This is a genomic window from Fictibacillus sp. 26RED30 (genome assembly GCF_015903845.1).
GTDB lineage: Bacteria > Bacillota > Bacilli > Bacillales > Fictibacillaceae > Fictibacillus > Fictibacillus phosphorivorans.
Genome location: NZ_JACZDV010000004.1, coordinates 1 through 115,343 on the forward strand (window position 1 = coordinate 1; position 115,343 = coordinate 115,343).

Annotated in this window: 112 protein-coding genes, 1 pseudogene and 1 riboswitch (1 of these 114 running past the window's edge); of the genes and pseudogenes, 23 read left to right on the forward strand and 90 right to left on the reverse strand. The window is 39.2% G+C overall.

Annotated features, from left to right (window positions below; translation table 11 throughout):
- Positions 1-165: 165 nt before the first annotated feature.
- The 5 genes from qoxD to IHV11_RS18105 all read right to left on the reverse strand — a co-directional run bounded on the left by qoxD (position 166) and on the right by IHV11_RS18105 (position 5,916).
- Entirely contained in the window at positions 166-588 is a 423-nt protein-coding gene (qoxD, locus tag IHV11_RS18085) for a cytochrome aa3 quinol oxidase subunit IV (protein WP_197195785.1), read from the reverse strand.
- Positions 581-1,201, reverse strand: coding sequence for a cytochrome aa3 quinol oxidase subunit III (gene qoxC, locus IHV11_RS18090; protein WP_144704062.1), 621 nt, complete (start codon positions 1,199-1,201; stop codon positions 581-583). The genes qoxD and qoxC overlap by 8 nt, the downstream gene beginning before the upstream one ends.
- A 14-nt stretch (positions 1,202-1,215) precedes the next feature.
- Positions 1,216-3,156, reverse strand: a complete 1,941-nt coding sequence (qoxB, locus tag IHV11_RS18095; protein ID WP_197132592.1) for a cytochrome aa3 quinol oxidase subunit I — start codon at positions 3,154-3,156, stop codon at positions 1,216-1,218.
- Between the two features lie 18 nt (positions 3,157-3,174).
- Positions 3,175-4,155, reverse strand: a complete 981-nt coding sequence (gene qoxA / locus IHV11_RS18100) for a cytochrome aa3 quinol oxidase subunit II (RefSeq protein WP_370568713.1) — start codon at positions 4,153-4,155, stop codon at positions 3,175-3,177.
- A gap of 408 nt (positions 4,156-4,563) precedes the next feature.
- Positions 4,564-5,916: an L-cystine transporter gene (locus IHV11_RS18105; RefSeq protein ID WP_186320657.1), complete on the reverse strand. Its 1,353-nt coding sequence runs from the start codon at positions 5,914-5,916 to the stop codon at positions 4,564-4,566.
- A 376-nt stretch (positions 5,917-6,292) separates the two neighbouring features.
- On the opposite strand from IHV11_RS18105, the gene IHV11_RS18110 reads away from it, so the two are divergent.
- The gene (locus IHV11_RS18110; protein ID WP_197195786.1) at positions 6,293-6,454 is read left to right on the forward strand and encodes a hypothetical protein; all 162 of its coding nucleotides are present in this window, start codon (positions 6,293-6,295) and stop codon (positions 6,452-6,454) included.
- 140 nt (positions 6,455-6,594) lie between these two features.
- Positions 6,595-8,151: an ABC-F family ATP-binding cassette domain-containing protein gene (locus IHV11_RS18115; protein ID WP_197195787.1), complete on the forward strand. Its 1,557-nt coding sequence runs from the start codon at positions 6,595-6,597 to the stop codon at positions 8,149-8,151.
- A 41-nt stretch (positions 8,152-8,192) separates the two neighbouring features.
- Here IHV11_RS18115 and IHV11_RS18120 read toward each other — a convergent pair whose 3' ends face one another.
- Both IHV11_RS18120 and IHV11_RS18125 read right to left on the reverse strand, forming a co-directional pair.
- On the reverse strand, positions 8,193-9,170 hold the full coding sequence (locus IHV11_RS18120; protein ID WP_197195788.1) for a nuclease-related domain-containing protein: 978 nt from the start codon (positions 9,168-9,170) through the stop codon (positions 8,193-8,195).
- 238 nt (positions 9,171-9,408) lie between these two features.
- Positions 9,409-11,316 (reverse strand): ABC-F family ATP-binding cassette domain-containing protein, encoded by a 1,908-nt coding sequence (locus IHV11_RS18125; protein WP_197195789.1) that lies wholly within the window; start codon positions 11,314-11,316, stop codon positions 9,409-9,411.
- Between the two features lie 419 nt (positions 11,317-11,735).
- Here IHV11_RS18125 and putP point away from each other — a divergent pair, with 419 nt between their 5' ends.
- On the forward strand, positions 11,736-13,211 hold the full coding sequence (gene putP, locus IHV11_RS18130) for a sodium/proline symporter PutP (RefSeq protein ID WP_197195790.1): 1,476 nt from the start codon (positions 11,736-11,738) through the stop codon (positions 13,209-13,211).
- A 40-nt stretch (positions 13,212-13,251) separates the two neighbouring features.
- On the opposite strand, the gene fni is transcribed toward putP, so the two are convergent.
- The 3 genes from fni to IHV11_RS18145 are packed head-to-tail and all read right to left on the reverse strand — an operon-like array spanning position 13,252 to position 15,904.
- The gene (fni, locus tag IHV11_RS18135; RefSeq protein WP_370568714.1) at positions 13,252-14,295 is read right to left on the reverse strand and encodes a type 2 isopentenyl-diphosphate Delta-isomerase; all 1,044 of its coding nucleotides are present in this window, start codon (positions 14,293-14,295) and stop codon (positions 13,252-13,254) included.
- Positions 14,255-14,800, reverse strand: coding sequence for a glycosyl-4,4'-diaponeurosporenoate acyltransferase (locus tag IHV11_RS18140; RefSeq protein WP_197195792.1), 546 nt, complete (start codon positions 14,798-14,800; stop codon positions 14,255-14,257). The genes fni and IHV11_RS18140 overlap by 41 nt, the downstream gene beginning before the upstream one ends.
- Positions 14,801-15,904: a glycosyltransferase gene (locus IHV11_RS18145; protein ID WP_197195793.1), complete on the reverse strand. Its 1,104-nt coding sequence runs from the start codon at positions 15,902-15,904 to the stop codon at positions 14,801-14,803. It lies immediately after the preceding gene.
- A 259-nt stretch (positions 15,905-16,163) separates the two neighbouring features.
- On the opposite strand from IHV11_RS18145, the gene IHV11_RS18150 reads away from it, so the two are divergent.
- The 5 genes from IHV11_RS18150 to IHV11_RS18170 all read left to right on the forward strand — a co-directional run bounded on the left by IHV11_RS18150 (position 16,164) and on the right by IHV11_RS18170 (position 21,733).
- The gene (locus IHV11_RS18150) at positions 16,164-17,669 is read left to right on the forward strand and encodes a phytoene desaturase family protein (protein ID WP_197132565.1); all 1,506 of its coding nucleotides are present in this window, start codon (positions 16,164-16,166) and stop codon (positions 17,667-17,669) included.
- A gap of 2 nt (positions 17,670-17,671) precedes the next feature.
- Positions 17,672-18,511: a carotenoid biosynthesis protein gene (locus IHV11_RS18155; protein WP_197195794.1), complete on the forward strand. Its 840-nt coding sequence runs from the start codon at positions 17,672-17,674 to the stop codon at positions 18,509-18,511.
- Between the two features lie 5 nt (positions 18,512-18,516).
- Positions 18,517-19,623, forward strand: a complete 1,107-nt coding sequence (locus tag IHV11_RS18160; protein WP_197195795.1) for a glycosyltransferase — start codon at positions 18,517-18,519, stop codon at positions 19,621-19,623.
- Complete coding sequence (locus IHV11_RS18165; protein WP_197195796.1) at positions 19,620-21,119, forward strand: phytoene desaturase family protein; 1,500 nt, start codon at positions 19,620-19,622, stop codon at positions 21,117-21,119. Before IHV11_RS18160 ends, IHV11_RS18165 begins: the two co-directional genes overlap by 4 nt.
- Before the next feature lie 110 nt (positions 21,120-21,229).
- Positions 21,230-21,733, forward strand: coding sequence for a GNAT family N-acetyltransferase (locus tag IHV11_RS18170; protein WP_197195797.1), 504 nt, complete (start codon positions 21,230-21,232; stop codon positions 21,731-21,733).
- A gap of 371 nt (positions 21,734-22,104) precedes the next feature.
- On the opposite strand, the gene IHV11_RS18175 is transcribed toward IHV11_RS18170, so the two are convergent.
- The 12 genes from IHV11_RS18175 to IHV11_RS18230 all read right to left on the reverse strand — a co-directional run bounded on the left by IHV11_RS18175 (position 22,105) and on the right by IHV11_RS18230 (position 36,384).
- Positions 22,105-22,947 (reverse strand): phytoene/squalene synthase family protein, encoded by an 843-nt coding sequence (locus IHV11_RS18175; RefSeq protein WP_197132553.1) that lies wholly within the window; start codon positions 22,945-22,947, stop codon positions 22,105-22,107.
- 5 nt (positions 22,948-22,952) lie between these two features.
- A complete protein-coding gene (locus tag IHV11_RS18180) occupies positions 22,953-24,392 on the reverse strand; it encodes a phytoene desaturase family protein (RefSeq protein ID WP_197195798.1) in 1,440 nt (479 codons plus the stop codon).
- On the reverse strand, positions 24,389-25,885 hold the full coding sequence (locus IHV11_RS18185) for a phytoene desaturase family protein (RefSeq protein WP_197195799.1): 1,497 nt from the start codon (positions 25,883-25,885) through the stop codon (positions 24,389-24,391). The genes IHV11_RS18180 and IHV11_RS18185 overlap by 4 nt, the downstream gene beginning before the upstream one ends.
- 278 nt (positions 25,886-26,163) lie before the next feature.
- A complete protein-coding gene (locus IHV11_RS18190; protein ID WP_186320649.1) occupies positions 26,164-26,334 on the reverse strand; it encodes a hypothetical protein in 171 nt (56 codons plus the stop codon).
- Between the two features lie 43 nt (positions 26,335-26,377).
- Positions 26,378-27,646: an ATP-binding protein gene (locus IHV11_RS18195; protein WP_197191869.1), complete on the reverse strand. Its 1,269-nt coding sequence runs from the start codon at positions 27,644-27,646 to the stop codon at positions 26,378-26,380.
- 118 nt (positions 27,647-27,764) lie between these two features.
- Positions 27,765-29,564 carry an ABC transporter ATP-binding protein gene (locus tag IHV11_RS18200; protein WP_197195800.1) on the reverse strand — a complete coding sequence of 600 codons (1,800 nt, stop codon included), beginning with the start codon at positions 29,562-29,564 and terminating at the stop codon, positions 27,765-27,767.
- Positions 29,530-31,287 (reverse strand): ABC transporter ATP-binding protein, encoded by a 1,758-nt coding sequence (locus IHV11_RS18205; protein WP_197195801.1) that lies wholly within the window; start codon positions 31,285-31,287, stop codon positions 29,530-29,532. Before IHV11_RS18205 ends, IHV11_RS18200 begins: the two co-directional genes overlap by 35 nt.
- 134 nt (positions 31,288-31,421) lie before the next feature.
- Complete coding sequence (locus tag IHV11_RS18210) at positions 31,422-32,420, reverse strand: cation diffusion facilitator family transporter (protein WP_197195802.1); 999 nt, start codon at positions 32,418-32,420, stop codon at positions 31,422-31,424.
- 641 nt (positions 32,421-33,061) lie between these two features.
- Positions 33,062-34,483, reverse strand: coding sequence for an alanine/glycine:cation symporter family protein (locus IHV11_RS18215; RefSeq protein ID WP_197195915.1), 1,422 nt, complete (start codon positions 34,481-34,483; stop codon positions 33,062-33,064).
- A 364-nt stretch (positions 34,484-34,847) separates the two neighbouring features.
- Complete coding sequence (locus IHV11_RS18220; protein ID WP_137791495.1) at positions 34,848-35,303, reverse strand: threonine/serine exporter family protein; 456 nt, start codon at positions 35,301-35,303, stop codon at positions 34,848-34,850.
- A 15-nt stretch (positions 35,304-35,318) separates the two neighbouring features.
- Complete coding sequence (locus IHV11_RS18225) at positions 35,319-36,080, reverse strand: threonine/serine exporter family protein (protein ID WP_191754508.1); 762 nt, start codon at positions 36,078-36,080, stop codon at positions 35,319-35,321.
- A gap of 142 nt (positions 36,081-36,222) precedes the next feature.
- On the reverse strand, positions 36,223-36,384 hold the full coding sequence (locus tag IHV11_RS18230) for a hypothetical protein (protein ID WP_197195803.1): 162 nt from the start codon (positions 36,382-36,384) through the stop codon (positions 36,223-36,225).
- Between the two features lie 91 nt (positions 36,385-36,475).
- On the opposite strand from IHV11_RS18230, the gene IHV11_RS18235 reads away from it, so the two are divergent.
- Positions 36,476-37,438: a LacI family DNA-binding transcriptional regulator gene (locus IHV11_RS18235; protein ID WP_197195804.1), complete on the forward strand. Its 963-nt coding sequence runs from the start codon at positions 36,476-36,478 to the stop codon at positions 37,436-37,438.
- Positions 37,439-37,500: 62 nt separating this feature from the next.
- Here the strand turns inward: IHV11_RS18235 and essA are convergent, their stop codons facing one another.
- The 12 genes and pseudogenes from essA to IHV11_RS18295 all read right to left on the reverse strand — a co-directional run bounded on the left by essA (position 37,501) and on the right by IHV11_RS18295 (position 52,451).
- Positions 37,501-38,001: a type VII secretion protein EssA gene (gene essA / locus IHV11_RS18240; protein WP_197195805.1), complete on the reverse strand. Its 501-nt coding sequence runs from the start codon at positions 37,999-38,001 to the stop codon at positions 37,501-37,503.
- Positions 37,988-40,762, reverse strand: a complete 2,775-nt coding sequence (gene esaA / locus IHV11_RS18245; RefSeq protein ID WP_197195806.1) for a type VII secretion protein EsaA — start codon at positions 40,760-40,762, stop codon at positions 37,988-37,990. The genes essA and esaA overlap by 14 nt, the downstream gene beginning before the upstream one ends.
- Positions 40,759-45,243, reverse strand: coding sequence for a type VII secretion protein EssC (gene essC / locus IHV11_RS18250; protein ID WP_197195807.1), 4,485 nt, complete (start codon positions 45,241-45,243; stop codon positions 40,759-40,761). Before essC ends, esaA begins: the two co-directional genes overlap by 4 nt.
- A 12-nt stretch (positions 45,244-45,255) precedes the next feature.
- Positions 45,256-46,569 carry a type VII secretion protein EssB gene (gene essB, locus IHV11_RS18255; protein ID WP_197195808.1) on the reverse strand — a complete coding sequence of 438 codons (1,314 nt, stop codon included), beginning with the start codon at positions 46,567-46,569 and terminating at the stop codon, positions 45,256-45,258.
- Between the two features lie 13 nt (positions 46,570-46,582).
- Positions 46,583-46,822 (reverse strand): EsaB/YukD family protein, encoded by a 240-nt coding sequence (locus IHV11_RS18260; RefSeq protein ID WP_197195809.1) that lies wholly within the window; start codon positions 46,820-46,822, stop codon positions 46,583-46,585.
- Positions 46,823-46,900: 78 nt separating this feature from the next.
- Complete coding sequence (locus IHV11_RS18265; protein ID WP_197195810.1) at positions 46,901-47,194, reverse strand: WXG100 family type VII secretion target; 294 nt, start codon at positions 47,192-47,194, stop codon at positions 46,901-46,903.
- Positions 47,195-47,660: 466 nt separating this feature from the next.
- A complete protein-coding gene (locus tag IHV11_RS18270; RefSeq protein ID WP_197195811.1) occupies positions 47,661-48,083 on the reverse strand; it encodes a DUF6526 family protein in 423 nt (140 codons plus the stop codon).
- Between the two features lie 24 nt (positions 48,084-48,107).
- Positions 48,108-49,205 carry an ABC transporter permease gene (locus tag IHV11_RS18275; RefSeq protein ID WP_197195812.1) on the reverse strand — a complete coding sequence of 366 codons (1,098 nt, stop codon included), beginning with the start codon at positions 49,203-49,205 and terminating at the stop codon, positions 48,108-48,110.
- Positions 49,202-50,126: pseudogene (locus IHV11_RS18280) on the reverse strand (ABC transporter ATP-binding protein). The gene IHV11_RS18275 and the pseudogene IHV11_RS18280 overlap by 4 nt, the downstream one beginning before the upstream one ends.
- 23 nt (positions 50,127-50,149) lie before the next feature.
- On the reverse strand, positions 50,150-50,479 hold the full coding sequence (locus IHV11_RS18285) for an ArsR/SmtB family transcription factor (protein ID WP_137791594.1): 330 nt from the start codon (positions 50,477-50,479) through the stop codon (positions 50,150-50,152).
- Positions 50,480-50,532: 53 nt separating this feature from the next.
- A complete protein-coding gene (locus IHV11_RS18290; RefSeq protein ID WP_231620401.1) occupies positions 50,533-51,216 on the reverse strand; it encodes an SIMPL domain-containing protein in 684 nt (227 codons plus the stop codon).
- A 305-nt stretch (positions 51,217-51,521) separates the two neighbouring features.
- Complete coding sequence (locus tag IHV11_RS18295; RefSeq protein WP_197195813.1) at positions 51,522-52,451, reverse strand: dipeptidase; 930 nt, start codon at positions 52,449-52,451, stop codon at positions 51,522-51,524.
- A 126-nt stretch (positions 52,452-52,577) separates the two neighbouring features.
- Here IHV11_RS18295 and IHV11_RS18300 point away from each other — a divergent pair, with 126 nt between their 5' ends.
- Entirely contained in the window at positions 52,578-54,239 is a 1,662-nt protein-coding gene (locus IHV11_RS18300; protein WP_197195814.1) for a glutamine--tRNA ligase/YqeY domain fusion protein, read from the forward strand.
- A 46-nt stretch (positions 54,240-54,285) separates the two neighbouring features.
- On the opposite strand, the gene IHV11_RS18305 is transcribed toward IHV11_RS18300, so the two are convergent.
- The 23 genes from IHV11_RS18305 to IHV11_RS18415 form a co-directional block, all read right to left on the reverse strand.
- Positions 54,286-55,089: an SseB family protein gene (locus tag IHV11_RS18305; protein WP_197195815.1), complete on the reverse strand. Its 804-nt coding sequence runs from the start codon at positions 55,087-55,089 to the stop codon at positions 54,286-54,288.
- A gap of 167 nt (positions 55,090-55,256) precedes the next feature.
- Positions 55,257-55,667: a hypothetical protein gene (locus IHV11_RS18310; RefSeq protein ID WP_197195816.1), complete on the reverse strand. Its 411-nt coding sequence runs from the start codon at positions 55,665-55,667 to the stop codon at positions 55,257-55,259.
- Positions 55,668-55,849: 182 nt separating this feature from the next.
- The gene (locus tag IHV11_RS18315; RefSeq protein ID WP_197195817.1) at positions 55,850-56,101 is read right to left on the reverse strand and encodes a hypothetical protein; all 252 of its coding nucleotides are present in this window, start codon (positions 56,099-56,101) and stop codon (positions 55,850-55,852) included.
- A 16-nt stretch (positions 56,102-56,117) separates the two neighbouring features.
- A complete protein-coding gene (locus IHV11_RS18320; protein ID WP_197195818.1) occupies positions 56,118-58,244 on the reverse strand; it encodes a T7SS effector LXG polymorphic toxin in 2,127 nt (708 codons plus the stop codon).
- Positions 58,245-58,263: 19 nt separating this feature from the next.
- Positions 58,264-58,533, reverse strand: coding sequence for a DUF5344 family protein (locus IHV11_RS18325; RefSeq protein ID WP_066390952.1), 270 nt, complete (start codon positions 58,531-58,533; stop codon positions 58,264-58,266).
- Complete coding sequence (locus tag IHV11_RS18330; protein WP_066390950.1) at positions 58,533-58,961, reverse strand: YwqH-like family protein; 429 nt, start codon at positions 58,959-58,961, stop codon at positions 58,533-58,535. Before IHV11_RS18330 ends, IHV11_RS18325 begins: the two co-directional genes overlap by 1 nt.
- Positions 58,962-59,149: 188 nt before the next feature.
- Positions 59,150-59,683 (reverse strand): M15 family metallopeptidase, encoded by a 534-nt coding sequence (locus IHV11_RS18335; RefSeq protein ID WP_305069368.1) that lies wholly within the window; start codon positions 59,681-59,683, stop codon positions 59,150-59,152.
- Positions 59,684-59,729: 46 nt separating this feature from the next.
- On the reverse strand, positions 59,730-61,070 hold the full coding sequence (locus IHV11_RS18340; protein WP_197195819.1) for an FAD-binding oxidoreductase: 1,341 nt from the start codon (positions 61,068-61,070) through the stop codon (positions 59,730-59,732).
- 125 nt (positions 61,071-61,195) lie between these two features.
- Entirely contained in the window at positions 61,196-62,029 is an 834-nt protein-coding gene (locus tag IHV11_RS18345) for an STAS domain-containing protein (protein WP_197195820.1), read from the reverse strand.
- 41 nt (positions 62,030-62,070) lie between these two features.
- Complete coding sequence (locus tag IHV11_RS18350) at positions 62,071-62,301, reverse strand: excisionase family DNA-binding protein (protein ID WP_197132473.1); 231 nt, start codon at positions 62,299-62,301, stop codon at positions 62,071-62,073.
- 90 nt (positions 62,302-62,391) lie between these two features.
- On the reverse strand, positions 62,392-63,564 hold the full coding sequence (locus IHV11_RS18355; RefSeq protein WP_197195821.1) for an MFS transporter: 1,173 nt from the start codon (positions 63,562-63,564) through the stop codon (positions 62,392-62,394).
- 114 nt (positions 63,565-63,678) lie between these two features.
- Positions 63,679-64,854, reverse strand: coding sequence for a hypothetical protein (locus tag IHV11_RS18360; protein ID WP_197195822.1), 1,176 nt, complete (start codon positions 64,852-64,854; stop codon positions 63,679-63,681).
- A 23-nt stretch (positions 64,855-64,877) separates the two neighbouring features.
- A complete protein-coding gene (locus IHV11_RS18365) occupies positions 64,878-65,834 on the reverse strand; it encodes a PDR/VanB family oxidoreductase (protein WP_197195823.1) in 957 nt (318 codons plus the stop codon).
- A gap of 12 nt (positions 65,835-65,846) precedes the next feature.
- The gene (locus tag IHV11_RS18370; RefSeq protein WP_197195824.1) at positions 65,847-66,302 is read right to left on the reverse strand and encodes a dimethylamine monooxygenase subunit DmmA family protein; all 456 of its coding nucleotides are present in this window, start codon (positions 66,300-66,302) and stop codon (positions 65,847-65,849) included.
- Positions 66,299-67,255, reverse strand: a complete 957-nt coding sequence (locus tag IHV11_RS18375; RefSeq protein WP_197195825.1) for a heme-dependent oxidative N-demethylase family protein — start codon at positions 67,253-67,255, stop codon at positions 66,299-66,301. Before IHV11_RS18375 ends, IHV11_RS18370 begins: the two co-directional genes overlap by 4 nt.
- A 91-nt stretch (positions 67,256-67,346) precedes the next feature.
- The gene (locus IHV11_RS18380; protein ID WP_153238175.1) at positions 67,347-67,766 is read right to left on the reverse strand and encodes a VOC family protein; all 420 of its coding nucleotides are present in this window, start codon (positions 67,764-67,766) and stop codon (positions 67,347-67,349) included.
- 89 nt (positions 67,767-67,855) lie between these two features.
- Entirely contained in the window at positions 67,856-69,166 is a 1,311-nt protein-coding gene (locus IHV11_RS18385; RefSeq protein WP_197195826.1) for a DUF4179 domain-containing protein, read from the reverse strand.
- Positions 69,159-69,680, reverse strand: a complete 522-nt coding sequence (locus tag IHV11_RS18390; protein ID WP_197195827.1) for a sigma-70 family RNA polymerase sigma factor — start codon at positions 69,678-69,680, stop codon at positions 69,159-69,161. The genes IHV11_RS18385 and IHV11_RS18390 overlap by 8 nt, the downstream gene beginning before the upstream one ends.
- Before the next feature lie 105 nt (positions 69,681-69,785).
- On the reverse strand, positions 69,786-70,793 hold the full coding sequence (locus IHV11_RS18395) for a FecCD family ABC transporter permease (RefSeq protein WP_197195828.1): 1,008 nt from the start codon (positions 70,791-70,793) through the stop codon (positions 69,786-69,788).
- Positions 70,790-71,833, reverse strand: coding sequence for a FecCD family ABC transporter permease (locus IHV11_RS18400; protein WP_197195829.1), 1,044 nt, complete (start codon positions 71,831-71,833; stop codon positions 70,790-70,792). Before IHV11_RS18400 ends, IHV11_RS18395 begins: the two co-directional genes overlap by 4 nt.
- Positions 71,834-71,862: 29 nt before the next feature.
- On the reverse strand, positions 71,863-72,813 hold the full coding sequence (locus tag IHV11_RS18405; protein WP_197195830.1) for an iron-hydroxamate ABC transporter substrate-binding protein: 951 nt from the start codon (positions 72,811-72,813) through the stop codon (positions 71,863-71,865).
- 66 nt (positions 72,814-72,879) lie between these two features.
- Positions 72,880-73,692 carry an ABC transporter ATP-binding protein gene (locus IHV11_RS18410; protein ID WP_197191891.1) on the reverse strand — a complete coding sequence of 271 codons (813 nt, stop codon included), beginning with the start codon at positions 73,690-73,692 and terminating at the stop codon, positions 72,880-72,882.
- A gap of 174 nt (positions 73,693-73,866) precedes the next feature.
- Positions 73,867-74,613 carry a L,D-transpeptidase family protein gene (locus tag IHV11_RS18415; RefSeq protein WP_197195831.1) on the reverse strand — a complete coding sequence of 249 codons (747 nt, stop codon included), beginning with the start codon at positions 74,611-74,613 and terminating at the stop codon, positions 73,867-73,869.
- A gap of 121 nt (positions 74,614-74,734) precedes the next feature.
- Here IHV11_RS18415 and IHV11_RS18420 point away from each other — a divergent pair, with 121 nt between their 5' ends.
- Positions 74,735-75,322: a GNAT family N-acetyltransferase gene (locus tag IHV11_RS18420; protein ID WP_231620403.1), complete on the forward strand. Its 588-nt coding sequence runs from the start codon at positions 74,735-74,737 to the stop codon at positions 75,320-75,322.
- Between the two features lie 38 nt (positions 75,323-75,360).
- Here IHV11_RS18420 and IHV11_RS18425 read toward each other — a convergent pair whose 3' ends face one another.
- From IHV11_RS18425 to IHV11_RS18435, 3 genes are all read right to left on the reverse strand, one after another.
- Positions 75,361-76,533: a toxic anion resistance protein gene (locus IHV11_RS18425; protein WP_197195832.1), complete on the reverse strand. Its 1,173-nt coding sequence runs from the start codon at positions 76,531-76,533 to the stop codon at positions 75,361-75,363.
- Entirely contained in the window at positions 76,520-77,185 is a 666-nt protein-coding gene (locus tag IHV11_RS18430) for a 5-bromo-4-chloroindolyl phosphate hydrolysis family protein (RefSeq protein WP_197132439.1), read from the reverse strand. The genes IHV11_RS18425 and IHV11_RS18430 overlap by 14 nt, the downstream gene beginning before the upstream one ends.
- Before the next feature lie 231 nt (positions 77,186-77,416).
- Positions 77,417-78,208 (reverse strand): DUF4240 domain-containing protein, encoded by a 792-nt coding sequence (locus tag IHV11_RS18435; RefSeq protein ID WP_197195833.1) that lies wholly within the window; start codon positions 78,206-78,208, stop codon positions 77,417-77,419.
- Positions 78,209-78,962: 754 nt separating this feature from the next.
- On the opposite strand from IHV11_RS18435, the gene IHV11_RS18440 reads away from it, so the two are divergent.
- Complete coding sequence (locus IHV11_RS18440; RefSeq protein ID WP_197195834.1) at positions 78,963-80,066, forward strand: PRK06851 family protein; 1,104 nt, start codon at positions 78,963-78,965, stop codon at positions 80,064-80,066.
- A gap of 88 nt (positions 80,067-80,154) precedes the next feature.
- Entirely contained in the window at positions 80,155-80,607 is a 453-nt protein-coding gene (locus tag IHV11_RS18445) for an SgcJ/EcaC family oxidoreductase (protein ID WP_197195918.1), read from the forward strand.
- Between the two features lie 45 nt (positions 80,608-80,652).
- Here IHV11_RS18445 and IHV11_RS18450 read toward each other — a convergent pair whose 3' ends face one another.
- From IHV11_RS18450 to recQ, 5 genes are all read right to left on the reverse strand, one after another.
- A complete protein-coding gene (locus IHV11_RS18450; protein WP_066390930.1) occupies positions 80,653-80,841 on the reverse strand; it encodes a hypothetical protein in 189 nt (62 codons plus the stop codon).
- A 136-nt stretch (positions 80,842-80,977) separates the two neighbouring features.
- Positions 80,978-81,817, reverse strand: coding sequence for a 1,4-dihydroxy-6-naphthoate synthase (locus IHV11_RS18455; protein WP_197195919.1), 840 nt, complete (start codon positions 81,815-81,817; stop codon positions 80,978-80,980).
- 5 nt (positions 81,818-81,822) lie between these two features.
- Positions 81,823-82,485 carry a futalosine hydrolase gene (locus IHV11_RS18460; RefSeq protein ID WP_197195835.1) on the reverse strand — a complete coding sequence of 221 codons (663 nt, stop codon included), beginning with the start codon at positions 82,483-82,485 and terminating at the stop codon, positions 81,823-81,825.
- 19 nt (positions 82,486-82,504) lie between these two features.
- Positions 82,505-83,701: a class I SAM-dependent rRNA methyltransferase gene (locus tag IHV11_RS18465; protein WP_197195836.1), complete on the reverse strand. Its 1,197-nt coding sequence runs from the start codon at positions 83,699-83,701 to the stop codon at positions 82,505-82,507.
- Positions 83,698-85,839, reverse strand: a complete 2,142-nt coding sequence (gene recQ / locus IHV11_RS18470; RefSeq protein ID WP_197195837.1) for a DNA helicase RecQ — start codon at positions 85,837-85,839, stop codon at positions 83,698-83,700. Before recQ ends, IHV11_RS18465 begins: the two co-directional genes overlap by 4 nt.
- A gap of 165 nt (positions 85,840-86,004) precedes the next feature.
- Here recQ and IHV11_RS18475 point away from each other — a divergent pair, with 165 nt between their 5' ends.
- Both IHV11_RS18475 and IHV11_RS18480 read left to right on the forward strand, forming a co-directional pair.
- Complete coding sequence (locus IHV11_RS18475; RefSeq protein ID WP_197132423.1) at positions 86,005-86,352, forward strand: ASCH domain-containing protein; 348 nt, start codon at positions 86,005-86,007, stop codon at positions 86,350-86,352.
- 11 nt (positions 86,353-86,363) lie between these two features.
- Positions 86,364-86,810: a hypothetical protein gene (locus IHV11_RS18480; protein ID WP_197195838.1), complete on the forward strand. Its 447-nt coding sequence runs from the start codon at positions 86,364-86,366 to the stop codon at positions 86,808-86,810.
- Between the two features lie 371 nt (positions 86,811-87,181).
- Here the strand turns inward: IHV11_RS18480 and IHV11_RS18485 are convergent, their stop codons facing one another.
- Entirely contained in the window at positions 87,182-87,889 is a 708-nt protein-coding gene (locus tag IHV11_RS18485; protein WP_197195839.1) for a proprotein convertase P-domain-containing protein, read from the reverse strand.
- Positions 87,890-88,114: 225 nt separating this feature from the next.
- On the opposite strand from IHV11_RS18485, the gene IHV11_RS18490 reads away from it, so the two are divergent.
- Together IHV11_RS18490 and IHV11_RS18495 are read left to right on the forward strand one after the other, a co-directional pair.
- A complete protein-coding gene (locus IHV11_RS18490; RefSeq protein WP_197195840.1) occupies positions 88,115-88,315 on the forward strand; it encodes a DUF3311 domain-containing protein in 201 nt (66 codons plus the stop codon).
- Positions 88,316-89,818 (forward strand): sodium:solute symporter family protein, encoded by a 1,503-nt coding sequence (locus IHV11_RS18495; RefSeq protein ID WP_197132414.1) that lies wholly within the window; start codon positions 88,316-88,318, stop codon positions 89,816-89,818.
- A 66-nt stretch (positions 89,819-89,884) separates the two neighbouring features.
- Here the strand turns inward: IHV11_RS18495 and IHV11_RS18500 are convergent, their stop codons facing one another.
- From IHV11_RS18500 to IHV11_RS18535, 8 genes are all read right to left on the reverse strand, one after another.
- Positions 89,885-90,226 (reverse strand): DUF1801 domain-containing protein, encoded by a 342-nt coding sequence (locus IHV11_RS18500; protein ID WP_197195841.1) that lies wholly within the window; start codon positions 90,224-90,226, stop codon positions 89,885-89,887.
- Entirely contained in the window at positions 90,219-90,389 is a 171-nt protein-coding gene (locus IHV11_RS18505) for a hypothetical protein (RefSeq protein ID WP_197195842.1), read from the reverse strand. Before IHV11_RS18505 ends, IHV11_RS18500 begins: the two co-directional genes overlap by 8 nt.
- A 92-nt stretch (positions 90,390-90,481) precedes the next feature.
- Positions 90,482-91,735: an RNA polymerase sigma factor gene (locus IHV11_RS18510; protein ID WP_197195843.1), complete on the reverse strand. Its 1,254-nt coding sequence runs from the start codon at positions 91,733-91,735 to the stop codon at positions 90,482-90,484.
- Positions 91,732-92,166 (reverse strand): YciI family protein, encoded by a 435-nt coding sequence (locus tag IHV11_RS18515; RefSeq protein ID WP_197132403.1) that lies wholly within the window; start codon positions 92,164-92,166, stop codon positions 91,732-91,734. Before IHV11_RS18515 ends, IHV11_RS18510 begins: the two co-directional genes overlap by 4 nt.
- Before the next feature lie 108 nt (positions 92,167-92,274).
- Complete coding sequence (locus tag IHV11_RS18520; RefSeq protein WP_197195844.1) at positions 92,275-93,084, reverse strand: alpha/beta fold hydrolase; 810 nt, start codon at positions 93,082-93,084, stop codon at positions 92,275-92,277.
- A 183-nt stretch (positions 93,085-93,267) separates the two neighbouring features.
- On the reverse strand, positions 93,268-93,711 hold the full coding sequence (locus tag IHV11_RS18525; RefSeq protein WP_197195845.1) for a hypothetical protein: 444 nt from the start codon (positions 93,709-93,711) through the stop codon (positions 93,268-93,270).
- Positions 93,712-93,729: 18 nt separating this feature from the next.
- Entirely contained in the window at positions 93,730-94,167 is a 438-nt protein-coding gene (locus tag IHV11_RS18530) for a LytTR family DNA-binding domain-containing protein (RefSeq protein WP_197195846.1), read from the reverse strand.
- A 230-nt stretch (positions 94,168-94,397) separates the two neighbouring features.
- Entirely contained in the window at positions 94,398-95,378 is a 981-nt protein-coding gene (locus IHV11_RS18535) for a spermidine synthase (protein WP_197195847.1), read from the reverse strand.
- Positions 95,379-95,521: 143 nt separating this feature from the next.
- Here IHV11_RS18535 and IHV11_RS18540 point away from each other — a divergent pair, with 143 nt between their 5' ends.
- Entirely contained in the window at positions 95,522-96,283 is a 762-nt protein-coding gene (locus IHV11_RS18540; protein ID WP_197132388.1) for a ferritin-like domain-containing protein, read from the forward strand.
- Between the two features lie 12 nt (positions 96,284-96,295).
- Positions 96,296-96,973, forward strand: a complete 678-nt coding sequence (locus IHV11_RS18545) for a peroxiredoxin (protein WP_197195848.1) — start codon at positions 96,296-96,298, stop codon at positions 96,971-96,973.
- Positions 96,974-97,020: 47 nt separating this feature from the next.
- On the opposite strand, the gene IHV11_RS18550 is transcribed toward IHV11_RS18545, so the two are convergent.
- Both IHV11_RS18550 and IHV11_RS18555 read right to left on the reverse strand, forming a co-directional pair.
- A complete protein-coding gene (locus IHV11_RS18550) occupies positions 97,021-97,386 on the reverse strand; it encodes a YbaN family protein (RefSeq protein ID WP_137791437.1) in 366 nt (121 codons plus the stop codon).
- Between the two features lie 30 nt (positions 97,387-97,416).
- Positions 97,417-97,899 carry an acyl-CoA thioesterase gene (locus IHV11_RS18555; RefSeq protein ID WP_197195849.1) on the reverse strand — a complete coding sequence of 161 codons (483 nt, stop codon included), beginning with the start codon at positions 97,897-97,899 and terminating at the stop codon, positions 97,417-97,419.
- Positions 97,900-98,059: 160 nt separating this feature from the next.
- Positions 98,060-98,239, reverse strand: a riboswitch (cobalamin riboswitch).
- Between the two features lie 126 nt (positions 98,240-98,365).
- Here IHV11_RS18555 and IHV11_RS18560 point away from each other — a divergent pair.
- Positions 98,366-99,493, forward strand: a complete 1,128-nt coding sequence (locus IHV11_RS18560) for an MGDG synthase family glycosyltransferase (protein ID WP_197195850.1) — start codon at positions 98,366-98,368, stop codon at positions 99,491-99,493.
- Between the two features lie 362 nt (positions 99,494-99,855).
- Here the strand turns inward: IHV11_RS18560 and IHV11_RS18565 are convergent, their stop codons facing one another.
- From IHV11_RS18565 to IHV11_RS18600, 8 genes are all read right to left on the reverse strand, one after another.
- Positions 99,856-100,068, reverse strand: a complete 213-nt coding sequence (locus IHV11_RS18565) for a hypothetical protein (RefSeq protein WP_066390905.1) — start codon at positions 100,066-100,068, stop codon at positions 99,856-99,858.
- A 115-nt stretch (positions 100,069-100,183) separates the two neighbouring features.
- The gene (locus tag IHV11_RS18570; protein WP_197195851.1) at positions 100,184-101,551 is read right to left on the reverse strand and encodes a GH1 family beta-glucosidase; all 1,368 of its coding nucleotides are present in this window, start codon (positions 101,549-101,551) and stop codon (positions 100,184-100,186) included.
- Between the two features lie 15 nt (positions 101,552-101,566).
- The gene (locus tag IHV11_RS18575; protein ID WP_225218915.1) at positions 101,567-102,343 is read right to left on the reverse strand and encodes a carbohydrate ABC transporter permease; all 777 of its coding nucleotides are present in this window, start codon (positions 102,341-102,343) and stop codon (positions 101,567-101,569) included.
- Positions 102,344-102,472: 129 nt separating this feature from the next.
- Positions 102,473-103,372 (reverse strand): carbohydrate ABC transporter permease, encoded by a 900-nt coding sequence (locus tag IHV11_RS18580; RefSeq protein WP_137791430.1) that lies wholly within the window; start codon positions 103,370-103,372, stop codon positions 102,473-102,475.
- A gap of 66 nt (positions 103,373-103,438) precedes the next feature.
- Entirely contained in the window at positions 103,439-104,749 is a 1,311-nt protein-coding gene (locus IHV11_RS18585; RefSeq protein WP_197132370.1) for an ABC transporter substrate-binding protein, read from the reverse strand.
- A 102-nt stretch (positions 104,750-104,851) separates the two neighbouring features.
- Positions 104,852-105,862, reverse strand: coding sequence for a LacI family DNA-binding transcriptional regulator (locus IHV11_RS18590; protein ID WP_197195852.1), 1,011 nt, complete (start codon positions 105,860-105,862; stop codon positions 104,852-104,854).
- A 142-nt stretch (positions 105,863-106,004) separates the two neighbouring features.
- Positions 106,005-107,246, reverse strand: a complete 1,242-nt coding sequence (locus IHV11_RS18595) for a helix-turn-helix domain-containing protein (protein WP_197195853.1) — start codon at positions 107,244-107,246, stop codon at positions 106,005-106,007.
- Between the two features lie 150 nt (positions 107,247-107,396).
- Positions 107,397-109,142 (reverse strand): M4 family metallopeptidase, encoded by a 1,746-nt coding sequence (locus tag IHV11_RS18600; RefSeq protein ID WP_231620404.1) that lies wholly within the window; start codon positions 109,140-109,142, stop codon positions 107,397-107,399.
- A 226-nt stretch (positions 109,143-109,368) separates the two neighbouring features.
- On the opposite strand from IHV11_RS18600, the gene IHV11_RS18605 reads away from it, so the two are divergent.
- From IHV11_RS18605 to IHV11_RS18615, 3 genes are all read left to right on the forward strand, one after another.
- Complete coding sequence (locus tag IHV11_RS18605; RefSeq protein WP_197195854.1) at positions 109,369-110,031, forward strand: DUF4047 domain-containing protein; 663 nt, start codon at positions 109,369-109,371, stop codon at positions 110,029-110,031.
- Complete coding sequence (gene sipW / locus IHV11_RS18610) at positions 110,000-110,545, forward strand: signal peptidase I SipW (RefSeq protein WP_231620405.1); 546 nt, start codon at positions 110,000-110,002, stop codon at positions 110,543-110,545. Before IHV11_RS18605 ends, sipW begins: the two co-directional genes overlap by 32 nt.
- A gap of 82 nt (positions 110,546-110,627) precedes the next feature.
- Positions 110,628-111,242: a TasA family protein gene (locus tag IHV11_RS18615; protein ID WP_191754436.1), complete on the forward strand. Its 615-nt coding sequence runs from the start codon at positions 110,628-110,630 to the stop codon at positions 111,240-111,242.
- Between the two features lie 72 nt (positions 111,243-111,314).
- Here IHV11_RS18615 and IHV11_RS18620 read toward each other — a convergent pair whose 3' ends face one another.
- From IHV11_RS18620 to IHV11_RS18645, 6 genes are all read right to left on the reverse strand, one after another.
- Positions 111,315-112,415 carry a threonine aldolase family protein gene (locus IHV11_RS18620; RefSeq protein ID WP_197195856.1) on the reverse strand — a complete coding sequence of 367 codons (1,101 nt, stop codon included), beginning with the start codon at positions 112,413-112,415 and terminating at the stop codon, positions 111,315-111,317.
- A 16-nt stretch (positions 112,416-112,431) separates the two neighbouring features.
- Positions 112,432-113,139: a hypothetical protein gene (locus IHV11_RS18625; RefSeq protein WP_197195857.1), complete on the reverse strand. Its 708-nt coding sequence runs from the start codon at positions 113,137-113,139 to the stop codon at positions 112,432-112,434.
- Positions 113,136-113,879, reverse strand: a complete 744-nt coding sequence (locus IHV11_RS18630; protein ID WP_197195858.1) for a hypothetical protein — start codon at positions 113,877-113,879, stop codon at positions 113,136-113,138. Before IHV11_RS18630 ends, IHV11_RS18625 begins: the two co-directional genes overlap by 4 nt.
- Positions 113,860-114,762 carry an ABC transporter ATP-binding protein gene (locus tag IHV11_RS18635; RefSeq protein ID WP_197195859.1) on the reverse strand — a complete coding sequence of 301 codons (903 nt, stop codon included), beginning with the start codon at positions 114,760-114,762 and terminating at the stop codon, positions 113,860-113,862. Before IHV11_RS18635 ends, IHV11_RS18630 begins: the two co-directional genes overlap by 20 nt.
- Positions 114,759-115,145: a GntR family transcriptional regulator gene (locus IHV11_RS18640; RefSeq protein WP_171005598.1), complete on the reverse strand. Its 387-nt coding sequence runs from the start codon at positions 115,143-115,145 to the stop codon at positions 114,759-114,761. Before IHV11_RS18640 ends, IHV11_RS18635 begins: the two co-directional genes overlap by 4 nt.
- A 138-nt stretch (positions 115,146-115,283) precedes the next feature.
- Positions 115,284-115,343, reverse strand: partial view of a vWA domain-containing protein gene (locus tag IHV11_RS18645; protein ID WP_197195860.1) — the end only. The gene runs 525 nt beyond the window's last position; 60 of the gene's 585 nt are visible here — the last part of the coding sequence; the start codon falls outside the window, past its right edge; it ends in the stop codon at positions 115,284-115,286.

The window sequence follows — 115,343 nt, forward strand, 5'->3', positions numbered from 1 at the left end:
TTCATATGGCGCTCGTATTTTTCATATGGCGCTCGTATTTTTCATATGGCGCTCGTATTTCATACTCGCGCCCCTACCACTCCATTCTTTGCTTCCTTAAGTACCTCAAAAAAGCCTCTTGCTAAAGAAATAATCCCTAGCAAGAGGCTTTCAAATGTTTAATTATTATTCATGACTCCCATGTTCACCCGAATCATGCTCACTACCTCCACCATGATTCTCATGGTTTTCAGTCTTCGGTGCGTGCTGGTGTTTATCATGCTTCGCGTGACCTGCTGTCATTACCCAAACAGAACCGATTACGATAACAATCGCAACAAATGCTGCAAAGAGGATGTTACCGATCTGTACACGGCTCGTCAGGTTACTCTTCGTCGAGTTCTCTGTTACGTGCATGAACATCAAGAGCTGAAGAGCAGCTTGTAGAAACGCAAAACCGAAAATGATAATTAAGATCCAAGTCATCGAAAGATCTGTTTCAAGTGCAATCCATAGTGCGAATAATGTTAGCACGATGGATAACACAAAACCGATTAAATGTTTCCACGGAAAACCGTGGTGTTCATTAGCTGCAGTTTTACTAGCCATTATGCATCACCATCCCCATCAGATAAACGGCTGTGAAGATAAAGATCCACACTACGTCTAAGAAGTGCCAGTAAAGACTGGTGATGAAAACTTTTGCAGATGTAGCTGGCGTTAAACCGCGCTTCGCTACTTGAATCAAGACCATCGTTACCCAGAAGATACCGAACGTTACGTGGGCACCGTGAGTACCGACAAGAACGAAGAATCCTGACCATGCTGCACTTGTACCGATGTTAGCACCTTCATGAATGAAGTGTAAGAACTCTTCAATCTCAAAGTAAAGGAATCCAAGACCAAGACCTAAAGTGATGGCCATCCAAGTGATTAAACCTTTTACATTTTGACGACGCATCTCATGAACCGCAAGTCCACAAGTGAAACTACTTGTTAAGAGCAAGAAAGTTTGGATTAACAAACTCTTCACTTCAAAAAGTTCACCTGGTGATGGACCATCAGCGATACGATGTTCTAAAACCATATAAGTTGCAAATAATGTTGCGAACAACGCAATTTCTGCCCCGAGGAAAATCCAGAAACCGAGAATATTTAAACGCCCAGTCTCCGAACGATACTCTAAAGGCGTGTTGGGGTCGTGTGTTTCTGCATGTGCCATTTTTTCACGCCTCCTTATTTAGATATCTTTTCTGTTTCGATAACTTCTTCAACACTTACATAATAACCATCATTATACTCAAACGAACGATAGATCAATGTTGCAAATACACCAATCATTCCGGCGATCGCCATCCACATCCAGTCGAATACCATTCCGAAGCCGGCAACAAAGAAGAAGGATGCCATGATGAATGGAACACCAGAGTTACTTGGCATATGAATCGGTTTAATATCTTCAGCTTTTAACTTCTCAACTTTTCCAGCTTGCTTCTGTCTCCAGAAGTGATCAAGACCTGTTACTTCAGGAATTTTAGCAAAGTTATAGAATGGAGGCATTGCTGTTGGAGTAGACCATTCTAAAGTACGGCCATCCCAAGCATCTCCAGTTGTTTCACGCTTCGCGTAACGGAAGCTGTAGTACATATTGTAAACAAGGATTAAGAACGCGATCCCCATCATGAATCCACCGATCGTAGATACCATGTTCAATGGACCCCAGCCAGACTCTTCGCTGTACGTGTAAACACGACGAGGCATACCGTCTAGACCAAGGAAGTATTGCGGGAAGAAACATACGTTAAATCCGATTGTAAATACCCAGAATACCCATTTACCGATACGTTCGTTCAGCTTGTAACCAAACATCTTCGGATACCAGTAGATTAAACCAGCGAAACAAGCAAATACTGTACCTGCGATCAACACATAGTGGAAGTGAGATACTAGGAAGTATGTGTTGTGGTACTGATAGTCAGCTGCTGCCATGGCTAGCATGACACCTGTAACCCCACCGATTACGAAGTTCACGATAAATCCGAGTGACCAAAGCATCGGCGTAGTAAATTGAATCTTACCTCTGTACATCGTAAACAACCAGTTAAAGATCTTAACCCCGGTCGGTATACCGATCGCCATCGTTGTGATGGAGAATACAGAGTTAACAAGTGCTCCTGAACCCATCGTAAAGAAGTGATGGACCCAAACCAAGAAACTGTATCCTGCGATTAAAAGCATAGACCAGATCATGGCTTTGTAACCAAATAGCGTTTTTCTAGAGAACGTAGAGATGATCTCTGAGAACATACCAAACGCCGGTAGAATTACGATATATACCTCTGGGTGGCCCCATAGCCAGAAAAGGTTCGCCCAAAGCATATCCATTCCCGCTCCTTGCAGAGTGAAGAAATGGCTGCCGAATAAACGGTCAAATGTCATAAGTGCTAGTGCTACAGTAAGGATTGGGAAAGCGAAAATAATAATTACCATTGTTACAAGTGATGACCAAGTGAACATCGGCATACGGAACAATGTCATTCCCGGTGCACGCATCTTAAGGATCGTAACTAAGAAGTTAATCCCCGTTAAGAGCGTACCAATACCTGCGATCTGCAGACCGAGCAGATAGTAGTTCTGTCCAGGTCCTGGACTGAGCTCGTTACTGGCAAGCGGCATGTAACTGGTCCAACCTGCTGATGGAGATCCACCAATAACGAATGAGATGTTGAACAACATCGCACCGATAAAGAACGTCCAGAAACTAACTGCGTTTAAATAAGGATAAGCTACGTCACGTGCTCCAATTTGCAATGGAACAACGACGTTAATCAAACCAATCAAGAACGGCATCGCCATGAAGATGATCATGATCGTACCGTGTGTTGTAAAGATTTCGTTATAGTGCTGTGAGTCGAGGAACTTAGCCTCTGGAACTGCAAGCTGTGTACGCATTAAGAGGGCATCTACCCCACCGCGGAACAGCATTAATACAGCGGAAACGATATACATGATACCAAGTTTTTTATGGTCAACTGTTGTAAGCCATTCGTCCCACAACCATTTCCACTTTTTATATTTAGTAAGATAGAACAGGATACCCACCATCGTTAATACGATGGATACGTCAGCACCATATATCATCGGGTCGCCTGTTACGAAAAATTCATCCCATTTCATATTGAAATGCCTCCTCTGTTAATGGGCATGAGAATCCCCATGAGACTCTGATTCTGATTCTTCTAGCTTCTTCATCTCTTCTTCACGCTTTTTCTTTTCTTCCTTCGCTGCTCTTGAGTGAGGAATCTTCTCTTCATAACCTAAACGTTCGCGAGCATCTAGCGCGTATTCAGCATTTGTAGCATGGTCTACCCAATCTAAGTGAGTAGAAGAGAAAGTCATTTCTTTCACGTGACCAGGAAGCATCAGCTTGTCATACTGCCCCTTCGAAAGTTCAGGAGCATCAGCCTTCGTTTCACTCGCCCATTTTTCAAACTCTGCATCAGACATAGCCATCACATCAAACGTATGATTAGTGAATCCTTCTCCTGTAAAGTTGGAGTTACGTCCTTCATACGTCCCTTGCTCATCAGCTTGCAGATAAAGCTCTGTCTCCATGCCAGCCATCGCATATTTCTGACCACCTAATTGAGGTACCCAGAATGATGCCATTGAATCGGCAGAAGTCAGCTTGAACAAAACAGGTCGATCTTCAGGAATATGAAGATAGTTAACTGTTTCAATATCTTGCTCTGGATAAGAGAATACCCATTTCCAGTTTACAGATGTTGCATGAATCACCAACGGCTTTTGATCTTTCGATTCTTCGGGAGGTCCTTCAAGAGAATAGATACTCTTTACCGTTGGAATCGCTAATGCAATAACGATGATGATAGGAATGATCCACCAAATCGTTTCAAGAAGATGACTTCCTTCATTATCTGGATCATAGCCTTTATGGTTTTTGCGATCACGATATTTATAAACAATAAAAGCAGTAAGTGCGTAAACAACTATTAGGATAAATAACATAAACCAGATGGAATACATGATCAGATCCCTCTGTTCTGCTCCTACAGGTCCTTTTGGATCTAAAACAATCATATCGCTGCAGCCGCTAAGCATAAATACGGCCATCAATAACCCGAATGTAAAAAACGGCTTCAACCGTCGCATCACCAGGTCCACCTTCCTTTCTCTATTTACAAGCATTTACTTTTGCCTAATAAAAAACGAACCAAGAGTGATTATAGAGCATTGTGAATTAAATCACAATGTAAAACATAGGCAAAAATTTAAATGACAAAAACCTTTGCTTTCATAGTACCAGAATCCTAATAAAAGTGACTCTATCCACAACAAATGTCACGATTACTTCAAATAAAGCTCACAACTTTATCACAGTTTTGACATAGAATGTTCACGATTTTGGAAGAGACTTCTTTCATTGGTAAAGACTCATGAGCTTTTTAAAAGTTCAGTTTTTACTTTTTACCCTAAACCCAGCCAACATACACCTGCCTATGTAAATTTTTCAAATAAAAAACGACCTTGCCGATATAGACAAGATCGCTCATTTTTTATATCTTATGCACTTACTTCAACTTGATTTTCGGTGTCATTGTAAACATTTGTATCAAGCTGATTTTGCACCTTACTTGTTAATAATCCTGATGTCATCGAACCACTTACGTTAACAGCGGTACGACCCATGTCGATTAATGGCTCAACTGAGATCAATAGACCTGCTAAAGCGATAGGAAGATCCATTGCGGAAAGTACAAGTATGGCCGCGAACGTTGCTCCACCACCAACACCTGCTACACCGAACGAACTTAGTGCTACGACTACTACAAGCGTCAACAAGAACGATGGAGACAACGGATCGATTCCAACTGTCGGAGCGATCATAACGGCTAGCATCGCTGGATAAATTCCAGCACATCCGTTTTGTCCGATCGAAAGACCGAATGAACCTGAGAAGTTTGCGATTCCGTCAGGCACACCCATGCTCTTTTGCGTACGAATATTTAACGGAAGTGCTCCTGCACTCGTACGAGAAGTGAAAGCAAAGGATAGTACCGGGAAAGATTTTTTCATATAAGTAATCGGGTTTAATCCTGCAAATGTTAAAAGCAATAAGTGAATGCCGAACATGATCAACAAAGCTACATATGAAGCAATAACGAACTTACCTAGTTTTGCGATTGCATCCATATCACTCAGTGCAACTGTTTTTGTCATGAGCGCGAGGACCCCATACGGAGTTAGACGCAGAATCAACGTTACTACTCTCATGATAACCGCATAAAACGCATCAACAATCTTAGCAAAAAGCTCTGCATGCTCCTCTTGCTTACGTTTGACTCCAAGATAAGCAACGCCCAGGAATGCAGCAAAGATAACTACAGCGATTGTCGAAGTCGGACGAGCTCCTGTGAAATCTAAGAATGGGTTAGCAGGTAATAATGAAAGAACCTGTTGTGGAAGCGTCAGATCTTTTACCTCTGCAAACGTACCTTCCATCTGCTCACCACGAGCCGTTTCTGCATCTCCTTGCTCGATCTGCACAGCTTCAAGATCAAAAACCGTTGAAGTTGCAATTCCGACAACTGCGGCAATTGCAGTCGTACCTATCAAGATTCCTATGATCAATCCACTAAGTTTTCCGATGTTTCCTTTTAAGTTCAGACGCGTAAACGCTGAAAGGATTGAAATAAATACAAGTGGTACAACGATCATTTTTAAGAACGTTACATAACCGCCACCGACTAGATTGAACCAGTCAGTCGATTTAGCAGCAACCTCAGAGTCTGCTCCATATCCGTACTGAAGTCCGAGTCCGAACAAAATTCCTAGACCGAGCCCCGTAAAAACACGCTTAGAGAAAGAAACGTGCTTTTTTTGCATGTAATACAAAACACCCAATAGTATAAGCATAATTGCAATATTCAATAAAACTAAACCAGTAGTCACCTACAAGCCCCCCTTTAGTTAACTAAATTAAATTAATACAATTAAACCCATCTGTCAAGTAGGGATTACGAGCAGGATATTTTTAGCAGCCACCTCCTCAAACAAAAAATGACAAGCTTTAAGAAAAAGTAGCGAGTCATTAGTGTGTTTATGCTTTAGTCACAGGTGAAATATTTAGTTGTGATTCAGATATATTCAACTTAAAACTAAGATATGCTTGTTTTTGTAACAAATTCTTAATACTTGGTACTAGATATAATATTTTCACGTATTTTATTCCATTCATAATCACACCTCTTCATGGGCAAAATATTCTCTAAAGAGATGAGGAGTGAAATATATGGCACGCGGAAAATCGTTCGAACATAAAAAACAAGGTCATCCAGGAAAGTTTCCTGATAACACCCTTCAAAATCGCCTGGTTGAGAAGTCTGATGAAACGGATTCAGTGAACCTTGCAACAAAAGAAGCATTCAAGAACCGAACTGGTGAACAAGAATAGATCGCATCATGGCACACTTGGAAAATCTTCCATGGGTGCTTTTTCTTTTTTAAGATTACGTATGCACCTATTGAGTTCCTTCCCCATTCAATACTATAATCAAGAGGGTACAAATTACTGACAGAAAAGGTGTTATATAGATGAGTATTTTAACGGTGCAAGGCTTAAGCCACGGTTTCGGCGATCGTGCCATATTTAATGATGTTTCCTTCCGCCTGCTTAAAGGTGAGCACATCGGTTTGATCGGTGCAAACGGTGAAGGTAAATCAACATTTATGAATATTATTACAGGCAAACTAAAGCCTGATGAAGGTAAAGTAGAATGGGCAAAAAAGGTACGTGTAGGCTATCTTGATCAGCACACGGTCCTTCAAAAAGGCATGTCTATCCGCGATGTCTTGAAAAGTGCATTCCAATACTTGCTCGACATGGAAAACGAAATGAACAGCATGTACGAAAAAATGGGTGAAGCAACACCTGAAGAGCTTGAAAAGATGCTTGAAGATGTTGGTGTCATTCAAGATACATTAACAAACAACGACTTTTACGTGATCGATGCTAAAGTTGAAGAAATCGCGCGCGGACTTGGACTTGATGATATCGGTCTAGACCGTGACGTACATGATTTAAGTGGTGGACAGCGTACGAAAGTTTTGCTTGCAAAGCTTTTATTAGAAAAGCCAGAGATTCTATTGCTAGATGAGCCAACAAACTATCTGGATGAACAGCACATCGAGTGGCTGAAGCGTTATTTGCAGGAGTACGAAAATGCGTTCATCTTAATCTCGCATGATATTCCTTTTTTAAACAGCGTTATCAACTTGATCTATCACATGGAAAATCAGGAATTAAACCGTTATGTAGGAGATTACGATCACTTCAAATCCGTTCATGAGATGAAAAAATCCCAGTTGGAAGCAGCATTTAAGCGTCAACAGCAAGAGATTGCCGGATTGAAGGATTTTGTTGCACGTAATAAAGCACGTGTTTCCACTCGAAACATGGCAATGTCTCGACAGAAGAAACTCGATAAAATGGATGTTATTGAACTAGCCAAAGAAAAGCCAAAGCCAGAGTTCAACTTTAAAGAAGCTCGCACGCCAAGCAAACTGATCTTTGAAACGAAAGATCTTGTTATCGGTTATGACGAGCCACTTTCTAAACCGCTGAACCTGCGTATGGAACGCGGCCAAAAAATTGCTCTAGTCGGTGCTAACGGTATCGGTAAAACGACATTGCTAAAAAGCATCCTTGGTGAGATCACGCCTGTTGCGGGTTCCGTTGAGCGCGGTGAAAACCTAGAGATCGGTTATTTCGAGCAAGAAGTGAAGTCAGCGAACTATAATACATGTATCGATGAAATCTGGAGTGAATTTCCTGGTTTCTCACATCATGAGGTTCGTGCTGCTCTCGCGAAGTGTGGTCTAACGACTAAACACATCGAGAGTAAAGTTGAAGTACTAAGTGGTGGAGAAAAGGCGAAGGTTCGTCTATGTAAGCTAATCAACCACGAAAACAATGTTCTCGTTCTCGATGAGCCGACAAATCATCTAGACGTAGAGGCGAAAGATGAATTGATGCGTGCACTGAGAGCTTTCAAAGGCAGTGTGCTGTTAATCTCCCATGAACCTGAATTTTATAAAGAAGTAGCAAATGACGTCTGGAACTGTGAAAGCTGGACGACGAAAGTGTTTTAATTCTGAGACCCTCACATTGGTGGGGGTTTTTATTATGTAGATTATTTGGGCAGAGGGATGGTATAGGTTGCTGCTTTTCTTGAGCCATTTGGTTTTAAATCCATTGCACGGAGAATTTTATACATGCTAGTAGAGGAATTAAGATGCAAGAAGTTTCGTAATTCTTCATTTTTAACTTGAGGATTTATCAAGAGTGCGTAATCATAAATTGCTTTTATATGCGCATCAGCATTCTTGTTGGAACATGCTAAACAAAGCCAGTGTCTCATTTCTCTTTTCATAGGTAAGTTATCACAATTAGGGCAAACAACTCCTGTAGCTATGTCCTCTTTTTTTATCTCATATTGTTTTAAAACATCTATATTTATCTGTTTATGATTCTTTATCAAAAGTTTACTCAATTTTTTTATATCTTTTTGAGATAAATAATGTTGTGTATTATTTTCCGTTAAACCCTGAACCGTCCGAATCAAGTCTTTGCCTCTAACAATTTTATTATGAATTTTCTTATATGAAGGAGAAATTTTTATAACTGAGTGAATGTTTGTTATTACAACCAAATAAAAGATAGGGATATCAGCAAACTTATGAGAGGAAAGCCACTCCTTAAAACATGAAGCTTGAAATTCAACTTGTATAATCGGATCAGGAAAAGCTTCTTCAATTCCGTTTCTGGTGCGAATTACTTGGTTGAATTGATGGTCAAAATACAGGTTTCCTATTAAGTTCTTCACTTCAATTATTAAACAATAGTGTGGAGTTATGATGAGAGAATCAAGCTGGAAGTATAGTTTTTGCGTTTTATCTCTGGGGAGCCTTAAATCGTGGAAGATATAGTAGTTTTCTTGAGGTAAATCAGTTAAATGATAATCAAGAGACTTCTCTCCATTAAACCCAGCATTAAATTTCGCCCTATCACTTAGAATATCTGGTTTTTTGGGGAGATTAAGAGGCATTCTTTCTAATAATGAATCTAGTTTGAAAAGTATTAATGGTTTTGTTCTTTCTTTTACTATCAAATCATCACCTCACACTTAATTTCCTTATAAAAATTCAACGATTGCCACTAATTTTCCTCTCATGAAAAGGAGAATTTTTTTATAAGTCCTCATAAAGATTTATAAGTCTTCAAAAAAATTTATAAGTCCTCAAAGGATTTTATAAGTCTTCAAAAATTTTTATAAGTCTTCACCCCAATTCTCCGCTTTTACAGCGTAAAAAAACACCTCCTGCTAACAGCAAGAGGTGCCCACCTAATCAACTATCCAACTCTTCCACTAACAGAGAAAGCTCTTCCCATCGCTCCATTGCGGCTTCAAGCTCGCTCTCCACTTTTTTCTGCTCAGCCATAAGCTCGCTGATCTTGCCAAAATCGCTTCCTGCAGCAACAATTTCTGCTTCATAATGCCCTTTTTTCTCTTCTAAGTTCATGATTCGTTCTTCAATCGTATCCCAATCTTGTTGATCTTTGTACGACAGCTTTTTCTTCTTTTCTTTACGATGCTGTCCAACTGTTTCCGTCGGTTTTTCAGAGGCTTCTTTCTTCACCGCAGCAGCCATTTCATCACGCTCTTTTTTCTCATCCATGTAGTCCGTATAGCTGCCTTGAAACCTTACAACCTCTGCGTTCCCTTCGAATGCGAGAAGATGATCGACAACCCGGTCTAAAAAGTAGCGGTCATGGGAAACCGTCAACACTACACCAGGAAAATTTTCTAAATACTCTTCTAGAATCCCTAACGTTTGAATGTCGAGATCGTTTGTGGGCTCATCCAAAAACAGAACGTTCGGCTCTTCCATTAACACTTTGAGCATGTATAAGCGGCGTTTCTCTCCACCTGATAACTTCCGAATATACGTATATTGCATATAGCGTGGAAACAGGAAACGTTCGAGCATCTGTTCAGCTGTAATCGACTGGCCATCTACTGTCGTGATGACCTGTGCCGTTTCTTTGATATAATCGACAACCCGCAAGTTTCCGTCGAGCTCTTCGTGATCTTGTGTGTAGTAGCCAATCTTAACCGTTTCCCCTACTTCAACAGAACCAAAATCAGGAGTCATTCTACCTGCTAACATATTTAACAAAGTAGTTTTCCCGCTTCCGTTTGGCCCGATGATTCCAAGTCGTTCACCCGGAACGATCAGATAGTCGAGGTTTTTAACTAGCTCTTTTCCATCTAAACTTTTACTCAACCCTTCAACTTCAATCACTTTTTTACCAAGTCGTTGAGACCCGATCGCAAACTCAACAGAGACCTTAACTGCTGGACCAGTTTCTTCCTGCAAACTCTCTACACGTTGAATTCTAGCTTTTTGTTTCGTCGTTCGTGCTTTTGCACCACGTCGTAACCAGGCTAACTCGCGGCGTAAAGTATTTTGCCGCTTATCTTCGTTCTGCAGAGCGATTTCTTCTCGTTCAGCCTTTTTCTCCAAGTATGTTTCGTAATTTCCCTCATATACATATAGCTTCCCATTATCGAGCTCGAAGATATTGTTAGTTACGCGGTTTAAAAAATACCGGTCATGGGTAACCATCAGTAAGGCGCCTTTATAGTTTCCTAAGAACGTTTCTAGCCATTCAACTGTTTCATTATCAAGATGATTTGTTGGCTCGTCCAAAATGAGCAAATCAGCAGGTTGAATGAGTGCTTTTGCAATCGCTACTCGCTTCTTTTGTCCACCGCTTAAATGCTTCAATTGACGAGAAAAATCACGAAGACCAAGCTTAGTAAGCACTGTTTTCGCGATGGTGTTTGCTTCCCATGCCTCATTTTCATCCATCTTTTGCTGACTGCTCATTAAACGCTTTAACTTCTTTTCGTTGGACGGATCCGATTCCAGATCGAGTAAGGCTTTCTCATATTCACGCATCGTCTTCATGATGAGAGAATCTCCATAATAAATCTGGTCTAAAACGGTTAATTCTTCATCAAGTTCTGGCTCTTGGGCCACATATTCGATCTGAAATGAATTCGCATGTGACAGCGTGCCTCGCTCAGCTGGTTCGAATCCTGCTATTGCTTTCAATAATGAAGACTTACCGGTTCCGTTCGGGCCGATGAGGCCAATTCGTTGCTTGTCGCTGATTGAAAAAGTGATATTGTCAAACAGCGTTTTTTCACCATATGTTTTATATAAATTTTCAACTAATAAAATACTCAAAACCATATCATTCCTTAGGCTAATGTCTTTGTTTTCTATTGTATCTTAACCGTGTCAGAATAGCATCTCTCGGTTATGATTTGCATTCTTTTCGGAATTTTTGTTATAGTGATAAACATGTTCTGAAAAGAAGTGGGCACGTTTTTTGCTCAAAACGGATGCCACCTATTTTCAATTCACACATCGGCTTTGCTTTTTTCTTGTAGTTGATGCTGGGTTCATTTAATCCAGCAAGTTTTTTAAATGCGTTTTTCGACCGCGCTTTTGACTTCAAGTTTTTTTCTGCTATTCCCCGCAAGCTCTTTTTGCAAATAAAAAGCTCTAAGAAACAACCTGCCAACTTTTTCATAAACAAGTCATCCGTTGAGCAAACTAACATGACCCATTTCATGAAAAAAGAAAAGGAGAGAAATTTTTACATGCAAACAGGAGTTATTATTTCTTTAGTTATTTACATGGCCGGTATGCTTTATATCGGGTACTGGGCTTACAAAAAAACATCTGATTTAAATGACTACATGTTAGGTGGACGAGGACTAGGTCCTGCTGTTACTGCACTTTCAGCTGGCGCATCTGATATGAGTGGTTGGATGATGATGGGTATTCCGGGTGCGATGTTCACTGACGGAATAAGCAGTATTTGGATCGCTGTTGGACTCACGATTGGTGCATATTTAAACTATCTTCTAGTAGCACCTCGCCTTCGTACGTATACAGAAGTTGCGGATGATTCCATTACAATTCCTGATTATCTTGAGAATCGCTTTAATGATACACAGAAAATTCTACGTATCGTTTCAGGGCTCGTTATCATTATCTTCTTCACACTTTATGCATCTGCTGGACTTGTTTCTGGTGGTAAGCTGTTTGAAAGTGCATTCGGTACAACTTATCTAACTGGTATGTTGATTACGGTTGGGGTAGTTGTAGCTTATACACTATTTGGTGGATTCCTTGCAGTAAGTTGGACGGATTTCGTTCAAGGCTGTATCATGTTCATCGCATTAATCTTAGTGCCAATCGTTGCATTTACAGACATTGGTGACTCACAAACAGTAATTGACACAATTCGCGGTGTTGATCCATCCCTTCTTCAAGTATCAAAAGGATTGACCACTCTTGGATTAATCTCTTTACTAGCTTGGGGATTAGGTTACTTCGGTCAACCACATATTATCGTTCGTTTTATGGCTATCACATCTGTTAAAGACATTAAAACAGCAAGAAGAATCGGTATGAGCTGGATGATCATCTCTCTTATCGGTGCTTCTCTTACAGGATTGATTGGTGTAGCTTGGTTTGCTAGAGAAGGAAGAGAACTTGCTGATCCTGAAACAGTATTTATCGAATTTGCGAATCTGTTATTCCATCCGCTGATTACTGGTTTCTTATTAGCTGCCATACTAGCTGCAATCATGAGTACCATCTCATCTCAGCTGTTAGTAACTTCGTCTTCTGTGACCGAAGACTTTTATAAGCAATTCTTAAAGAAGAATGCTACTCAGAAAGAACTTGTTATGATCGGACGTATTGCGGTACTAATTGTAGCTGTAATTGCAGTATTGTTGTCCTTGAACCCTAGTGATACTATTCTTAGCCTTGTAGGCTATGCATGGGCAGGATTTGGTTCAGCATTTGGACCACTCGTCCTATTAAGCCTGTTCTGGAAGAAGATGACTAAATGGGGAGCTCTAGCAGGTATCATCGTTGGTGCTGTAACAGTTCTTACTTGGGTTCAGTTCCCTGATCTAAAAGAACAAGTGTATGAAATGATTCCTGGATTCTTCTTAAGCTTAATCGCCATTATTATTGTAAGCTTATTAACGAAAAATCCATCTAAAAAGGTTCAAAACCAATTTGATGACATGGAAGAAACACTTGATGAATTAAAATAAATACAAACAAAAGCGTTCCTGACTACTCAGGAGCGCTTTTTTAAATTTTCTTTATGAGTCGATCTGAATGTGCAAGTTCTTCTATATGACCAGCACCTATACCAAACATAGCCGCACGCATCTCAAATTCGATTCGTTCCATCTGTATGAGCAACGCTTCAACATCATTTTCTACAGCTGATGGCAGTAGCAGCCTTCCAAAACCAGCAAGATTAGCACCTAGAGCAATCGTTTTTGCAGCATCAACACCGTTTTTTAGTCCTCCACTTGCGATCAAGGGAATATCAAAATTGTTCTTTCTCACAGCAAGAATACTTTCAGCAGTCGGCAGTCCCCAATCTAGAAAAGCTTCAGCAGCTTCTTTTCGAATGCTGTCGTTTGAACGATAACTTTCTACTTGTATCCATGACGTTCCACCTGCTCCAGCTACATCAATGAACTGAATACCAGCGGATGTAAGGCGATCTGCCGTTTTATCGTCGATTCCCATTCCAACTTCTTTTACACCGACCGGCACATGAAGAGAATTTGCGATTTCTTCAATCTTAGAAAGCAATTTCGAGAAATTCGTATCTCCTTCTGGCTGAAACACTTCCTGTAACGTGTTTAAGTGCAGTACAAGCATATCTGCTTCAGCCATCTCTACCGCTTTTTTACATTGAACTGCCCCAAAGTCATAATTCAGCTGAACCGCTCCGATGTTCGCGATAATCGGAATATTAGGAGCATACTTCCGAATTTGAAACGTATAAGCAAGATCCTCGTTCTCTACCGCAGCTCTCATTGATCCGAGGCCGATCGCCCATCCCTTTTCTTCGGCAGCCATTGCTAAATGTTGATTGATTTGATAGGCGGTATCTGTTCCACCAGTCATGGAAGAAATCAAAAAAGGCGTCCGCATCGTTTTATTTAAAAATGTAGTTGAAAGCATAATTTCATCAAATGATAATTCAGGCAGCGCGTTAGGTACGAACCGATAGCTTTCAAGTCCTGTCGTGATGTTCTTACCTTCCACATCTTCATTCAAACTAATTCTAATATGTTCAGTTTTCCGCTTTTCCGTAAGGTCCTTCGAAATATCCAACAACTTTCCTCCTCTTTCGTTCAAGCGTCTTGTTCTTAAGGTTCAGGATTCGAATCAGCCTAAACCTGTTATATCTCTGGATAAATATAAAAGGAAGATTGAACAGAACGGCATACAGAATCATGATGTTGCCGATCCAAACAGGGTTCCATAAGAAAAACAGCAAAGCTGGTGGCATGGAAAGCCAATGCGTAAGTTCTGCACGACGTGTTTCTGCTAAAAAACGGGCTAGATACTCTAGGGAATCCCCCTCCAGTGTTTTCTTCGCGAAACCTCCCCGATAAAAATCTCCACCATCAGGCAGTATCGTTTTCCATTTGCGTATTCCTATTTTTTCATACCATCCTCCACTGTTTTCCCAGCCAAAAGCCGTATCCCATCTACTCTCTTTCGTGAAGGAAGAAAAAGGAATTCGATGAATGATATAAGCTACAAGTAAATGAAAGATGAGCCAGGCAAGAATATTGATCGTTACCGTCCAAAACGGAGAAAGTTCAATCAGCATTTACGCATCTCCTTTTTCAGAAACCGAGATTTCTCTACCTTTCCACTTTACTTCTTTTTTGATCATACTCAAAATAAAAGACCAGATGTACACTAAAGAAAAAAACAAGAAGTGAAACGGGTGTGATAGAGCTGAAAGTATTGAATTCGTTCCTATTTTCTTCATTAAGGTCTTAATCTGAATCGCAAAAAGCAGATAGAAGATTCCCCACATCAAAACTTCGTTGATTTCTTGAACCAACAAGAAAGGAAGCTGAATGGCTAGACTTATTCCGCCTGTTATCCATGCTACTGTCAGCACTAAGGGCAGGAGAGGCGTTTTGGCTGAACCAAGTGCAAAACTTTTACACCATCCGAAAAATAATGCTGTTAGACCTTCTGAATACATTCTGAAATAAACCGCCTTGTATCCTGAGAAACAAATAACGTTTACATCTTGATTCATAGCCACTCTTCCCATTTCCATATGTTCAAGAACTTGGTGCTTAATCCCTTCATGGCCACCGATCTCTGTGTAGGTTTTTCTATCGATCATTAAGCACGGACCAAACGCACCAGCAGGTTTTTTACGAAATAGTGTAAAACATTGCATGGCCGCCATTACGATAATGTTAAATAGAGAAGATAATTTTTCTCGTGCACTCTTCATCTGATGAAAAGGCTGGACACTGATCAATCCCCTGTTTCTTTCCCATTCACCACATAAGCGTTCAATTCCGTCTCTCTCAATTTCTAAATCTGCATCTAAAAATAACAATAGAGAACCTGTTGCATGTTTTGCTCCATTCCAGCATGCCCATGGTTTTCCAAGCCAACCGATCGGAAGCCGCTCTGGTTTCACAACAGTAACACCGAATTCCCGAGCGACTTCTTCTGTTCGATCATCAGAATCATCGTTAACAACAATTACTTCATGAAGTTTCATACTTTGGTTACTCAACGTCGGCAATAAATTTTTTAAGTTTGCTTCCTCATTCCTTGCGGGAATAATAACTGAAACAGAGTGTGGTTCATGAGGAGTTTTATCACTTAGAGTACGTATATTCCATAGCATGAACCATCCACAAAGCCACATGATAGATAGATACAAAATGGTAGAAAGCATGTCGACTGTCTCCTTTAGAAAATAAGTTGTAGTTACAGCTTGGGCTTTGTATTCTTTTTTCAAACAATTCTTAAAAAAAGAGGAGTTTTTATATTCAGTCAAGAACTGAAAATAAAGAATGACTTTCTGAATATGTTGAAAAAGCGTTCAATAATTTTACAATGGTTGTACATAAACTATACAATACAGAGGAACAGTCGTACAGCAACAGCTAAGAAACAATCTTAACCTTTCATTCCCAATACCGAGGAGGATTTTGATGAAGAAAAAAGTGTTAGTTGTAGGCGGCGGACTTGGAGGACTATCAGCAGCTCTTCGATTAGCAGCTGATGGACACGAAGTAACTGTACTCGAAAAGAATGAACGTATCGGCGGCAAATTGAATCAGCGTTCCGGAAAAGGCTATACCTTTGATACAGGGCCTTCCATCTTAACCATGCCATGGGTGCTTGAACAGCTATTTGAATCTGCTGGAAAGAACATCCACGATTACATAAACATCCAGCGTATCGAGCCACAGTGGAGAACGTTCTTTGAAGATGGCACGGTAATTGATGTGACGAGCGACCTGCCAGAGATGCTGAAAGAAATCAGTAAAGTAAATCCGCAAGATGCTGCTTCATTCTTTAAATATCTGGATTATTGCAGCCAAATGTACGAACTTAGCATGAAGAGTTTTTATAAGAAAAGTTTAACTGGATTAAACGATCTGCGCACTCTTCACAGCTTTAAAGAGCTTCTTGCGATGGATCCTGTAAAATCAATGGACCAAGCAACGAAAAAGTTCATTAAAGACAAACACCTTCAACAACTATTTAATTTCTTCATCATGTATATCGGTTCCTCCCCTTATCAGGCACCAGCTGTTCTTTCTCAGTTGATACACGTTCAGCTCGGCCTTGGTATTTATTATGTGGAAGGCGGAATGTACAAAATTGCTGAATCGATCTTAAGTGTTTTAAACGAATATAACGTTGATGTTCGAACGAATCAAAAAGTAGTAGGTATCTTAACAGAAGGCACTACGGCTAAAGGAGTAAAGCTTGAGAACGGCGAAGAGATGTATGCAGATATCGTTGTTTCTAACTTAGAAGCGATACCAGCATACAAGACACTTCTCTCAAATCATCCGCAAGCTAAAAAAGCAGCAGAAGATCTAAGTAAATACGAACCTACTGTTTCAGGCCTTGTCTTATTGCTTGGAGTTGATAAGAAGTACGATGAGTTTGCGCATCACAATTTCTTCTTCTCTCAAAGTGGGGAAAGGGAATTCGATCAAATCTTTAACACTGGTATTCTTGCAGACGACCCAACCGTTTATGTGGGGATTTCATCAAAAACCGATCCAACTCAAGCACCTGAAGGTAAAGATAACTGGTTCGTCCTAACGCATGTACCACCTCTTAAAGAAGGCGAAACGTGGGAAAGCAACCTTGAAAGCTATCGTGAGCTTGTCTTGAACAAACTTGAGCGCATGGGAGCTAAAGACCTACGCCAGCACGTGGAGTGGGAATACACGTTTACACCTGACACATTAAAAGAACTGTACGGACCGAACGGAGGATCTATCTACGGCATTCGAACAGACCGTAAGATGAACGGCGGATTTAAGATTCCGAGCAGAAGCAATCAATTTACAAATCTATATTTCGTAGGCGGCTCTACACACCCTGGCGGAGGCGTTCCAATGGTAACACTATCTGGACAGCTGACAGCTGATTTAATAGGGGAAGATTTAAAAAATGTTTCAAAGGAGATCGGGTAATATTGCAAACCGCACAGCAGCATGGCACCATCGATAAAGTACTTTTTCGGTTCTTTATCTTTTGGTACAGCGTAGGATTAATACTTCTTGTTTTTGATATTCTTCCTCCTTCTCTGGAGTGGGCAAACAGCGTGTTTCTAATCGCATGCGGTGTTCTTGGAGGATTTTACTTTTATCGAACTTACGGTAACTTTGGCGCTGTTTTTACATTATTTGTTCTGTTTGGAAGTATCGTAGCAGAGAGTATTGGCGTCAAGACCGGCCTGATTTTCGGTCACTATAATTATAGCGATCAGCTCGGTTTACAATGGTTGGGTGTTCCTGTTGCCATCGGATTCGCGTGGGTGATGATTATCGCTGTCTCACACGCGATCGCTGGTGGAATCGTTAATCCATATAAAGGTCAAACAGCGATAAAACTTCCACTCTATGTCGTTACAGGTGGTCTGATCGCTGTTGTCATGGATGGGATTATCGATCCTGTCGCTTACCTTGTTAAAGGTTACTGGTTCTGGGATGGCTCAGGGATGTATTACGGAATACCGTTGCAAAATTTTGTTGGTTGGTTTCTTTTGGCTAGCTTCTTTCATATCGCTTTAGTTTCAGGATTGCATATAACGAAAAAAACGGATACGACAACGCACCCCTATTGGCATTCTCGCACAATTGCTGTGTTTTTGATGGTCACGAGCATGTTTGTGGTACTAGGATTAACATCAGAGCTGTATCTAGCTTCAATTGGTGTGACTCTCGCTAGTATCGTCTTGTTGAGTTTATATCGCATTAACAATAAACCACTTTCTCTAAATCGCAGTATAGCTTACAGCTCGGGGAAAAGGTGATAAAGATGGTTCTCTTATTTATTGCAGCTGCCATTCTCTTTTTAGCGGCAACCCTATTAAATAGTCTCTTTTTACCCTCTCTAAAAAAGCCCTCTTTACGGGCTTCTCATTCAGAGAGGGTTGCTGTTTTTGTACCGATGCGTAATGAAGAGAATAACGTAGCTGGTCTTGTTAGCACTTTAAAAGGACTGACTCATCGTCCTATATCTTTTACCATATTGGATGATCATTCAGATGATGAAACCTATAACTTGCTGTTGGAGCACATTGATAACGACAGCCGTTTTACCGTTCTACAAGGAAAGAAACTTCCTGCCGGTTGGGCTGGTAAAGTTCATGCCTGTCACCAGCTTAGTCAAAGTGCCACAGGTGATTACCTTTTGTTTATCGATGCGGATGTTCGCCTCCATCCTCATACGATCGAGACTTCACTAACACTATTAAAAAAGCGGAAAGCTAGTCTATTGTCTGGATTTCCAAAGTTTCCTGTAACTTTGTTTTTTGAGAAGCTGATTGTTCCTCTACAGCATTTTGTTATCCTTTTTCATCTTCCGCTTCTTTTTGCGAACTTTACAAAATGGCCACCCGCAACAGCTGCACATGGTGCGTTCATGTTGTTTAAGAGTAAGGATTACCACGCGATTGGTGGTCATGCTAGCATAAAAAACTCTTTAGTTGATGATGTGGATTTGGCTAAAGCTATGAAGCGAGGGCGTCATGAAGTTGTACTCGCGAACGTAACGAAATATGTATCGTGTTTCATGTATCACAGTAATAAAGAAGTGTGGAACGGCTTTACAAAGAACCTGTTTCCTGGATTAGGTCGTTCCATCTTTCTTGTAATTTTTTTATCTGTTTTTTACACCGTATTTTACATAGCACCTTTGTTTTTCTTCATATACGGCATACTCACTGAGCAATTTTTATGGCTGCTGCCTTACTTGATCACGGTCATCCAAAAAGCTTATGTCGACCTCTTCACGGGACAAAAAGCTTACCTTGCCTTCACCATGCCGTTATCTGCATTAGGGTTGGTCGTGCTTGTGAATGCCTCTATGTGGAAAGCTCTGAAAAAGCAAGGCTACGAATGGAAAGGACGTTCCTATCAATGAGAAAAATCGCAATTGTCGGCGGCGGCCTTGGCGGATTATCTGCAAGTATCTCTCTTGCCAGTAATGGTTGTGAAGTACACATATATGAAAAAAACGAGCATTTTGGCGGGAAGCTGATGCCTGTTTCTTTAGGTTCTCACACGTTTGATTTCGGACCGAACACCATCACGATGCCTCAAATATTTGACGAAGTGTTTCTGGATGCTGATGAGGATCCTAGAAACTATTTTGAATGGATCAAATTAGATACGCATACTCGAAATATTAGCAGCCACGGGGAAATTTTTGAGATGTCGACCGATGTGGATCATGTGATGAATCAATTAAAAGAACTTGATCCCTATGCGGCACAACGATATTCAGATTACCTTGCAGAAGTGACTCGTTTATATCATCTAGCAGAGAAAGAATTTTTCCCTAGGACCTTTACGAGTATGAAAGACTATCTTTCTCCCTCACTGTTCAATGCTTTTACAAAAGTGCGGCCACTGCAATCTATGGACAGCTTTCATCGTAAATATTTTAATCATCCGCTATTGCTGCAAACCTTTAACCGCTATGCCACTTACATAGGTTCATCCCCCTTTCAAGCACCTGCTACATTCTCTTTGATCGCTTATCTAGAGATGATTCAAGGGGTTTACTACGTAAAAGGTGGCAACGTAAAAATCGCAGAAAGTATGGTGCGCCTAGCAGAAAAGCTTGGGGTTCATTTACATGCAGGGGTAGAAGTTACAAAAATAAGCGTTATGGATGCTGAAGCAAAATCACTGATCCTTTCAAACGGAGAAGAAGTTACGTTCGATGCTGTCGTAATGAACGGAGATCTGCTCGAAGCGTATCCTAAACTCGTAGAAGAACGCTACAGACCTTCTATGAAGAATAAAAAAGTGGAAAGTTATTCTCCTTCGATTTCTGCGTTTGTTCTTTTAGTAGGACTAAACAAACGTTTAGATAATCTGTTGCATCATCAAGTGTATTTCTCGAGCGATTACAAACGAGAATTCGACACGTTATTCAACGGAGAATATTCCGATGACCCAACCATCTATATTTCAAATTCATCTGTAACGGATCCAACCGTTTCTCCTGATGGCGATAACCTGTTTATATTAGTTAACGCACCGCCTATAAAAGCTGCTGCTTCTAAAAGTCTTGATACGTACGAGCGATACAGAGATTTAGTATATGACCGTCTAGAGTCGTTCGGTCTACAGTTCAGGCCGCATATCATGCATGAGAAGATGATAACCCCTCACGACATACAAGCTAAATTTGGAGCTTTTAAAGGGGCATTATATGGTATTTCAGCGAATGAACGTAAGAACACGTTCTTACGCCCTTCTAACCGCTCTAAAGACATCAGCAATTTGTATTTCGCTGGAGGTACAACCCATCCTGGTGGCGGCTCCCCAATGGTCATCATGAGCGGGCGCAACGTCGCCCGCGAACTGCTGAAGGGACTAAAGGGGTCTGTCCCCAAACAATTATCATAAATCAATAAAAACGAGCAAACACCCTAGGCGTTTGCTCGTTTTTAAATTCATCTTTCATATTACTTCCATTTTGTGGTACACTTATTTTTAAAAATATTGGGGGATATCATATGGAAGTCCGACTCTTAAAACCTGATGACGCAAAAGCATATTGGGAGCTTCGACTAGAGGCATTGAAATCAAACCCCGAAGCGTTCGCTTCGAGTTATGAAGAAGCAATCCAAAGAAAAGAGCCTATCAAAGAAGTAGCAAGCAGATTACAAGAAGAAGGCAGTTATACGTTCGGTATGTTTAATGAAGGGAACCTGATCGGCAACGTTACTTTAGTACAAGAAAAAGTGTTAAAGATGCAGCACCGCGGCAACATTTATGCCATGTATGTGAGCGCTGAGAACAGAAAAGCTGGCGTTGGCCGCTCCCTCATGAACGCAGTTATCGGACACGCAAAAACCATACCAGTGCTTGAGAAACTGAACTTAACGGTAGAAGCAAAAAATGAAAAAGCAAAAAACCTTTATACATCACTTGGTTTCAAATCATACGGATATGAAGAAAAAGCACTTAAAGTAGATGGTCAGTTTCACGACGAAGAACACATGGTGTTGTTTTTATAGTGATTTTATAAGTTTTAAGAGTATGTTTAAGAATTAATCTGTCTTCGTCACTTTGATTCATGAAATGTGTACTGTTTTGCACTCGCATATCCTTTGAAGTTATACCATTAGGGGTATACCACTTTTTAATTCAGTAAATTTCAGCTATAATTCATGAAATTACTGAATGAATACGGGGAGATTTCGGCCAGAATACGGCGAGTTTTGCACATATATCAGCGAGTCGACATTATTCGACTCCTACACATAGCTCTATACCCCTTTGCTGAGAAACCTGAAGTAACTGAAACAGAAGCTAAGATCAAAATAAAATTTAAAAAGAGCTGACAACAGGCAACGACCTGTTTATCAGCTCTTTTACAAGTATAAGGTTATTTCACAGCAATCTGCTTCAACAGATCCCCTTTTTCAGCACTTGATACAAACACTCTTCCGCTAAACACTTTATAATTCTGCTTACGAACCTTGTTTAGAATCTCGCGATAATAGATCGCTGCTAGCTGCACAGGCATTCTTGATTCGATCGGATAGTGTTCTAGTGTTTCATTAAATTTTGCATAAAAGACTTCCGCACGAATCGCTATACTCTCCCATGCCGCAATAAAGCGATCATCAACGATTTCCTTTTTCAGATCTTCTTCTGTATAGCTGTGTTCAGCCATCACTTTCGCTGGAACATAAACTCTGTCACGATCTAAGTCTTCTGCGATATCCCGCAGTACATTCGTAAACTGCATACCGATGCCTAGTGAGATCGCTCCTTCGCGAAGCAGATCTTTTTGTTCAGGGGCTAATATCGGCAGCAACATCAGGCCAACTGTACTAGCAACATGATACGAGTAGTACTCTAGCTCTTCCACCGTATCATAATGGGTCTTATATAGATCCATTTCCTGACCTTTAATCATATCTAAAAAGGCTTGATGATCCATCTCAAAGTTTTGAAAAACATCCTGCAGTGCGATCCACATTGGCTCGGCTGCAGGAATCACGCCGTTAAGAAACTGATTGAACTCTGCCTTAAATACTGCTAGCTCTTCCTTTGGGCTATCTCCCTCATCTACAATGTCATCTACCGTTCTGCAAAATGAGTACACGGCCCAAACGGCACGTCGCTTGTCTTCCGGTAAAAATGAAAATGCTTTATAAAAGGTTTTAGAATGAACTTTAATGATACTTTCACAATAAGAATAAGATTCCTGAACCGTTACCAACTGTTTCACGCCCTTTCAAGATATTTGGCTAGATGTTTTGCACTCTGCATAACGATGGGCACTCCTCCACCTGGATGGATAGATGCACCGACCGCGTACAGATTTTCGTATGGAAGAGGTTTGATCTGAGGCCGGAAGACGCCAGATTGTTTAAGAGTCGGCGCGATACCAAAACTGCCACCTTGGTACAACCCATCAGTGAGTGCATCATTAGGTGTGCGGATTTCGCTCCAAACGATAGACTGCTTCAGACCTGGATATCCTCTTTTTTCCAAAGAATCAATAATAAAATCAGCATATGCTTGTTTTTCAGACTCCCAATCCACTGTGTCTCCTGATGGAACTGGAACGAGTACGTACAAAACACTTTTCCCTTCTGGTGCGAGTGTCTGATCTATTTTTGAAGGATAGAACGTATAAATAGCTGGATCCTGAGGCAACTTCTTTTGTAAAAACACTTCTCGCATATGTTCATCGAAGTGATCAGTCATAAAGAACTGATGAACATCCGCCTCATCAAATATTCTGTCTAGACCAAGATATAAAAGGAAACAGCCAGAAGAAGATTCGTAGTTTTTCTTGACCGGCTTTGGTCCTGGAATGAGATGGTGAATACCAGGAAAGTCACCATTATAAATGACCATGTCATGCAGGTGAGTGCCTTCTTCTGTCACCACCCCGTTACAGAAATTGCCTTGTAACGATAATGCTTCTACTGGGGTACTCAATCGAATCTCTACCCCTTGCTCGACTAACTTTCTTTGCAGCAAGTCTACAACACTTCCATACCCGCCTTTTACATACCAGATCCCGTGAGCATGTTCACTAAATGGCACTAGCGAATACATGGCTGGGGAGTTTTCGGGTGATCCTCCGATATATAAGGTTTGAAACGAAAAAGCTTCCTGCATTCTAGGATGGCTGAAATATGCTTCTGCTAATCTTTTTACAGATTGATAAGCTTTTAGTTTTGTAAGTGTGTGCAGGTTTTTCGGTGTCCAGAAATCCCTTCGGTTTACGAAAGAACGATCTAAGAATGCTGTCTTTCCCTGGTGAAAACGCTCGTACATATCCGTAACGTACCGTAAGAATCCTTGCTCTTCACCTGGAAACATTCTCGTGATCTCGTTCAACTGTCCAGGCAGGTCACTCGTTTTATAAAAATGAGATCCGTCTGGATAATTCAGCTTATACATTGGACTGCATAAGATCAGCTCTAGTTCATCGCGCTCAATGCCAACCTCACTTAAAATTTCATAGATCATTTCAGGAAGCAGCACGATTGTAGGTCCGCTATCAATTTTGTATCCTTCTTTTTCAAAAAAGTTCAACCTGCCGCCAAGTCTGGAACTTTTCTCGTAGATTGTAACCTCTTTACCTTGTTTTCTTAAGTAGAGTGCTGTAATTAAGCCACCTATACCTCCGCCAACAATTCCAGCATTCATACGGATCGAACCTCCATCGAGCTATGTTTCTCTGCCATCATCGTAGTTGTGATACGGGCAGATTCCATAATCGTAGGAAGACCGCTGCCCGGATGGGTACCTCCGCCTACGAGCCACAACCCTTCGATCTCTTTTTGCTTATTATGTGGTCTAAAGTACATCATCTGGGTTAATTGATGCCCAAGGTTAAATGTTGCACCTTTGTATACAGAGAGTTCGTTTTCCCAATCAAGCGGTGTAAACATATATTCTGTTTCAATATGCTGTTCCAAGTCTTTAAAATCCGTCCGTTCTTGAAGCTGCTCTAGAACAAGCTTTTTAAAAGCATGCTTATGATGTTCCCAATCGATCAAACTAAAATTGTTAGGAACAGGAGCTAAGATGTAAAGAGCAGACTTTCCTTCAGGTGCAAGAGTCGGATCAGTTACAGAAGGATTATGAATATAGATAGAAGGGTCTTGAGACAAAATCTTCTTCTTCGTAATCTCTTCAACATTCTTACGATAATCTTCAGAAAAAACGATCGTATGATGCGGAAGGTCGTATTTCTTATCCACACCCACGTATAGCATAAAAGCAGAACAAGAATAGCTCTTCTTCAGCAATTTATCGCTCGTATACTTTTTAGTAGATCCTTTAGGCATCAACTTTTCCATCGCATGAGCGAAGTCCGCATTAATCACTACTTCATCCGCAAATACCTGTTCGCCTGAATCCAGTTGAAGGCCCTTCACTTTTCCTTTTTCGATAATAAGTTCCTTTACTCCTGATGAGGTTGCTACTTCACCACCATATTCTTTAATCACTTTAACCATTGCTTCTGTAATTTTGTTAACACCACCTACAGGATGGTACACCCCGTAAGCATGTTCCATATAAGAAAGAATCGTAAACGCACCAGGACATTCCCAAGGAGACATTCCTAAGTATTTTGCTTGGAACGTAAACGCGAGTCGCAGCCTTTCATCAGAAAAATACGTTGAGAGTTGATCGTGCAATGAATCGGTTATCGTTAACTTTGGCAGTGCTTTAATAAACTTAAACTGCAAATAATCCAACAGAGAGTCATGCTTATTTTGTAGAATGGGCATGAGCGCTTCAAATTTTTCTTTTTCTTTCTTCATAAAACGTCTATAGCCTTCGCCGTTTCCAGGAAAGACTGTCTCAATATTCTTATACATCTCGGATTGGTCTGTTGTTGAATCAATCGTTGCATCTTTAAATTTCAGTTGATACATTGGTTCAAGTTTTTTTAACTCGATATAATCTTCTAAGCGTCGATCCGCAAGCTGAAACATTTCTTCCAAGATGTGAGGCATATTTAAAAAGGTCGGACCCCGATCAAACGTATAACCATCTTGATGAAAAGCAGAAGTACGCCCGCCGATAAACGGTTGTTTTTCGTATACTGTCACTTGATATCCCTTACTGGCTAATAGCATGCCCGCTGTTAGACCACCAGGACCCGCACCAATTACAGCTACAGATTTCATACATACATACCTACCTTCTACTTTTACAAACTTTATACAAAATATTATACAAAAATTATACGATGCGTGTTCTATGATTGGCAAATTTAAAAGATATAAAAAAGCACACTCAAAAAAGTTTCGTTGATGTGTGCTTCTTCACATATGATGTGTATGTAACTTCGACGTAAGAAATAGAAAACCTTCCCAAAAGTTTAAATAAAATAAACTTTAAACATAAAACATAAAATATGACAAATTACCAAAAAAGCCTGTAGGTTCTACAGGCTTTCTGAACATCATTCTTTTGAATGTTTTTCTTTGTGATTAAGATAGTCTTCTTCTTCATTTTTTGGTTTTTTCTTTCTAGCTTGGCGCACAATTAATATAACAATAATGACAACTAACAATAAGCTGACATTTAAGAAGCCTCCAAAAAACTTAAAGAGTTCAGACATAAAGTTATCCATGCTGCTTCACCTCTTCTCAGCATTTTCCCCCTTTTTACGGTTTTTAAACCGTTTCTCTACTAAGAAGGTGAGTGAGAGGCAGTGTAACACTAACTTTCGTCCCTTTTCCCAACTTACTCGTATAATCTACTCTTCCACCCATTGATTCAATGATTCGCGTAGATACCATCGTTCCTAAACCGGTTCCTTGCTCTTTCGTGGAAAAGAAAAGTGAACCCACCCGTGCAAGCTGTTCTTTCGTCATTCCTTTACCTGTATCCCTCACAATAATCTTTACGCTGTCATCCTCTTCTATTAATTTTATAGTCACGCGTCCTTCTTTCGGTGTTGCCTCTACAGCATTTTTCAAAATATTTATAAGTGCTTGTTTTAACTGATTGCGGTCCGTAGTTATGACAGCGTCTGATTCAATAGTGTGTGTGAGCGAAATTCCTTCCTTTAACGCATAAGGGTTTAATAGAATGCTTAATTCCATTACTAATAAGGGAAGAGGGAATGTCTCAATCTTTTTAAATTCAGGTTTTGCAAAATTCAAGTAATCGCTAATAATATTTTCAGCTCTTCCTAGTTCACTAAGGATGAGTGGATAGTAATGCTTATGTCTCTCGTCTTCCCCTTCCATCAACTGAAGAAACCCTTTTACAACAGTTAGCGGATTACGAACTTCATGTGCGATGGATGCTGCGAGCTCTCCAAGCGTATGCTGCTTCTCAGAACGACGTATCTCATCTTTCATCAAGTTTCTTTCAATGACAGATTCATTAAGAACAGCTGCGAAAACCACTGCTAAGATCTGAATGGTGCCAAACACACCTATGTATAGTACTAATTTTTGATCAAACACTAAAAAATCCTGATTAAAAGACAAATAGATCAACAGGATGATTAACTGAACAAGCGCTGGCCATGACCCTATTATAATTGAGAGATGAACCCTCTTCTTCGGGGTGGATTTCCAGAAGTATTTATAGATGAAAAAAGGGACTGAGCAAGCAATTACTGCTACGATATACGCTAAGAACAGGGTTTCGCCACCCATAGCTGTTCTAGTCAGCATAAGAGCAGCTATCGTTATGATTCCAGAAATCGGACCACCATAAAAAATAGACAGGACGACTGGAACATACCTTAGATCCCAGTACAGTGAAGAATCATAATAGGCAAAATACATACAAAGCGATGCGGCCGAACCATATAATAAGCCTAAGAAATATGGTGACCTGCCTATTTTCCGATGTTCGAACAAAAAGCTATAGCTCAATACGGGCGCAAGAACAATTAAAACATGTAAAAGCAGCTTCTCAACAATCATTCTATACTCCTTAGTCCGAGTGTCTTATGTTCTATCAATACGACAAAAAAAGGGCAATTCCTTCAAGAATCGCCCTTTTGTTATGACTAAAGTCTCATTCACCAAACATATTCACTTATCATGCATCTTGTTTTAATTGACTGTGATAGAGAGAATAATAGAATTTCTTGTTTTTTAGCAGCTCTCCGTGTGTCCCTTTTTCTAGGATACCACCATCGTGAAGGACTAAAATTTGATCAGCCTGTTGAATCGTGTTCAATCGATGTGCGATCACAAAGCTCGTTCTACCCTGCATAAGACGCTGCAGGGCTTCTTGTATCTTCATCTCAGTAATCGTATCAATGGAGCTAGTCGCTTCATCTAAAATCAGTAAAGACGGATCTGCCAATATCGCTCTTGCGATAGATAAAAGCTGTTTTTGTCCCTGACTAATGCCGCTGCCTTCTTGGTTCAGTATCGTTCGATAACCTTTAGGCAGCTTCTGAACGAAAGAATGAGCATTCGCTAGTTTTGCAGCATTCACTACTTCTTCATCCGTCGCATTCAACCGTCCATACCGAATATTCTCAAGGATTGTTCCCTCAAACAAAAAAGAATCTTGAAGAACAAACCCCATATGACTACGGAGCGAGTTTCTTTTCACTTTTTTAATGTCATGTCCATCGATTAAGATCTGACCACTATCGCTTTCATAAAACCTAGAAAGCAGATTTACGATGGTAGTTTTTCCTGCACCAGTCGGCCCCACCAAGGCAACCGTCTCTCCCTCTTTCACAGAAAAACTCAATCCACTCACGGTTTTTTCATCCTTTTCATAAGAGAACGAAACATCTTTAAATTCTACTTTTCCTTTTACAGAAGGCAGTTCAGCAGCCCCGTTTTCATCCTTCTCTTCTTGTGATTCATCAAGGATTTCAAAGACTCTCTCTGCTCCAGCAACCGCAGAAAGTAACGTATTAAATTGGTTGGCTAAATCATTGAGTGGTCTCGTAAATTGTCTCGAATACTCAACAAATATAACAATTACACCGATTGAAACCTTTCCCTCTAGAGCAATCATGCCACCGATTCCAGCAATTAATGCAAAGCTTCCATTGTTGAGCACGTTCATCAATTTCGGTATAAAACCGGAGAAGGTCTGCGCCCAATAACCAGACTCTCTCAACCGCTCATTCTTAGCCATAAATTCTTCCATTACTCTTTTTTCCTGTGAGAACGATTTTACGATACGCTGACCAGAAGTGATCTCTTCGATATATCCATTGATCTCACCCAGATTTCTTTGCTGCTCTTTAAACCGCGCACCTGTTCTATTTGTAATCCACTTTAGACCAAAGAACATGAGTGGAACGATAGATAAAGAGATCAGCGTTAGTATGGGACTTAAATAGATCATGACACCGACTGTTCCAACAAGGGTGAGTATGCTTGAGAATACTTGAATAAACGAACTGTTCAGCGTGGAACTGACATTTTCTATATCATTCGTTACCCGGCTCATCAGTTCACCATGTTGCCGTTTATCAAAAAAGGAAATCGATAATCGATGAAACTGGCTAAACAGATCGTTTCTCATTCTTAATACGGTATCTTGTGCGATGCCGATCATCCAATAGTTTTGCAGCCAAGTCGAAAGAGATTGACCTACAAATACAAAGATAAGACCGAATAAAAGTTTGTTTAATCCATCTATATTTTCTTTTACGATATACGAATCTATAGCCATACCGATCAAAAAAGGACCGAGTAAGCTTAAAGCCGAGCTTATGATGACCATGAGCAACACTAGACTCAGAAGGAATTTTTGATCAGAAAAATAACTTCCGATCCGTTTGATCGTACTTGCCCAATTTTTAGGTTTTACTTTTTTTCCAAATAAATGATTATGTGGATGAGGTCTGTTTGAATCCTTTGACATGCTGAAAGTCCTCCTCCCCAAACTGTGATTGAACGATTTTTACATACAATGGTGAGGTATTCATCAATTCTGTATGTGTTCCCCATGCCTCAACTGCTCCGTCGTCTAAGAGCAGAATATGATCCGCTTCCATCGCAGTACTGATTTTTTGCGTAATAATAAATGTAGTGCACGAGTATGTTTTTAGCGCTCTTAACAGCTTTGCTTCCGTTTTCAAATCCAATGCACTCGTACTATCATCCAGCATGAGTATCTTCGGTTTGCGAAGTAGTGCTCTTGCGATAGACAAACGCTGTTTCTGTCCACCAGAGAGGTTGACACCACGCTGACCCACTCGGGTATCATACTGATTCGGCAATTTTTCTACAGTCTCATGAATTTGTGCATCGACAGCCGCTGATACAACTTCATCAAAAGTGGCTCCCTCTTTTCCCCAGCCAATATTCTCTGAGATAGACCCAGTAAAAAGAACGGCTTCTTGAGGGACAACACCGATTGCTTTTCGAAGCGTTTCAATCGGATAGTTCTTTACATTTATCCCATCAACAAGTACTTCACCTTCTGTTACATCATAAAGCCTAGGTACGAGTTGAAAGAGTGAAGTCTTACCAGAACCTGTTGAACCAAGAATCGCTAACGTCTGTCCTGGATTTACAGAAAAAGTGAGATTTCGAAGAACAGGTATATCACTCTCTGGATAGTGGAAAGAAACATTCTTAAATTCGACTAATCCGTCACTTATCGCTAAAGATTGGTCTGTATCCTGAGATTCAACTAAGTCAATCTCTGTATCAAGCACTTCTCCTATTCGCTGTGCAGATGCTTTTGCACGGGAGAAAGCCACAATAATAAACGATATAATCGTCAGTACAGAGGAAATACGGAATGAGTAGTTTACGATCGCTACCACTTCTCCTACCTCAATTGACCCCATACTAACCTGTCTGCTGCCGAACCAAAGGATGAACAAAATCCCAATATTCATGACAAACAATAAGACAGGAATTGATACCTCAATTAAGCGAAGAGATGAGACTGTCTTTTCCTTCAATTCTCCGCTCGCTTGTTCAAAGCGATTTTTCTCGAAATCTCTTCGTAAAAAGGCTTTGATCAGACGCATTCCCATCAGATTTTCACGCATCACACGATTCACGCCATCTAGCTTGTCTTGAACATCCCTAAACATACTGCCCGCAGTCTGGAGAACCCATTTTAAGAAAAATAACAAGAACGGTAATAAAACAACTAGCACTAGAGCCAGTTTCCAGTTCACGATTAAAGACATGATCACGCCACCTGCTAGTAACAGAGGTGCTCTAAGCATGATCCGCAAGCTCATAAATACTGTATTCTGAAGTTGTGTCACATCATTTGTCATTCGTGTTATTAACGATGAGGCAGGGAACTTATTGAAATTCACAAAAGAAAAAGACTGCACCTTCTCAAAAACACGCCGTCTAATATCAAAACCATAGTTCTGACTAACATGTGCTGAGAAGAATGAATTCGCAATGCCGGCTGCAAATGCTACTAGAGCAAGCCCAAACATGACAGCTCCCCAATACTTAACAACGCTTAAATCACTTTTTAAGATACCGTCATCAATAATTTTCGCCATAATTAACGGCTGCAGAAGTTCAACTCCAAGTTCAGTTAACGTTAAAAAAAGTGCAACACCTATCGCGACACGGTACGCTTTTAAATACGAAAATACTTTCCACATAATTTATCCCCCGAACATTACCGATGTTTAACAAACTTAACCATCTATCATTATATTATCCTTTTTCTTAAAAATATTTAACTATTTCGACTTCTTATCCTATTTTTTTCTAAATGAAAAACCCGCCAATATGCTTAGCGAGTCTTCTCCACCTTATCTTCTTTTCCGTTCACTTCAATTTCTGCTTTCTTTGGCCATGTTTTTACATGGTCAGTTTCTAAGATCCCCATTGTAACATCACCAATGTCGGTATCTTCTAAAAGCTTATCTCTCACCCGATACTTAATATCATCAGCATCAGCCAAAGTAAATCCTTCTTTTAATTCAATATAGCTTTCTACGTGATACCTTCTACCTTCTTGTAGGATTCTTAGCTCTTTTATGTCCACGACATCTTGGTCTGAAAGAATCACATTCGCAATTCGATCTTCAACGACTTTTGGAGCAGCAACACCAATCAGCCCTCGTGTGTTTTCAATCCCTAACTTAAAAGCTACAACAACGAGCAGAATTCCAATCAATAATGTTCCGATACCATCCAATATATACGCGCCTGTTAAGTCTGCCAACACGATAGATATGAGAGCTAACAAAGCACCAGAAGTTGCGATTAAATCTTCATAAAATACTAAGCGGGTTGGTGGTGCGGCTAAACCAACATTCTTAAAAGATTCCTTTACGATCCCAAATCCTTTTGCATCACTTCTCGTCTCATGTACGATCTCCTTCATCGCCTTAATAAGGATAAAACCATCAACTAAGATCGCTAGTATCATAATTGATATATTCAATAATAGATTCGTTGAAGACTGTGGATTCTGTATGAGTTTCCAACCTTTTAATATCGTTTCATATGCCATGATCGAAACTACGATAACAGCTACCAGTACGAACAAATTCACAACACGGCCAAACCCTGCTGGAAATCGTTTAGTCGGTTCTTTTTCAGAAAGAGCACTTCCGAAAAATACAAATGCCTGGTTTAATGCATCTGCAGCCGAGTGCAGAGTTGTTGCAAACATAGCACCACTTCCACTGACTGCGGCAGCAATCCCTTTTGCAATAGCAAGTACTGTGTTTCCTAATGCGGCAATGCCAGACGACTTATTTCCTTTTTTAAGTAGTTCAATCAAAGATCTGCCTCCACTCTTGTTTTGTTTTTTTTAACAATAAAAATAGCTTGTTAATCTTATTCTTTATGATTACCTTATTGAAGCTTAGATTGCGTAGCCATACAACAGCTAATTTGAGTAGATAGCTTGAATGACTCTCCTTGGAAAGAAAGTGTAACGAAACATGGAAATAAATCAATTACTTCCAAAAGCAAAAAAGAAGAAGAAAAGACTTGTTACGCACTTTTCTAAAAAATTTTCCCTTCAGCTCATTGACTCCCTTGAAGTTTATTGGAGTGGAAGGTGCGAGACTCTCGGCTAGGACAGGCGGGCAGTCTTCAAAGTGGCAGTGGCTCGTTCAGCCCCGACAAGCAAAAGTTGAATGGACTATGAAGGCGCACTTTGCCTTATTGACCGTTAAACCTTTGACCTCGAGGGGCTAGCCGCTGTAACTAGCCAGGTGAGACACTTAAAAGTGAAACGTATAAATGTGGCTCACCACCTGCCCCGCGGAAAGCGAGCACTTGGAAAGGAAATGAACTACTTTCATAAAACATCAATGAACACGAGTACATCTTTTTAATAAGAATTCCTGTAATGCTTCTTATTTAAACCACAATAAAAAAACAGGCTGCTATAAACAGCCTGTTCATAATTGTTCACTATGATACTTTCTCTTCATTATTACCTTGAGACTCTTTATATCCGCCTTCCCAATACTCAGCATTCTTAATGCCCAGTTTGGTTGAATCAAAAACTGGATCAAGCCCAGCTTTCTTTTGCTCCTCGTAATCTTTTAATACACGAAGTGCTGGCTTAGCTAAAATCAGGATAGCGATCAAGTTCAGCCAAACCATGATACCTAGACCGAGGTCTCCTAGTGCCCAAGCTAAGTCTGCTGTTTTCACTGCTCCGTAATACGTCGTTCCTAACAATACAATTTTAAGCAAGAACATAGGAATTTTGTTGTTACGGCCTCTCATAAGGTATGCGATATTCGTTTCTGCAATATAGTAGTACGCCATAATCGTTGTGAATGCGAAGAAAAATAATGATACAGCGACAAAGCCAGAACCGAACCCAGGAAGAACAGATTCAATAGCCTCTTGAGTAAAAGCAGTCCCCGCTTCTACGTTAGGAAGGTTCTCAACAATAAACGAGTTGTCTGCTTCATTTTGAACATTGTACATTCCCGTAAAAAGAATCATGAACGCTGTTGCTGTACATACAAGCCATGTATCAATATATACAGAGAACGCTTGTACAAGTCCTTGTTTAGCAGGATGCGATACTTCAGCTGCTGCAGCTGGATGAGGCCCTGTACCTTGCCCCGCTTCGTTTGAATAGATTCCACGCTTAACGCCCCACATGATCGCAGAACCTACAATTCCACCAAATGCAGAATCAAAAGAAAACGCACTCCTGAAAATTAAAGAAAGTACTTCAGGAATCTGAGGGATATGGAAAGCAACAATGATTAATGAAACAAGCACATAGCCAATTGCCATAAAAGGAACCACATATTGCGCTACATTGGCAATCCTTTTAACACCACCAAAAATGATAGCGGCTAAAATAACAATTAAGAAAATACCCGTTACGGACGGATTGATGTTAAAAGCATTATCAAGTCCAGCAGCAATCGAGTTAGACTGGATACCCGGCATCAGTAGTGCCATAGCAGCTAAAGCTGATATGGCGAAAATAATCCCGTACCATTTCCAACCTATACCCTTTTCAATATAATACGCAGGGCCACCACGATATTCCCCGTCCTGTTTCACTTTATACACTTGAGCAAGTGCTGATTCAACAAAAGCACTAGAAGCACCGATAAATGCGATCATCCACATCCAGAAAACCGCACCAGGGCCACCAAATCCGATCGCAGTTGCTGTTCCTGCGATGTTACCCGTTCCTACTCGGCCTGATAACGCAATCGCCAAAGCTTGGAAAGAGGAGACTCCAGCTTTCGAACTTTTTCCTTCTAACATGAGTTTGATCATTTCTTTAAAGTGACGAACTTGCAAAAATCTCGTTAAAATTGAGAATAATAGCCCTACGCCTAAACAAAAATAAATCATCGGCTGACTCCACAGAATCGCCACTGCATCTCCTACAAACGTTTCAAAGCTGTTCAAAAACTTTACCCCCTTGTATTTGACTGAAAATTTTCTCTATTTGTAATTATATGATAAATCATATATGATTACAAATTGTGACTAGAAACGCCAAAATTATTTACGGTTTTTTACCTATTATGAAGTTAGTCATGGTAAGAAAACAAGATAAAATTCTTTCCAGTATGGACATTTGTATCTTTTGTCGTGTACAGTTCCTAGTTGAATCTCAAATATTCAGAAAAAAATAGTAAAATATAAGCATGATTAAATGGGCAATAAAAAAACCACCTGATCATCAGATGGTTTTACATAACTATTATTAGGGTTAGTGCGTTTTGTTTACAATCGTCTTAAGCTTTGATTTCCGAATAATCTGGTTGATGACTTCAGAGAAAACAAGACCGATCGCAATAGAACCTGAAATCATAAAGGCTTTAGCAGCTAGATTAATTGCAAGATTATAATCATTCTCCACGAAGCTTCTCATTGCATTGTATGCAATACCGCCCGGTACTAACGGAATGATGCCAGCTACGCTATATATGATAACGGGTGTCTTGTACTTTTTGGCAAAGTATTGTGAAGCGATAGCGATCGTAAACGATGCGATAACCGTTGCTAACACCATATCTACACCATTAGTTTCTAATAAAAAATAGAATATCCACCCGATCATTCCTACTAAGCCACAGTGAAACAGGGAGCGCTTCGGACCGTTAAAAATGATAACAAACGCTGCTGACGCTATAAAACTTGTAATGATCTGTTCAACAATTGTCATCGTGAACGCTCCTTCTTAAAAAAATGAAAAGATAACAGCGATTCCTGCACCTATTGCAAAAGCTGTTAAAAAAGCATCTGCGCCTTTAGCCAGGCCCGAGATAAGGTGTCCTGCCATTAAATCACGAACAGCATTCGTAATCAGCAAACCCGGTACCAAAGGCATAACGGACCCAATAATAATTTTGTCCAGCTCACCACCAATTCCTGTCGAAACAAAGAAGAGAGCTTGTAATCCAATTAAAAGGGAAGCAGAAAACTCCGAGAAAAATTTTATAGGAACTAGCTGGTGAAAATAAAGCAGGGACAAGAACCCTAGTCCACCTGTGATAAAAGCGGGCAAAAAGTCTCTCCATTCCCCTTGAAACATGATTAGAAAACAGCCTGAAGAGACAGCTGCTGCTAATACGTGAATCCACAAAGAATAAGGAGAACCTGATGCACTAATCATTTTTAGCTCTTTATATGCTTCTTCGATCGTAAATTCACCAGCGCTGATTCTACGCGATATACCATTCACTTGTGCGACCTTCTCTAGATCTGTTGTTCGTTCGACAATTCGAATCAGCTTCGTCTTTGTAGGCTCATCACCTTCTACAGAAAAAAGAATTCCTGTTGGTGTTACGTAAGGGTGCGACTGATAAGCACCAAAAGAAGAAGCGATACGCATCATCGTATCCTCCACACGGTACGTTTCAGCTCCGCTTTGCAGCATAATTTTGCCTGCTAGTAGACAAACTGCCATTATGTCGTAGGTTTCTTGTTTCTCCATTTCCATTTAGCATACTCTCCAATTAATTACTTACCTTCATTCTACCCAAAAGTAGAGCGTTAATATTTTTACAGTTTAACTGATTGTGACTAATTTCGGCAATGGAGTTGAACAAGTTTACAGATGTTACTACAATAAATTTAATAGGTTAGTCACCATACACATCAAACAAATAACTGAACTGATCCTTTTTATCCCTTTTCTTTTGGGGCAGTCCGCTTTTTTCCTGAAGTGAAACTGTAAACGAAGACAGGTACAGGACTGAGAAGCACATAAAACTTAGACTAACAATGCCAGTTAAAATCACCATACGGCATACCTCCTTTTGGATATATACAAAGGGTATGGTATGAAACGCGTTTCAGAGCAAGAAAAACTTTTTTAAAAGAAAAGGTGAAGGCATGACCAATATAAGAGATATCGCAAAGATGGCCGGTGTTTCTGTTACGACAGTCTCCCGTGTGATCAATAATCATCCGTATGTAAGTGAGGATAAAGTATCAGCCGTTAAAGCTGCTATGAAAAAGTTCAATTATCACCGTAACATTAACGCCGTTCATCTGAGCAGAGGAAAGACGCACTTGATAGGTGTAGTCGTTCCTTTCTCTAACCACCCTTATTTTGGTTTATTGATCGAGGGAATCGCGAACGCAGCATTGAACCACAACTATAAGCTTGCTCTTATTCAAACCAACTATGAAGAAGCGAAAGAAATGGAAGCTTTAAGGATGCTTGAAGATAAGCAGATTGATGCACTGATCATCTGCTCTAGGATCTGTGAGTGGGACGTCATTGAAAGTTACAGAAAGTATGGACCAATCGTCCTTTGTGAAGATTCAAGAAACGATAAGATCTCTACTACATTTATTGATCACTATAAAACATTTACAATGGCTCTAGATTATCTGTACAAAAAAGGGCATCACCATATTGGCTACACGATTGGGAGACAGACTGGAACTAACAGCAAGCAACGAGATGCTGCTTATAAAGAATTTCTAACAAGGTATTCCTTACGTTATGAACCAAATTATATTTTCACAAGCCGTTTCGATGTAGAAGATGGGGTCAGTGTGGTAGAGAATTTATTGGATATGAAAAATCGTCCGACCGCTTTACTTGTCACGAGTGATCAAGTAGCTGCAGGAATCTTAACAGCATGCAGAGAAAACGGTTTGTTTGTACCTGACGACGTCGCAATCATGAGCTTTGATAATCAACCCATCTCAAAAGTAATGCATATTACAACACTTGAAATACCTTTTGTTGAAGTCGGCAAAAAACTTTTTCAGCAAGCATTGAACGATCATGAAGTTTCGCATGAAGAGATCCAGGTACGATTGATCGAGAGGAAGACGGTTTAAATAAAAAATAAAGAAAGCTAGCTCTTAGAAGGTAAATAACCTCATAAGAACTAGCTTTTTTGTTAAGGATGACTGTTTGCTCCTGATCTGGTTTTTCTCATACCAGGTATCAGTAGTGCTAATAAAACAGCGACACCTAGAATAATTAATGCAGAATAAATCACCGAAATAGAAAATCCCGATTTATTAACATTCTGCTCTTCATCATCTACAGAGTTAGAGAGAGTATCTTCACTTCCTGCGGAGAAAAGTCCCATCGTTTTAGCTTTTGATGCAGTACTATTATCCATCTTAACAGATTGATCAAACAAACCACCTTGCAAATCTTCCAATTGGTTATCCGCCGTCTTCGTAAACGTTAAATCTTTCTGCTCTTCTGGAAGCCGCTCTTTCTTATCAGACAGTGATTCCTCTTGAAGATATTCCGTACTCTCTTTAATCTGGTTTTCTTCATATAGATTTGGCGCTAAATCTCTAATGGTTGCACCTGCAAATACTGTTTCTGGTCCAATGCATATGAGAAATAGTATCATGATCGATAAAATCTTTTTAATAAGCTTCATGCGCCTGATCCGTATTTGCTTTCTTAGATGGTTTTTTCCATAATCGAACGGCATATGGAATTAAAGACAATATAATTATCAATCCAACTAAGAAAAAGCAGCCTATTAAATAATCATTATCTGCACCGTATTGTATGGACAGATATACAGCAGACATTGGATCTTCATATTGGAAGTTAGGTGCTGCTAGAGCAAGTAAAGGACTAACAAAGAATAGGATTAAACCTACACTAGCAATCCATCCAATGAATTGGCCAACATTAAACGCTGAGCGCACTAAGGTTGATGCAGCTGTCAGCAATAATATGGTGAATACAGAAAACTGAATCGAATTTGTATTTGATAATGAATAGATCTCTAATCCAAACAAACTAATAACAAGACCTACGATCAAGTTCAGCAATCCGAAAACAGAATTTTTCACTAAAAACGGAAGTGGGCTAAAGTAGTAACTAAAATAGCCAATTAGTAAACTACTAATTAAAATGACGATAAGAATTGCCACTGGCGGTACAGCTTTAACAGCTTGTGAATCTACCTGTGGATTATCTCCCGAAACTTTTAATGGATTAGCTAAGTAATCATATACGTACCCATTACTTTGCCCATCTAAGTAAGTATTGCCGAGTACATCAAATACATCATCTCTTACCAACTTTGTAGATTCTACATTCGTTGTCCATTTTTCATTTAATACAGTTGCATCATTCTGAACACTGCTTACTTTTGTTTGTATATCACCCGTATAATTCACGACTGAATTTTGTCTTTCACCTAAATTATTCATTAAGTCATTAATCATCATTACTTCTTGATTAATGCTTTGTTGATTTGAAATTAATTGTGAACCGTCATTAGCTTGAGATGGCTCATTCATTTTTATTTCTTGTAATTTCATTAATGCTTTGTTTGCACTATCCTCTATTGAACCTATGTTATTCATAAGTTCCTGTTGTTGTTCATCTAAGCTTAGCTGATAATCCTGTTTAAAGTTAGTGAAGTTATCTCCTAATCCCTTCATTTCTTCCTGTGTTACTGGGAAATTAGTTTGAAGTTCATTCCATTTGTTTCTTTCCTCTTCATCTAAACTAAGAGTCAGCTTTATTCGTGTCTTTAGATCCTCATTATCAAGCACAGCTTTTTTAATATTGTCGCCATTCGCTTTTAATACCATCTCATATTGCGACAAAAGCGCATAATAGGAAAGTGTTCCTTCCACATTACCCATAGGAAGTGGAGAATTAAACAATTCGGACAAACCATTATTTAATAATAATATCTCACTTTCCTTCTCTTGGATTTGAATAAATAACTTTAAATTTCCTTCTCTAAGTTTTTTATTTGCATTAACAATCTTTTCAAAATTCACAAAAAGACTATTATAAAGTTCCTTTAACTTTGTATATTCTATTTTCCAGGTATCTTCATTCGCTTTTGTTTCAATTTTTATTTTCAAATCTGTAATTCTTACATTAATAGCTGATAATTCTTCTATAGCTCTAGTAACTTCTGGTTGTGGATCTGGAATTGTAACTAACAAGTCTTTTATTTGAGTTACTTGTTGGTTGATGGCAAGTAACTCATTTAACTCTTCATCAAAACTTGCTTTATTTGGATTTTCTGGATCAACTGGGTTACTAATATCACCTGGATCTCCGTCTTGAGTATTTCCTAGTTGAGCACGTGCAACTTTTATTTTTTCTTCTAACTGAATTAGATCTGTTTGCCTTTGTTGACTTACATATGCGTCTATAATATCACTATGAATTACATCCATATCTGATATTTGTCTTTCAACTTGCTCGATTCTTTCTTTATTTAGATCATTAATAGATTGATTGTTACCTTCTAGCAATCTATTTATTCCTGACATATTACTAATAAACTTCTCACCTTGATCATTAAAAATGCGTTGAGACTCACTGTGTCTAGCAATAAAATTTTCTTTTCCAGCATCAATTAAAGCCAAATTTTGTTGTTGAGCTTCTCCCAGTAAAGCCTGCTGATCAGCTTGATAATCTTTATATTTTTCAACATATTGCACAAATGATGCAAGTGTTTGTTCAAATTGATTTAAGTTATTTGCTCGTTGTGGTGATGTTTCGTCCGCTTGCTTCATACTTGATTGAAGCTGAACCAGCATATCTTTCTGCCTCTCCAGTTCGCCGGCAAGTTCACCTGAACTAGGCTTATAAAAACTAATCATCGTCGTTTGGAACTCAATCTCTTTCTCAAGTATACGGTCAAACTCTGTTCTGACCTTTTTCATGTCCTGAGAAACATAATTCCAATAAAGTGAAGTCATCTGTTTATTTAAGCGATTACCTGCATAATCCAATTCACGTAATATTTTTTCTTTATTCACAGCCGTTAACTGCGATTGAACCGTATATTGAAAATCTGCTTTAGTCGGCTGCTTTTCATCATATGTCATAACATTAGATGTAAAGTTTGAAGGAATATAAACTACAGCATCGTACTTCTTGTTTTTAAGACCGCTATCTGCTGCACTTCTGCTGATAACTGTATACTTATAGTCGGATCCATCTTTTAGAATAGCTGGAACTTCCCTGCCTAACTGTAATTGATTCTCCTCTTCTTCTGAACCGAGATCTTCATTTACAATTGCTATGGAACGGGTACCGTTAGCTTTTACTTCCATAGGATTCTCTCCCAAAAAGTTCATAAACAGTTGGGGGAATACTAGAATAATAGCCACAGCCAAAAGCATCTTTATCCTATATTTCCATGAGTTCATCATGTGTATATCTTCCTTTCGATGACACTTAGAGGAATTTGAATTTTTGTTTCTTTTCCATTTTCTACGTAATAACCGTACCCTGCATGAACATCTTCTTCTTTCCTGTTATACGGTAAGGTAAACAGGCTTTGTTCTGATTTTTTCATCAAAACGAGTGCTTGACGTATTTGTTTGATCTCATTCGTAAACAAGTCAAAGCCTTTTGTGATTTCGTTGTTATTTCCTGAGACAATAACATTGAACCCAAGATGACTATAATTCTTCATGTACTTAGATAACCGATCTTGAAGCAGACTGTCAGTAGATTGAAGGAATCTTGAATATCCATCAACAACAAAGTATAAAGGTGCGAAAGATTGATTCAATGTTGTACCATTGGATAAAGCTTCTACATATTCCCTCTCTCTTTGCTTAAGTACTTCTTCTATTTGATCTAGCCACGCAGAAATATTTTCTTTCGTTTCGAGATACACGACTTTTTCCTCTCCAACATAATTCGAAAGTCCACGATCCACTGAATCGAACATACCTATCGTTTCTGTATCTTGAAGCAAAATGGTATTTAGCATAACCCTTAACGCATTTGTTTTTCCTTTTTGCGTTTGTCCAACAATTAAACAATGCTTATTCTTAAGGAAGTTCATGTAGACTGGCTGCACAAATTCCTCATCAAGCCCAATCGGTATGATACCTGGTCTTTGTTTTCCTTCGGTATATTGCGTGAAGTTCACCATCGTAAGTTCAGATGGCAGCATTGGAATTGGTTCTGGACTCGCACTATCTTTGTACTTTTCAACAATTCCCATAATATCTTGTTTCATATTTTCTAATAGTTCATAATCGTCATCGCCACGAGTAGGCAGATAAACTTGTGAGAAATATGCTTCTTCTCGCTTGATAATCGCTCTTCCTGGGATAGGTTCTAATGAAAAAGGCACCTTACCGAGAACAGTATACGATTCTGAATGATCCATTAAATAATGAACAATTTTTGTTTTTAAGTTGTTCATGAGAGACTGTCTAATTGAATTGATTCTTGTAGCAGTAAAGATCATATAGATTCCTAGTGCTTGTCCATCACGTGCAAACTGAGTCATCTGCATTTCTAAGTCTGGCATCTCTTCTTTAACTAAATCAAAGTTATCAATCGTTAAAAAAATTACCGGCAATTTTTCCTGGTGAAGTTTGTTATACATTTTAATGCTGCTTACTTCACTCTTTTGGAATTGCTGCTTACGTTCTGCTATTTCATCTTTTAAAAATCTCATGAACTTTTCTATCTTTCTTTCTTCGTCCATCAGGAAGTAATCTGCTGTATGAGGAAGCTGTTTTAAAGGAAGAAGAGCCCCATTTCCAAAGTCAAAAAGATAATAGTGTAACTCTTCAGGACTTAACTTTGTTGCCATAGACATCAAAATTGTCATGACAGAATGCGACTTACCGTACCCAGAAGAACCAAAAATCCCAATGTTTCCATCATCCATTAATTTGTATACATAAGGAGTTTGTGACTGTTTCTCAGGCTCGTCAACTAAACCTAAATAAATATCTGAGTCTTTTTCCTCAAACTCTATTTTATGTATTAAACGATTGTTTAATGGAGGTAGCCAAGGACTGTTGAGCTTTTTAATCCCCATTTCTTTCTGCAGCTCTTCAATTCGGTCAACAATGACATCTATTTCTGCTTCTGCATCCTTTTTCTTTTTAGAATCTGATGATAGTCCAGATAAAGGTACCAGACCTAAATCTGTTACAAGCGCGACTTCATCTTCACTTACAACGTTCTCTTCCAAGTATGGTGCGCCACTCCAAGCCGATTGGAATAATTCGTATACTTCATTATTACCGACCTGAAGGTACCCTCTGCCCGTTACTGTTATGGATGAAGCATCAGCATTTTTTAAAATTTCTCTACTGTCTGCGGCATCTTGAACCTTTAAAGCTATTTTAAATCTGGCGTTACTCCAAATCTGATCATCAATGACTCCGCCTGGTTTTTGTGTGGCAAGTATGAGATGCACACCTAAACTTCTTCCGATCCTCGCCGCACTAACTAATTCCTTAATGAATTCTGGTTCTTCACTTTTCAACTCAGCAAATTCATCAGAAATCAAAAACAAATGCGGCATAGGCTCGTTGGTTTCACCACGTTTATACAGATTTGTATATTCATTAATGTGGTTAACTTCGTATTTATCAAATAATCTCTGTCGTCTTTTTAACTCACTTTTGATTGAAGCAAGTGCCCTTGCAGTAAAGTTACGACTTCCCTCAATATTAGTAATCGTACCTAACAGATGGGGCATATTCTTAAAAGGTTGGGCCATTCCTCCACCTTTATAATCAATTAATAAAAAGGCAACTTCATGAGGATGGAAATTTACAGCTAAAGATAAAATGTAAGTTTGTAAGAATTCACTTTTACCAGACCCCGTCGTTCCTGCTAAAAGACCATGTGGACCATGTGCTTTTTCGTGCAAATTAAGTTCAACAAGATCTTCTTTACCTTTTAACCCTATTGGGACTGCAAGTGATTTAGAAGATTCTCTCGTTGTCCAATTGTGCTGAATCGGCAGATCAACAACTTCTTTTGCGCCAAATAGCTCGAGGAATGAAACACTATTTGGTATTGAATTCGTCATTCCAACAAGGTGATTCAAGGTCCTTAAGGTTCTTGCATATCTTTCATTTCCGTTTTGCTTATGTGCATCGAGTTTGAAGGGTATTTGTACAGCTTTTTTATCCTCGATTAATATGTCGCCTTCTGATTCATTAATATAGCGGACAAGAGTGTGAATATTATCAGTTAAACTTTCTTTTGTTTCTGCTGCAAATACTACCGAAATGCCTAAATGAGAGTATTCTCCTTCTAAATATTCAAGCAAAACATGTTCTGAAAGCAACTGTTGATCGAGTATGATAAAAACCAAGTGAGGGGAAAACCTCATTTTTTCTTTTTGACTACCAGTATCTAAATCACGTTCTCGAATCAACTCGTAAACAGAAGATAGTAACTGATCTCTCGTCTGCTCATTATAGATCAGACCTTTTGCATGAGAGTTAGGCAGCTGAAAATGCGGTAACCATTTTACCCATTCCCATTGGCTGTAATCTTTTTCATTAAAAATAAAAATTAACCTTACGTCATGATAGCTATGGAAAAATGCCAATTGGCCAATGAGTTGATGAAGTTCATTCTTCATCACCGATTCTTTCCCAATAAGACCCATTGCTCCATTTGATAAATTAACTGTTATCGGAACATTTTTAACTTCTTGGTATACTTTTTCCATCTTTTGTGATTGTTCTAGCAGATCATCAATTTCTCTATTCGCCATATCTCCACTGTTTAAAGATAATGTATAGCTTGAAGGAACGTTCCCTAACCCTATTCTTATTTGAAGAAGATCATGGCTTTCAAGTGTTCTTTCCCAGATTCGATCAGATATTTCTTCTGTGTAATATTTCATTTGTTCAAACGGTGGATAATGATACTGAAGCACGTTCCTCTGCTTTTCCGCTAACTCTTCAAGTTCTTTTCTCTTGTTATCGAGATACAAGTTGTAAACTTTCTGGCGTTTAATTTTTCTTTTCTTGAAGTTTCCACGTTCTTTAAAATACTGAACCGAAGAAGTAACAAGTGTAGTAGCAAACATCACCATTGAAACGATAATAAAAATCCCTCTAGGTTGTATGATTGCAACAATACCCATAACAAGCATCATTAATAGAGGAGGCATGATAATTAACCAAAGACCTCTATTGGGGTTTTCACCCTCTTGTGATGGAAATGACAGCGTTACTTTATCTTTGGGTAGATCAAAAACCATTCGTGGTGTTCTTCGATAATTAGGATATTTCTTGCTCATTTCTGAAACGGGCTTCTTTGCTGCTGGGAGTTTGGTTATGAAGTCTTTTCTACTAATAACCTGAATCAAGTCTGTATCCAATAACTTAATCGACATAAATGGCCAAAATAGAAGATCCCCTACCTCAAATTTAGTAGGACCAGCTATCTTATGACCGTTCAGATAAAGCTCTCCTTTATTCGGTGAGATCATCCATCTCTCTCTAGCTTTTATTAGAACGAATGAAACTTCTTCAGAACCAAAGCTCTCTATAGATTGATAAGTGAGATCAGCCTCCGAGCCTGTTGCAGAAAACGTGTACTCTTTTTCAAAGCCAATATAATAAGACTGTTGAACCTCACTATCATTTGTAAGATAGATTCGTAATGTTTGATCTCCATCTGATACCTGAAATAGGTTATCTACCATTACATGACCGATGACTTTATCATCTTGGTAAACCTCTATCTTTTCCTTATCTCGACTGATCGTCAAAATACCTTTGCTAAATGGAAAGTTTCTAACCGTAACGGAATCTGAAATGTTCGGACCTATCGTTATAGATTTAAGAGACTCGTTATCCAGGTTGATTTGCTGATAGTTCTTATTAAAAATCACCCATAGTGTGCTCATACTTCACCCCCTTTAATTCGCATTGGCCGGTTTCGGTGGTGATGCTGGCTTTTGCTTTTCAGCAGCTGCTGCTTCTTCCTTAGCCTTTTGCTCCATTGCTTCTTGTTCTTTTTGCTTTTCTTCTTCAGCTTTTCTCTCTTCTTCTTTAAGTCGCTCTTCTTCTTCTTTAATTGCTTCTTGCTCTTCGAGATACTCATCTATTTCTGCTTGTACTTCTTTAATTTTTTGCTGTTTTTCCTCACTGCTTAATTTATCATCAGACTTTAATTCTTCACGATATTTAATAAGTGCGAACATAATAAGATCCTTGTCTTCTAACGAACGTGCAATATCGAGGGCTTCCTTCGCATTACCTCTTCCGATATGTATCCAATATTGAAAATAGAGAGGTTCTGATTGTAGGGAAACGGTGTTTTGAATATTTTCCTTTTGTTCTTCAGTAAGTGATTCATTGATTATGTAAGATGATGCTAACTGGTATTGAACCACATTTGGCATATCCTCGACATCATAATCGGACATCACTTCAACGACTTCACTGTATTCCTTACCTAGAAAATGTTCGTTGCTGCTAACAAATGCTTCTTGTCTAGGCTGTAAAAAAAACAGGGAATAAATCGTATATATAATGGCTGGGATGAAACATATCAATAATCCCAAGGAAGCATATTGTGTAATCTTCCATTTCTTTTGTGGAATATTTAGCATCAATTTATCTTTTTCATCTATGTCATTTAATTTTTTTTGTATGAAAAGTAACAGTCCATTCAAATCGTCAACTTCTAATACCTCTTTAGCAGTGGTTGATAATTCAATGGTTTCATGAAGCTTTAAGTAATCATGAAAGGAATGTTTACCGTCCACTAAGAAAACAATCGTAGCTTTAAGCTCTTTCCAAACTCTTTCATGCTCTGCTTCGTAAGGAGGAATACTTTCTTTCACTCCATAATGTAGGAAAGCTGGTGATAGACTTTGATCAAATACTATATTTTCAGGACATACCACCAAATGTAAACGATTCAATGTATGTTCTTTTACTTTTTTTGTGAGTTGAAACGCAAACATCCATTTACTTCTATCATTTTGGTTTGTTAATTCAGGAAAATACCGGTAATTAGAATGGGGGAGGATGGTAATCTTAAGCTCGTTTTCATCAACGATAATGGATCGTTGGATATCTGTATCCAATTCCTTTAATAGTTCTACTTCAATAACGTCATCTAGCTTAATTTTTTCTTTTTGGAATGCAAAAGTAATAGAATCCACATCTCTACTAATCTGGGATTCTAAGATTTGTTCCAAATATGTTTTGTTTTTTTCGGTCATTGCTTAGACCCCCTCAAAGAATTTCAAAACGATCACCTGTCAATATTCCACTCTCTATTAGTTTTTGGTTTCCCGAGAGTATAATATTTTTATTTGGCACACGTACCCAGTAACCGTCTCTAGGCGGAGAGTCAATTTCTTTTGTTTGCCAAACGATATCTATCACTTTTTTTACAGTATGGAAGTTTGAAAGTCGAAGATCAAACGATTCCCCTGTATAATTTTTCAAATCAACAGTAACTTCAATGTACATAATCATCACCTCAAAAAATGAAGAGCGCCTTTAACAAAGAAGGCGCCCCCATGAAACAATAAAACCCAAAATAAAAGCTTACCCTCTAATTTGGCTTGCGATTTGGTTATCAGCGTCTTCTAGAGCTTTAGATGTATTGTTAAGTTGAGCAGAGATATCTTCAAGCAACTGTTGCATTTGAAGGAAAGATGGCTTTAATGCCTCATATTGTTGGCTGAAAGCTCTACTTGCTTCCCCTTCCCACATACCTTCTAATTGGCTAATCATTGCATTTAGACGTGAAACTTGTTCCCCGACTTGGCTACTTTCATTGGAGTAACGACCTGACATATCTACTAGTTCTGCTGGTGTAACGCGAATAATTCCTGACATTTTCTTCTCTCCCTTATCTTTTAAAATTTATAAACAACGATCTTTAAGATCGGTTGCTTCTAAGTGGAAATGGATAAATACACCTATATTTGCCCTATTATGGAAATAACGAAACCATAAATTTGTAAATTTTTGATACTATTTACTTATCACTACCAAAACCCTTGATATGAGTGATGTTAGAGCAACGGAATATTTTCTACCCAAACCAATTACTACCATATTTTTACACGATATTTCAATAACTATCTTATCTTTTATCGAATTTTGAATCCTTATAACCATGATTAAAGTCCCGAAGTATTTTATCGCGTGTATTTTCCCCTCTCTTTTATACTACAAAATTACCTTTAATTTAAAACGTTGAATTGTATTCTCAAATAATATTAGATGAGATTAATTCCCCATATTTTAATAGAATTGTAAATAAAAAGACGCAGAGGCTTTAACCCCTGCATCCTTTTGTTTAGATTCTATAATGATCCGCTTTCCAGTTCGTAATCGCTTCTTTTATTTCCTTTGGTTTCATGTTCTCAGCTGCTGCTTTCTCAGCCAGAAGTGGAAGTTCCTCGTCTGGTGCGAATCGGAGGGCTACGATCTGCCCTGCAGTAAGTCTTCCATCCAACAACTTTCCTGTTAAAACATAATAGCGCAAGTTCTCTTCTGCACGGATTGCTCGATCTTGAGCTTTTAATGGGTACATGCGAAGTAAAGCAAACGTCACTAACAGGCTGAGAGACATCACGATTAATATTACGCCTAGTAACTTATCTTCTGCTTTAAACACATAAACAATGCTTGCGATGAGACCTCCAAGCACAAGCAATGAAAGTACATAATGATAGATGGGATGCATCCGTGCATGATTGTTATAATTTTGTGTATTCATTTCGTTCTCCTCTTTGTGCTTATTCTATTCCCACTTAAACGTAAAACTTGCTACGATAAACGCTCCGATTAACCAGCCTCCTAAAATCAGCGCTTCCATACCGAGATCTAAGAACGAAGCACCAACGTTCATCGTCTCACGAAGAGCATGGCTTAAGTGAGCGATCGGTAAAATTTGTACAAACGGCTGTAAAAACTCAGGCATGTCTCGTATCGGAAAGAATACGCCTCCTAAGAACAGCATTGGGAACGATAGAAAACCTGCAATCGGTCCAGCACTCTCTGGAGTTTTTGCAATGCCCGCAATAATGAAGCCGATTGCCATAAAGGCTAACGTCCCAAGCGTGACAAACGCGATTACGGTTAACCATGACCCTCTGACTTCAATGCCGAATGCAGCCCAAGCGACAGCTAGTACGATCATCGCTTGCAAACCGTTCAGCATAAAACGAGCAGTAATTTGCGCAGCAATAAATGTAGATGCTTTTAGTGTTGTTCCTTGCATACGCCGTAAGATTCCTCGTTCACGCCATGACGAGATCTGGCCTGCCACGCCATTCATGTTGTTGCTCATGATCATCATCGCCACGATTCCCGGTACTAGGAAGTCGATGTAACGAAGGTTCAGTGCTTCTACACCTTTTGACTCTGTTACAACAACAGGCTCGTAATTCACAGATTTTTTACTGATCGTGTCAACCGCATTATTGACAAGCTGAAGACCAACTTGGGACATCGCCATGTTCGTTTCATTATAGTAAACAGGCAGTTTGAACGGATCTGCTTTATTTCCAGCAGAAAGATTTTCACCATAGCCTTTTGGAATAGTAACTACGAGTGTTAAATCACCTTGTTTTAGCTGACTTAACACATCTTTTTCGTTTGAACTTTTTTCAAGAGATACCGCTTCGTTTTTTTCTATTTCTTTTACTAAGTTCTTAGACTGTTCACTCTTATCCTGATCAACAACAGCTGCCGTAATGGAAACCCCATTACCGTTTCCTAAGAATGAACCTAACATGACCATTAGAACGATCGGAAATGCAAGGGTCCAGAACAGTACTTGTCTGTTTCTAAGGAAGATTCGAAGCTGCGCGAGTGTTAGTAGGTAGTATGATCTCATCCTTCTCTTAACCTTCTTCCTGTCATGTGAATAAACACATCTTCAAGTGTTGCCGTTCTCGTTTGTAGATCGACAAGCTTCAGCTCTTTTTCAGAAGCGATAGCGATTAAACTCGTTAAAGTCTTCTGTAGATCATCCGTATATAGAACATGTATATCTTTCTGACTGCCCACTTGTTTCACTCCGTCAATCTCTGATAAAGCTATATCTACTTCATCGTTAAACTTAAATTCAACTGCGCTATCCGACTGAAGATTTCTCACAAGTTCACTAGGCGTATCGAGAGCTATTAGCTTTCCTTGGTCCATAATGGCGATACGATCGCATAGTACGTGCCTCATCCATGTAATGAGTCGTCAGTACAACGGTTTTGCCACGTTCCTTCAAGCGTAAAATAATGTCCCATAACGTACGGCGTGCTTGTGGATCGAGTCCAGTCGTAGGTTCGTCCAAGAAAATAATCTGCGGATCGTGCACGAGTGCAAGCGCGATCGCAAGTCTCTGCTTTTGACCACCAGACAAACCTTTTATTCTGCTATTCTTTTTCTCTGTTAAAAGCATGTCATCAATTAGTTCAGGAATCGAAATATGTTCGCGGTAAAAACTGCCGTAAAGATGAAGGATCTCATCTACAGTCAATAGCTCAAAAAGAGTAGTAGATTGGAGCTGTACACCAATTACTTCTTTTACTTTATCAAGCTCTTTTGTAATATCGAATCCACCAACGATGGCAGTTCCTTCATCCGGCTTGCGAAGACCAACCAACATCTCAAGTGTAGTCGTCTTCCCCGCTCCGTTTGGCCCCAGCAGACCAAACACCTCTCCATTATGTACAGAGAATTCACTTCCATCCACGGCAGTGAAATCTCCATATCGTTTCACAATCTTTTGCACCTTTATTATTTCATCCTGCGTTTCCATTGTTCACTCTCCAAGCATACGTTTCACTGCTTTTTTTGCTTACTGCAGCAAAACATACCTTCAAATTTTGTCCAAAGCTCTTTAAGCGTCGAAATCCATTCACATGCTTCATCCATTGAATCCGGTTTTATCGCGTAATAGCGAAAACGTCCCTCTTTTCGGTGTGTGACAAGACCTGCATTCTCTAAAACTTTCAAATGCTTTGAGATCGCAGGCAGCGACATATCAAAAGGCTGGGCTAACTCTTGCACACTCCTTTCTCCTTTTGATAGCTGCTCGATGATCGTACGCCGAGTCGGATCAGATAGAACTGAAAATACATCATTTAAATGTTCCGCGTTATATTTAACCATTTGGTTAAGTATAATGCGCAACCTATCAGACTGTCAATTTGCACCTGTCCTTTCTAACTATACGTATACTGAATTTTTACAGAGGCTGTAATCTTATTCTCGCCTGGCTGTATAGGGGTTTCCGCACTTTGTGCATACATTACGGCTTGAAACGGAACAGGTCTAGGAGGTAAGGATTGAGATACCTCTTGAACGTTGAGAGGTACCGGGCGAAGTGTAACTTGTAATGCCCTTGCCATCGAAATAGCTTTTTGTTGAGCATTTTGAATTGCTAGTGACAACGCTTGATTATAAAAGGCATCTGGGTTTGAAACTGTGAATTGAATGGACGATACAGAGTTTGCTCCGTTCGCTACCGCTTGATCGATTGCCTGCCCTGTTTGCCGAATATCTTTTACCGTGACCTGCAGCTGGTGCTCTACACGATATCCTCTAAATTGTTGCTGTCCATTTTCATAGTTATATTGAGGTTCAATGCGAAAACTAGCTGTTTGAATATCACTTTGAGGAATACCTAATGACATAAGCGTTTGAATAACAGAAGCCGTTTTATCAGCGTTATCCTTTTGAGCCACACTTAAATTTTGGTTTTCTGTGATGACTCCGATTGTAAGCAGAGCTCGATCTGGCACAGCAGAAACAGAGCCTTCACCCGATACAATTAGGCGATTCATCATTGTGAGGTCGTCTTGTTGCCTCATTCCTACATTTTGAAAACCTGGATGATTGTAATACATATACAGACTCCTTTCGCTTACTTTTTATATTTAAGCTATGAGAGTATATAGGAGAAAAGAAGAGAATATGAAGTGGGCTTTTGTGGAAGTTTTGCTAGGTAAAGATGACTTATGCTCGGTCGTGTGGTTTTATGATCGTTCACGGGACGGTTATGCTCGGTGACGGACTTTTAAGATCGTTCCCGAAGACTTATGCTCGCTTATAAATCGTTCGCGGCAATTACGCTCGTTCGCAGCTAGCACTACTATCCTTCTCCATAGAAAAAAGCTGACATCCCAGGAGAAAGCCAGCCTTTCCTTTCAAACTATATTTTAGAAATAAAATTCATGAAGTTCTGAGAAGCAAATCCTCGGACCTCTTCTTCTGAATAATGTTTTAATAGTTCATTGATTAAGTTTTGAGTCATAGATGCATCTTCTAAACCTGTAATAAGTTGCGAGATGCCGTCAAAATCAGAGCCGAGCCCAATTTGTTTTACCCCGCCAAGTCCACAAAAATGGTCGATGTGTTTAATTAAGTCACCAATACTTGCTGAACCCTCATTCTTCGTAAATGGCGGGTTATACACAACGTGCACGACTCCACCTTTACCGAACATCTCTTTTGCCATCTCATCCGTCAGGTTACGCGGGTGGTCACACAGTACGCGTGAATTAGAATGGCTGGCAAGCGGATAATCAGCTATCTCCATCACATCCCAAAATGCGCGATCACATAAATGAGACACATCCGTTAAAATTTTATTTTTATTATTAAATGCTACAATTTCTTTTCCAAACACCGTCAGACCAGCACCACGTGGTTCCTGAGCACCATCCGCTGCAAGATTTGCGTGATTCCATGTTAGACCGATCAAAAGAACACCGAGTTGATGCAGAATGCTTAACTTCGTAAGATCGTCCCCGATCGCGTCCACTCCTTCAAGCGTAAGCACTGCTCCAATTTCTCCATCCTTCAATGCTTGAAAGTCATTCCAATTCTTCAAATGCTTCATCTCTGGATTTTTACCAAGAACCTCTTTATAAAAATAATCCACTTGTTGAAGAGCAGATTGGAACTTTTGATCACTAGGAATAAAGGGCTCAATAAAAACCGCAAAGAACTGAACGTTCACTTTTCCTTTTTGCAGTCGTTTCTTATTTGTAGCAAGCTGTGGCGCATCCGCATAACTGAGCCTGCCGTCCGTTTCCCATAGTTTCAATAATGCATCGCAATGCAAGTCAATGACATTCATGTTGATCCCACCATTTCTTTGATAAATAATCTCCGTATCCCTAAAAGAATACGTTTAGTTGAAATTTATTTTTGTTATAATGTAAAGTATATCTTAGTTTACATATAAGGAAAGGCTTGATACGGGATGGAGAATAGTTCTTCTAATTTTATTAAAACAATCATCCAAAACGATCTGGAATCCGGAAAGCATAAGAAAATCGTTACTCGTTTTCCTCCAGAACCAAATGGATATCTTCATATTGGACATGCAAAATCAATCGTAATCAATTTTGGACTTGCGGACGAGTTTGGCGGAGAAACAAATCTGCGCTTTGATGATACGAACCCATTAAAAGAAGACCAAGAATACGTTGATGCGATTAAGAAAGACGTTGAGTGGCTTGGGTTTGAATGGGAGAACCTTCGCTTTGCTTCCGATTACTTTGAAGAAATGTATGCGCGCGCTGTGCTTTTAATTAAAAAAGGAAAAGCGTATGTGGATGACCTGACTGCTGATGAGATTCGTGAGTATCGCGGAACGTTGACAGAGCCAGGTAAAGAAAGTCCTTATCGCAACCGTTCTGTTGAAGAGAACTTAGATCTATTCGATCGCATGCGTAAAGGTGAGTTCGAGAACGGTCAAAAAGTACTTCGTGCGAAGATCGACATGAGTTCACCTAACATTAACTTACGTGACCCAGTCATCTATCGTGTCTCTCACGCAACTCATCACAATACAGGTGATACGTGGTGCATCTATCCGATGTATGCATTTGCTCATCCGATCGAGGATGCGATCGAAGGCGTTACACATTCGCTTTGTACAACAGAATTCGAAGACCAACGTCCTCTTTACAACTGGGTTGTGGAAGAGTGTGAGATGGAAAGCCAACCACAGCAAATCGAATTCGGCCGCTTAGGATTGACGAATACGGTAATGAGTAAACGTAAGCTTAAGCAGCTTGTTGATGAAGGTTATGTGGATGGATGGGATGATCCACGCATGCCGACAATCTCTGGACTGCGCCGTAAAGGGTACACACCTGAGTCAATCGTTGAGTTTGTAAAAGCTGCTGGGGTTTCTAAAGGTTCTGGTGTAACGGACACAGCGATGCTTGAGCACTTCATCCGTGAAGATCTTAAGGTAAAAGCACCTCGTACGATGGGTATTGTTGATCCATTAAAAGTGGTAATCACAAACTACCCTGAAGGACAGGTAGAAATGTTAGATGCTGAGATCAACCCAGAAAACCCTGAAATGGGATCACGTCAGATTCCGTTCTCGCGTGAAATTTATATCGAGCGTGAGGATTTTATGGAAGATCCTCCGAAAAAGTATTTCCGTCTCTTCCCTGGAAACGAAGTTCGCTTAAAGCATGCTTACTTCATTAAATGCGAAGATTTCATAAAAGATGAAAACGGTAATGTCGTCGAACTACATTGTACGTATGATGTGGAGACGAAATCCGGCTCAGGTTTTACAGGCCGTAAAGTAAAAGGTACACTTCACTGGGTTGAAGCGACACAAGCCGTACCTGCAGAATTCCGTATTTATGAGCCACTCATCTCTGATGAAGATATGGAAAAGGAAGAAGATAGCGAAGGCAAGACATTCTTGGATTACGTGAACAAAGATTCTCTTATCGTAAAACAAGGATTTATTGAAGCAAACATGAAGGATGCGAAACCTCAAGATAAGTTCCAGTTCTTCCGTCATGGCTACTTCAACGTTGATCCGAAGCATACAACTGATGAAAAAATTGTATTTAACGAAATTGTTTCTCTGAAAAGTTCGTTTAAATTATAGACACAAAAAGAAGGATCCGGCTGGATCCTTCTTTTTTGTTTGTACATTATCTCTTTTTGACTTTGTCTCTTTTTCGAGCTAAAAAGAATCCAACGATAAAAATAATTATGCCGAACCAAAGATAGAAAGCAATAAGCCATTCATTAAGATTACCGATAAAGGAATTAATAAAAAGTCCTAAAAAAGCCCCTGCAAACCAAAGCTTCATAGCCCAACTTGCCGCGGTATACGGCCAACTCTTACCTTCTAACTGATCTAAATAAGAATAATTAAGGCCAATTTGTTCTTCATGACCCATTTGGAGAAAAGCAGCTTCAACGTTGTATTTTTTACAATTCACAACGATATCATGCCAGCTAAGGGGCAAACAATGATCCTCTGGGTATACCTGTTTCCCATCTGCTTCACTTAGATAGACAGGCAAGACCTTAGCTCCATCGGGCAATTCAATAAATCTCAGCTGTCCTTCCACTGTTAAAAGGATATTAGCTCCTCCACGCTTTTTTAATTCTCTAATAGCATATTCTCTCATAAGAAGCTTCATATCATCTTTACGAAGAACTACCATAGATTCATGATTAGGATTGATTAGAAGTAGTTGCTGTTTATTTCGCAACGTGGTCTTCAACACAGTCAATACATCTGTTCTCTTTGTATTCAAATGAGTTTGAAATGCATGTACCGCTTCCACATCTGTAAAAACAACGAGCCCCTCTCCTTCATCTGTTTTTATACGAAGTTCAGATTCAGGAAGTAGAAGATATTTCACTTTTGAAGCTAACTGAGGAAAGGCATGCTTCGGCTCTAGAGTTCCATCTTTTAACTGGTTAAGTAATAATGCTGGTTCCATGTAAACCCCATCCTTTAAAATATCCAATTTAATCTTCAGTAATCATAAAAAGGTCTTCGATTATTATTCAGACTTGAGCTCTAGTTATAATATAATTTAGAACTTTTCATAAGGAATAATGCCGGACTATTAAAAATCTAAGTAACTCTAATAAAAAATCTTTAAACCTAATTATTATAGAGTATATTAATTTGTGTCTGGCGAGACCTGAAATCTTCCCATTGAATAATTTTTCCCCAATTAAATAAATTCTCATCTAGCAAACCTTGAGGGTATCCTAACTGTTCACACAACCACTCACCGTGTAAATCTGCATTTGGTTCAACATCCCATTCATTTAAAGCAGGGTCAAAAACAACCAAATTTACAGAAGTTATTAAACTATTAGCTGATGCTAATCTGACATAAAAATTTTTATTACCCAGCATAACAGGCTTTATAAATCTAACTGATTCACCATTAGCAAAGATTTTTATTTCTTCATTCGGAAAGTAATTTATTACCTCAGTAATTTTAGTACTAGGTGAAATTTCAAAACCGTCAATAATAATTATTCCATCATTCAAACTTCCTATCATGGCAAATATCCTCTATTTTTCCAAGCTGTATACTTACTAATTTCACTGCTAAATAAAAAGATGGCCTCTAGCAGATATCATCTGGTAGAATAAATTTCTTAGAATTCTTTAATTATATATTTCAAAGCTTAAACGGTTCCTTCTTTTCAAAAATATCTCTTGAAATTTTTTTAAGTTAAGGCTTATCTATTTCTTTCTTTTCTATTTTTTCTCATCACTAAGTATTTTAATAATAATTCACATGCATCACTTTCATTTTCAAAGGAATCTATAATATTTATTTCCCCTCTTTCCAAAGATTGATATACCTGCCACTGGTTAGTATCTTTTATTAACCCCATTTCTAATTCACGAATAGGTTTTTCTCCTAAATTATAATCATTTTCCTCAATTCCCAAAATTTCAAGTTTGGCTTTTAAATCATTTATATTCATTTCCTATTATCCTCCATTATCTTAACTCTCTTAGAAATCCAAAATCTTTTAAATACTCTACTGAAATTGGCAAGTTCCATTGTGTTCCTCCTCCTGGTGCACCGAATGCAGAAGCTATTCGTCCTCCAAAAGTCCTGAAATTTTCAATATCATATCCATATGCTTTAGCATCCATGTAAAACTCTTCTTTTAATAGCTGATCTGGCCAATTTTCAATTGTACTTTTCAACTCACTAAAGTCTTTTATTACCTCATATTGATGATATGCATAAGGATTTTCGATATATGGCAATGCTCTCTGTTCAAAGGAATAGCTTTTCCCATTATTTATTGGAGAGGTATAAGTTCCATACTCACTTCCATACCTATCAATCTTGTCTCCAACTTTTGGCCCTATTATTTGTTTAATTGCATTACCAAGTTCATCTACTTCATATCCTTCAGCAGGTGGCCATTTAACTTTCCCAGTATCACTATCAATAATTTTGACATCAGCCAAAACTTGTACGTCTGTTTTTATACCTGCATTGAGTGCTTTATAAAAAACTTGGATATTAGCTTGAACCTTATCCCTAGGTGTAAGACTAGATTTATTAATATCATTGATTAATGCCTTTACACTTGTGTCATCTAAGGTAGAAAAATCTATATTCTTTAAAATATCATCTATTTTATTACTACCTGTCCCTGTTTTCTTAGAAGACTGTTGCACCGATTCTCTTACTGTCTTCGTTTCAGAAATCACTCTTCTTACTGTATGACCGGTTGATGTTACTAGCTTCTCCACTCGAAAATTTATTGGCATTCTTGTATTTCCAACATTTGTACGAATGGTTTTAAAAAGATTCTGCGCTTTGCCTACTTGCTGCTTAGTATATTGAGTACTATACGGAAACTTATTTTGCAGCACCTTACCAATATCCATACGATCCAACGCATACCCAGCACTACCCACACCTGCAATTGCAAACGCATTAAATAAACTTTGATTTCTTTGCTCTTCTGACAACTCATTTCCGAACATATCTTTACCTGTAAAATACTCGCCGAATCCATTTGCAGATACAAGGCCATAGATACCGTATTCTGCTTTTTGAAGTCTCGTAAGACCTTGAGCTGTTTTATATGAATCGAGCATGTGATCGGCAGTATTTGCGGCTTTTACTGTTTTATAAATAGCGGATCCGCCCTTAACCGCTCTTCCAGCCCAACCGATGACCGGTATAAATCCAGCTGCCGCCATAGCACCTGCTGTAATACGTTCGGCTTCCGAAAGCTTTCTTCCTGTCACTGGGTCAACACCTGTTGATGCACGGATGGAATCATAATACCCTGTGACTTCTCCCGTAAAGGTAGAGACCGTATCCCATGCTTTTTCATACCATGGACGGTTCTCCATCTCTTCCATTTCTTTTTGTATCTCTCTTGCTTCTTTTTGTTCTTTCTTAAAGTTTATGTACTTATCGTTCTCATCTTTTACTTTAGTGATAGCTTTGTATACTTCGCTGTTATGGTAAGCTTCCGCATTAAAATATAAAGGTGAAATGGTTTCACCTTTACGTGTCGCTTCCATTAATTGAGCAAATAGTGCATAAATATATTGTTCTTGTCCTTGAGACACAGCATATTCATCGGTTAATCTTTGATCTAACTCATTAACCTTTTCAACCGTTTCTGACCGACGCTTTTCAGCTTTATCCATTTGGTCTTCAAAAGCATCCTTTGAGAACACAGAAAGAGAGACCAGATCACTGATGTCGCTAAAAATGCGTTGTAGTTCATCCTGTTGATCTGCAACTATATCTTTTGCCATTCTCCCCGCTCGTTCTACGTTCTCTTCTAAAAATGGAACCTGAACAACCGTATCCCCCGAAAGATCAGCTTCCTCTGTATCACCTGGAATTCCTTTAAAAAATAACAAATTTATATCAATCAATTGTATCCATGCATCTACTACATCAATTTGTCCCTGAAAAAAGCCTTTAATGGCTTCAGCTCCTTTACCTTGAAAGTCGCTGTCTTCTGCAATCTTAGCAAGCTCTGTTCTTAAGGATTGGAACTGCTCTCTTAGTCTTTCATATTGATGGGCTCTTTCTCCAGTTGCAGCATTTAAAGTTGAAGCTTCAAGTACATGACTTCCCATTTTCCAGATGCCCTCTTTTCTATTTATTTCTAAAGATCGCTTCATCCTGATTCTTTAGAATCTCAATATTTGCTTTTGTATCCTCGATATTTTTTGTTACCACATTCATATACTCTAGTATCATCTTATGAAGATTTTCTTCACGCTGCAGAAATTCCTTCGTAAACTGAAGTTCGTTCTTTCCAAGTGCCCCAGCTGAAGGGCTTGGAAGAGTTAGAGCGTCAAGCGCTTTCTGTGTTTCACCCAATTGTTGAGTAACATCATGAAATTGTAGCTTTATGGTCTGCATTAAAAGATCCTCCTTTTCAGATCATCAATTCGACTTCCTAGTTCCTCAAGAGCATCTTCTCCCTTGTCTAGCAATTGACTCGCCTCATTTGCTAAGCCGCCAATAACACTCAAAGATTCTCTCTCTACTTTTAATAGACCAATTACAACACCAATCTTCTGTTGGTAATCCTCATAGTCGTCGTTTACTATTTCTTGCATAATCTTATATGCTTCTTCTCTCGATTGATCAAAGGCGTTCGCTCGATTTCCCATCCACAAACTACCAAGCTCTGGTTCTAGTATCTTGCGAATTTCTTGCATACTCGTGTTCTGTTCTTGATTAATCTCACCTTTAGCTCGCTGCAGCCTAGAGATTTTTTCATCTATGGCCGCGGTGCGACTTGATAAGCTACTATAGATAGCACTTAAATCATCTGAAAATCCCACACCTATACCTCCCAAATAGTCCAGTTACTTATTCATCAGGTCAAAATCCCTATCATTATATAAAAATACCATTAATAGTTATAATTTTCCACGTAAAATATACCCTCTTTTCTCCTAAAATAAACCAGTTAAAATAGTACTTTATTCACCTTATTTTATCTCCAACAAAAAAGGAACTAAGGTTTCCCCTAATTCCTAATATTCGTTGGAGGTCTTTCCCCATACCTCAACTCCCGAATACTCAACCCAAAGTCCATCTCGAGGTGCGGGTAATCCTTAAAACCAGCCCAATCTCCACCCCACTCGAAACCTAAATCTTTGGCAATCGCAACCACTTCCATCCAATCCGACTGCCCATTCTCATTGTCATCTCGTTCAAGGTCCCAGACGACAGAATCATCATCCAGCTTAAGTGCAAAATCAATCGCTAGACCGTAGTTATGATAAGATTCGCCACCTTCTACATGAGTCACAATGGTTCCTTCTCTTGAACGGCCTTGTTCATACAGCCGATCCTGTTCTGCTGCGGATCGAAAATCATCGGTTATTACAATATTAATTCCTTTTTCGGACGCTTTTTGTATTAAAAGATCACGGTTCTCTGCCACGATCGGATGCAATTCAGTAGGCATTGGTGTGTTCCTCTTTTTCCATTCCAATGTGATCAGATAAAAGATAGATGCAAGGATCGCGAGAAACAGTATACTTTTGAATATTTTCAATGAAACAAACTCCTTTTGTCATGCAGCACTCTACCTACATTTTATATCAACGAATGGATTGCGGAAAAGCAAACACTCTTTTAGGATCGTATTTTTGATTGATTCGCTGAAGTCTCTCCACATTTCTGCCAAAATACTCTTTTTCATAGTCATTCAGTTCGCTGTATGGAAAATTAACAAATGACCCTTTCGTGATGGTCTTCAAATATCTGAACCTTTTTTCCACCCATCTTCTATTTTCTTCTGCGACGGCCGGATCTTCCCATACGGATTGAATGCCTAAGATATAACGTGCTTTTCGGTAATAAAAAGCAGACTCTGTTTTACCAACATTTCGAATCTGACCTCCCATCGCATACACGGTGAGTGCTGCAAACACGGAACCTTCCGCACGCTTTTTCACAAGATTCACGATTGCTTCCACTTCTTCTCGATCGTATTCCTTGTATACGAAGCGTCCGGTCGATTTAAACTTTTCATATGGCGGATAGGTAGACTGTACCTCCGTGACAGCTTCTAAAAATGTTAATGATTTAGCATTGATTTGGAATCCGTCTATTTTTCTATATACATCTAACAGTTTCAATGCTTCTTCCTTCGTTCCATAAAAAAATCCCCTACCAAAGATAGCAAGTCCCTCAGACACAGCGTTATACATGCTAGCATTCAAACACATTCGTTCATCTAAATTTACAAGCCACTTCTGCCATATTCGCAAGAACTTGCCTAGCTCTTTTGTTGTGGCACTGGGCTTATATAGCTCAAACAATGTCACTTGTTCAATTTTAGGTGGCAGTTTGAACGTCATAGAAACGACAACTCCAAAGTTACCTCCGCCTGCACCTTTGCATGCCCAAAACAAATCACTATTTTCTGTTTCATTCACTTTTAAAATTTCACCTCTGTAGTTGATTAACTCTAGTTCCAGTAAGCTGTCACAACCTAAACCGAATAATCGACTAGAAAAACCCCATCCTGCACCAAGTACAAAACCACTTACGCCTACAGTCGGACACGTTCCTCCTGGAAAAGGGTATCCTCTAGAACCTACCGCTTGATAGAGATCTTTGTTCTGAACCCCTCCTTGAACGGTAACAATTCCTTCCTCTTCATTAAAAGCCACACCATTTAATCGACTGATATCTATGACCAAAACACCATTACCCGTCGAATAACCTTCATAGTGATGACCTCCTGATCGGATTCGAATATCTTTACAATACTTTTGTGCCCAAAGAATGGCAGAGCTCACATCTCCATATTCAGAACAATAGACAATAACACTAGGGAATTTTTGAATGGCTCTGTTCCATTCTTGACGTGCAGCGTCATATTGCGGATCATTCGGTAAAATTATTTCCCCCGTTAAACCTTGAAAGATATCCATCCTCAACACCCTTTTAAGAAAATGAATTACATTTTAAAGTTTATGAGAAGGTGGCATGGCCCAATTCTGATATACAAAAATAATAAAGACCAGGTTCCCCTGGTCTTCATTCACTCATTTATTCGTTATTGTTGTGAACCGATTGCTTGAGCGAGGTTCGATTTAATGGAAACTTTCTCAAAGGATAAACCTAATTGAATAGCGGTCATTGCAATTTCTGGGCGGATGCCAGACAAGGTTGACTTTACTCCGATCAGACCAAGCGTTTCAATAAGAGAGAAAATCTGCTGAGCGACCATCGTATCAATAATTAGTACACCAGAGAGATCGATAAAAAGATGTGTGATCTCTTTTTCGGTACACTGCTCGAGCGTATTTTCAACAATGTACTTTGCTCTTTGTGTATCGATCACACCAATTAAAGGCAACAGGCCCATATGATTATTCAGTGCGATGACAGGCGAGCTTAGCTCGTTGATCATCTCTTGCTGCGCGATTAATTTCTCTTCGCTATACTTTTGGTTTTCTTCAACAAACCATGTCACAATTTTATTAAATGTTTCAATAATAATCTCGTTCCAAGCATCGATGATGGTTTGAGGATATTCACCTTGATGAATATTAACAAATTCTTGAACCAGATTTAAATACTGTTTTTGTACATTGAAGAATTCTTTCATGATTACTGTAACAGGTGTGTTTAAATGCTCATCATCTTGAGCAATCATAAGCACCCATCTTTCAAAGTCTTTTAGAAATTTACTTTCTTCTGTAACAAAAACCTCACAAAAATGTTCATGAAATTCATGATTTTGCTGTTTAAGCGTTTCGATCGTCTTGGGATTTGTGGAAGCGTATACCCCCGTGGCCTTTGATTTATCAATTGATTGGTACCAATCTTCCGTCAACTGCCATGTTTTTTCAATTAAAAAAGAATGCAGTGCCCTATCTCTATGCATCTCTTTTCCACTCTCCCCATCTACCCTAATTTATCATTGCTCTAATCTTCGTCTTTTGCATCCCAATCTTCTGGAATGGGTTCACTCAAGTACTCCTCAACCATTTTCTTATATTTTTCTAACTGTTCAAAATGAGTATTGAACTGTTCTTTGTTAATAAGATGCTGGTTACCGTCAAAAATGGTACGGATTTTATTCTGCTGAACTAAGCTTTCAACTGCCGCTTCAGGCATCGATAAGTATTCAGCCGTTTCTTTTATTGTAAGATACATACTCATACATCCTGTCTAACTTTTGTTTAATCTTAGCTTACAGCAAGTACGGTATGGATTCAATATACCCTAAATAATAGCTTCTAAAATCTAATTGAAGAATTTTTTATTTTGTATTAAATGTTTTCTCATTAAAATGACAAAAAGGAGTAGGAGTACATCTACAAATCCATATACCAAACCGTAACTACCAAGATGATAGAGAAAACTGCCTAACAGGGGTCCGATCGACATCCCCATGTATCTGAAAAAGTTATATGCACCAATTGCTGTAGCACGATTGGCTTGGAACTCTTGTGTAAGGAGAGCTGTCTGAACGGGTAATGACATACCTAAAAATAGACCAAAGAATGAGATTGAAATGATCAATAAGATGAGTGAGATGTTTGAGACTAGGATAAACAACAATAAAGAAATGACGTTTAAAAAGGCAGAGTATACGATCACTTTTCGTTCATTGTATTTTCTCATTTTGCCGCCAATAAAGCTGCCCACTACGATACCGAGTGATAATGGAAGAAATACTAGACCTTTTTGTTCTACAGACAATTCGTACCTTTCACTCATAATAGCAGGTAAGAACACTAGGAAGTTATACAGAGCGTAATACTGAATGAATCCTAAGCCGATTACAGTGTAACCGATACGGTTTTGCAAAATAGTAAGGAAATCTGAAAACCTAAAGTTCTGTTTTTTTGTTGTACTTGGTTTTGTTTCGTGCAAAAAGATAAAATTTCCTGCAAAGATAATAAATCCAACACACATTAACGCAACAAAAATCATATGAAAATCAAATGAAGCACTTAAAAAACCACCAACTACAGGACCTAAAACAGGGCCAAGCGAAACCATCATCTGAAATGTTCCCATAGGCTGAATCCGATCTTTCCCTTCGAACAGATCCCCAATAACAGTTACTGCTACAACAGAACCCGCAGCAATTCCGATGGCTTGCAGAGAGCGAAACACTAAAAGAAATTCAATGGATGAAGAAAAATAACAACCGATCGTAGCCGCTAAGTAAATCAGGATACCTGTTAGCATCACTTTACGCCGTCCGATTGAATCCGTAAGTGGTCCATAGACCATCTGCATCAAAGCCAGGAAAATCGTATAGATCGAGATCGAAAAATTAACCAAGAAAGATGTTGTATGAAGTTCTTTCGTCACCTCAGGAATAAGAGGTACGTAGATCGTTTGAGAAAAAGGACCGAGAAACGCAGCAAGTGCAACAAGGTAGACTAACAATCTGCGGTGCTTCACAAGTAAAAACTCCTACCATTTATAAAATAAAAAAGTCTGCTGAAAAAATTCAGTCAGACTCCCCTTACATTAACTTTTTAAATTATACACCTTGTTAATCAGTTTTAATAAGATTTAGCTTGTAGCTGTTGAATTATTTTGATTGAGCTTTTCAAGGTCTTTTCTATATTTTTCATGGTAGATGGCTGGTTTAATATCTCTTATCATATAAGCCAGAATGCTGATAAGAGGTGAAACTAACATGAACATAATAATATGAGCCAATAATTCGAATTCAAATGTTTCAGGTATATTTAAAATTCCATAATTAACCAACACCATTGCTAATATCCACTGAAGTATAAAAACCCCCGCAAATTTAAAGTAGAATTGTTTTTTTAACTGTGGTACTCCATATAAATACAGAGTTAAGAATATGGTAAATATGAAGTAGAAAGTCACCTTGGTTGTCCATGTCAATGTTTCATCTCTATTATATTGATTGTGAAAGAGAAGTAGAAAAAGTACCATTATGAAGAACTGAGCCGAAAACATTAACTTGTTTCCAAGCTTCTTTTCTACAAATAGATTAGCTTGCATAAGCCTTTTAGTCATTGCCAATGTATAAAGATTTGGTTTTTCAGTCGTAACTAACTTTAAACCTAAGTCTTTTAAAGAATCCTTCAAAACATAAGGTCGCCTATCAACCTCATTTGATACCACATCTAAAAAATCTATTGCTGGAACCTCTGTCAATTCAAATACGGTAATTTCAATTGGTACATTATGGTTCTGTAAATGGAGAAGCCACGGATATAACTCTTCTTCACTATAATGAGAGAATTGAAATACATCTAGTTCCCCATCTTCTTTTCGATAAACAATATTCAGTGTTACATATTTATGGTACCGTATTTTCGTATTAAAAGAATTAGAATTAGTTTGATATATACTTACTGATAATGGTGAGATCAGACATTTTATTGCACTTGTGAAAAGAAATTCAGAATGATGTACCTCATTAGTCTCACTATTCGTTTCCGTCGTTACATATCCTTTTTCTGAGAGTTCCCAATTAGTCACCTTCTTTGAATGTCTAAAAGGTGCTGCTATTAAAAATATGGTAAGACCGGCTAGGACTAAAGATACTATCAACATCAAAGAACCTGCTACAATTTCGTCTTCTAATACTAATATTGCTTCTTTGGTAATTAATACTGTCAAACCGGCAAAAAATAAAACAAATACAATTATAATTATCCAGTGATACCACCTAATTTTATCTGTGTATTTTCCGTTTTTCCCGTACATAATATCCTCACAATTTTCCTGTATTATATTTTCAATACTAGTTTATCTGAACATCCACGTGAAACACAGGCCAAAATACAATTGTGCTCATTCTTTTGTTCTGCACTAAGAAAATCATCAAAATGTTCAATCTTTCCTTCAGCGACTGAAATTTCACATGTACCACATCTACCTACTCTACATGAGTACGGAATATTAATACCATTTGCTAACAAAACTTCTAGAAGGGTTTGTTTCTCTTCTACAATTAATTCACTCCCATTTTGAAGAATCACTTTGAATGTTTTCATTCCCTTATTTCGAGTTGGTAGGAATTGCTCATAGTGCACGGAAGATTCAGGATATCCTAGCTTCCCTGCGGATGTCCTAAACTGCTCAATAAACCCTTCAGGTCCACAAAGATAAACATGCGTTCCGATCGGATGGTTTTCTAAGGAGGCGGTTTGCAAACGTTGTTGTTGATCGGAAAAGTAAAAGTGGCTTTGATTAGGATAGTGTTTTTTTATGTATGTATAAAATGCACAATTATCCTCAGATTTAGAGGCGTAATGAAGTTCAAAGGTTTGTCCGTTAACTGAGAAATCCTGCATCATAGAAAGGAATGGGGTAATCCCGATGCCTGCCGCGTAAAATACGTGATGTCTCGCTTTAAAGCTAAGAGAAAAATGATTCTTGGGGTAACTGATTTGAAGTCGATCACCGACTTTCATTCCCTGATGCCAGTAGAGTGAACCACCTTTAGAATCCTCACATAATCGCACAGCAATTTCATATTTCGTACGATCGTCGGGATGACTCACTAAAGAGTATTGCCTTACAACAAGTCCTGACGGTGTTTTTAAGTAAGTAGAAACATGTGCACCTCCACTAAATCTTGGAAGTCCCTTTTCCGTTTCTTGAGATAGCGTAAACTTCTTAACCTGCTTTGTTATCTTTTCTATAGATGAAACCCGTACAAATAAATTAGGTTCAATAGACAAATAGACTCCCTCCTAACTTGTAGCTGGATAGCCTAAAAATGCATGGTGTAGTTCAGAATAGTGGTCTGACACTTCAAGCTTTAATTCACATTGAATGCAAGTTAATTCGGTAAGTTGTTCTTCTGCTCTGTTCAGTTCATGACAACGGCAACAGAAAACGCTAATCCACTTCTCGCCATAACCAATAAATTGTGACTCATCACTCGAAAAACCGATACGAGCTGCCATCGTTTGTACGATATGAAGTTCAGAATACGGTAACACTACATAAAGGAAGGTTCCCATTTTTTGCTTTCTTAGAAAATCTTCTAGTAACGGCCAAGTTTTAGTAGAAAGGTGATACCACTCATAAGCCAACTTCTCTTTTTTCACGTGTTCGAACACACTGCTTAAAACTCTTAATCCATGCTCATCTGAACAAAATATATATTTTCTTTTTCCTTCAATAAAGACCGCATCTATGCTCATAACGTCTTTACCTGTTGGAGCTGATCTTCCAAATACTCCAACACAGCTTTTTTATAAGTAGAGATTCCTTTGTATTCAACAATATGCGCGTGAAGTTTGGACAGGATTTCGTAAAATTGCTGCAGCCATTCTCTGTTTGTTGATAGTTGTTCAAGGGACAGCAAATGTGTGTGAATGGAAAAGAGAATGCTATTCGTTCTTGGCAGTCTGAATAACTTCTGCACCTCTACGCGTATATGAACAAGCTCACCTGCGTTCTCCCTCGTTACGTGTTTGCGCAACTTACCCCACTGATCAAAGGTTTCAAGAGATGTATCAAGTCGATCACCTGCCATAAGCGACCAATTCAAACGTTCCCAAGGTGTTCCGGCTTCAAGCCTCATTAGAAATTGTAGAATTCGTTGATCTAGCCCCTCTTCCTTAAACCCAGGGATAGGATGATGAATGTTTTTAAATTTCATTCCTATGTTAAAAGCGAGAGACCAGTTAGCAGGAAAACAAAGCTGTCCTGCGTCCAAATACAGATTATCGTCACGCTGTCTCATGTAAATAAGGTCTTCTTGCACATGATGACTAATAAAGAATAACGGTTCACATGAAAGAGAGTTTTCATCACCAAATATAAATTCTACTTTTTCGTCCAATATCTTATTGAAAAATATCCAACTATTATTCTCTTTCTCTACTGAAAAATGTTGTGGGTATTGTGAAACTAAGTGATCGATCACGAACTCAACGATCTCCCACTGCCCTGTAATAGAATGTGGCAGCGATTGATAACAACGCTCGGGGTGATCACTTAATAATTTCCGCTTTAATAGCATCTCTTTTTTGTAGCTCGGGGTAACTTCTATGCAAAAAGGCTGTTTCATGGGGATTGAATTGTTGGAATAACGATACGTTGAATCTTTAAACGGATAAGGAAAATGTGCAAGATCACCTGTCCATTTCATACCTTCACCCTTTACAGAATATTCTTATAATTAATTGTAAAGAAAATCTATTGTTTTGGAAAGACAAAAAAGAGAACCGACTTTTAACAAGTCAGCTCTCCTTCTTCTTGTCCGGATAATCGCACAGCTCAATAATCTGCCCTTGTGAATGTGCGGGGTTCATATAAATTAACCTTCTACCAAAAGGATTTGTCCGATACGTATCTTTTAAAAAGGTATACCCTCTAGCTTCAAAGTCATCAATCGTTTGAAGAAGATCGTCCACTTCATAAGCCAGGTGATGCACACCCTTTCCCTTCTGCCTAATGAACCGCTCGATTGGAGATGTCTTACTCGTAGGTTCAAGAAGTTCAATTACCTGATTTTCAAGCTCAATCACGGCAATGTGGGTTTCTACTCCAGGCTTCTCACTTGTATATCGTTCAGTTAGCTTTCCGCCTAGTACATTCGTATAAAATTCAATGGCTTCATCTATTCTTCTCACGGCAATTCCGGTATGGTCTAGTCTCATCACGTTCACCTCATTTAACTAGCATTATAGAGGGTAGTAGGGATTTAAGCAAAAAGATAGCCCTTTATTGAAAGGGCCACCTTCATAGATTATTTAATTCTAATTTTTTCGTTACCTTTGATCCACTCTGGATAAAAACTCAAGTCAATAGTTAGAGGATTTTGTGAGCGATCTATTGGAGGCAGCTCTATTCCTAGGCGGGTTGTGCCTTTTTCTTCTTCAGTACCCATGGACTGTGAGCTCACTTCAATTTCTTTACCTTGTGCATCAGTTATTGTGCTAAAGATCGCCGAACGGAAAGGTTTTTTTGTATGCAGATCAAAGACGAGCTGACCATCTTCTTTCCTTAGATTTCTTAACTTGTTTCCATTAGGCTGTTTTAGAATCTTCATTTTTTCTGTATCCACCACAATGACTGCATTCTCTTTATCTATGGCTTGAGCACTATTTAAGACCAGATACAATTCTTTTGGTTCTTTAAAATAGTTACTTTGCAAATAAACTTCTCGCTCAGTGTCTTTATCACCTGACCCTGTTATACCATTTGCTATATTACCCCACACCTCATTATTTTCATCAACTAATCGTAGGTCATCAAGCTGCAGGATGTATTTTTCATTTTCATCGTTCATCTTTAATTTCACAACAGCTCGTAATGGATAGATGGTTACCTTCTCAATATTGATTTTTTGACCTTCTAAGTCCATCGTTTGTTGGACTGCATATTCTTTTTTCTTCTTAAATTCATTAAGTTTTAAATTGATTGTAAAATTCATATCCTTTATTTTGAGATCTACGATATATTCTTTTGCTTCAATAGGAACTTCAAAGAAATATTCAATTTCGCCGCTAAACTTAGTCTCGCCTTTATCTGATGAATGGGCATCACCGAATGAATTATATGCCTCATCCAATGCCGTACCGTCTTTCGCTCTGATTTTCACATCATCAAACATAACCTCTTTTAATTTTTCTTTGGATTCTATTGAATAAAAAAGCACCATGCCCATCTCATCAGCAATCGTTCCATCAATGGTAACTTTCAACCCATCTTTTTCGTCTGATACGCCTTGTTTTTGATAATATTTTTTTTCAACAGCTGCCATTCTTCCTTTATCATCACGGATCATACTCACTATTTTTTCCATGCCTGGTATTTCAGAAATGTAATTAGCTAAAGCCGGTGAAATCTTAATAGAAGAAAATAATCCAATGAGTAAAAGAGCTGCCGCTATAAAACCAAAAGCACTTCTCTTCTTCTTAATTCTAGATTTTCGTTCTTCTGTTTTTGCCTTCTGAAATCCACTTAATATCGCCTGATCAATAGAATCTAGTGAAATCGGTATATTTTCATATTCTTTCTTCAAATCGTTTAGTTGTGCTTTCTCTCTTTCAAACATGTAGATTACCTCCTTTCTCATCTAGCTTTTCTCTTAATGCTCGTAACGCCTTATTCAGCCACGTTTTAACTGTACCTTCTGGACACTGCATCATGATCGCTATATCTTTAATCTTTACGTCATTAAAATATTTCAAGGTAAGGATTTCGCGTGACCTGTCGTCTAAATCTAACATCGCGTCCTTCAGCTCTAATTGTGTATGGTCCTCTGAAACACCTAACGAATTCAACATTTCGTCATTCATGAAGACTCGCTTTTTTAGTTTCAACTGATCATTACAATAGTTGATCATAATTCGAATCAGCCACGTTTTAAAATAGAACTCGTTCTTTAACTTTTTTATGTTTTTGTAAGCACGGTACGTAACTTCTTGAATTGCCTCGAGTGCTTCTTCTTCATTACGCAAAAAAGATAGAGCTGTCTTATATAAATCGACTTTATACGTTTGAATCAATTTCAAAAACGCCTCGTCGTTTCCTTTTATCGCTTCCTTCACTAGCTGTTCTGTCTCCAAATTCTAGCCTCCTGACCCTTACCTATATATTAGACCGTGGAAAGTAAAAAAAGTTTTATAAAAAATAAAAAAATCAGCCTTTTTAACAAAGACTGATTTCGTGAGTTATTTTTTTGCAAGCAAGTACATAAAGTACGGGGCACCAATGATGGTCACAATGATTCCTGCTGGTATCCCACTGGGGTCTAATACTACTCTTCCGATCGTGTCTGCTGCCAGGAGTAAGATGCCTCCGATTAATGCTGCAACGGGAAGGAAGACTTGGTGTCTCGGGCCGACTAGTGAGCGTGCTATATGAGGAGCCATCAATCCTACAAAAGCAATTCCTCCACTGACTGCAACAGAGGCTGACGCAAGTGCTACCGAGATCATGATCAAAGAAATTCGTTCTCTACTTACATTCACACCTACACCGACAGATACGTTCTCGTGCAAATTCAACGTATTTAATACATTGGATTTAAACATCGTATAAGGGATAAGCAGCAAGATCCATGGCAGCAATGATAAAACAAACGTCCAATCATCGCCCCAAATCCTGCCTGCCATCCAGTTCGCCATGAACGAATAATCTTCCATATCTAATCTCGTAGATAGTGTCAATGTTGCTCCATACAAGGCGGCTGCTAAACCTACACCGACTAAGACGAGCCGGGTCGGTTCAACACCTTCACCTTTGATGTAAGACATGATGTAGATCACAAACGCTGTTAGCATACCGCCAAATAGGGCAAATAACGGCAGTACGTATAAAAAGCTTGTGGTTTCCACTGTAAAAAACATGATATACACCACAACCATCAGACCAGCACCAGCATTTATTCCTAAAATACCAGGGTCTGAAAGCGGGTTCTTCGTGATACTTTGGAGGATGGCACCAGATACAGCGAGCCCCATCCCCGCAAGAATAGCAACGATGATACGAGGTAAGCGGAACTCAAAAAGAATAAGATTCTCTCTCGAGGTTCCTTGCCCCATCATGGTTCGAAATAATTCTGAAGGTGTTAATGAAGCAAAACCAGTTGCAACACTTATAATAAAAACGGCTATCAGCAACAAGATCGCCGCAATCGTCGTCACTCTTACTCTCTTCATCTGGTGTGCATTCATCATGATAGTTTTCTCCCTCCCTTTCTTGCAAGGTAGAGGAAGAACGGTACCCCGATCATAGCGACTACTGCACCAACTGGTGTTTCATAAGGAGCGTTTACCGTTCGGGCAAACGTATCTGCTAGCACCATGAGCACACTCCCGAATATCGCGGAACATGGAATGATCCACCGATAGTCCGTTCCAACTAAGAACCGCACGATATGCGGAACCATAAGACCTACAAATGCAATAGCACCAACGAGTGAAACGGCAGCACCCGCTAAGGTCAACACCACCGTCATGAGAACGATTTTCGTAAATAGAGTTCGTTGACCAAGGCCGCGTGCTACTTCTTCACCAAAGCTTAATATAGTTAACTGCCTTGAGAACATGACAGCTACAATGATTCCAATCAAAACAACAGGTACGATAATTTTCAGCTGTGCCCAGTTTGTGCCTGATACACCACCTGCCGTCCAAAACGCAAGGTCCTGAGAAAGCTTAAAATATAACGCAATGCCTTCTCCTAAGGAAGAAAGCAGTGCAGAAACCGCTGCACCTGCTAACGTAATCCGGATTGGAGTCAATCCACCTCGGCTCATAGAGCCAAGCCCGAATACTAGCATCGCACCTATTCCTGCACCTATAAAAGATAGAATCATCACGGTAAGATAGTTCGCTCCTGTATTAAAAGCGAACACACAAGCAAGAGCAAGGCTTGCTCCCGCGTTCAAACCAAGTAGACCAGGGTCTGCTAACGGGTTTCTAGTCATCCCTTGCATGATTGCTCCACTTACAGCAAACGCCGCACCGACGATTGCTGCACCAAGCTCTCTCGGTAATCGTAGACTCATAATGATACGGTCAGCTTCCCTAGTAGGATCATAGTTGATCACAGCGTTCCAAACTGTCAGAAACTGAATCTTAGCGGCTCCCACAGATATCGCAAGAACGATACTCAACAAAAGAAGTGCGAACCCTAGCAATAAAATCGCTGTCCCTACCGCTGGCCTAGAATACACTTTATTCTCTTTTATAAGCTTGGTTTTTGTTTTGAACATAGCGTTTGTCCCTTTTTATAAAGTGCTTATTATTTCTTTTTCGTTAACTCTTCAACGATAATATCTAATTCTTTTTCTAGTGAAATTGGGTCATTGAAATAGAATGACTCTGAATCAAACTTAATTGCGTTACCGTTCTTCACTGCCGGCAATTCTTTCCACACATCTGACTCCATGAATGAGTTATCTGGATTTCCTGCTCCTGTTCCTACAAAGATGTAATCTCCAGCGTATGTTGGGATCACTTCGGTTGAAATGGCTTTCCAGCCTGGGCCAAATACATCTTCTTCTAACTTCTTAGGAGCTTTAAGTTCTAGCGCTTGATAGATTACTTCTGTACCACGGCCCCAGTTCTTACCGTAAACATACATGTCTTTTCCGTATGCTTCCATAACCATGAACGTCTTGTCTTCACCAATTGCTGATTTTACTTTTTTACGAGCATCAGCGGCTTTCTTCTTCCACTCTTCTACCCATGATTTTGCTTCTTTTTCTTTGTTAACCATCTTTCCGATCTCTACGTGCTGTTCCATGTAGTCATACTTGTCATACGTCATTGTAACCGTTGGAGCAATCTCTTCATATTTCTTAATATTTTTGTCATCGGAATACGTAATGATTAGATCTGGATCTAATTCTAGTAGTTTTTCATATGAATCAGCAGTTACCACTTCAGCTTTGTCTAATTTGTTTCCATAAAACTTGTTTGCTTTTGGGTATTCATTTACTGCTACTGGTGTAATCCCTAAGTCTAGCAAGTTACCTGCATAAGTTGCAGCCATCATTGCAACACGTTTCGGTTCAGCCGGAACTTCAATCTCTTTTCCTTTTTCGTCTTTATAGATTCTCGTTTCTTTTTTCGACGATTCCTTCTCACCAGTGCTTGCGCCTTCTTCTGATTTATTTCCGCATGCCGCTAGTACAAACACTAAAAGTAATGTCATAAAGGCAACAAGTAATTGTTTTGATGTTCTTTTCATTTTGTTATCCCCCTATATTTGACAATAAAAATCATTCTCAATTAACTGTAAAAAAGAAAGGCGAATTTACGCCAAGTTCTCAACTAACTTTACATTCTTAATTAGATCATACGTAAGACAAACAGGTTTTCTCGTCCTCGGGTCAACACCGATCTCTGCATCAATATGAAATACATTGCGTAGGACCGTACGTGTCATTACCTCTTCAGCCGTACCCTCTTTTAAGATGGATCCGTCTTTCATCGCGACCATATGGTGAGCAAAGCGAGCCGCATGGTTTAAATCATGAATGACCATTACGATCGTTCTCTTCTCATCCCGGTTCAACTGGTATAACAACTCTAGGACTTCCAATTGATGAGACAGATCTAAGTATGTAGTCGGTTCATCCAACAAGATAATATCCGTTTCTTGAGCCAATGCCATCGCGATCCATACCCGCTGGCGTTGCCCACCTGAAAGCGCATCTACAGAACGATCTTTGAACTCAAGGACACCTGTAACGTCTAATGCCCAATCTATTACTTCAAAATCTTTTTTCGTAAGCTTTCCGAAGCCTTTTTGATAAGGAAATCTTCCGTAAGAAACAAGTTCACCGACCGTAAGTCCTTCTGGTGAATCTGGTGACTGAGGAAGAATCGCCATCTTTTGAGCAATCTTTTTCGTAGATTCTTTGCTGACGGCTTTACCATCTAGATAAACCACACCGGATTTAGGATTTAGAATGCGCGACAATGTTTTTAGAACCGTTGACTTCCCACACCCGTTAGGTCCAATGATTGTCGTGATCTTACCGTCTGGAATGGAAATGTTAAGATCTTTAACGATGTCTCGTTCACCATATGAGATTTGCAAATGCTCAGCATACAGTCTAGACACTTTATTCGACCTCCTCTATAACAGTAATTTGAAATATATTTAAAACATTGAACTTAATTGAAAATGATTATCAATCTCGTTACTCATTTTATTGGATATCGATGAGTGTGTCAACGGGAATTTTATTTTAATAAAAAAATCAGCCCTTTGTCTTTCAAGGCTGATCTCCCATTATTAAAACATTCCGAGCGCTTTTTTAGTCGCTGGACCTACTACACCATCAACTGTGAGCTTCTTAGCTTTTTGAAATTTACGAACGGCAGCATCAGTGTTGGCGCCAAATATACCGTCGATTCCTTTTGTGCTGTACCCTAGATTCGTAAGCCTTCGTTGAAGCTCCATGACTTCGGCACCACGGCTACCCTTTTTCAGATTAACGACTGAGAATACAGGCACCGTCGAACTGTTTGTTACCTTGTATCCATTCGCTGCTGCTAGTGCAGGGAATGACTTACCTGAAGTTGTAATCACTACAGGTGTATTTACTGAAATCCTAGCATATAACCACTGCACCTCGTTGTTGTACATACGGATACAGCCTGCACTTACATACTTACCTATGGAACTTGCATTATTGTTTCCATGGATAGCATACGTCGTTCCCCAAGTTCCGTTTACGTTTAAGCCTAGCCATCTGTTTCCTAAGGGATTGCGCGGATCTCCACCTGGGATATTACCTGTATAATAAGGCCGATTTGTGATCTTGTTTACAATTTTAAACTTACCTTCTGGTGTGTAAGATGGCAGTTTACCTGTAGCCACTTTGAAAACCTTCGATAATTTATTATTCTCAAAATACGCTAACTGGTTTGTCGATTTATTTATGACGATAAATGATGAAGCTGCTGCCTTTGCTGGTTGAACGAGTAAGAACATGAAACCAAACATCAGTAATGCAATCAGTATCTTTTTCGTTTTCATTCCTTCTCTCCTATTCTTTATTGAAATAACAAATCCTCATATTCTATGCGAGGGTATAGGAGATGCATTACTACTTTTGTTAAAAATTTAATCAAAAAAACATGAATAATAAGCTTGTACGATGAATAGACTGGTAGGTTATATTTATACATATGAACAGAAAGAAGATGGAATGATGCGAAATGTTATGTTAAAGAACACTCATAGAGTGGAAATTCGCGAAGCTGTAAGTGATGATGCAGTGAACATCATCGATTTTTATAATGTGGTTGGCGGTGAAAGTGATTTTTTATCCTTTGGAGCTGGTGAATTCAAACGAGAAATAGAAGATTATAGTAATTACATTGTCTCTGTCTCAAATGAATCGAACTCTATCATGCTGCTTGCGACAATCGGTTCAGAGATTATTGCGATTGCAACCATTAACTCATCGCAGAAGGAAAGAACCAAACATGTTGGAACTTTGGGGATTGTTGTTTCTAAAAACTATGCGGGGTTGGGTTTAGGCAAAGAATTGATGAATGAACTTATAGAGTGGGCAAGACAAAATGGAATCACTCGAAAGATTAGTCTCGTAACAAACGAGCATAATACGAAGGCAATCGACCTTTATAAAAAGTTCGGTTTTGACGAGGAAGGTTTGCTGAAGCAAGATAACTTTATTAATGGAACCTATCAGAACACGGTAATGATGGGGTTGATTTTATAGTAAAAGGTACCTTCATTTAGACAGGTACCTTCTTTTGTTTATTCACCTTTAATCTCAAGCAGCTTCTGCCTTAAACCGATTTCCATCGTAGCCAGCTCTTCTTCTGCAAGACGTCGCTTTACTCGTCCCTCTTCTTGAATACGGAGTGTCTCTTCCAATGTTGAAAGAAGATTCTCCTGCGTTTTCTTTAACGTTTCAATATCAATCAAACCACGTTCGTTTTCTTTTGCAGTTTCGATCGTATTGGTTTTTAGCATCTCAGCATTTTTTAGTAAAAGCTCGTTCGTCGTTTTGGAAACTTGTTTTTGAGCTTCTACCGCATTACGCTGTCTGATTAACGTTAATGCAATAGCGACTTGGTTCTTCCACAATGGAATAGCTGTCATGATGGACGACTGAATTTTTTCTACCAGCGCTTGGTTCGTGTTTTGAATAAGGCGAATTTGTGGTGCACTCTGAATCGTAATCTCACGACTTAGTTTTAAGTCATGTACACGTTTATCTAAACGATCGGCAAACTGAACCATATCATTTACTTCTTGAAACTTCATCTGATCGTTCGTCTGTTCAGCTACTCTTCTCATCTCAGGAATCGTAACCTGGTTTAGCTCATCCAGCTTAAGTTCTCCCGCCGCTATATATACGTTCAACGCTTGAAAATACTCTTTGTTGTTTTCATACAATTTTTCAAGCATGACGATATCGGACATAAGAACATTCTTGCTGCCGTCTAGCTTTACCGAAATACGATCAATCTGAGCTCCTGTTTTTTGATATTTTGATAGGACCTCCTGAACAGAGCCCGAGATCTTTCCGAACATGCGGCCGATCAATGTAGGTTTGTTGGACTTTAATTCTTCAGGATTGACATCTTGAAGCTTTCTCATCAAATCTCCAATGATCTCACCGATTTGCCCTGTGTCTTTCTTTTTCACATGATCGAGCATCGTGTTCGAAAAAGAATGAAGCTTTGCCTGTGCAGGCGCCCCGTACGTGATCATCGTCTGGTGATTCGTCGGATCAATCTGTTTCGCCAGCTGATACGCTTTTTCTTTATTTTCTTCTGGCAGAACATCGATTAATCGTACCTGCTTGTTGTCACTAGAAGGCACAGCAGATTCTTGCTGTTCGCCAAAAGGGTTCGCCAACAAATCATCCATTAGATTTGTCGGTTCATCTGAATGGTTAAGTGGTGCATTATTTTCTTTCATTTATATCTCCTGCCTTTTTTATGGATTGGGAGTCATTTTGAGATTTAATTGAGTACTTCGCTACATCGATCTCATAATGTAGGTCATCTATATCATTTGACAATACTTGGTATAAATCCTTTTCGATCTGAACGATCAGTTCGTCTAGAGTTCTTCTCGTTTCTACTAATGAATGTGTCAATTCCCTCGATTTTCTTGGCTGTGAGGATAGAAACATATATTTTTCGGTGAGCTCTACGGCTGAATCCAAATGAGAAAAATAGAACTGTTCTGCTTGATAAAAACGTCTTGGCTCTTTTTGGGTTAAACTCTGGATCTTTCTAACTACACGTACAAGATCCGCTCTTTGTTTTAAAGTTGGCAGGTCACGGACTGAAAACATTGCTTTTTGTAGTCTGTAAATTTTAGGTTTTGCTTCATCTAAATTTTTTCTGATGTATTTATACTCTCTTCTAGATAAGTGATGTTCACTTAGAAATCTCTGTTTTTGAAGAAGTCCTGTTGCTGTATATGCGGCAGCTCCTCCAGCTACTGCGATTCCTGACGACAAAAGGTAGGTCTGGTCATACCCAATAATACTTGCCAGCCATACTCCTACTGAAGCTGGGATAGCAACAAACATGCGGATAAAAAAAGCTAAAAATCCGTTCATTGTAATCGACTCCTGACATAAACTCTTTACTATTCATACGGATGTAACGGTTTCTGAGTTTCGTTTAAATAAAAAAAGTTCATCTATACTATGTTTCTATTATTACCTTATCGAAACCTTCCTAAAATCACCATGGCTTTAAGAAGTAATGTGTTCTAGGACTTGAGGCGTATATAAAAAAACCCACCCCCATAATTTTAAGGGTGAGTTTTGATTTATTATGTATTTGAATTAGTATTCGATTGGAGTTTCTCCATATGCTTCCCATAAAAGCGGAAACTTTTTTCTCAATCCCTCTTCATCATCTTCGTCCCAGTCAAATTCAATTTCTGATTGAATATATTGGTTGTTTGTTAACTTATCATATACATCTTGGTACTCTTCATACTCTTGACCTGTCTTTTCTTCATACGCTTCACACGCTACAGACAATAACTCTTCAAGTTGAGGCATTTCATCTTGCTCTTCTATTAATTTTAAATAGGGTAACAGTGACTCAGGATCATTAATAGCTGTTTCATAAGGTTCTTTTCCTAGGTATACAAGAAACGCTCTAAAATAATCAAAACAATCGTCAGAACAACCCCCCATTATGATGTATGCTGCTGCCCATAAATCTGATGTGTATGACTTTAAATAATAGGTATTGAATATGAAATCAAACATGATGATGTCTTTAACAGGTCTCTTTGACAGCTGATATATAAGCCATTCCATTTGCTCTTCAGCATCATCGCCCTTTTCTTTGCATTTATCGATCAGTTCCCAGAATAGGGTTTCTGTCATGGTGGTATCTTTTAAAACTATGCTGCTTGAATCAGCGGTTACGTAGCCTTTTTTCATCTTTGAAGAAATAAGTTTATCGATTTCTTTACGACACTTCTCTTCAGATTCAAATGTTTTTGTTTTTATCGCTCCAACTGTTCCTACTTTTCCGTATGTAACCACATAGGCATTTCCTGTTTGGTTAATTTTCCAAAACTTATTAGAAGAATCATCTTTATAAGTAAGTAACACTTCCATAAGAATAACTCCCTCTTCTCGTATGTATTTTTAATTAATGCTTATAATTTTATGTTATAACAAAACAAAGACGCTGAATATGCATACATCACATAAACAGCGCCTTTAGCTTAAAATCACTTTATTCACTTAAACGTTCTTTCCTTTCTTACTAATACACAAATGCTAGTTATTGTCCCTAACTAGACTTCAATTAATTGTTCGTTCAATCAATTGCCTTGCATTAGATCTTATTTTTCCTCTACTTCTGGTAAATTCCCACACGCCCACATGCTGCGAAAATAGTTTTCACCGGCTATTTCCATCTGCAACACGATCTTAGCATGCTTCGCTCACATACGTCATTGGAATCATCCTCTTTCGTTATGTGTATTTGCGCGTTCCCACATACCCACACATCTCGAAATCAGTTTTCACTGGCTGATCTCTAACTGGATGTGATTTGATATGCTTCGCTTCCTTATTTCATTGGAATCACGCCTTCCTTTATTTGAAGTAGTGTTTCTTTGTTAACTACATATTAACCCATTCTAAATTTTATTTAAATATTCAGAATAATCAATATTATGTGATTTAGGGTGTATTTATTCCACTTTTTTAAGCAATACTCCTTCATTCGTAAAATTTCTTTTTATTTCATCATATTTCAACAATTTAAATAATAAATGTGTTTTTTAGGCTTTCACCTATTCCAACTTCCCTACATAACATACATGTAGAAACACAACTACAAAAAAGAGGAGTGTTTTGAACCTTGACTGGAAAAATTCTGAATTATTATGCTGGCGGCAATACAGCTAGAGGTTTTCACAACTTATTTCCATCAAATCTTAATGGTCTTGATCGCCTCTTTATTTTAAAAGGCGGACCTGGTACTGGTAAGTCGACACTCATGAAAGCGGTCGGGGAAAAGTGGAACAACGAAGGCTACGATATCGAATACATCCATTGCGCTTCAGACAACGGTTCGATTGATGGTGTAATTATCAGAGAACTCGGAATCGGAATTGTCGATGGCACTTCTCCACATGTTATTGAACCAAAAGCTCCAGGAGCGATTGAGGAATATGTAAATTTAGGTGAAGCGTGGGATTCTAAAAAGCTGGCCAACAAAAAGGCGGAAATTTTAAAGATTACTGATTCCATTTCTGCTGATTATCAAAAAGCATATGCAACTTTCCATGAAGCGCTCCTTATCCATGATGAATGGGAAGAAATTTATATTATGAACATGAATTATGAAAAAGCAAACGACCTTACGGATGAACTGATGCATCAATTTTTTTCTAAGAAAGTAAATAAAGCCGCGAACGTTTATCACCGTTTTCTAGGCGCAGCTACCCCTAAAGGTGCTGTCGATTTTGTGCCTAACTTAACTGAAGGTCTGGAAAAAAGATATTTTATTAAGGGAAGACCTGGGTCTGGAAAATCAACTTTATTAAAAAAGCTGGCCGCAAATGCAGAAGCTTCAGGTTATGATGTTGAGATTTATCATTGTGGGTTCGATCCCAACAGCTTGGATATGGTGATCGTGAGAGAGCTCGGCTTTGCGATTTTTGACAGTACAGCACCTCATGAGTATTTCCCTGAACGTAAAGGTGACTCCATCATAGACATGTATGAAAAGACGATCAAAAAGGGTACGGATGAAAAATTCTTTGATAATTTAAAAGAGATCAGTGGGCGTTATTCAAAAAAGATGAAAGAAGCTATCGGATATCTAGCAGACGCAAAAAGTAAGCACGATGATTTAGAAAAGATTTATATTGCCGCGATGAATTTTTCAAGAATCGACAAAATTCATAAGAAGATTGATCTAGAAATTGAAAAACTAACCGCAGCACAACAACAAAAATAATATTTGATGCAGCCACTATTTTGAGGATGGTGGCTGTTTTGTTATGATGACCATAAGACAATTTTACATATGGAGGACAGGTTTAGTGATGGAAACAGAACATACAAAAGCTGTTGAAGATTTATATTTTAACTTTTTACATGCGTGGAACGAACGGAATTCACGTGCTATGGCTGATCATTTTACCGAAGACGGTGAGATGGTTGGATATGATGGAAGTCAGGCATTCGGTCCTGAAGAGATTCATGCTCATCTCGAGCCCATATTTAGTAGCTTCCCAACACCGCCTTATTATGCAAAGGTGAAGAACATTTCGTTCTTAAGCGATGATGCTGTTATGGTTCGCGCTATTGCCGGGATGATACCCGTTGGAAAAACAGAACTGTCTCAAGAACTGAACACGCATCATACTGTAATTGCCGTTAGAGATGAAGAAAAATGGTTCATAAAACTGTTTCAAAACACACCTGCTCAATTTCACGGACGTCCTGAGCTTTTAGATCAGATGACAGAAGAGCTTCGTGCATTGCTTCCTGAATAAAAACAAAGAAACCCGCTTAAGTTACAGCGGGTTTCTTCATGTCTATTATTTTCTTAATATTTCCTTAAGCCCTTTATAAATTAATACAGCTCCAAAAACAAGAACCGTTAAAATCGCGATAATTTTTACAGCTGGACCGAATGCGGCTAAAAACGTGCCGCCTAGTGGAAGTGCAAGTAGAAAATAACCAGCTAACAAAGCCCCAATCAGTGTTAATACATTTGTATTAGACATATTGCGCCTCCTTATAACAGTTTTTCTTCTCGTTATAAGGTATGCGGTAATGTTGAGAGTGGTTAATTCCTGATAAAATCAGTTTACTGTCGACTTTTTATCATTTACTGTCCACTTTTCTATATTTACTGTCCACTTACATTTTCAATAGTTTCGTATAATCCTTCTTCGGTACGATGCCTTCTTCTCCAGCCCGGTTCAATAGAGTTGTAATAGCCTCAAAGCCCTTGGCACCAAGATCCGCAGTAAAATCATTCACATACAGATCGATGTGGGATTTCGCTACATCCTCAGAGAGTTCGCTCGCATGCTGCATCACATAATCTCTTGATGCCTCAGGATTTCGCCATGCATACTCTACTGATTCACGTATCCATGCTGTAATAGACTCTAAATCTAGTGAACGGCGCGCGATGATCGCTCCAAGGGGAATGGGCAGTCCCGTATCTTCTTCCCACCAGCTTCCCATATCCGCCAACAGATTTAACCCGTAATTTTGATACGTAAAGCGAGCTTCATGGATAACAAGACCTGCATCAATCTTGCCGTCTTTTACAGCAGGCATGATTTCATTAAACGGCATAACGATGATCTCGCCCACTCCGCCTGGTACATTTTGAGCAGCCCATAAACGGAATAGCATGTAGGCTGTAGAGCGTTCACTTGGAACAGCCACCTTTGCTCCTGATAGCATGTCAGGCGTAACATCACCTGGCTGCTTCACAAGAACTAACGGACCACATCCACGACCAAGTGCACCTCCGCATGGAAGCAGAGCATATTTATCCAAAACATAAGGAAGCGCTGCGTATGAGATCTTTAATATATCAAGTTCATCTGACTCAGCAGCTAATCCGTTTGTGATATCTATATCTGCATATGTAACATCAAGTTCTGGAGCACCAGTAACAAGCCCATGAACCAATGCATGAAAAACAAACGTATCATTGGGACAAGGTGAAAACGCAATACTCATTTTACTCATAACAAAACCTCCGCGATAACTTTACTAGCTCTCTCTAGTGTATCGAACGCTTCCTTCATACGCCAAGCAGAACGATCTCGCGGACCAATCGGATTTGATATAGAACGTATCTCAAGTACCGGCTTTCCAAATTCTTGTGCCGCAAGCGCTACACCATAGCCTTCCATCGCTTCTGCTACAGCATCAGGCTCACGATCCTGAAGATTCTTCGTTGTTTCAGAAGTTCCTGTCACAGTAGATAGCGTTAGAACGTGACCGAGTTGAACAGCTACACCTGCGAGCTTTAATGACGTTAAACAGTGCATGACCAGTTCGCTGTCTGCTTTTATGCGCGTTGAAGCACCAAAGCCAAGTTCATCCAATGTGATGAATCCATCAGGAGATTCTGCTCCAAGATCTCCTGAAATCATCTCATCTGCAATGACCAGTGTTTCAACATCTGCTTTTCCCTGAAAGCCTCCAGCAATTCCCATGTTAATGACAAGGTCATAGTCTTTTGTTAAAAGTGCTTTTGTTGTTTGGATACCCGCTGAGATCGGACCAACTCCAGCTAATACGACATCAATGGAAGATGTTTGGCTAATTCCTTTTAAGATTGCCTCTTTTTCAGCAGCTACAGAAGTCATAATTAAAATACGGCGTTCGTTATTCATCGACATGAAGATCCCCTTTCGCCGGTTAGCTTAATTTTTCAATGAACACTACTTTTAAATAGTTACCCTCTTTGAACTCTTTGTGTGTTTTAAAATCTTGTGGAAGCTTAAACTCTTCTAAAATGTTATACGTGCCGCCTGTTTGTTTAAATGCTGATGATATCATCTCTTTAAACTTTTTCATCCCAAACGTTGAGCAGTTAGAAGAAGCTACGATTACACCATTTCTTTCTGTAATCTGGATCGCTTGTGCTAATAAATCAGGATAATCTTTCCCAGCACTGAACGTATTTTTCTTAGATCGCGCAAAGCTAGGGGGGTCTAGAATAACAAGGTCAAATGATAGCTCTTTACGAACGGCATATTTAAAATAGTTGAACACATCTTCTACAATGATGTCGTGGTCTTCATAGTTCAGACCGTTCACACTGAACTGTTCTTGCGTCTTGCTTCGACTTCTATTCGCTAAATCAACGCTTGTCGTTTTCAGAGCACCACCAAGAGCAGCCGCAACTGAGAACGCACCTGTATAAGAGAACGTATTCAGAACGGTTTTCCCTTTCGCATATTGATCACGAATGGTTCTGCGCACATCACGCTGATCCAAGAACACACCGACCATTGCACCATCATTTAGATAAACGGCAAAGTGGATTCCGTTCTCTCTTACGATTAGTGGACTAGGCGCTTGTTCACCTTCTACAAAATCGTCATCATCAATATATTTTCCTTTTACAGCAAAACGCTTCTTCTCGTAGATGCCTTTTACTTTAACAAGCTCTTTAAGAGAGGCAATCACTTCATCCTTAAAAGAGTAGATGCCTTCACTATACCAAGTTAGAACGTAGTAGCCGTTATAGTGGTCGATCGTCAGTCCACCGATTCCGTCTCCCTCACCGTTAAAAACGCGGAAAGCTGTTGTTTCATAATTGTTAAATAGATCTTGGCGATGGTTGATCGCTTTTTTCAGTTTCTTCTCAAAGAATTCTTGATCGATGAGTTCTTGTGAATTTTGCGTGAGTACCCATCCACGGCCTTTGTTCTGTTTACCGTAGTATCCCTTACCCAGGAACACATTCTTTTCATCAAACAGTTCAATGATCGTTCCTTCTTCTTTTACGTTGCTTATATTTTGTACAGTATCCTCCGTAATCAATGGAAAACCTGTTTTTAACCCCTTCACATAAGAAGGTTTTACTTTTAATCGGACATTCTTCTTCATCTTGTCACCCGTTTCTTATTTTCGTTTTGCAGCAAGTAAACTTTAATCATAAAGTAACTTACTTCTTCAGGAAGTAATTCTTTGATCGGCTTTAACTTTTCTCCGCCAGCTTGTTGAATGGCATGTTCAATTTCTGAGACATGTTCATTTGGAATGAGATCCTCCATATAAACGTCCATTCCATCTTGTATGCATTGAACGAGGTGACTCTCCACTGTACTCACGGCTAGATTGCGATGTTCAGCAATCTCATCCACTGACATCTTCTCTTTATAGAGAGTGTATGTTTCAAGATGAGAATCAGGCGTTGTCTTTTTGGCAGGCTCTTTTGCAACGGTGCTCTGACCCGTACTTTCTCTTCGCTCTGGATGCTCAGCCAAATAAGAAGAAATAGCAGAGATAAACCGCTCTCCGTACTTCTCAAGCTTATTTTGACCAACACCCGTCACACTCAAAAATTCAGTTCTTGACACAGGCAGCTTCACACACATATCTTTTAACGCGGTATCTGCGAAAATAACGAACGGTGGAACGTTCTCTTGTTCAGCTATCGTCTTACGCACGATTCGAAGCTCTTCAAATAACGGATCATCTGCAGCCACTTGTTTCGTTACGACCGCTTCTTTGCGCATGATCTGTTCTTTTCCGAGCAGGATGTCTTTCCCTTTTTCTTTTATATAAAGAGTTGGGAACGTACCGTGCTCAACAGCGATGATCTCTTGTGAGATAAAAAACTCGATGAGATCTGTTATTTCTTTCGTACTTTTATCTTTCAGCATGCCGTAAGTTGGCAGCTTATTAAATCGCATCTCTAAAACCTTTTTATTCTTGGACCCGGTCAGTACTTGCGCAATCAACGTCTTACCGAACCTCTTCTGTCCCATCCTCACGATACAGGACAACACGATCTGCGCTTCTCTTGTTACATCGATGCTATCGCGATTATCCGTACAGTTGCCGCACCGGCCGCATGGTGGTATTTCTTCATCACTAAAATAACGGACGATTGATTGCTGCAAACAGCTTTCTGTGTAGCAATAGTCCACCATGAGCTGAAGCTTCTCCAGCTCTTGCGCCATACGATCCTGTTCACTAGACTGATCAATCAGAAAACGCTGTACCTGAACGTCTTGTGATGAATATAGCAGGATACATTCACTTGGAAGTCCATCACGGCCAGCACGACCGGCTTCTTGATAATAACTCTCCATGTTTTTAGGAAGCTGAAAATGGATAACATATCTGATATTCGATTTATCGATACCCATCCCAAACGCAGAAGTAGCCACCATGACTGATGACTCATCTTGAAGAAATTGTTCTTGTTGTTCCATACGCTCGTTGTCATTCATTCCTGCATGATAACGAGATACGTTGATACCATTTTTTTGGAGTGTTTCATAAAGCTGATCAACCGTTTTACGTGTTGCTGCGTATATGATTCCCGCTTCTTTCTCGTTCTTTTTGAGAAAATCTTTTAAGTAAGAAAGACGGTCTTGTCCCTTAATCACAGAAAAAGATAAGTTTTCACGTTCAAATCCTGTTAATACCGTCTTGTTCTCATCAATATCAAGTGACCAGCAGATGTCTTGGCGAACACGCGGTGTAGCTGTTGCCGTTAACGCGAGCACTACCGGACGATTCGGCAGATTCCCGATCATTCTTTGAATACGTTGGTAGCTCGGTCTGAAGTCGTGTCCCCATTGCGAGATACAGTGGGCTTCGTCTACCGCGATTAAAGGTATATCGATCTGTCTCAAATGATCCATAAAGTCATAGGATTCTAGGCGTTCTGGTGCAATATATAAAAGTTTATACTCACCGCTTTTCGCCTTTTCAATTCGTTCTCTCGCCTCTGCTGCTGTAAGTGAACTATTGATGAAGGCCGCGGAAATACCCAACTGCAATAATGTATCAACCTGATCTTTCATTAATGAAATTAAAGGAGAAATAACAATTGTTGTTCCTTCAAAAACAAGGGCAGGTATTTGATAGCAGATCGATTTTCCGCCACCAGTAGGCATAACACAGAGTGTATCGTCACCCGCTAAAACCGATTGAATCGCTTGCTCTTGTCCGTTCCGGAATGAAGAATAACCGTAATGCAAATTCAGCATTTGCTTTGCTTTTTCTATCAAAACTTAAATTAGCCTCCCTCAGGTAGAGTCATCTCTTGATTATAAAGGTACTGACTCAACATAGCAAAGACACATCTTACCGTTTTCTTCCGATAAAAATAGACAGACTACTTAATAAAGTGTGATACATTAGGAATTGGAGAAATGGAAAAGGAGTTTTTACATATGACAAATCAAGAAAACAACAATTTACCACCAAAAACATGTTCCATTGAAAGACTCGTAACGATGCCAGCTGATGTTGCTAAAGTTCTAGAAGGCAAGAAAACGGCAACTCGCAGAAACGGACGCTATGCTGACATTGGGGAAATCATGGAATTAGAAGGGCATTCGTTCGTAGTAAACAACGTATACCGACAATCTCTTGGTGAACTAACTGATCAACACGCCGAAGACGAAGGCTTTGCAACGGTTGAAGAGTATAAGAACGCGATTCTTTCATACCACCCTGGTATGCCGTGGCTTCCTCATATGCAAGTATGGGTTCACGAATTCAGTCCTGCTAAAGGCTAGATCATAACTCCATGGATGTTTTGTATCCTATTTTCTTGTATATCCATATTTTAAGCGTGATCATTTCAGTTGGACCGTTTTTTATCCTGTTCCCACTGATTAAAAAGCTGCGAACCGCTAGTGGAGATGAGATGCAAGCTCACCTCGGCACATATCGGTTTGTCGTTTGGCTCGCCAAACACGCGGGTCACGTCTTAGTATTGTCAGGTTTATTGCTCGTGTTCACAGGACCTTGGACGTGGGACACACCATGGATCCTCATGACTTTAATCATCTTGTTTTGCTCGCTGTTCTTTTTAGCTCGCGCCTTTTCACCGACGCTTCGAAAGTTTGATGATGAAACGCACGATAAAACGGCGCTAGCTCAAAAACTGCAGCGTGCCGTTTTGATATACCTCGGATTATTGATGATTATGCTTTGGTTTATGGTCGGAAAACCATATTTGTGGTTTGGATAGGTTGGCGGAAGCTGCTCCCTTGTGTTGTGAGGGTGCGGCTTTTTTCGTTGCGTCCATATGGAGTGGACAAATTTAACTTGGTAGACAAAAAATGTAGATTGGAGCCTAAAACTCGTGGATTAAACAGCTAAACTTTTGGATTAAGCATGCAAATTTCTGGATTCAGAAGCTATTTTTGTGGATTCATTATCTTGGTGTCCAGCTGGCATAGAAATGGCCGCCTATGTAAGAAGAAATTCGCCTCTCTATATAGAATAAACTGTGAGACAGCACGGTCTTAGCATGCCGGATGGTTCTGAAAGAAAAGAAAGTAAACATCAGCGAAAAGATTGGTAACAAAAAAAAACCTCCTTTGGTTGGAGGCTTTACGGTTACAATGAATCTCTTGTTGTTATTGCCAGCTCCCAACCCCTATTGATGGCTCCTACGTCTTGAGCAAATTGATCATATACATACAGTTGCCATGTTCCATTCGGATTCGTACCATTAAAAACGCTAAGTACCGTTCCATAAGGTAGTCCTGGGGCACCTGGTAATGCTGTAACTGGAGGAGTAATACTTGGTTTATAAATGCCTGGTGGAGGAATTGTATTTTCTGTCATAGAATTTACTGCTGCATCACTGAACGTATAAGTAGCATTTACAACTCCAGGACTAAAGCCTCCAACTGTAGACATTAAGATGACATTCTGTCCTTGAGGACCTACAAGTAGCACCTGCAGATCTGATAGATATGAATGTGTAAGGTTACGAAGAGTTACCGTTACATTTGTAATTGTCCCAAATAAACCTGATACATTAATAATCGATGGATACGGTGTTGCTGCTCCGCTGTCAGGAATTGTAATGACGTTAGGATTAGCAAAGCGAGTTGTGTTTACTGCAGTCCTTCCACAGATAATGGCTGTTATACATCCGCAGTCTAAAGCTAGCACTTGATTCCCACTCGTAATTCCAACAACGCAATTCCCTCTAATCCCTTGAAAAATAAAAGGAACTTGTCTACCCCCTACTACTAACACAACAACTTGTCCGTAATTCAAACATTTTACCGTGTGACAAACACATGAATGAATCATTGTTTCCCACCTCCCTCTTATACGGTTACTTCTACTATATGCAAGTCTCCAATTTTCGCTTAGGTAACACAGTATTTAATTTCACAGCTGATAAAAACGCTTTCACTATCTAATAATATTAAATATTTTAAAAATTTATATAATTCCCCTTGTCCCTATCTTTTTAAGCTGTTATGATTGTGAACATTATCTTTCTAAAAACACCACAGAAGGGACACATGCAGCATGAAGAAATTATTATTGATCGTATTGATCTCCGCTCCATTTATCGCACAACTGGTCGTTCTACCGTTCGTAAACAGGATCGATCCTATCATTTTCGGACTACCGTTTCTTCAGTTATGGTTGTTTTTGTGGATTGTGCTAACTCCTTTTTGCACATTAGGAATCTATCAACTTCAGAAATCAGAAGGGAGCCTGGACTAAATGCAGCAAGGTAATCTTACAGCACTATCTATCACGATTTTTATTATCTTAACAGTCGTTCTGATCGGCTTTCTTGCCGGAAGGGACAAAGCTACCCGAAGCTCAGTTGAAGAATGGTCTGTTGGCGGAAGACGCTTTGGCGGCTTACTCGTTTGGTTTCTAGTGGGTGCAGATCTTTACACAGCTTATACGTTCCTAGGTTTAACGAGTACCGCTTACACAGCAGGAAGTCTCGCCTTCTTCGCGATTCCCTACTCGGTTCTGGCGTATTTTATCTCTTATTTTTTCCTTCCGAAGTTATGGAAAGTGGCGAATGAGCATAAGTTAACCACTCTAGCAGACTATGCTCGCGAACGTTTTGACTCTAAGTTATTATCTTCACTCATCGCCATCGTCGGCGTACTTATGCTGATTCCGTATATCTGTTTGCAGCTGAGTGGTATTCAAGATACGCTTCAGGTTGCTGGGACAGGCTTTATCAATGTAAAAGTGGTCGTGATCACCTCTTTCTTGCTTGTTGCACTTTATACATTTTTCAGTGGGATCAAAGGACCGACTTATACAGCGATTATTAAGGATGTTTTAGTGTGGGCAATCATGTTATTCATGGTCGTGTCTCTTCCAATCATGCACTTTGGCGGCTGGAATCCTATGGTTGATAAAATCGTAACGGAAGCTCCTCACCTCTTAACGATTCCAGACTCTGGGCCAAAAGGTGTTACATGGTTCATTACAGCAGCTTTTGTATCATCACTCGCTCTTTTTATGTGGGCACATGCGGCAACAGGCGTTTTCACAGCAAAAAGTGCAGATGCCATTCGAAAAAATGCACTGTTTCTGCCGCTTTATAATATCGTTTTAATTCTTGTTGTTTTCCTTGGATTCATCGCTTTTCTTGTTTTACCAGATGGGACGGATCCTAGGTTTGCTCTTCTTGCGTTGATTCAAACGTCTTATGGTGGAATCGGTCAGGGTTTAGCGTACTCAACAATCGCACTGGCTTCACTCATTCCTTGTTCCATCATGGCGATTGGTGCATCGAACCTATTTGCAAACAACATCTATCGTGACCTCATCAATCCGAAAGTAAAAGGACCGAAACTAACGATGATCACTCGCGGCATGGTTTTCGTTGTTATCGGACTTGCGTTATTGTTCGGTCTTGTGTTTCCACAAGCGCTCGTTTCCCTACAGTTGCTTGGTGTATCAGGAATGGTGCAGATTTTCCCTGCAATCGTTATCAGCTTGTTCTGGAGAAATCAATCTAGAGAAGCTACCATTATTGGCCTGATTGTCGGACTTGTCGTTACCTTCACAGTCTACTCAACAGGTACAAGCCTTGGAATCTATGAAGGTTTCTGGGGATTGATGGCTAACTTTATAACGGTAGTTGGGTTGAACCCTTTCTTCGTTAAAAAAGCGAAGCATTCCTCAAACGCTGTAAAGAAATACTTGTTTGATCAGTCATCAAAAGAAGAACAACTTGTACGAAAAGGAGCATAACTTTTACTCCACAAAAAAAAGCTTGAGTCCAAAAATCTTCGGACTCAAGCTTTTTTAATGAACAAATCATAAAGAACTCGAAGCTTCTTTGACAAAAGAAACCAGTTGTTCGGAATCAATCGTGTCACCTTTCCGCAGCTTAATGGTTTTACGTTCTGGCGGACCACTATACAGACCTTCTGGAAGTTTTAATGAATTTGCATTAAAAATCGTAAAACTTACTGCATCTTTGGATGTCGAGATTACTGCAGCGTATTTTCCGTTTTTTAAGAAGTGAGGCTTTTTATACTGAATCCGCTCATGAACTTCAGGTATTGCTTGGTGAACAACTCCGCGTAGATTCGTAGATAACTCTACCTGCCAGGATTCTTTTAATTCGTCAATAAATTGGGTCACATCGTTATTCATCGTTTACTGTCTCCTTTATTTTTGTCCTATCGGCCTTTTGCAACATAAATATATGTTCTTCTAAGTCCTTTTTCAGACTTTCTTTACTTGGACTCGAAAGTGGTGGCTTTCGACGTAATGAATAATTTCCCTTGCTTTCTACTTTACCTCTCTGATATCGCATCCATCGTTTCCTCCTTTGGATTGTGATCAGCTTTCCTACCTTAACTACGAAACTGAACATCTATAATCGACTAGGTTTGAAAAAAACTTCGTTCAAGACTCACATTCTTTTACTCTTTCCATCAGAAGGCTTTTCTCTTTATCATTCTTAGTCATGGATGCAGCGCGTTTAAATTCTATACGTGCGTCATCAAATCTTCCCAACTTAAAAAGAAAATCTCCACGCACACTATATAGAAGGTGATATTCCCGTAAAGAAGGTTCCCTACTTAATTCATCTACAAGTTGAAGTCCTATTGAAGGACCAAATGCCATTGAGATAGCTACGGCATGATTTAGTTCCACAATAGGAGAAGGGGAAATCCTGTATAACGCCTCATAAAGCGCAGCTATTTTTACCCAATTCGTTTCTTCAACGGAATGAGCTTCTGCATGACAAGCAGAGATTTTCGCTTGAATCGCATATTGTCCGAGTGGTACACCTATCCTTTCACTCCGCTCGAGTGCCGCTAATCCACGACGAATCAGTAAACGGTCCCATTGTGCTCGATTTTGATCCATGAGTAAGATTGGTTCCCCTTTTGCATTTATCCTAGTCTTCAACCGTGAAGATTGTATTTCCATTAATGCTACTAGACCATGTACTTCTGATTCACTTTGGGCGAGCTCAGCAAGAACGCGCCCTAATCTCAATGCCTCCTGACACAATAAAGGACGAACCCAATGATCGCCTGATGTTGCCGCATACCCTTCGTTATACATCAGATAAATAACTTCAAGTACCGTTGATAGACGTTCTTTTCGATCTTCTTTTGCTGGAACTTCAAAAGGTATATTTTCAGATTTAAGTGTCCTTTTGGCACGTACAATTCGTTGCGCTACAGTAGATTCTGACAGAAGAAAAGAACGGGCGATCTCATCAGTAGTTAAACCACATAATAAACGCAATGTTAGTGCAACCCGAGCTTCTTGCGATAACACCGGATGACAGGTCATAAAGATTAAACGAAGAAGTTCATCTCCAATTTCTTCGTTTATCACCTGATCAACATCTTCTTCCGTGTACAGATCAGTTCCTCTGGCCAGCTCGGAATATTTTTGTTCACGTTTTTTTGTACGCCTTATTAAGTCAATCGCACGCCGTTTGGCCACAGTCATCAGCCATGCCCCCGGATTATCTGGTATACCGATATTTGGCCATTTTTCTAATGCGACGATTAATGCATCATGAGCAATATCTTCAGCGATACCTACATCTCGCAGCATGTGCGTTAAGCTTGCGACCAACTTCGCAGATTCTATTCTCCATATCTCTTCGATCGCTCGATTTACATCCACCACTGTCACGCTTTTTGTTGCTCCTCAGCCTTTTTTCGAAGTTCTCTTTCTTTCATTAAATGAATAGGGTTTTCCATTATTTCCTCCGCTTCAAAAACCTGTCGCAGTTCAATCTCACCATGCCCATATCCATGTGGATCCGGCATACGCAGAGCCCACTGAATTGCTTCTTCTCTTGACTTCACTTCAATGAGCGTATAGCCTGCAATTAGTTCTTTTACTTCTGTAAACGGGCCGTCAATTACTTTAGGACGACCGCCCCGTTCCGGGTAAGAAATTCGTATACCACTTGAACTGGGTTGTAAGCCGTCTGCAGCAAGAAGCACACCTGCCTTTACTAATTCCTCGTTATATTTTTGCATGGCATCTATTAATTCCTGACTCGGCATTACCCCCGCCTCTGAATCTGCAGTCGCTTTAACGATCATCATAAATCTCATGTGTAGTTGCCTCCTCATTTTTAACTCTTCATATTAATGATCTGCACGATAAATCTATAAAAAGGTTTCGGTATTTGTTAAAAAAATCCTGTAGTGATTTTCTCTAGTTTATACAGCAGAAAAAAATAAGACGAGCTCAGAAGAAATACTTTTAACATTGAGCTGTTTCGTATGTCCAAGCCCCTTCTTACTTATTAATTCAGCATTAGGAAGCACTTTTACTAAAGCATCTGCTCCGTCACGAAGCATTAAAGGACTTTCTGTACCTTTAAGTACAATTGTTGGCACTGTTACGTTATTCCAAAAATCTTCAGGCAATGACTTTCCTTCCATATATCCTTCTAATAATGTCGCATCGTACGGAAGGGTATGTGCAACCGCCATAAGCTTGGACCAAACACCAGGCATCATACGCATCATAGTTACAACGAATGAAGGAGCCCCCATGCCCTTCGTCATGAAATATTTAATCGTATCCGCACTGCGATCATCAGCAACAAGTTCACTAACCTTTTTTGAAAAATCCCTTGGTGGTACATGATCTTTGTCATTGACGATAAATGGTGGTTCGTGGAGCGCTAATTTTGCAATACTCGCTCCATGAGCAGCTGCTTGTAAAGCAAGAACAGCTCCTGATGATAACCCCCAAACGAATGCCGTTCCTCCTGCTTTTGAGATAATTGCATCCAGATCTTCATACTCTCGTACGGGTTCATACTGTTCTGCGTCACCACTATCACCACGGCCACGTCGGTCGTATGTGTAAACTGTAAAATGGTCTGATAATAATTTTGCAAGTTTAACCATGCCTGGGAACTTTCGATAACTGAATGCGCCTCCGATTAAGATGAGTGAAGGTCCATTTCCTACCTTGTCATAAACAATTTTTGTTCCATCTTTTGAAATTACAGTATTCATATGAATCTCTCCTTAGCATTTCAATTGTTTTTTAAGCTGATTTACTTATACGACGAAGAGGAGACGATAATATCGACACACTTTTTTATTCTTTTCAGTTTTTTTACAGAAAAGAATAATCGCAACGAAGTCGCTGCGATTATGATTGTTACCCCACTATACTCTTAAAAAAAATTCTATAAACTAGCGAACTTGATTCTGCTCTCGATAATGCTGCATCTTCTTATTGAATTGAAATCCTAGCACTTTAAAATAGATGGTGAATCCAAGTATGCCGCCCAGATAAAGAATGTGAAACAGAACCAGCATCATATAAAATGTTTTGCTTCCCCACTCGAACCAGTTAAATACTTGGGACATCCCTATTAAAACGAAGCCGAGAATAAAATATTGTATGATCAGTTTCCAACTATTTGTTAACTTCACTTTAGTGTCCTCAGTCCAAAATAAGTAATGCAAACCAGTAACCAGAATACTGATAAAAAAGATTTGAACGATCATCTCAAATGAGATCTCCCTTTTTCCGAGCATATAGCCGAACACAACATAAATGATGATTCCTCCCGAAAAGAATAAACTCATAATCGTTTTAAATGCTACCGTATACGCCATAATTTTTTTAAACATATCATCGCCTCCTTTAATTTAAAAACCTAACTTTTCCTTTAAAACAGGCACATACTGACGGGACACTAATAGGTTCTCTCCGTTCTCCATCTTCACTTCTAACCTGCCCCCAATTCGCGGGGAAATGGATTGTAATCGATCGAGATTCAATATACTTGCTTTTGTAGCACGAAAAAAATTCACATCACCGAACAGCTCTTCAATTTGATACAACCTTAATGACACCTCATAGACCGAGTTTTCGGTATAAGCAAATGTCTTTTTATCAACTGACTCAAAATAATAAATATCATTTGGTAAAAGAAGATAGACCTTTCCATCCTTTGTACCCAATACTTTTCTTTCAAGGGACCTCAACGAAGTTAGAACTTTTATAACTTCATCATTTAACATTTTGCATTTCACAATGATTTCCAAGCCTTCATGATCATCACTTTCATGTATTGTTAGCTTCATCTCACGCCCCCTTTATGTGTTTCACTTTATTTTCAACCAGTATATGTCATGATCTTCTCATCGTAAATCCACTTCTGACCAACCTGTCACAAACCGTTACCAAGTTGCACAGCCAGCTACATGAAAACAAAAAATTATTACCGTACAGTTTATTAGAAATGCTAATTACTCCAAATCCATAATTTTAATCATTAAAAAAACACTTGTAAGTTACACAAGTGCTATCTATGTCAATTATTCAATTCTCTTCTTACAATATCTAAGAGGACGGTGTTCTGATCCGTCTGTATATCACCTTTGTTTTCAAGGTTCTTCAAGTAGTATGGTAGTTCCAACACATCCTTCAGTCTTCCTTCTGTTAAGAATGGAACGGTAACTTTTAATCGGATGTCATCTCGCTGTACCGGTAATGTCGAAGCGAGGACATAACCCCAATCCACACCCGTCTTGTTAGAGAAATTATGAAAGGGAATTGTGAAAAGTCCACATTCTTTTAACGTCTTTTCGATGCTCCACATATATTCTGGCATCAGGTTGACGGTTGAACAAGCAATTGATACAACACCACCCGGGTTTAAGTGTTCTTTTAATTGATGATAAAACTCTAAAGAAAACAATTGGGATAGACTTGGACATCTTTCAGTTGGTTCTGGTATGTCTACAATGATCACATCCCACGTTTCTAGGCTTTCTTCTACAAAATGTCTGCCATCTTCAATCACCGTTCTCACTCTGTGATGATTTAATGAACCCTCATTGAATGTAACTAAACGATCGAAGTTCTTTCCAAGATCCATCATCTCCGCATCAACATCTACAGCGATAATTTCCTCAACGTTCTCATAGCGCAAAACCTCTCGCACACTGATTCCGCCTCCGCCACCGATGATTAAGATGCGTTTGGTCTCTTTCGCTGCGGCCATCGGAACATGTACAATCACTTCTGCATACTCATTTTCATCTTGTTTCGTGCCAAACATGATTTCACCATTGCTGTAGACCCATACTTCTCCTGAGACATCGATTAGTGCAATTCTTTGTGTCAATGTTTTGAACGTCTGAATCAGTTTGAAGTCTCTTTCGGGTCTCTGACCTTCATTTATATAGAGTTTAAGTGAGCCACTTCCCAAAAACCTCCAATATAAATAACCACCCGCTTCTATTATAAAAACTGCGGCTGCACCGATCGTTAGCCACATAAGTTCATCCACTATAAACACTCCTTATTTTTCAACGAGCTATATGCTCATTCTTATTCATGCATCGGACATGTGGTGTTTAAATCTTTGTGTATAAACAAAATTTAGGCGTGTGCATATACTAATGCGACAATCATTTTTTTGGAGGTTATCTTATGAGCTATATGAACCCACAACAACAGCAACAAGACACCGGACAACAGCAAAGTGATGGGCAGCAGCAAGCACTTCAACTATCTCTGCAACTTATCAGGGAAGCTGTTGCTGGCGAAAGAGAAGATGAATTATTTTACGATTACTTAATTTCTGAAGCACCCACAAACGAGCAAAAATTAATCATTGCATCCATTCGAGATGATGAGAAAAGACATAACAAGCTTTTCAGAATGATCTACAAAGACCTTACTGGCCAAGAAGTTCCACCAATGAACGGAGAAGAGTTTCAGAAGCCCAAAACGTATAAAGACGGCCTTGTAAAAGCGCTGTTTGGGGAACTTGCTGCCGTAGAAAAATATCGCGTTATTCGCCAAGGACTTCCTAATACGTATTATCGAGACATTCTGTTTAACATCATTACAGATGAGATAAAGCACAGCGCAAAGTACAACTATTTATTCACGTTAAACAGTACATCAAGTGCTCCTCGTTCTTTTCATCAAGAACACAGAATGCCTCAAACGGAGAGCTTAGCTGATCAATGGGTTTCGTACATTGATCCGTTAGTACAAAGAGCATTAAAAGAGACCGAAGAAGGCATTAACTTAACTCATCTCTATCAGGAATTTATTTTATCTGGTGTTCTTGTTGGTCAAGGATTCACACCTCAACAAGCTATTGAACAGGTAGAAGAGTGGGAAAAAACAGGAGAGTCTCAGCTGTTGAAAAAGAGCAAGATGATGGGAAACCAAGGAAGATAGGAGAAGAGAGGAATGGAATCTACACAAACATTTTCAAAGCCTTTTATTGGCGATCAATTTCCGGAGATGACGATTCATACAACCCTTGGGGAACTTGTCCTCCCAACAAGCTATCAAGGTCATTGGTTTGTCCTCTTTAGCCATCCGGGTGACTTTACACCCGTATGCACAACGGAGTTTGTTGCGTTTCAAAAGCTCATGCCCGAGTTTAGAAAGCTCAACACTTACTTAATCGGATTATCTGTAGAACAAGTATACTCACACTTAAAGTGGATCGAATGGATACAGCAGAATTTAAAAGTAGAGATTACTTTTCCGATCATCGCGGATAGTCTAGGGAGGATTGCTACTAGACTTGGAATGATACACCCTACGATGGGAACAAGAACGGTCAGAAGTGTTTATATCGTAGATCCGACAGGTAAAATTCGTCTTATCCTTACGTATCCCGAAAATGTTGGTCGTAATATCAATGAGATTCTAAGAGCGGTGAAGGCGTTGCAGACAGCAGATCGAAATAAAGGAGCAACACCTGCAAACTGGCCGAAAAACGAACTAGTCGGAGACCGTCTGATCGTTCCAGCACCTACAACCGTACAAGAAGCGAAAAAACGGGCAGAACAAGCACAAGCAGGAGAGATTGAATGCTACGATTGGTGGTTATGTACAAAGCCACTTCATGACAGATAAAGAGAGCAGCCTACGATTAGGCTGCTCTCTTTATGCCGACACATCCTCTATGCCGTTTTAATTTTAACGATAAAATAGTAATACTTATACATCACCACAAGAATCAAGATCACTCTTGCGATCATACTGTCTGTAAGGATAAAAGTAATCAAGATCATTGAGTCTGAAAACAGGCTGATCATGATCTTTTTCTTTTTAGTGAGCGAACGATTCCTAACAAAATCATCTAGATGTTTTTTATAGATGTCGGTTCCTTTAAACCACACTTCAAACTTTTTTGAACCTTTTACGAAGAAATAAGATGCCAATAATAAAAGAGGTGTGGTAGGAAGCAACGGCAAGACGATACCGATAACGCCTAAACCTAGGAAAAAGAACCCCAACATTACAAATATGATGTTTTTAATTTTCATTGGGATTCTCACTTCCTTTATCTATTAAACTTAAACCATACCGTTTACATTTTTATATAACAAACGCCGTTCTTTCCGTAGTGGAGCACCTTTAAAGAGTGCTTCTTCCTCTTCTGTCTCAGGAATGACACTCGGTACCGGAAACGGCTTACCGTTTTGATCGATGGCCACCATCGTTAAGATTGACGTGGTGTTCAACGTCCTGTTCCCCGTCTCTAGATTTTGACACTCCACTTTTACGTATACTTCCATAGACGTTCTTCCCGTTGAGATCACTACACCTTCTAATATGAGGATGTCTCCCACTTTAGCCGACGATAAGAAGTTTACATTATCAATGGATGCGGTGACAACCACTTTCTTGCTGTGCTTCATGGCGGCAATCGCTGCGATTTCATCAATGTACGATAAAACGGTACCACCGAATATCGTTCCCATGTGATTCGTGTCAGGGGGCAATACCAACTTTGTTTGAATCGTTCTTGAGATGTTTGCTGATAACTGCTGTTCCATACCATACCCTCTTTTCTGAAGCTTGAAAGCTCCTCTTATTTTGAGGGAGTTAGTGAACAAAGAAAAATACCCATCACGTAAGACGGGTACGTAAGAATACATAACAGAAAGAATGATCTATTAAATACCCCTCGTCCTATCTTCCCAACTCCCGAAGAAGATCAACGCTATAAAGATGGCAGGTCTCCTGACTCGTGCATCAGCCTACTCTAAGCCCTTCCCGTCAGATAGACAGTGGTTTTGCTTATTTCGTCAGCACTTACAGTTGCGGGTACAGTCCTGGCCTCACACCAGATTCCCTATTAAGTCTGCAACAGACACCATAATTATCGGATCTTATGAAATTTTGAATCTATCTTATTGTACCACTAACAATTTTTACTTTTTACAAAACCTTTTAATCTTCTTCATATGAGGTTTAAAATCTCCTGCTATTCTTATCTCAAAAGACTGGGGAGGTTTTCTAATGATACGTCCAACAGCATTAATCCTTACAGCTAACTATGGCAGCGGTCACGTTCAAGTCGCTAATGTCCTCGCTGAAGAAATGAAGAGTAAAGGATTTCAACCTGTCATATCTGATTTATTTGGTGAAGCTCACCCCATCATGTCCCAAGTTACGCAATCCATATTTATCAAAAGCTTTTCACACGGCTCTTCTTTTTATAAATGGTTTTATTATGGAACAAACAAATTGAATGCCAATACAATTACACAATTCTCTCGTTATTTAGGAAGAAAAAGATTTCTAGAATTGATCAAAGAACATCAACCCCGTTTTGTAATAACAACCTTCCCCCTTCACGCTGCGCCATTTCTTATTAAAAAATCACGGTTTAACATCCCCATCTATACCGTGATCACTGATTATTTCGCTCATCCATTTTGGATCAATCCAGCGATTGATCATTATTTTGTTGCATCTGATTCAGTCAAAAACGGACTGATTAATCATAGTGTGACTGAAAATAGAATCACAGTCAGCGGAATTCCGATCCGTACAGAATTCTATCATTCCATTGATAAAAAAGACGTGTTTGCTAAATACGGTATTACGTCTAGCAATCGTGTCGTGACGATCCTAGCTGGTGCTCAAGGTGTGCTGAAAAATGTTAAGGTTCTAGCTCAGCGTCTTTTAAACGATCCTTCTCTGCGAGTAATTGTAGTATGTGGCAAGAATAAAACGTTGTATGAGAAATTAACACCACTAGCAGAACAACATCCAGGTTCATTCCGATTATTCGCTTACGTAGACGAACTTCATGAAGTCTTAAAGATTTCACATTGCGTAGTAACCAAGCCAGGTGGCATCTCCATTACTGAAGCTGCTGCTGTAAGAGTGCCACTTATTCTATATAAACCCGTTCCTGGCCAAGAAGGAGAAAATGCTAAGTATTTTGAAGAAAAAGGTGCTGCAATTGTTGTTCATACCGCAGACGAAATTGTGGAGAATGTTCAGAGACTATTTAATAACGAAACTTTATTATGTAGCATGCAGAAAAGTTTAGAACTCATTCATAAATCTCAATCTTCCGCATTGATTGCTGATTATGCTGTTGATGATATACAACAGCTAACTCAAATTACACGTTAAGTAGCTATTGATGGATACAGCTTCTAATAAATTTTTAGAATGCTTTGTTTAATTGACCATAATCGACCTCTAGGTGCTATTTAGGCACTCTGGATTCCTTCTATACCTGGCCTGGTATCACGGCTATTATTTCGAGAGCTTTTAGAATTAATCCTAGAAATTTCTGATTTATTCCGGCGAGTTTTACCCATAAACCGGCGAGTCGACATATCACGACAAGTAAACACTAGCTCTATACCCCCTACCTCAACATCGCGAAACAAAGTTAACTCATTCAACGGACCCATGCTTTAATACGCGCACTCCAAACAAATAAACAGGCAGATTCGCTATCATCAGCGATTCTGCCCGTTCTAAATACTTCAATCTTCTTTAGCACCATCTTCCGCAATTGCCCGAAGGTCTGCATAGAAAAAATCATCATTGCATAAAGGGGAATGTTCCTTTTTATTATCATAGCTCTCAACGATTTCCTTCAATTCACCCGTATCACCTTTTGCATTGATGATCTCTACTAACTCATTCATTCCGTCTGATGTTTCTTCATCGATTCGTTTCTCATTCTTATCCTTCATGTCTATCCCTCCTATACGTTTTTAGCTTCTCCACTCAGGAAAATTTTACACAAAACAAAAAAAGTCCCTAATCTATGTCAGGGACTTCAATGGTTATTATTATCTTAGAAATAAATTAGCTTACTGAAATAGCATCTGTTTTTTTGTTGCTGTTATTGGTTCCTCTGTTTTTCACGATTTCTGCATAACGGTATGCGCTATCTTTCCAGATTCGCTCTTGAGAATCAAAATCTACGTAGATGATTCCAAATCGTTTGTCATATCCGAAGCTCCACTCAAAATTATCCATGAGAGACCATAGGTAGTACCCTTCAATATTCATGCCTTCATCGTTCAGATCAGAAACCGCTTGAAGATGCTTTTCGATATAATCCACACGGCCAGAGTCGTGGACGCGTCCGTTCTCTAGCACGTCATCAAAGGCTGCACCATTCTCGGTAATATAGATAGGAAGATCCGTATATTCCTGTCTCAATCTTCTGATCAGATCTTTAAATTCTTCTGGCGCTATGTCCCATCCCATGCCGGTCTTTTCATAATCAGAATGAGCCCCTCTATGTAAGAAGTCATTCGCTGCAGAGAACTCAACAATCCCTCGGCTATAATAGTTGATGCCAAAGAAATCACAAGACGTTGAGATGATTTCCATATCCCCTGCTTCGATAAAATCATACGAATGAACGTATTTAGAGAACAAGTTCATCATATCAACAGGGTACTGCCCTTTGAAAACAGGATCTAAGAACCAGCGATTGGAATACCCGTCAGCATTATTCGCTGCAAGCTGATCGTTCGCAGAATCTGTTTTTGCATAGATCGGTGAAAGGTTTAACGTAATACCGATCGGCGTTTTGGATTGAAGCTCGTTCTTTAAATATTGTACAGCTTTTCCGTGAGAAAGAAGCATGTGGTGTACCGCTTTAACAGCTTCGTCCATGTTCGTATGTCCTGGAGCATGAAATCCTTGATGATAACCTAAGAAACCAGCACACCACGGCTCGTTATGCGTAATCCAAGAATCCACCTCTGCATCAAGCTCTTGGAAGCAAACTTTTGCTAACTCCATAAACCAATCGACTGACTCACGGTTTACCCAACCGCCTTCTTCATGAGCCCATAGTGGAAGATCCCAGTGATAAAGCGTGATCGCAGGTTTGATTCCTTCTTCACGTAAACGCTGTGTTAATTTTTTGTAGAAGTCCATTCCCTCTGCATTCAAAACACCCTTTTCAGGAAAAATACGAGGCCAGGAAACTGAGAAGCGATACGTTTCTACGCCAAGCTTCTTAATCTGCTGAATATCTTCTTCAAACCGGTAGTAATGATCACACGCTATGCTTCCATTATGCTGTTGATATACTTTTCCAGGCGTATCACAGAACGTATCCCAGATTGAAAGTGTTCTGCCGCCTTCAAGACGAGCTCCCTCAATTTGATAAGAAGATGTTGCTGTACCAAACACGAATGACTTATTAAAATGCATAACTGTTTCTCTCCTCTATTCTTTGATAGAACCTGCTGAAATGCTGTTAACGATATATTTTGATAAAAATAGGAAAGCTACCATGATCGGCACCACGGAGATCGCGATACCTAAATACATAGACCCCAAGTTTTGAGCCACTTGTGAACCTTTTAAGAAGCCCATCAACACAGGAAGCGTGAACTTTTCAGGTGAGAATAATACAACTAACGGCATGATGTAGTTGTTCCACGACCCGATAAACGTGAAGATAGACATCGTCGCGATCGCTGGCATCATGATTGGAATTGCGATCGTATGAAAGATTTTAAATTCACTTGCTCCATCAATTCGTGCCGCCTCAATCAAACTTGGATGCAGCGTTGTTAAAATGTACTGGCGCAGGAAGAACACCACGAAAGGACTCGCTGCTGCGGGAATGATTAATGGAATATACGTATCCAATATCCCTAAGTTCTTACATAGCTCATAAAAGCCGATCAACCCTAACTGGCCTGGGACCATCATCATCACTAACATGAAAACGAACATCGCATTCTTGCCTTTAAACACGTAGAACGCGAATCCATAAGCTGTTAATGCTGAGAAGTAACCGGATAACAACGTTACAAGTACGGAGATGATTAAGCTGTTCTTAAAACCCGCCCAAATATTGATATAGCTCATCATCGTTTGATAGTTTTCAACGATTGCACTACCTGGAAGCAAGGTGAAGCCTGAAAGAATTGCTTCATTTGAGCGTGTGGCGTTAACAAGCATCATTAAGAACGGAATGAAACACACGATTGCCATAACGATCAATACGGTATAGATCAGAATTTTTGGTATGCTGACTTTCCGCTTCGGTTTTGTTTCTATTACACTTTTCTTTTCAACAGAATTTGAAAGGCTATTATCTACCGCTGTTTTTCCTATCATGCTTTACACCTGCCTTGGTTGTTTACGTTCTTTCCCATACATCCCTTTGAAAATAAAAGCAGAGAAGATGAGCGTTATAACAAATAGCCCGTATGCGACTGCTGCAGCATATCCGTAATTGTTATACTTGAAGGCTTGATTGTATAAATAGAGCACCATCGTATTCAATGAGCCATCTGGTGAACCTATTCCATCTGTTAAAAGCATCGGTAGATCAAACAATTGAAGACCTCCAATGAGCGAGGTAATCATGATATAAAGCAGGATAGGCTTTAAGAGCGGAATCGTAATCTTAGAAAACGTCTGCCAGCGATTTGCACCATCGATCAATGCTGCTTCGTAGTAGTCTTTCGATATACCTGATACGCCTGCCATCACAACGATAAAAGAGTGCCCAAACCACATCCACGTTAAAATCAATGAGATCGATAACTGTGCACTCGTTGGTTCGTTCAGCCAGTTGATCGGATCTGAGATGATTCCTACCTTCATCAACATCATGTTTAATGAACCGTGCTGCCAATCTAGTAAAATCCCGAACAGAAGAGCTACCGAACTGATCGTAATTAAATTTGGTAGATAAAAGATCGCTCGAAAAAATGCGATACCTTTTAATTTCACTCTCATATCTGAAAAGATCATAGCCAGGATAAGAGCAAGTCCCATTTGAAGTGCGAAATTCACACCCCATATTTTCCATGTGTTAAAAAAAGCTTCAACAAAATATGTGTCTGTAAGGAGTCGTTTATAGTTTGCTAAACCTACTAACTGCGCTTCACCACTGCCTGTATAATTGGTAAAACTATAATAAAAGGTTAGGGCGACGGGATATATACTGAACACTAAGAAGACGAGCCAAAACGGAGCAATAAAAAAATAGCCATAACGGTTTAAATTTTTCATCTCTCCTCCCCCTTTCAATAGATAGGCCAGTGGCGAGAAAAAGTTTCCCGCCACCGTCCATAAAACTTATTTTTTCGGTACTTTGATGTCTGGATAAGCATTTTGTGCTTTTTGATAAAATTCTTTAATCGCTTCTTTTTTAGATTTCTTACCTGTTACATATTGCTGAACGGCATTTCCGTAAAGCGTATCTAGCTGCTGATCGTACTTCGTCACGATTCCAGGTGTGATCTTAGTAGATTGATCCAGGAAGAATTGATAGTTGTTCTGTCCACCTAAGAATTTGTCGCTAAAGTCATCTTTAATTGTCTCTGTTACAGGTAGATAAGAAAGGACATCACCTGTTTCTTTACTCCAAGATGTTAAGAACTCATCGTCTTGTGTCATCATCTTCACAAATTTATAAGCAAGTTCTTTATTATCCGATTTGTTGTATACACCAAGCCATGTTCCACCCCAGAAATAAGGACTCGGACCACTCGTTACCGCCCAGTCACCAACAGATTCCTTAACATTGGTTTTCAGGACGCTATGTAATCCCCATGTAGGAAGAACATATGAAAACACTTGCGTTTCTTTTTCCTTGCCACCCTCTTTTACCTTGATCGGCTTATCCATGCCTTCGAACCAAGATGGTGACCATTCAGGTGCTAGAGCAGTGTATTGATTATCACGAAGCTTTTTCGAGTAATCCATGTACTCCATTTTTTCTTCCGTTAGCTGAAGCTCATTCTTGTCGTTTACCCAAGGCTGTGGATTGTCACCTTGTGTGAACCAGCGGATCGCACCTTCATCTGGGAACATGCTATAGCCTTTTGACTTCATCTTTTCTGCTACTTCAAACACCTTATCCATAGAGCTCATCATTTCACCAACTTGAGTTGGATCGTCTGTTCCTAATACTTCCTTTGCAATGCTTCGCTTATAATAGATGCCTCCTGGCGTTGTTTGCCAAGAGAGAGCGCGTACATCGCCATCTTTATCTTTACCAAGGTCAAATACGTAAGGTACATACTTATCAGAAAGCTTATCTGCGTTATAAGGCTTTTCAGATAAGTTCTCCCAATAGCCTGCATCTACCCATTGTTTTAAGAATGCGATCTCGCCCGTGAAAACGTCAGGAGCTCCAACACCACTCTCAAGTACAGGCTTTAACTTTGTCGGGTAGTCAGCGATCGGAACAATCGTTAACTCCACTTTTACGCCATTCTTTTCCTCAAATGTTTTGATCGGTTTCTTTAATTCATCTGTAAACGACCAGATTCTTAGATCAACATCTTTCTTGCCATTACCAGATGTTTTCGAATCGCTTGAACAACCTGCAAATAATCCCACCAACAAAATTGATACCAAAAAGATACTTAACTTCCTTTTCATGTATAAACCCCTTCCTTCTTTAAAATTTATAGAGCGAAAGCGGTTTCGTTTTGTTTCAAAATAAATATTCGAAACCGCTTTCGAATTATCCTAAAAAAATTTTTATTTTTTTTGTGAGCATGATTCTCGAATGATTAGTTCGACTGGAATACGTTTGGATGTGATCAGTTTTTTCTTTTGGATAATTTGTTTCATCAACAACTTTGCTGCTTGGTATCCAATCATATCCGTATCTTGCTTAATCGTCGTTAACTTCGGTGTAATGTATGCTGCCATTTCAATATCATCATAACCGATGATTGAAATATCTTCGGGTACAGATAAGCCCTTCTCTTTTATGGCCTCAATTGCACCGATAGCCATATGATCTCCTGCAACAAATACCGCTGTAGGTACATCATCTAACATCAACAGCTTTTCCATGGCCGCTTTGCCTTCACCGATTGAGAACAATCCACCATTGATAAGATAGCCATCATGAATCGGCAGGTTCAACTCATTCATCGCTTTTTTAAATCCTTTGATTCTTTCTGCACCTGCATCCGTTAAAGCATCGCCAGCGATATGAGCGATCTTTGTATGACCAAGTGAATGCAAGTAATTTACTGCGAGCTTTCCACCTTCAATATTATCCGAGAACACAAGACTGCAGTTCTGTTTGTTCATATCTATAACAACGATAGGAATCGTGCTGTTTATCATCTCTTGTACTTGCGGATCTTGTGGATCAGAACAGATCACTACAATGCCATCTACGGCACGGTAAGAAAAGTGTTCCAAATAGCTGATATCCCGATTACGCAGATTTCTTGAAGCGAAGATCAGATCATATCCCTCTCGTTCTGCATTCTTTCTAAAACTTTCTATTATGGCACTAAAGAAAGGATGTTTCATTCCTACTTCATTCGATTCAGAAAACATCACACCAATCGTCCAAGACTTTTTTGTAGAAAGCGATTGGGCATGTGCATTAGGCAGATATCCCATTTCTTCGACTGCTTGTAGAATCTTCTGCTTCGTTTTTTCACTCACATCAGAATAGTTATTGAGTGCCTTTGAGACGGTTGTCGTTGAGAAACCCGTCTTTTTTGCAATATCATAGATTGTAGCCATTGTTATCTCCTCTTTACCGAAAGCGCTTTCGTTAATGAAAATTATAACTGACAGTAAAATAACTTTCAATATAAATTTTCTAACTTTTTCGAACAAAAAAAGACAGGGGACTTTTTATCCAACCTATCTTGCATGACTTTATTTAATCTCTAGCTAGAAACAGAGAGGAAATTTCAACTGCTTTCTCGTACTGCTTCGTATCGGCATAATAGTGGTATAGCTGCTTTCCAAACTTATCGATCCTGCTAAATTGATTATGAGCTTGAAAAAATGGCATTGCTATATTTTCTAAGTAACTGAAATAAGCATCCATCTCGCTTCTTAAGATATACAGGTGAAGTTGAAACAAATGCAAATATAACTGGTGCTTTAACATTTTGGCTGCTGTTAATCCTTCTTCTGCACTTTTTAAATTCTGCCTTTGAGACTGAAGTTTTCCATCGATACTATTGTCCAAAAAATTATACAATCGATTTAAATAGATCGCTGTTTTTTTATCAGCCATCTTTAACGCTTTTCGATAATAGATGTGCGCATTCTCATAATCTTTTCTTTTGAAAAATTCAAGCCCTAGATTATGCAGAAGCATTCCAATAATACCAATTTCGTTTAGCGTTTCACTATCCTGAATCAACTGAAGGTAACGGTTAACTTTTTGTTCAAATTCATGCTGAGTGGCGCATTCTATTTGAAGCAGCATGACTGATTCTGCTTGGATGGCTCTTGAGAAGTTGTTGTTTCTCTTAAAAAAGTCCACTGCTTTTTTGGCATTGATATATGCCATTGTTTTGGATTCAACCCATTGATAAGCCATCGCTAAATGATAACAGTATTCTTCATTTCCATAGGCAATCTTATCAATCGTACTCAAGAGCTCGATCGCTTTCTTGCGATTCTCAACATAAAAATTGTTGTACTTCTCCAAATAATAGATTCCTTTTACATGCTTATACATGTTGTATTCAAAAGGAGTCAGATGCTCAGTTTTTATTCGGTTTAAAATCTCTGCTGTTTTTTGTGGCTCTTTTTTCAAAAGGTAGTAACGAGCAAGCACTAGCTGATAAAGTACTGCATGTTTTGAGGATTTAACAATCGGAAATTGATCTAATTCACTTTTTGTCTTCTCTACTTCTTTCATTCTTTGCATGATAATAGAGTTGTGCCATTGATGTAGTTTCTTCTCCATATCTTGAAAGAACTGCATTTCCTTCTGTATGTCGATATCTAGCCGTTTGGAGAATAACGCAATAATCTCTGTTGAGTACTTCGTCTGCCCCCGCTCAATTTTACTAACATGTGTTGTCGTACAAATATCTTTGCCCAATTGCTCTTGAGAAAGTCCTCTTCTTTTACGATAAAATTTGATAATTTCTCCCTCAATCATATGTGTCTCTCCTCATGAACAAATGTTTAATGATAAAAGTTTCTTTCAAAATCGGTTTTTTCCTTCAAAAGTCATGTTTTTAAGTCTTTGTGCTCACTATTTTCCCATAAAAAATCCACGAAAGAATACTCTCTCGTGGATCGTATAGACTTATTGAGCCGGTACACCAATCGCATCGTATGCTGCAATTACAGCTTTTGTTTCGGCAGATGGAGCTCCATTACGGTCTGGATAAAGATCTCGAGCGGATTGAATCGCTGCAGCACGCATCTCTTTGAATCCTGATGACGGTACAAGATAGTTCGTTAACGCACGGTAAAAGATTTTCTCTGTTTTCGAACGTGTGATACCCGTGACTTTAACTCCGTGATGCTCTCCTCCTTCAGAGATGAGATAAGCTGCTTTATTGTTGATGGAGCTGTTAATATGAACCCCACCCTTATCCAGCTCACCTAAGTAACGGTCTTCATAGTGATCAGGATATGAATTATCCTTCAATCCATAAGCTGAAGATAGCTTTCTGGACTTTGGATTACTCATGGAACGAAGTCCGCCATCACCAGGTACGTTTGGTGTGTAAATGTCTTCACCCATCTCCCATTCAGATGGACTTGTTAATCCGTGTGAATGCATCTCAGACAACGCACCGAAGATATCAGCTAGTGATTCATTAATCGCACCTGATTCTCCTTGATAGGTTAGGTTTGCTGTTTTCGAGATTACACCATGTGTCATCTCATGACCTGCAACATCCATCGCACCTGCTAATGAACTGAACAGAATACCGTCACCATCTCCATATAGCATCTGCTTTCCGTTCCATGCTGCATTGTTCCATTTAGACCCAATGTGGACCGTGCTTATGATCGGCATTCCGTTTCCATCGATACTGTTACGTTTGTGAATATTTTGGTAATACGTATTTACTTTGATAGAGTTCGTATGAGCTGAAACCGCTGCTGGATTCGCAAAGAACGACGTACCTGTCTCTACTTCGAAACCTGAGAACCCCAAAAGTCCGGATAGTAGGATGAAAGGTGTTTCACCCATGCGGTTCGCTTTGTACGTATGAACTGGGACGATGTTCGGATTCGTCGTTGTTCCTCCTCCTATTGCCGCACCATGAAGATAGCTTTTCCCGGATGTACTATCTTTTACAGCGATAAAGTTTTGAACTTTACCGAATAAATCTAGTCCTCTTCCTGTTATCGGTGTTACTGCTGGAGCATCTGCTTCATGTACCGCGTTAAACTGATCAACGATCTCACCCGTTGTTGCATCTATAAAATAATGATAAAACCCAGGTGCAGGAACAGAAGTCGAAACTTTAACTAAATACGTTAAGTAGTTTCTGCCTTCATGCGGATAGATTGTTAATTCTGTTTCTACTCCGTCATACTGCTTAACTTCTCCAATCTCAGCAACTACTTGCTCTTTCGCTGTTATTTCTGCGTCTTCCTTCGATATGGATGGATCTGTAGAAATGATGGATCGACCTAGTTTCTGAGTCACCTTCCCAAATGATGCATACACATTGTTGTTTGCATCCAGCGCAACGGTTTGTCCACTGCCGTAGATCGGGATTCCGTTGTATTGCTCAATAGTCCGCACGTGGTATGTATTTGTGCTACTATCTGCAAACTCTTTTACGATCTTAAACTGCTCTCCTATTGTAGATGCTGATTTCGCACCAACCTCGGAAACGACCTGTGATTGAAGATACGCTTTAACGATTTCAGCTTTACTCAACCCTTCAGGAGCTTGGAATAAAACAGTTGTAGGATTCGCGTGTGCATTAGATCCAGGTAATGAAAATCCTCCAAGTGTAACGGACAATGCTAGAACTGCTGGGATTACCACTTTTTTGTTCAATCGTTTTTGTCTTTTCTTTTTCAACCCATTCACCTCTTCATCAAATTGTGCTTCCGGAATAATTCCAATTATTAAGAACATTACAAAAGTGGTCAATTGGGTTAATTTATCCTTAGTTTTTCAAGGGTTAATGGTTTTTGAGGACTTCATTCGACAAAAAATGTCCATATTTCTTGAATAATTAACCCAATAACAATCTCAAACACATTCTGTAATAATAGGGTCAAATCACTAGACGAGGAGGGCTGATATGAAAGGCAAGCTTCATAAAGGAACTGTTCTATTGGGGTTGTGCTCTCTATCTTTTTATTGTGGTGCTCAAATTACCGGTCAAACTGAAGCTGCCTTTTCAAGCCGAGCTCAAATAAAACCGGTTGAACTTTCAGCTGCAATTGTCTTTCCAGACACAGTGGGAGATCTTAATGAAAAAGCTATGATCATTTATTTGGACATACTTTCTCTATACAATACCGTTCCGAACGCCGCTGAGGATGCAAGTTTACAGGAGCTAAAAAAAACGATCGAGAAGATTACAAGAATAGAACAAGCACTTCACTTACTTCTCAATGATTTTCAAGACATACATAATGAGCTCTTGAACTATGAGAAACAGGTAAGGAATCTGGATTCAAAGACATACCAGTTTGTCTATGAAGGGTGTAATGAGGCAAACGAATTGAGCAAAAAAATAAAAGAAACAGTGAACTTACAATCTATTAAACAATTACACCATTCTATTGAAGTTCGTATAAACAAGTTAGAAGATGCTGAGAAGAAGATTGAAGGTCCCATTAAATCAGCAAAGATGAAGAATGCTACTGATCATATAGAACAAAACGAATTTGCTGATGATTCTATTCAAAGTGAAGGAGAAACAAAACTTGACGAAAAGACTGTTGAAATTCACGACTAAACTAGCAAGTACCTCTTTTATTGTATTGCTCTGCTTGCTTGCTTTTATCATCCTATCGTCCCGTGTTTCAGGATCAGAACCTTCCGTTTTTGGCTATCAGATTAAAGCGGTATTATCTGGATCGATGGAGCCTATCTTTCAAACAGGGTCTATCATCTCTATTAAACAGACAGACGATAACACTACCTTTAAAAAAGGCGACATTATCACTTTTCAAATGGAAGATAAGCTGATTACTCATAGAATTATTGATGTTGAAAATAAAAACGGACAAATTTCCTATCACACAAAGGGCGATAACAATGACGGACCTGATATGTGGTCAGTTCCTTCAAATGATGTGGTTGGAAGCTACACAGGATTTACGATTCCTTATGCCGGATATGCATTAAATGTAACTCAATCTAAGGAAGCATCTGCACTTTTGTTATTTATTCCAGGGTTCTTATTATTTAGTTCAGCTGTCTTTTCTATAGTGAAAGCAGCTAGAAAACTAGATGTCGAAAAAGCATAAACTTGGGTTAGATCTCTATGTATTTAAATCATACATACGAGTTTAATAAATTTATATTACATATCTATGGAGGTTGAGAAGAATGGGGTTTACGAAGACAATTAGCAAAGGCGTTATGACAGCTGCACTAGGTTTATCTTTAATGGGAGGAGGAACGTTCGCTTACTTTAGTGACACGTTTGAAACGAAGAACACTTTCGCTGCAGGTACGTTAGATCTTTCCATCAATCCAAACGCTGTGGTTAACATTGACAACATCAAACCAGGCGATGAAGTGTACCGTGAATTTACGTTTGAGAATAAGGGTTCTCTAGACATCTATCAAGTACTACTAGATACGAAATATACAGTTGAAGATGCAAAATCAGATAATACAGATGATCTAGCAAACCACATTAAGATTACAATCATGTACAACACGAGCAGTGCAACTGTTCCTGTTGTTGAGACAACATTGGCTCAACTTAAAGAACAACAACCTGATCTAACAGCAATTGATGAATTCGTTGGTACTGTTCAGCGTCCTGATGGTATTCCTCCAGGTGAGAAAGAAAAAATGTTCGTATTGTTCCAGTTCGTAGATAATGGCGAAGATCAAAACCAGTTCCAAGGAGACAAGCTTAAAGTGGATTGGACGTTCAACGCGAAACAAGCCCCAGGTGCTTATAACGACGATACAGATCCAGAGAATAACTAAGTTTCAGAACAAGCTAGAACTGCTAACCTTAGCAGTTCTTTGCTGTTCTATCCTAAGTTACAACGTTATTATTTATACTAAAGTTCTTGTCTTCAACTTTTTATTCAGCAGTGTGAACATCTTTTTTAAATCATTATTAGGTACTTCTAGATAATTGTCACCTAGACTTACCTCAAAGAAACAACGATTCTCACCATTCTCGCGAAGATGTCCAGTTAATCCAACTCCACTCTCACTATAAGTGTCTGCCAAAATGCGTTCCATTTCATGTTTTGGTGCCTGAATATGAACATGAAACATATTTGAAACAGGCGTTATCGGAAGTGTGCGTATACCTTCACACGCGTTATAGAGTGCTGCTAATTCCTTTGCACCCTCATAATATTCTTCCATTTTTTTAACTCGTTGATCGAAATAGAAATCCGCGCTTATGATATATGGATAAAGACTGATCAAATCACCGCCATGACGTCTTTTCCAAACCTTTGATTTCTCAGTAAAGTCTTTTGGCCCTGCTAAGACTGCACCTGCGACTCCACCAATTCCCTTGTAGAAAGAAACATAAACACTATCAAAAAGAGCACAAACTTCAGCGGCCGTCTTTTTATAAAAGGGCAGAATTTCAAACAGTCTTGCTCCATCCAGATGAAGTTTAATTCCTTTTTCTCTGCAGTAATCAGAAGTAGCTTGTAACTCTTCAAAACTCGGCAGCTGGCCACCGATCTCTCGCTGAGGAAGTTCCAATAATAAACAAGAAACGTCTTCCTTCATGTTGACTACATCATCCAGTTTAATAATTTTATTAGGGTCACTAAGCAGCACAGGTTCAATGTGGTGAAGTTCTTTCAAACCATCTTCTTCGTGAATTTCCAAGTGGCATAGTGGATGATACGCAACTTTTTGGATACCCTTTTCATCACACCAAATGCGCATCGCAATCTGTTGAGCCATCGTCCCACTCGGGAAAAACACAGCAGATTCTTTTCCTAAATAATCAGCCATCTTTTCTTGAAAGCTATCAATGATGTGACCGCTGCCATACATATCACTTTCTTCCTGCCCTGTTTGATTTGAAATAGAATCTAACAGGACAGACACATCTCTTTTTCCATGTCCGGTTACTTGGTATTTTGCATTTTTGTAGGCAGCAATTAAAGTGTTTTTGTTTTCCAACGTAACAAGCTCCCCTCTATTCGTTTATCCAGCTAATATCACCATTTATCTCAATATTGTTAGGTACTTTTAATAGAATAAAATCACGGCCGATCACAGAGCTGCGATTTTCTTGAGTAAAGTGTCCCCCCTTAGAGAACTGACTGTATGCAAAGCCTGGTGAAAATCTCGAGAAGCTAACTGTCACTAAAGCTGGGTTATTTACGGTTAGCTGTTGTCCGTTTAACAAAAGCTCTGGCGAATGCACTTTGTCTGTAAAATCTACCCCATCGATATAAGATTTCCCTACATGATACGTAGCCTCAATCTCACCATCATTTTCGCTTTTTCGCTCAGCAAAAACACTCATGATGCCTGTTTCCCCCTCTGTTAAAACAATGTCTAACGACTTTTCATTAAAAGGAAAAGACCATTTTTTCTTTTCAGAAAAAACTTTATCTAGATCGACTACGTTTCCTGAATACAAATTGTCTATCGCTTTGGTTTGAGCGTCTTCTATTCTGCTCATTTCAGCTGCCGTAGCTATTTTTTCATCATTCTTATGGTTTGGAAGGATGCTTAGTGAAATAACTGTAGCAATCGCTAGAATCATTGTATATCCGCCAAGGATCCAGCGGATTTTTCTTGTTCCTAAGCTTAATTTAGTGTTTGATCTCATGACTCCAATTCCAAAAGCGACGATAATAAACACTATCAAAATTGGCAAGAAAGACATAATAATCATTTTCTTACCTCCATTCTGTTAGAGATTCCTAAGCTAGTCAGCAGTAAAAACGACGAAACGATAACTATTTTACAAATAAACAGAATAAATGATGTTTCTTCTCCAAAAAACATGGTTACATTTACAATAACCCTAGAATCGCCACCTATTCCATCCAATATTAAGCCGCCAAACAAGATAGTAGGAATAATTAACAAGAAACCTTTATGCAGCTGAATTAAAATTCCAACAAGATATCCTGCGCTAGCAAATAGAAAAATATAAAGAATGGAAGTAATCATTCCCATGACGAATTCAGTAACCGTTAATGAATCAACGATGATTGAATAATTATCTTTGAAGTAAAAAGCTAAGATCTGAAACAGATGAGTAGAAAGATAAACCGTTATACCTGCAAAAATACTAGCAGATAAGAGAAATAGAATGTTAGAAACCACGCTGATGGCACGATTGGTTACAAAAGAAAAATCGTCATACCGATACGCTCTCGTTGTAATTATGATCGCTGTTATGAACGCCCAAATCATCATAAAAATGAGGATGATGTCACTTGTGTAATAGTAAAAATCATATTGTATTGAATTAGATGAGCCACTTCCCGAACCGGTACCATTAAAAGAAAAAAGAATCGCCAGCATCTGGATCACGATTAACGACGTAAACACACCGAAATATGATTTCAGCTTATAGCGATATTGTTTCTTTACGATGTCCCAAGCCTTAACCTCTGCTAAATACATGATCAATCCCACCTTTTGTTTTACTTGTTAAATAACTGCAAATATCTTCTGCAGAAACTGGCGTGACTTCTAATCCTAACTGTCTAGCATCCTCTAACTCTTTTATCGAACGATCGTTCCTTATGACCGCGTATGACATATTTGCGCCGATCTCTTGCACGGAAATGGGTTCCATCTTCTCTGTCCACTTCTCTACGTTAACTGTCTTTCCTCTCACGCCAATCGCGTACTCCTTTAACTGATCGATGGATAAGTGAAGACACTTTTCACCAGACTTAATGAGTAGAACCTCTTCTAACAAATCTTCTACTTCATCTAATAGATGGCTAGAAAGAATGATTGTTCTTGGATAGGCGATGTATTCTTTTAATAATGCTCGGTAAAAGTCCTTACGTGTCGCAGAATCCATTCCGCTTGTCGGCTCATCCATGATCGTCAGTGGGCAGCGTGCAGCTAAACCAACGATCATATTAAACGTACTCTTCATCCCCTTTGAGAGATTTCCATGATATTGATTAGGATTAAAAGAAAAATAATCAAATAATTTCATCGCTAAGTCGTGGTTCCAATTTGGGTAAAAACTCCCCGCTGTTTCAAGCAGTTCTTTTAATGTTAACCCTTGTGAGAAACTCATCTCGTTATCGATGAAGATTGTATTTGCCGCAACCTTTAAATTATTGAACGGATTTTCAGAGAAAACCTGTATGTCACCCGCAGAATGATGAAGATAACCAGCAATTATTTTTAATAATGTTGTTTTTCCTGCTCCGTTCCTTCCAATTAAACCGGTAATTTTATTTTCCGCTATCTGAAAGGTCATATTTTGGATTGCTTTCGATCGACCATATTGTTTAGTCAGTTCATGACAAACGACAACATTCATGATTGCTCCTCCTTTATTCTTTGGTGCATATCCCTGATCATCGTTACTAGTTCATCTTCTTCGACTTGCAGCTGAATGGCTTCTTGCGCTAACTCGGTTACAAGTGAATGCAGCTTAGAACTTTTTCTTTTACCGAGGATAATTTTTCTTGCATCCGCCGCAACAAACATTCCTAGTCCCCTTTTCTTATAAAGAACGTTATCGTCCGCCAATAAGTTTATGCCTTTACCAGCAGTAGCTGGATTCACATTAAACATCTCAGCCAGTTGATATTGCGAATATATTTTTTCATCTGCTGAAATCGATTCGTTCAAGATCTCGTTCTCGAGCCATTCTGAAATCTGAACATAAATCGGCTTCATACTATCAGCATTTAGCAGCAAATGTACCTCACCTCCAACTTACCACTATAGTGCATTACATATGTAATGTACTATACATTTCCAATATATGCAATATGTTGTTTATGATGACATAAAAAAGACACTCTCCTGTATAAGGAAACTGTCTCTGAGTTAATGTTATTTATTTCTTCGCTGTATGATCTCTTCACTCATCATGGAGTATAAATTTTCTATCCC

What these genes read in the sequence shown, in the direction of transcription:
- qoxD (WP_197195785.1), bottom strand. Translation starts at nt 588, where the DNA reads ATGGCTAGTAAAACTGCAGCTAATGAACACCACGGTTTTCCGTGGAAA.
- qoxC (WP_144704062.1), bottom strand. Translation starts at nt 1,201, where the DNA reads ATGGCACATGCAGAAACACACGACCCCAACACGCCTTTAGAGTATCGT.
- qoxB (WP_197132592.1), bottom strand. Translation starts at nt 3,156, where the DNA reads ATGAAATGGGATGAATTTTTCGTAACAGGCGACCCGATGATATATGGT.
- IHV11_RS18105 (WP_186320657.1), bottom strand. Translation starts at nt 5,916, where the DNA reads ATGCTTATACTATTGGGTGTTTTGTATTACATGCAAAAAAAGCACGTT.
- IHV11_RS18110 (WP_197195786.1), top strand. Translation starts at nt 6,293, where the DNA reads ATGGCACGCGGAAAATCGTTCGAACATAAAAAACAAGGTCATCCAGGA.
- IHV11_RS18115 (WP_197195787.1), top strand. Translation starts at nt 6,595, where the DNA reads ATGAGTATTTTAACGGTGCAAGGCTTAAGCCACGGTTTCGGCGATCGT.
- putP (WP_197195790.1), top strand. Translation starts at nt 11,736, where the DNA reads ATGCAAACAGGAGTTATTATTTCTTTAGTTATTTACATGGCCGGTATG.
- IHV11_RS18140 (WP_197195792.1), bottom strand. Translation starts at nt 14,800, where the DNA reads ATGCTGATTGAACTTTCTCCGTTTTGGACGGTAACGATCAATATTCTT.
- IHV11_RS18145 (WP_197195793.1), bottom strand. Translation starts at nt 15,904, where the DNA reads ATGCTTTCTACCATTTTGTATCTATCTATCATGTGGCTTTGTGGATGG.
- IHV11_RS18150 (WP_197132565.1), top strand. Translation starts at nt 16,164, where the DNA reads ATGAAGAAAAAAGTGTTAGTTGTAGGCGGCGGACTTGGAGGACTATCA.
- IHV11_RS18160 (WP_197195795.1), top strand. Translation starts at nt 18,517, where the DNA reads ATGGTTCTCTTATTTATTGCAGCTGCCATTCTCTTTTTAGCGGCAACC.
- IHV11_RS18165 (WP_197195796.1), top strand. Translation starts at nt 19,620, where the DNA reads ATGAGAAAAATCGCAATTGTCGGCGGCGGCCTTGGCGGATTATCTGCA.
- IHV11_RS18170 (WP_197195797.1), top strand. Translation starts at nt 21,230, where the DNA reads ATGGAAGTCCGACTCTTAAAACCTGATGACGCAAAAGCATATTGGGAG.
- IHV11_RS18180 (WP_197195798.1), bottom strand. Translation starts at nt 24,392, where the DNA reads ATGAATGCTGGAATTGTTGGCGGAGGTATAGGTGGCTTAATTACAGCA.
- IHV11_RS18185 (WP_197195799.1), bottom strand. Translation starts at nt 25,885, where the DNA reads ATGAAATCTGTAGCTGTAATTGGTGCGGGTCCTGGTGGTCTAACAGCG.
- IHV11_RS18190 (WP_186320649.1), bottom strand. Translation starts at nt 26,334, where the DNA reads ATGGATAACTTTATGTCTGAACTCTTTAAGTTTTTTGGAGGCTTCTTA.
- IHV11_RS18195 (WP_197191869.1), bottom strand. Translation starts at nt 27,646, where the DNA reads ATGATTGTTGAGAAGCTGCTTTTACATGTTTTAATTGTTCTTGCGCCC.
- IHV11_RS18200 (WP_197195800.1), bottom strand. Translation starts at nt 29,564, where the DNA reads ATGTCAAAGGATTCAAACAGACCTCATCCACATAATCATTTATTTGGA.
- IHV11_RS18205 (WP_197195801.1), bottom strand. Translation starts at nt 31,287, where the DNA reads ATGTGGAAAGTATTTTCGTATTTAAAAGCGTACCGTGTCGCGATAGGT.
- IHV11_RS18215 (WP_197195915.1), bottom strand. Translation starts at nt 34,483, where the DNA reads ATGATTTATTTTTGTTTAGGCGTAGGGCTATTATTCTCAATTTTAACG.
- IHV11_RS18220 (WP_137791495.1), bottom strand. Translation starts at nt 35,303, where the DNA reads ATGACAATTGTTGAACAGATCATTACAAGTTTTATAGCGTCAGCAGCG.
- IHV11_RS18225 (WP_191754508.1), bottom strand. Translation starts at nt 36,080, where the DNA reads ATGGAAATGGAGAAACAAGAAACCTACGACATAATGGCAGTTTGTCTA.
- IHV11_RS18230 (WP_197195803.1), bottom strand. Translation starts at nt 36,384, where the DNA reads ATGGTGATTTTAACTGGCATTGTTAGTCTAAGTTTTATGTGCTTCTCA.
- IHV11_RS18235 (WP_197195804.1), top strand. Translation starts at nt 36,476, where the DNA reads ATGACCAATATAAGAGATATCGCAAAGATGGCCGGTGTTTCTGTTACG.
- essA (WP_197195805.1), bottom strand. Translation starts at nt 38,001, where the DNA reads ATGAAGCTTATTAAAAAGATTTTATCGATCATGATACTATTTCTCATA.
- esaA (WP_197195806.1), bottom strand. Translation starts at nt 40,762, where the DNA reads ATGATGAACTCATGGAAATATAGGATAAAGATGCTTTTGGCTGTGGCT.
- essC (WP_197195807.1), bottom strand. Translation starts at nt 45,243, where the DNA reads ATGAGCACACTATGGGTGATTTTTAATAAGAACTATCAGCAAATCAAC.
- essB (WP_197195808.1), bottom strand. Translation starts at nt 46,569, where the DNA reads ATGACCGAAAAAAACAAAACATATTTGGAACAAATCTTAGAATCCCAG.
- IHV11_RS18260 (WP_197195809.1), bottom strand. Translation starts at nt 46,822, where the DNA reads ATGTACATTGAAGTTACTGTTGATTTGAAAAATTATACAGGGGAATCG.
- IHV11_RS18265 (WP_197195810.1), bottom strand. Translation starts at nt 47,194, where the DNA reads ATGTCAGGAATTATTCGCGTTACACCAGCAGAACTAGTAGATATGTCA.
- IHV11_RS18270 (WP_197195811.1), bottom strand. Translation starts at nt 48,083, where the DNA reads ATGAATACACAAAATTATAACAATCATGCACGGATGCATCCCATCTAT.
- IHV11_RS18275 (WP_197195812.1), bottom strand. Translation starts at nt 49,205, where the DNA reads ATGAGATCATACTACCTACTAACACTCGCGCAGCTTCGAATCTTCCTT.
- IHV11_RS18285 (WP_137791594.1), bottom strand. Translation starts at nt 50,479, where the DNA reads ATGGTTAAATATAACGCGGAACATTTAAATGATGTATTTTCAGTTCTA.
- IHV11_RS18290 (WP_231620401.1), bottom strand. Translation starts at nt 51,216, where the DNA reads ATGTATTACAATCATCCAGGTTTTCAAAATGTAGGAATGAGGCAACAA.
- IHV11_RS18295 (WP_197195813.1), bottom strand. Translation starts at nt 52,451, where the DNA reads ATGAATGTCATTGACTTGCATTGCGATGCATTATTGAAACTATGGGAA.
- IHV11_RS18300 (WP_197195814.1), top strand. Translation starts at nt 52,578, where the DNA reads ATGGAGAATAGTTCTTCTAATTTTATTAAAACAATCATCCAAAACGAT.
- IHV11_RS18305 (WP_197195815.1), bottom strand. Translation starts at nt 55,089, where the DNA reads ATGGAACCAGCATTATTACTTAACCAGTTAAAAGATGGAACTCTAGAG.
- IHV11_RS18310 (WP_197195816.1), bottom strand. Translation starts at nt 55,667, where the DNA reads ATGATAGGAAGTTTGAATGATGGAATAATTATTATTGACGGTTTTGAA.
- IHV11_RS18315 (WP_197195817.1), bottom strand. Translation starts at nt 56,101, where the DNA reads ATGAATATAAATGATTTAAAAGCCAAACTTGAAATTTTGGGAATTGAG.
- IHV11_RS18320 (WP_197195818.1), bottom strand. Translation starts at nt 58,244, where the DNA reads ATGGGAAGTCATGTACTTGAAGCTTCAACTTTAAATGCTGCAACTGGA.
- IHV11_RS18325 (WP_066390952.1), bottom strand. Translation starts at nt 58,533, where the DNA reads ATGCAGACCATAAAGCTACAATTTCATGATGTTACTCAACAATTGGGT.
- IHV11_RS18340 (WP_197195819.1), bottom strand. Translation starts at nt 61,070, where the DNA reads ATGGATATCTTTCAAGGTTTAACGGGGGAAATAATTTTACCGAATGAT.
- IHV11_RS18345 (WP_197195820.1), bottom strand. Translation starts at nt 62,029, where the DNA reads ATGCATAGAGATAGGGCACTGCATTCTTTTTTAATTGAAAAAACATGG.
- IHV11_RS18350 (WP_197132473.1), bottom strand. Translation starts at nt 62,301, where the DNA reads ATGTATCTTACAATAAAAGAAACGGCTGAATACTTATCGATGCCTGAA.
- IHV11_RS18360 (WP_197195822.1), bottom strand. Translation starts at nt 64,854, where the DNA reads ATGTACGGGAAAAACGGAAAATACACAGATAAAATTAGGTGGTATCAC.
- IHV11_RS18370 (WP_197195824.1), bottom strand. Translation starts at nt 66,302, where the DNA reads ATGAGCATAGATGCGGTCTTTATTGAAGGAAAAAGAAAATATATATTT.
- IHV11_RS18375 (WP_197195825.1), bottom strand. Translation starts at nt 67,255, where the DNA reads ATGAAATGGACAGGTGATCTTGCACATTTTCCTTATCCGTTTAAAGAT.
- IHV11_RS18380 (WP_153238175.1), bottom strand. Translation starts at nt 67,766, where the DNA reads ATGAGACTAGACCATACCGGAATTGCCGTGAGAAGAATAGATGAAGCC.
- IHV11_RS18385 (WP_197195826.1), bottom strand. Translation starts at nt 69,166, where the DNA reads ATGTTTGAAAGAGAGAAAGCACAACTAAACGATTTGAAGAAAGAATAT.
- IHV11_RS18395 (WP_197195828.1), bottom strand. Translation starts at nt 70,793, where the DNA reads ATGATGAATGCACACCAGATGAAGAGAGTAAGAGTGACGACGATTGCG.
- IHV11_RS18400 (WP_197195829.1), bottom strand. Translation starts at nt 71,833, where the DNA reads ATGTTCAAAACAAAAACCAAGCTTATAAAAGAGAATAAAGTGTATTCT.
- IHV11_RS18405 (WP_197195830.1), bottom strand. Translation starts at nt 72,813, where the DNA reads ATGAAAAGAACATCAAAACAATTACTTGTTGCCTTTATGACATTACTT.
- IHV11_RS18415 (WP_197195831.1), bottom strand. Translation starts at nt 74,613, where the DNA reads ATGAAAACGAAAAAGATACTGATTGCATTACTGATGTTTGGTTTCATG.
- IHV11_RS18420 (WP_231620403.1), top strand. Translation starts at nt 74,735, where the DNA reads ATGAATAGACTGGTAGGTTATATTTATACATATGAACAGAAAGAAGAT.
- IHV11_RS18425 (WP_197195832.1), bottom strand. Translation starts at nt 76,533, where the DNA reads ATGAAAGAAAATAATGCACCACTTAACCATTCAGATGAACCGACAAAT.
- IHV11_RS18430 (WP_197132439.1), bottom strand. Translation starts at nt 77,185, where the DNA reads ATGAACGGATTTTTAGCTTTTTTTATCCGCATGTTTGTTGCTATCCCA.
- IHV11_RS18435 (WP_197195833.1), bottom strand. Translation starts at nt 78,208, where the DNA reads ATGGAAGTGTTACTTACTTATAAAGATGATTCTTCTAATAAGTTTTGG.
- IHV11_RS18445 (WP_197195918.1), top strand. Translation starts at nt 80,155, where the DNA reads ATGGAAACAGAACATACAAAAGCTGTTGAAGATTTATATTTTAACTTT.
- IHV11_RS18450 (WP_066390930.1), bottom strand. Translation starts at nt 80,841, where the DNA reads ATGTCTAATACAAATGTATTAACACTGATTGGGGCTTTGTTAGCTGGT.
- IHV11_RS18455 (WP_197195919.1), bottom strand. Translation starts at nt 81,817, where the DNA reads ATGAGTATTGCGTTTTCACCTTGTCCCAATGATACGTTTGTTTTTCAT.
- IHV11_RS18460 (WP_197195835.1), bottom strand. Translation starts at nt 82,485, where the DNA reads ATGTCGATGAATAACGAACGCCGTATTTTAATTATGACTTCTGTAGCT.
- IHV11_RS18465 (WP_197195836.1), bottom strand. Translation starts at nt 83,701, where the DNA reads ATGAAGAAGAATGTCCGATTAAAAGTAAAACCTTCTTATGTGAAGGGG.
- IHV11_RS18475 (WP_197132423.1), top strand. Translation starts at nt 86,005, where the DNA reads ATGACAAATCAAGAAAACAACAATTTACCACCAAAAACATGTTCCATT.
- IHV11_RS18480 (WP_197195838.1), top strand. Translation starts at nt 86,364, where the DNA reads ATGGATGTTTTGTATCCTATTTTCTTGTATATCCATATTTTAAGCGTG.
- IHV11_RS18485 (WP_197195839.1), bottom strand. Translation starts at nt 87,889, where the DNA reads ATGATTCATTCATGTGTTTGTCACACGGTAAAATGTTTGAATTACGGA.
- IHV11_RS18490 (WP_197195840.1), top strand. Translation starts at nt 88,115, where the DNA reads ATGAAGAAATTATTATTGATCGTATTGATCTCCGCTCCATTTATCGCA.
- IHV11_RS18495 (WP_197132414.1), top strand. Translation starts at nt 88,316, where the DNA reads ATGCAGCAAGGTAATCTTACAGCACTATCTATCACGATTTTTATTATC.
- IHV11_RS18500 (WP_197195841.1), bottom strand. Translation starts at nt 90,226, where the DNA reads ATGAATAACGATGTGACCCAATTTATTGACGAATTAAAAGAATCCTGG.
- IHV11_RS18505 (WP_197195842.1), bottom strand. Translation starts at nt 90,389, where the DNA reads ATGCGATATCAGAGAGGTAAAGTAGAAAGCAAGGGAAATTATTCATTA.
- IHV11_RS18515 (WP_197132403.1), bottom strand. Translation starts at nt 92,166, where the DNA reads ATGAGATTTATGATGATCGTTAAAGCGACTGCAGATTCAGAGGCGGGG.
- IHV11_RS18520 (WP_197195844.1), bottom strand. Translation starts at nt 93,084, where the DNA reads ATGAATACTGTAATTTCAAAAGATGGAACAAAAATTGTTTATGACAAG.
- IHV11_RS18525 (WP_197195845.1), bottom strand. Translation starts at nt 93,711, where the DNA reads ATGTTTAAAAAAATTATGGCGTATACGGTAGCATTTAAAACGATTATG.
- IHV11_RS18530 (WP_197195846.1), bottom strand. Translation starts at nt 94,167, where the DNA reads ATGAAGCTAACAATACATGAAAGTGATGATCATGAAGGCTTGGAAATC.
- IHV11_RS18540 (WP_197132388.1), top strand. Translation starts at nt 95,522, where the DNA reads ATGAGCTATATGAACCCACAACAACAGCAACAAGACACCGGACAACAG.
- IHV11_RS18545 (WP_197195848.1), top strand. Translation starts at nt 96,296, where the DNA reads ATGGAATCTACACAAACATTTTCAAAGCCTTTTATTGGCGATCAATTT.
- IHV11_RS18550 (WP_137791437.1), bottom strand. Translation starts at nt 97,386, where the DNA reads ATGAAAATTAAAAACATCATATTTGTAATGTTGGGGTTCTTTTTCCTA.
- IHV11_RS18555 (WP_197195849.1), bottom strand. Translation starts at nt 97,899, where the DNA reads ATGGAACAGCAGTTATCAGCAAACATCTCAAGAACGATTCAAACAAAG.
- IHV11_RS18560 (WP_197195850.1), top strand. Translation starts at nt 98,366, where the DNA reads ATGATACGTCCAACAGCATTAATCCTTACAGCTAACTATGGCAGCGGT.
- IHV11_RS18565 (WP_066390905.1), bottom strand. Translation starts at nt 100,068, where the DNA reads ATGAAGGATAAGAATGAGAAACGAATCGATGAAGAAACATCAGACGGA.
- IHV11_RS18570 (WP_197195851.1), bottom strand. Translation starts at nt 101,551, where the DNA reads ATGCATTTTAATAAGTCATTCGTGTTTGGTACAGCAACATCTTCTTAT.
- IHV11_RS18575 (WP_225218915.1), bottom strand. Translation starts at nt 102,343, where the DNA reads ATGGCAATCGTGTGTTTCATTCCGTTCTTAATGATGCTTGTTAACGCC.
- IHV11_RS18580 (WP_137791430.1), bottom strand. Translation starts at nt 103,372, where the DNA reads ATGAAAAATTTAAACCGTTATGGCTATTTTTTTATTGCTCCGTTTTGG.
- IHV11_RS18585 (WP_197132370.1), bottom strand. Translation starts at nt 104,749, where the DNA reads ATGAAAAGGAAGTTAAGTATCTTTTTGGTATCAATTTTGTTGGTGGGA.
- IHV11_RS18590 (WP_197195852.1), bottom strand. Translation starts at nt 105,862, where the DNA reads ATGGCTACAATCTATGATATTGCAAAAAAGACGGGTTTCTCAACGACA.
- IHV11_RS18595 (WP_197195853.1), bottom strand. Translation starts at nt 107,246, where the DNA reads ATGATTGAGGGAGAAATTATCAAATTTTATCGTAAAAGAAGAGGACTT.
- IHV11_RS18605 (WP_197195854.1), top strand. Translation starts at nt 109,369, where the DNA reads ATGAAAGGCAAGCTTCATAAAGGAACTGTTCTATTGGGGTTGTGCTCT.
- IHV11_RS18615 (WP_191754436.1), top strand. Translation starts at nt 110,628, where the DNA reads ATGGGGTTTACGAAGACAATTAGCAAAGGCGTTATGACAGCTGCACTA.
- IHV11_RS18625 (WP_197195857.1), bottom strand. Translation starts at nt 113,139, where the DNA reads ATGATTATTATGTCTTTCTTGCCAATTTTGATAGTGTTTATTATCGTC.
- IHV11_RS18630 (WP_197195858.1), bottom strand. Translation starts at nt 113,879, where the DNA reads ATGTATTTAGCAGAGGTTAAGGCTTGGGACATCGTAAAGAAACAATAT.
- IHV11_RS18635 (WP_197195859.1), bottom strand. Translation starts at nt 114,762, where the DNA reads ATGAATGTTGTCGTTTGTCATGAACTGACTAAACAATATGGTCGATCG.